The organism is Microbacterium sp. NPDC028030 (assembly GCF_040637855.1).
Taxonomy (GTDB): Bacteria; Actinomycetota; Actinomycetes; order Actinomycetales; family Microbacteriaceae; genus Microbacterium.
The window spans coordinates 1-113,231 of record NZ_JBEZXF010000002.1; the positions used below are offsets into that span (position 1 = coordinate 1).

Here is a 113,231-nt window from a genome sequence, read left to right on the forward strand (position 1 = left end):
ATGGTACTGCAGGGGGGACCCTGTGGGAGAGTAGGACACCGCCGGACTCCTTTTAAACAAAATGGCCACCCAACGCTGGGTGGCCATTTTGCGTTTGACGAATAGAACAGGGAGCATCATGCCGGAAGAGGAAGAGCGCCGTCCGCGTCGCAACGACGACAGTGGATCGCGCGGTAACCGACCTTCTGGCGGTCGCCCCGAGCGCAGTCGTGATGGCAAGGCTCCGCGTCGTGAAGGCGGCTACAACCGTGATGGTGGTGCGCCGCGCCGTGAGGGCGGGTACAACCGTGATGGTGGTGCGCCCCGTCGTGAGGGCGGGTACAACCGTGATGGTGGTGCGCCCCGTCGTGAGGGCGGGTACAACCGTGATGGTGGTGCGCCCCGTCGTGAGGGCGGCTACAACCGTGATGGTGGTGCCCCTCGTCGTGAGGGCGGTGCGCCGCGTCGTGAGGGTGGGTACAACCGTGATGGTGCGGCTCCTCGTCGTGAGGGCGGGTACAACCGCGAGGGTGGTGCGCCCCGTCGTGAGGGCGGGTACAACCGCGACGGTGGTGCCCCTCGTCGTGAGGGCGGTGCCCCTCGTCGTGAGGGCGGGGCGCCGCGTCGTGAGGGTGGGTACAACCGTGATGGAGGTGCCCCGCGCCGTGAGGGCGGCTACAACCGCGACGGTGGTGCCCCGCGCCGTGAGGGCGGCTACAACCGCGACGGTGGTGCCCCGCGCCGTGAGGGCGGCTACAACCGCGACGGTGGTGCCCCCCGTCGTGAGGGCGGGTACAACCGTGATGGTGGTGCCCCGCGTCGTGAGGGCGGGTACAACCGTGATGGTGGTGCCCCGCGTCGTGAGGGCGGGTACAACCGTGATGGTGGTGCCCCGCGTCGTGAGGGCGGCGACCGCGATCGTTCGCGCTCGTTCCCGCAGCGCGGGGGGACGGGTCGGGAGCGTCCGACCCAGGCTGCGAACGAGCGGCCCCGGTTCGACGAGCCGCAGATCCCCGATGACGTCACCGCGCGGGACCTTCATGCATCGGCTCGGAACGAGCTCAAGACTCTGAGCAAGGAGAACGCCGAGCATGTCGCTCGCCACCTGGCGATGGCGTCACGGCTGATCGACGAGGACCCTGCGCTGGCGCACGAGCATGCGTTGGCGGCGTCCCGACGCGCGGGCCGTATCGCGATCGTTCGCGAGACCCTCGGCATCACGGCGTACGCCACCGAGGACTTCGCGCTCGCCCTCCGCGAGCTGCGCACTTATCGCCGTATCTCGGGCAAGGACGACCAGATCGCCCTCATGGTCGACAGCGAGCGCGGCATCGGACGTTCCGATCGTGCGCTGGAGACGGGACGTGCCGTCGATCGTTCGACGCTCGAGACCCCGGTGCGCGTCGCGTTGGCGATCGCGATGTCGGGCGCCCGACTCGACCAGGGCGATCTCGAGCTCGCGCTCGGCGAGCTCGAGATCCCTGAGCTCGACCCGGATCGTGCTTTCGAGTGGAGCCCCGCGCTGTTCGCCGCTCGCGCTGCGGTGCTCGAAGACCTCGGACGCACCGAGGAGGCCGAGTTCTGGGCCGAGCGTGCCGAGGTCGCCGCACAGGTGCTCGGTATCGACGAGGCCGGCGACGAGGAGATCTACATCGAGGACGGCCTGATCGAGGGCGACTTCGATGATGACGAGGTCGTCTCGAACGATGGAACTGTCTCTGATGATGAGGTTGTCTCTGATGATGAGGTTGTCTCTGATGATGAGGTCGTCTCTGAAGGCGATACGGGCTCTGCCGATGACGCTTCGCGCGTCGAGCGTGCTGAGGCGGAGGGCGTCGAGTCCGACGGTGAGCCTGCAGAGCCCACCGTCGAGGATGAGGTGCGCGAGCTCCTCGGTGAAGACGAGTCCGACGACGCGGACGCGGAGGCGTAGTGGCGCTGTTCTCTCGTAAGCGCGGTCTGCGCACGCCGCTCGAGGGTGTCGACACGGTCTTGGCCGACCTGGACGGCGTCGTCTACGCCGGCCCCGGGGCGTTGCCCTTCGCCGTGGACAGCCTCAACGAGGCCGCGAAGACGGTTCGGCTCGGATACATCACCAACAATGCCGCCCGGACCGATGCCTCCGTCGCGGCGCATCTGAGCAGCCTCGGGCTCCGCGTGGGCGCCTCGGACGTCGTCACGAGCCCCCAGGCGGCGATGCGGCTGATGGCGCAGATCGTGCCTGCTCCCGCGACGATCCTCGTCGTGGGTGGCGACGGGCTCGTCGACGAGGTACGCAAGGCCGGCTACACGGTGACACGCAGCGCCGAAGACTCTCCGAGCGCAGTGGTGCAGGGCTTCGCACCCGAGGTGGCGTGGACCGACCTCGCAGAAGCCGCGTTCGCGCTCAAGTTCCCGGAGGACGAGGGCGGCATCCCGTGGATCGCCACGAACACGGACTGGACGATTCCGCGCGAGCGTGGAGTGGCGCCGGGTAACGGCACCCTCGTTTCCGCCGTCCATACCGCGGTCGGTCGATTGGCGACCGTCGCCGGCAAGCCTGAAGCACCGATCTTCGAAGAGGCCCTGGCCCGCTTCGGCGCGCAGAAGGCTCTGTTCATCGGCGACCGTCTCGACACCGACATCATGGGCGCGAGCCGTGTCGGAATCGACTCGGTGCTCGTGCTCACCGGCATCGACCGCCCTAAGCATGTGCTGGCGGCACCGGAGGGTTCCCGTCCGACCTACATCCTCGGTGACCTTCGCGAACTGCACCTTCCGTATCCCGAGGTCACGGAACGGGACGGGGTGTTCCATGTCAACGGCGCCGCTGTGCGGGTCGAGGGAGCCGATGTCGAGATCGTGGCGGAGTCGGACCAGCAGATCGACCTGCTGCGCGCGGGCGCAGCCGCCATCTGGGCCTCGGGCACGCCTGTGTTCGTGCTGCGGGTCCCGGAACGCCTCTACCTGGATCCCTTCCACCGTCCCTGAGCGATCTCGCGTGGGCTCCGTCTCCTGTCGTAGGTGCCGCGTACAGTGGAAGGGTGAGCGAAGAGACGACGAGTGCGCCGACCGATGGTCTGTGGAGTCGCCTGCGACTGATCGAGGGGCAACCGCTCGCTTCACGCGCTGATGCATACTCGGCGCTGCACGACGAGCTCTCGCGCCGTCTCGAGAGCGGCGCGAAGCTCGACCACCGGGAGACCCCGGGATCCCGATGACGCGACTCGACGCCGCCCTCGCCGCTCGAGGACTCGCCCGTTCGCGTAGCCACGCAGCCACACTCATCTCCGAGGGGCTCGTGAGCGTCGACGGGCGGCCTGTCGTGAAGGCGTCCACCGCGGTCGCCGACACCTCCGAGATCACGATCGCCAGCTCAGATCACTACGTCGGGCGCGCGGCGCACAAGCTGATCGCCGGTCTCGACGGCTTCGGCATCTCCGTCCAGGGCCGGCTCGCGCTCGACATGGGCGCGTCCACCGGCGGGTTCACACAGGTGCTGCGCGAGCGAGGCGCCAGGAGAGTGCTCGCCGTCGATGTCGGGCATGGCCAGTTGGCGGCGGCGATCAGCGCGGACCCGGGCGTCGTCTCCGTCGAGGGGTACAACGTGCGGCACATGACCCCGGAGAATCTCGCCGAGGCGACGGGGGAGACCGATGTCCCCGACCTCGTCGTCGGCGACCTCTCCTTCATCTCGCTCGAACTCGTGCTGCCGGCCGTCGCAGAGATCGCGGGACCGGAGTCCGACGTGCTTCTGCTCGTGAAGCCCCAGTTCGAGGTCGGACGCACCGCGGTGCGCGGCGGGCTCGTGACCGATCCCGCAACCCGCGCGGATGCGGTCGCCCGCACGGTCTGGAGCGCGTGGGACGTGGGACTCGGAATGCTCGGCATCCTTCCCTCCCCACTGCTCGGCACCCATGGCAATGCCGAGTATCTGGTGCACCTCGCACCGGGGCGGGGGAGCAATCCGACAGAATGGTTGGACAGCATCAACCGACTGGTAGGAGGACGATGAACGAGCGCAACATCCTGGTCGTCGCGCATGCCGGCCGTGTGGACACCGTCGAAGCGGCCCGTCGCGTGATCGATGCCCTGCGTGAAGCCGGTGCACGACCCGTGCTCGCCGCCGACGACCACGAAGCGCTCGTGGCGGTCGACGGGTTCTTCGCCGCGACCGATGTGCTCGGTGTGTCGGTCGATCCGGCCGAACTCGAGCTCGCGATCGTGCTCGGCGGCGACGGGACGATCCTGCGCGCGGCGGAACTCGTCCGCGACACCGGTGCACCCGTGCTCGGCATCAACATGGGTCATGTCGGGTTCCTCGCCGAGATCGATCGCGACGACATGGACAAGGCCGTGCGTCGCGTGATCGATCGCGACTACGACGTCGAGGAACGACTCGCGCTGTCGGTGCGGGTGAAGGATGCGGCGGGCGACGTCGTGTACGAGACCTGGGCGCTCAACGAGGCGACGGTCGAGAAGGCCAGCCGCGAGCGGATGATCGAGGTGGTGCTCGAGATCGACGGTCGGCCGTTGTCGAGCTTCGGCTGCGACGGCATGGTCATCTCCACCCCGACCGGGTCGACCGCCTACAACTTCTCGGCGGGAGGACCCGTCATCTGGCCCAGCGTGGAGGCGATCGCAGTCGTCCCCCTCTCGGCACATGCACTGTTCGCCAAGCCACTCGTCGTGAGCCCCGACGCGGCGGTCGCGATCGAGATGCTCGAGCGCACCGACGGCTCGGGCATCCTCTGGTGCGATGGGCGACGATCTCATGATCTGCCGCCGGGGGCACGCGTCGTGGTCCGCCGCTCGTCCCGACCCGTGCGACTCGCGCGTCTGCACCCCACCGCGTTCACCGACAGGCTCGTCCGCAAGTTCCAACTGCCCGTCGAAGGATGGCGCGGCCAGGCTCTGGGGACGCCGTCATGATCGAGGAGATGCGGATGCAGGGGCTCGGCGTGATCGCCGATGCCGTGCTGCCGCTGGGGCCGGGCTTCACGGCGATCACAGGCGAGACGGGTGCAGGCAAGACGATGGTGGTGACGGGTCTCGGTCTGCTCCTCGGCCAGCGCGCCGACTCCGGCGCCGTTCGCGCCGGTGCCGCTCAGGCGTCGGTCGCGGGGGTGTGGATCGTCCCCGATGAGGGGGACATCGCCGAGATCGTCGCGGATGCCGGTGGGGAACTCGAGCCTGCGGGCTCCGGAACGGCCGAGCTGTACGTCTCGCGCACACTGAGCGCTGAGGGACGCAGCAGAGCGAGCGTCGGTGGTCGCGCCGCGCCCGCCGGCGTACTCTCGGCCCTCGCCGAAGAGCTCGTCGTGGTGCACGGACAGTCGGAACAGCTGCGCTTGCGATCCGCTGCGGCGCAGCGCGATGCGCTCGACCGCTTCGGAGGCAGCCGGATCACCGACGCCCTCGCGCAGTATGCGGAGTCCTTCGCGCACTGGCGGGCTCTCGACGCCGAGATCACCGAGATCACCGAGAACCGTGACCGCCGGGCGGAGGAAGCTTCCCGTCTCAGGGAGGCGCTCGCGCTGATCGAGGCGACAGCGCCGGAGCCGGGGGAGGACCAGGAGCTCGCCGATCGGGCTGAGCGCCTCGCGAACGCCGAGGAGCTTCGACTCGCTGCCTCCCTCGCCCACGCCGCCCTGTCGAACGAAGAGGGTGAGCCGGACGCCTCGGCGCTCGTCGCGGAGGCGAGGCGGGTGCTCGAGCGTGCAGCGGACGTCAAACTCACCGAGATCGGCGAGAGCGTCGCTGACATCGGCTATCGGATCGCCGATGTCGCCGGACAACTGTCCGCCTACCTGGCCGACCTCGACGAGACGGGGCCCCACGAGCTCGCAGCCGTGGAAGAACGCCGTGCCGCGTTGGGCACGTTGATCAGGGCGCACGGCTCCCTCGACGAGGCCCTGTCCCTCTGGCAGACCGGATCCACGCGGCTCGCCGAACTCGACGACGACGGTGACCGCATCGAGCGGCTGATCGCCGAGCGTGAGTCGTCACGCGCAGAGCTCGACGCGCGCGCCGCAGCTCTCACCGCCGCACGCACGGAAGCCGCAGCGCGCCTCGGCGAGGCGGTGACAGAAGAGCTGCACGCCCTCGCGATGCCGGATGCGCGACTCGAGGTCGTCGTCTCCGAGGGGACGGAGAGCACCCACGGTCGCGACGACGTCGCCATCCTCCTCGCCCCTCACCCCGGCGCAGAGCCTCGCTCGGTCTCCAAGGGAGCGTCGGGCGGCGAACTCTCTCGCGTGATGCTGGCCATCGAGGTCGTCATCTCGGCGACGGATCCGGTGCCGACCTTCGTCTTCGATGAGGTCGACGCGGGCATCGGCGGGGCCGCCGCCATCGAAGTGGGACGGCGACTCGCCCGGCTCGCCGAGAAGTCTCAAGTCATCGCCGTGACCCATCTGGCGCAGGTCGCGGCATTCGCGAACAACCACCTCTCCGTCGTGAAAGCCCACGACGGAGCCGTCACCGCCTCGGATGTGCGGCGTCTCGAAGGGGGAGAACGTGAGGCCGAGATGGCCCGTCTCCTCTCCGGACTCGCCGATTCCGACGCCGCGCTGACCCATGCTCGCGAACTTCTCAGCCTCCGCGTCTCCGCCGCCTGATAGGATCGAAGCCCGTGATGAACTCTTCTTCCGCGGGACCCAAGAACGACACGACCAAGCACATCTTCGTGACCGGTGGTGTCGTTTCGTCTTTGGGTAAGGGCCTCACCGCAGCCAGCCTCGGCAACCTCCTCACGGCCCGCGGACTGCGCGTCGTGATGCAGAAGCTCGACCCGTACCTGAACGTCGATCCGGGCACCATGAACCCGTTCCAGCACGGCGAGGTGTTCGTCACCGACGACGGTGCGGAGACCGACCTCGACATCGGCCACTACGAGCGCTTCCTCGACATCAACCTGTCCGAGGCCGCGAACGTCACCACAGGTCAGATCTACTCGCAGGTGATCGCGCGCGAACGCCGCGGCGAGTACCTCGGCGACACGGTGCAGGTCATCCCGCACATCACCGACGAGATCAAGCGCCGCATGCGTCTGCAGGCGTCCGAGGACCCGCGTCCCGACGTGATCATCACCGAGGTCGGCGGCACGGTCGGCGACATCGAATCGCAGCCGTTCCTCGAGTCCGCACGCCAGCTTCGTCACGAGCTCGGCCGCGACAGCGTGTTCTTCGTGCACGTCTCGCTCGTGCCGTTCATGGGTGCGTCGGGGGAGCAGAAGACCAAGCCGACCCAGCACTCGGTCGCGGCTCTGCGCCAGGTCGGCATCCAGCCCGATGCACTCGTGCTGCGCAGCGACCGCCCGGTGAGTGAGAGCAACCGCAACAAGATCGCGCTCATGTGCGACGTCGACGTCGAGGGCGTCATCAACACGGTCGACCTGCCGAGCATCTACGACATCCCGTCCACGCTCAACGAGCAGGGCCTCGACTCGTACATCGTGCGCCGGCTCGGCCTCGACCAGAAGGCCGCAGACGTCGACTGGACCCGCTGGAACAAGGTGCTGCACGCCGTGCACAACCCGAAGCACGAGGTCACGATCGGCCTGGTCGGCAAGTACATCGACCTGCCGGACGCCTATCTCTCCGTGACGGAGGCCCTGAAGGCGGGCGGCTTCGCGCAGGAGACCAAGGTCAACATCCGCTGGATCCCCTCCGATCTGTGCGAGACGCCGGAAGGCGCGCAGGAGCAGCTTGCAGAGCTCGACGGCATCTGCGTTCCCGGCGGCTTCGGCATCCGTGGCATCGAGGGCAAGCTCGGCGCGCTGAAGTTCGCCCGCGAGCAGGGCATCCCCACATTGGGTCTGTGCCTCGGTCTGCAGTGCATGGTCATCGAGTATGCGCGCGACGTCGCCGGCATCGTCGGGGCGTCATCGAGCGAGTTCGACCCGGAGACGTCGGAGCCGGTGATCGCGACCATGGCGGAGCAGATCGAGATCCTCGACGGCGGCGACCTCGGCGGCACGATGCGTCTGGGGCTGTACCAGGCCGCTCTCGCCGAAGGATCCCTCGCCCGCGAGGTGTACGGCGCGCCGGAGGCTGCCGAGCGTCACCGTCACCGTTACGAGGTCAACAACGCCTACCGCGATCGTCTGACCGAGGCGGGGCTGGTGTTCTCCGGCCTGAACCCCGAGCTCGACCTGGTCGAGTACGTCGAGCTGCCGCGCGACGTGCACCCGTACTACATCGCCACGCAGGCGCACCCCGAGCTGCGCTCGCGTCCGACCGCGCCGCACCCGCTGTTCCGCGGACTCGTCGGCGCCGCGATCGAGCGACACCGTGCCAGCGAGCTGTTCGACGTGAGCGAAGACGTCGTCGCCGATGCCTGAGCAGGCCGAGAGCCTCCAGGACGAACCGTTCGAGCCCGAGGTCCTGCAGAGCGACCTCGTCTACGAGGGGAGGGTCTGGGACGTGCGCTCGGATCGTGTGCGCTACGGCGACGGCGAGATGGTCAGGCAGTACGTCGACCACACGGGCGCCGTGGCGATCCTCGCGCTCGACGACGAGGGCCGGGTCCTGCTGATCCAGCAGTACCGGCATCCGATCCGCCACCGTGACTGGGAGCTGCCCGCGGGGCTGCTCGACGTGGAGGGGGAGGAGCCGCTGGCCGCCGCACGCCGCGAACTCGCGGAGGAGGCGGATCTCACGGCCGCGCACTGGGAGCCCCTGGTCTCGTCGTGGACCACCCCGGGCGGCAACGACGAGATGATCCACATCTTCCTCGCGACCGGCATCGAGGCGGCCGAGACGGCGCACGACCGCGAAGACGAGGAAGCCGACATCCGTGTGGAGTGGGTCCCGCTCGCTGACGCGGTCGATGCGGTCCTCGCCGGCCGGATGCACAACGGCATCCTCACGATCGGCGTGCTGGCGGCGGCGCAGAGGCTGCGCGATCGGGGTTGAGGGATGCTGCTCGACCGCGCTCTCGACGCATACCTGCGTCATGTGACGATCGAGCGCGGTCTCAGCGAGCACACGATCGCGGCCTACCGACGCGACCTCGGCGGATATGTCGAATGGCTGACGGCCGAGGGCGTCGTCGACACTTCGGACGTGACCCCGGCGGTGATCGACCGGTTCGTCGCCGACCGCGCTTCGGCCGACCCGGCCCCGGCCTCGACGAGCCTGGCACGACTGCAGTCGTCCGTCCGCGGGTGGCACCGCTTCCTGGCGCGTGAGGGGATCGAGGACGACGACCCCAGCGGGAGGCTGCGCCCACCCAAGGCACCGCGTCGGCTCCCCAAGGCGCTGACCATCGACCAGGTCGAGCGCCTCCTGGCAGCCCCCTCGCCGGAGGATCCGCTCGGCGTCCGCGACCGCGCACTCCTCGAGCTCCTGTACGCCACGGGCGCGCGCGTCTCTGAGGCCATCGGACTCGATGTCGACGACGTGGCCCACGGAGACGTGCTGCGCCTGCGGGGCAAGGGCTCCAAGGAGCGGATCGTGCCGATCGGGTCGTACGCACGGGCCGCAGTCGACGCCTACCTCACCCGGGTGCGTCCGGCACTCGCGGCGAAGGGGCGGGCATCGGCCCGGCTGTTCCTCGGTGCGCGTGGCGCCCCCCTGTCGCGGCAGAGCGCCTGGCTGGTGATCCGGGCGGCGGCGGAGAAGGCACAGATCACCGCGGAGGTGTCGCCCCATACGCTGCGGCACTCGTTCGCGACGCACCTCCTGCAGGGCGGCGCAGACGTCCGGGTCGTCCAGGAGCTGCTCGGGCACTCGTCTGTCGCGACGACCCAGATCTACACGCACGTCTCCGTCGACACACTGCGCGACATCTACGCGACCTCGCACCCCCGCGCGCGCTGAATCCGGATCTCCGAGCGGCCCCCTGCCGCGCGCCGAGGCGGCCGCAGAACGGGCTGCCCGGTACAATCGACCAAGCACGAAGGAGCAGGAGAACCGGTGGCTGAGAAAGTGGCGAAGTCCAGGGCGAAGGCGCGGAAGGCCGACGAGACCCCCATGGGACCCACCGGCCGCCCCTATCACGGGTTCCCGATCCCCGAACCGCTGAAGTCCCACGGGCCTGCGCGCATCATCGCGCTGTGCAACCAGAAGGGCGGCGTTGGCAAGACCACGACGTCCATCAACCTGGCGGCCGCCCTCGCGGAATACGGTCGCAAGGTGCTCGCGGTCGACTTCGACCCGCAGGGCGCCCTGTCTGCCGGTCTCGGGATCCCCACGCACGACGTGCCGACGATCTACGACCTGCTGCTGGACACGAAGCGCGATGCGCACGACGCCATCGTGCACTCGAGCGTCGAGGGCCTCGACGTGATGCCGGCCAACATCGACCTCTCCGCCGCCGAGGTGCACCTGGTCAACGAGGTCGCCCGCGAGACCATCCTCGCCCGCGTGCTGCGGCAGGTCGCGGGGGAGTACGACGTCATCCTGATCGACTGCCAGCCCTCGCTCGGCATCCTCACCGTGAACGCCCTGACCGCGGCGCACGGCGTGATCATCCCGCTCGAGTGCGAGTTCTTCGCGCTCCGGGGCGTGGCGCTGCTCATCGAGACGATCGACAAGGTCCGCGACCGGCTGAACCCCTCCATCACGATGGACGGCCTGCTGGCGACGATGTACGACCCGCGCACGCTGCACTCCCGTGAGGTCCTCGAGCGAGTCGTCGAAGCCTTCGGGGACGATGTGCTCGAGACGGTGATCGGTCGTACCGTGAAGTTCCCCGACGCCTCGGTGTCGGGTGTGCCCATCACCGAGTTCGCCCCCGAGCACGCGGCCGCTCAGGCATACCTGCGGCTGGCGCGGGAGCTGGTCGCCCGTGGCGCCGTCGCCTAGCGAGGGTCCTGTCGACGCGACGCTCGAGGAGAGCGCGGGTGAGGCCGCGTCCGTGGAGAGCGCAGGTTTCCGGGTCTCCCTGTCGAACTTCGACGGCCCGTTCGATCTGCTGCTGAACCTCATCTCGAAGCACGAGATGGACATCACCGAGGTCTCTTTGAGCGCGGTCACGAACGAGTTCATCGCGTACCTCGGACAGCTCGAGGACGACGAGGAACTGGATCAGGCGTCCGAGTTCCTCGTGGTCGCAGCGACACTCCTCGACATGAAGGTGGCAGGGCTGCTCCCGCAGGGCGAACTGGTCGACGCGGAGGCCGTCGCACTGTTGGAGGCGCGCGACCTGCTGTTCGCCCGTCTCCTGCAGTACCGCGCGTTCAAAGAGGTGTCCGCGTGGTTCGCCCGGTGCCTGCAGAGGGAGGATCGGCGGCATGTGCGGGCCGTGCGGCTCGACGAGAAGCACCGCCGGCAGACGCCCGAGCTCGTGTGGTCGCTGACCGCGGACGACTTCGCGGCCCTCGCGCTGCTGGCCTTCGCGCCCAAGGAGATCCCGCACGTCGGGCTCGATCATCTGCATGCGCCGCTGGTCAGCATCCGGGAGCAGGCGGCGATCGTCGTCACACTGCTTCGTGGCACCGAGTCGCTGAGCTTCCGTGAGCTGGTCGCCGGCGTCGCCGAGCCTGGCATCATCGTGGCGCGCTTCATCTCGGTGCTCGAGCTGTATCGGCATGCGGCGCTGTCCTTCGAACAACTGGAACCGCTCGGCGAGCTGACGCTGCGCTGGGCAGCCGACTCCTGGTCGGACGAGACACTCGCGACCCTGGGGGCCGACTATGACCGATGAGATGACGGACACCTCCGCCGAGGAGACGCAGGACGAGGGGATCTCGGACGAGATCTCCTCCGAGATCCCTCTCGCCGAGCGCATCGAGGCCATCCTGCTGATCATCGACGAGCCGCTCGGCCTGGTGGCGCTGGCTGCTGCGGTCGGATCCCCGGTGCCCGCCGTCAGGCAGACACTCGAGATGCTCGTCGACGACTACGACGGCAGAGGTAAGGGCCCTCGTCGTGGGTTCGAGCTCCGTGAAGTCGGGGGTGGATGGCGCCTGTACGTACGGGAAGAGCTCGACGACGTCGTCGCCGCGTTCATCGGCGGACAGGCCCCGGCGCGCCTGTCGCAGGCCGCTCTCGAGACACTGGCCGTGATCGCCTACAAGCAACCGGTGACACGCAGCCAGGTCGCCTCCATCCGCGCGGTGAACGTCGACTCGGTCGTGCGCACACTCCTCGCACGCGGTCTGATCACCGAGCTGTTCGCCGACTCCGAGACCGGTGCGATCAACTACGGCACGACCGACGCGCTCCTGCAGCACCTGGGCATCAACTCACTCGACGAGCTGCCCCCGATCTCGCCTCTGCTCGACGACGGTGCAGACGGCTTCGACGAAGGGACCATCCGATGAACGCCCCGCACGGGAACGACGCCGACGCACCGGAGGGCGTGCGACTGCAGAAGGTGCTCGCCGCTGCCGGTGTGGCCTCGCGCCGCGTCGTCGAGCAGTACATCACCGAAGGGCGTATCCGAGTCAACGGCGTCGTGGTCTCCGAGCTCGGGCGGCGGATCGATCCGGAGCACGACCTCGTCGACGTCGACGGCACGGCCGTGCAGCTGGACGTCTCCAAGCGCTACGTGATGCTCAACAAGCCGACCGGCGTCGTCAGCAGCATGAAGGACGAGAACGGTCGTCCCGACCTCCGCCGCTTCACGGAGCAGTTCGAGGAACGGCTCTACAACGTCGGGCGCCTCGACGCCGAGACCAGTGGTCTGCTGATCCTCACCAACGACGGCGCGCTCGCCCACGTGCTGGCGCACCCGTCGTTCGGGGTCACCAAGGTGTACATCGCCAAGGTCGAGGGGACGGTGCTGCCTCAGACGATCTCGAAGCTCACCAAGGGCATCGATCTGGAGGACGGACCGATCGCCGCGGACAAGGCGCGCCTGCTCGACACCTCGCGTGGGTCGAGCCTGGTCGAGTTGACGCTGCACTCCGGGCGCAACCGCATCGTGCGTCGGATGCTCGCCGCGGTCGGCCACCCCGTCACCGAGCTCGTCCGCCGCCAGTTCGGCCCGCTCCACCTGGGAACCCTCCCGGCGGGAAAGACGCGGGAACTGAGTAAAATCGAACTCGGTGCGCTTCTGACCTTGTCGCGCCGTGAATCCGGTGTCGCCGAGGCGCCAGGCGAGCAGGAGAACGAATGACCGATACGACGAGTGCGCCCACGGCGCGGAGAACAGGCGCCGTCGCGCCGCGTCTCTCCGGCACCGTCCGCGTCGTCGGCGCCGGTCTGCTCGGGGCGAGTGTCGGGCACGCGCTCCGATCCAAGGGCATCGACGTCGTGCTGACGGATGCCTCGCCCGCGCAGCTGCGCCTCGCGGTGGACTACGGCGCAGGGCGCATCGCCGCGGATGACGACCGGCCTTCGCTCATCGTCGTCGCGGTGCCGCCGGATGTCACCGCCGACGTGATCCAGGCAGAGCTCGAACGCTTCCCCGAGGCCGTCGTCACCGATGTCGCCAGCGTGAAGCTCGAGCCGTTCCGCACGCTCCAGTCGCGCGGTGTCGATCTGACCCGCTACATCGGCTCGCATCCCCTCGCCGGTCGCGAACGGGGAGGGGCGATCTCCGCCCGCGCGGATCTGTTCGTCGGACGGCCCTGGGTGGTCTGCCGCGATGAGGACACGAAGGCCGCCGACCTCGCTCTGGTCGAGGCGCTCGCGCTCGACGTGGGCGCGATGCCGCTGGAGATGACGCCCGAGGAGCACGACCGTTCGGTCGCCCTCACCTCGCACGTGCCCCAGGTGGTCGCGAGCCTCCTCGCCGGTCGCCTCGCGGGTGCCGAGGAGAGCGCGCTCCGGCTCGCCGGACAAGGGGTGCGCGACACGACGCGCATCGCCGCTTCCGCCCCGGAACTCTGGGTGCAGATCCTCGGCGCCAATGCGGGACCCGTCGTCGAGATCCTCGATGCGCTCGCGTCCGACCTCGGCGATGTCGCGGCCGCGTTGCGCGAGCCGAGTGCCCCGGGTGCGCGGCGCATCGTGGCCGAGGCGATCCGGCAGGGCAACGATGGTGTCGAACGCCTTCCCGGCAAGCACGGTCAGAACCAGCGGTTCGAGACGCTCGTGGTCATGGTCGACGACACCGCCGGCCAGCTGGGTCGCCTGTTCGGCGAGCTCGGCGAACTCGGAGTCAACGTCGAAGATCTCCGCCTGGAGCACTCGCCCGGCGCACAGTTCGGTCTCGCCGAGATCAGCGTCGACCCCGCAGCGCTGCACGGCGCGATCACCGGGCTCCAGGAACGCGGCTGGCGGATCGCGGGGAACACGAATGACTGATACCTCCACCTCGTCCAGCGCACCGAGCCACGGGACCGATGCGGCGAAGTTCATCGCCATCGACGGCCCCGCCGGTTCCGGGAAGTCCAGCGTGTCCAAGGCCGTCGCCCGCGCGCTCGGCTTCGGGTACCTCGACACCGGCTCCGCATACCGTGCGCTCGCCTGGCACGTGCTCGACCGCGGTGCCGACACCGCCGACGCCGATGCGGTTCTCGCCGCGGCATCCGACTTCCCGGTGCGTCTGGGCCTGGACCCCGACGACCGCACCGTACGAGTGGGCGACACCGACGTCACCGAGGACATCCGCGACCCGCGGGTGTCCGGCGCGGTGAGCGGCGTGGCACGCGTGCCCGAGGTGCGGGCACAGGTGAACGCGCTGTTCCGCACGCTCGTCGCCGAGGCGACCTATCCGGCTGTGGTCGTCGAGGGCCGCGACATCACGACCGTCGTCGCCCCTGATGCCCCCGTACGGATCCTGCTCACCGCGGCGCCCGAGGTGCGGGCTGCCCGCCGTGCCGGCGAACTCGCCGGTGAGAACGCGGATGCCGTCGCCGCAGCGCTCCACAAGCGCGATGCCTCCGACAGCGCCGTCGTCGACTTCCTCAACGCCGCGGAAGGCGTGGAGGTCGTCGACTCGACGGAACTCGATTTCCCCCAGACCATCGACGCCGTGCTCACGGTGATCGAACGACTCCAAGGAGCACACCGTGGCTGACGACGAATACGAAGGCGGCCCCGACCAGCTCGCCGAGAAGATGGAGAACATCGACGAGCAGCTCGCCGAGCAGCGCGCGGAGACCCTGCGCGCCGGTCTCGCCGACTACGAGCTCGACGATGAGGATGCGGCCCTCCTCGCCGGGATCACCCTCGGTGAGGACGGCATCCAGTACAGTCCTGCTCTGCCCGTGGTGGCGATCGTCGGACGACCGAACGTGGGCAAGTCCGCGCTCGTGAACCGCATCCTCGGCCGCCGTGAGGCCGTCGTGGAAGACACCCCCGGCGTCACGCGCGACCGCGTGACGTACAAGGCGGAGTGGGCGGACCGGCGCTTCTCGCTCGTCGACACCGGCGGGTGGGAGCCCGATGCGCGCGGCATCGACCGTTCGGTCGCTGCCCAGGCGGAGGTCGCGATCGACCTCGCCGACATGGTGCTCTTCGTGGTGGACGCGATGGTCGGGGCGACATCGACCGACGAGCACGTCGTGAAGCTGCTGCGCAAGAGCGGCAAGCCGGTGTTCCTCGTCGCCAACAAGATCGACGACGCCCGTCAGGAGCCCGAAGCGGCCGCCCTGTGGAACCTCGGACTCGGCGAGCCGCACCCTGTGTCGGCGATCCACGGACGCGGTGTCGCCGACCTGCTCGACGAGGTGCTGAAGAAGCTCCCCGAGGTCTCGGCCGTTGCGAAGCAGGAGATCGGTGGTCCGCGCCGCGTCGCGATCCTCGGTCGTCCGAACGTGGGCAAGTCGTCGCTGCTGAACAAGGCGGCCGGCGAGGAGCGCGTGGTCGTCAACGATCTGGCCGGTACCACCCGCGACCCGGTCGACGAGGTCGTGGAGCTCGGCGGCAAGATGTGGCGTCTGGTCGATACGGCCGGCATCCGTCGTCGCGTGCACATGGCACAGGGCGCAGACTTCTATGCATCGCTGCGTACGTCTGCGGCACTGGAGAAGGCAGAGGTCGCCGTCGTCGTGCTCGACGTGTCGGAGACGATCAGCGAGCAGGACGTGCGCATCATCGACCTCGTGCTGGAGTCGGGCCGCGCTCTCGTGCTCGCGTTCAATAAGTGGGACCGTCTGAACGACGACGACCTCGAGAACGCCGACCGTCGCAGGTACCTCGAGCGTGAGATCGAGCAGGACCTCGCGCACGTGGCCTGGGCGCCGCGCGTGAACATCTCGGCGAAGACCGGCCGTCACCTCGACAAGCTCGTCCCGGCGCTGGAGACCGCGCTGGAGAACTGGGACCGTCGCATTCCCACGGGCAAATTCAACGCGTTCCTCGCCGAGCTCGTCGCCGAGCACCCGCACCCGTTGCGCGGCGGCAAGCAGCCGCGCATCCTGTTCGGCACCCAGGCGTCGACCCGCCCGCCGACGTTCGTGCTGTTCACGACCGGGTTCCTCGACCCCGGGTACCGCCGGTTCATCCAGCGCCGCCTGCGCGAGCTGTACTCCTTCGAGGGCACGCCGATCGTCATCAACATGCGGGTGCGCGAGAAGCGCCAGCGCTGACCTGTTCCCGCACATGTCGCGCTGAGGTGCCGTGACCCCGATGCTGTGAAAGGCTGAGGGGGTGACTGTCGTACCTCCTGCCCCCGGTGAGCCGCGTCGCCCCGAGGGGCCGCGGAATCCGGGCGATGCCTGGGTCGTCGCCGCGTCGGGGGAGAAGTACTGGGGACGCTTCGGCGCCGCCGGGCTTCTCGCCGTCGACCCCGCCCGCGGCATCCTGCTGCAGCACCGCGTGTCGTGGAGCCACTTCGGCGGCACGTGGGGTCTGCCCGGCGGGGCTCTGCACGAGGGTGAGAGTGCGATCGCCGGAGCCATCCGTGAGGCGCAGGAGGAGGCGGGAGTGCCGGACGGCGCGGTGCGCGCGCGGTTCACGAGCGTGCTCGACCTCGGCATCTGGTCGTACACGACCGTCATCGCGGACGTGCAGAGCGGCTTCGACCCGGTGATCAGCGACCCGGAGAGCGTCGCGCTGGAGTGGGTACCTGTCGATGAGGTCGACGCCCGGCCGCTGCACCCCGGATTCGGAGCCGCCTGGCCGACACTGCGGAACCAGCTCGAGGTGCGACCGCTGATCGTCGTCGATGCCGCGAATGTCGTCGGCTCCGTGCCGGACGGCTGGTGGAAGGACCGCGCGGGTGCCGCCTCTCGCCTGCGGGAGCGGTTGACGGGACTCGCGGTTCCCGCGAACGCGCTGGATCTCACGGGCGACGTCTGGTTCCCCGAGGTGTCGATGGTGGTCGAGGGGCAGGCGCGCCGCATCGATGCCGACTCGAGCCCCGTGTCGGTCGTCCGGGCCGACGCCGAAGGGGACGATGCCATCGTCGCCGAGGTCTCACGCCAGAGCGACGCCGGACGGACGGTCGTGGCGGTCACCAGCGATCGCGAGCTTCAGGGCCGCGTCACGGAGGCGGGCGCCGCGCAGGTGCGCTCTGCCGGGTGGCTGCGGGACCTGCTCGAGCACCACGACTGAGTCATCCACCACCACGACTCACGCCACGACTGAGGCGGCACGACTGACGCACCTTGACTGGCGCGCCACGACTGACGCACCACGACTGAGTCATCCACCACGGCTTCCGCGGCGGTCAGACGAACATCACGCGGCGCGGTGGCGGGTCGGTGTAGGCGCGGCCGAGCGGACTTTGCCACGTGATGCTGCCGTCTCGCTGCTGTTGAGCCGTCCACCGGTAGGGGTCCGGAACGTCGGGGTGCTTGAGTGTGTGGTGGGCGCGGCACAGGTGGCCGAGGTTGTCGACGCGGGTCCGTCCGCCTTTGGCATGGTCGTGGGTGTGGTCGACGTCGCAGCGGTGCACCGGCATCCGACACCCGGGGAAGCGACAGTGCTGATCACGAGCACGGAGGAACCGACGCATCCCCTCGGTCGGAGTGTAGGTGTCGGTCTCGCGCAGCATGCCGCTCGGATCGAGGAAGAGCCGCGTCCAGCCGGTGTTGCGTCCGGCAAGGTCGCGGGCGATGTCGGGGTGCAGGGGGCCGTGTCCGTCGAGCTGGGCGGGTCGATCGTCGACGCCGGCGAGCGTGGTCGCGGCGACGGTGACCTGAACGCGGGCCTGCACATGCTCGAGGTCCGTGCCGTGCACCGCGCTGGGATCTGCCGTGAGCAGCAGGTCGCTGAAGAGGTCTGCCTGCACCTGCGACCACGTGCGCTCATCGGCGGGATAACTCTCGACGTGCGGGTCGGTCGTGAACGTGTCGCCCTCCGCACTCGCGATCACCACATCGGAGTAGGGGTCGAACGACGGATCATCGAGCGCGAAGTCTTCGAGGTCGAGGCCCTCGTGATCATGCTCGACCCACCAGGGCAGGGGCACGATCTCGCGGTCGGCTCTGGCGCGGATGACTTCGCGCGTCATCCTGCTCAGCCGGTCGGAGATCGCGGTCGCGATCCATTCGGGGAGCACCGCGGTGAGCAGGGCGAGTCCGTCGTCGAGGGACTTCACCGTCACGCTGCGCTCCCCGGCGGCACGACGGTGCCGCTGCACCACGGTCTCGCCCACCAGGGCTGCGGCGACCTGCCGCGCGTGTGCCCGTGTGCGCGCAGGGTTCTCCTGTTCGGCGACCACGAGAACCGCGGTCTCGAACAACTCGAGCGTCGCCGCGTCCACGGCCTTGTTCCGGACGGCCTCGCTGACGATCGCACTCGCTCTGGCGATCTCCCGGACGTGCGCCGCGCTGATCGCGCCCCGCGCATATGCAGCCCTGACCGCGGGGAGATAGGTGTCGAGAGCGCGGGCGTCGGCGAAGGCGAAGTCCATCGATCCCGTTGAGAGGCGCCCCGCTGCGGAGAACTCGGCGATCATCGAGCGGTAGATCGCGTCGCGGTGAGAGGGACTCGCCGCGACGTCGGCATCGTGGATCGCGATCTGGCGGATCAGGAGCTCCGCGGCTTCAGCCTCGAGCACGGCGATCTGCCGCCTGGTCTCGGCCCATTCGCTCAGCACGCGCTGCCGCTTCTCGGATTCGAGGTCGAGATCGGTGCACGTGGTCATAGTTTGAGTCTAGGATGTATCTACGAGTCTATGATCTGAATGCGGTCAGTCATATAGGTATATCAGTACGAAGGATCGTCACGACCACGCAGCTTGTCGATGTCGCGCCGTTCTCGTTTGGTGGGGCGACCGGCGCCTCGGTCGCGGAGGCCGAGCGCGGCCTGCGGCTCTCTTTCGGGTGTGCGGTCTTCGTAGGCGAGAGCGGCGAGCGGGGCGCCGACACGCTTGACCAGGAGCTGACGCACGATGAGGATACGGTCGAAGCCGGCGATGCGGACGCGCAGCTCGTCGCCGATGCGGACCTGCTGGGCGGCCTTCACTCTGTCGCCGTTCACCCTCACATGCCCCGCGCGGCATGCGGTGGTTGCGGCGGATCGCGTCTTGTAGATCCGGATCGCCCAGAGCCAGCTGTCGACGCGTGCGGCATCCATCAGGCGGCCTTCCTGCGCAGGGCGATCAGGGATCCCGCGACGATGAGACCCTGACCGAGGGTGTAGGTGAGCATGACAGCGGGGCTGCTCCAGGCGGGGAGTCCGCCTGGCAGGAAGAGTCGGAACGCGAGCAGCGTGTCGCTGGCGAGGAAGAACGCCCCGCCGACGGCGATCAGTGGTGAGCACCGTGCGGAGAACGCTGCCGTTCCCCCCAGGACCACACCGTACAGAGCAACGGCGATGAGCAGGCCACCCGTGTGCGGGCCGAGGATGGCGATCATCGCGACCCACCAGACCGCGTAGATCAGGGCCCACCACGGCATCCGTCGTCGCGCGAGATGGCGGGCGAACAGCAGGATGTAGGCCACATGGGCGATGCCGAAGAACAACAGCATCAGAGGAAGCTCGGGAGCGGAGGGGAAGAAGGCACCAGCACCGTCGCCGAGCCAGGAGAAGAGCACCGCCGCGAGGAGCAGCACCAGCGCGGCGCGGGAGCCCAGACGTCGGGCCGACAGCACGATCGGAAGAGCCAGGAGAGGCATCAGCAGCAGCTTCGTCGGACCTGCGAGAGGGCTTCCCACTGCGAGGAGGACGACGTGCAACACGGACACCGCGACATACGGGAGGAAGGCCCACACGATCAGCGAGAGAGCGGGGCGACGCGGCATCCCCTGATCGTATGGCCGGTCGCCAGTGGCGGCTGTCGTCGTGTTCGGCATGCGTCGTGGGGGCGTCAGGATGTGAGCTCGGTGTCGGGGTCAGGATTCGACCGTGACCTGGCCGACGGTGTCGTCGAGGTTCAGGTGCGCCGCTGGCCAGTATCCCTCGGGGAAGTGCTCGCCGCACTCGTCGTTCAGGTGCAGGATCGCCGTTCCGTCCGGAGCGATCTCGATCGTGTCTATCGCGAGATCGGACGCGCCGTCATCCAGGTCGTGGGGTGCGGGTTCACCGGTGGTGAAGTTCGCGACCACGGCATCCGTCGCGATCCGGCGGAGGATCTCGAGTCGAGACACGACATCGCGCAGGCGGGGCAGCAGCGGCGCCACATCGTCGGCATTCGTGCCTTCGAGCATGAGCTCCAGTTCCGACCCCTCGACCGAGAAGGTGCCGACGAACCAGTCGTGCGTGAGCACCGTGCCGTCGGTGCGCTCGGTGGTGGCGCGGGTGAAGGTGCCGAGTTCGGGATCGTCGATGGTCGCAGGGGCGTCGCTCATGGTCTCACGCTAGCGGGTGGCACGCTCGACCCGCTCACGCGGAGAGGTCGAGCGCCACGAGCTTGCGCCCTGGCTTGAGCTCTGTCTTCTCGAGGAAGCCTGCGGCGAGGAATGTGCCGAGCGTGCCGTGGAAGAGGTCGTTCGTCCGCCGCTTCTCGCCAGCCGTGTCGACCGGGTATCCCTCGATGAGTCGCGCGCCCGACTCCCTGGCGTATTCGACCGCGGCCTTGAGCAGGTCGAGGTTCAATCCCGCTCCGCGATGCTCCCGACGGACGACGAAGCACGTCACCGCCCAGACCGAGTCATCATCGAAGGGCTCGGTCGATGCGGCGGCGATGATCCGTGTGCGGGGGACCCGTGCCTGTCTGGTGCGCGGTCCGATGCGGATCCAGCCGGCTGACTCGCCGTCGACATAGGCGACGACTCCGGGAGACGGGCCCTCGGCGATCTCTTCGCGGAACATCTCGGTGCGCTGCGCCGTGGTCGTCGCATTCCAGTCCTTGTTGCTCAGCACCGGCCAGATGCACTGACAGCTCGCGCCGTCGCCGCCACCCGTGAGCGCATGCTGCACGTCATCCCAACGAGCGGATGTCGCCAACGCGGTCGTGATCGTCACCATGCACGCGACGGTACGCGCGGCGTCCGACACCCGCAACGGCTCGGTTCGCGGAGGGGTGCGACATGCGGCTAAGATAGGGGAGTTGCCTGCGCGAGAGCGAAGGACAACGGGCTGTGGCGCAGCTTGGTAGCGCACTTGACTGGGGGTCAAGGGGTCGCAGGTTCAAATCCTGTCAGCCCGACCACAGAGAGGCTCGGAATCGCGCGGAAGGTGCGCGGTCCCGAGCCTCTGTCGTATCCGCCGTGGATACCGGGTGCATAGTGGTGTCATGGATGACGACCGCAGGCTCAGACGTCGACAGGTGCTCATGCTCGTCGTCGGAGCGGTGTCGCTCGCGGTCGCGGTGATCGTCGGGATCGACCTCGTGGTCGGCTCGGGAGGCGGCGGCAGATGGTGGACGCTGGTGGGATCGAGTCTCACCGCCATCGCGATGATCTCGGGCTGGTTCAACCTGCGCTCCATCCGTCGTAAGCGCGCGAACGACCCTGAGGCCGGCCACACGGGGGCCTAGTCCCTTCGAGGGACCTCCGGCGGATGTGTGCGGTACCGCTCAGGGCTCCTGCCCGAAGGTGCGGGGATCCACCGGCCACTGCGACTTCGGGACGCTGTTCTCGAGCACGAGCAGGTACGACTCGGTGACGAGCTCGCGGATCAGGTCGGCATCGAGACCGCCTCCGGGATGCAGGGTGATCCAGTGCTTCTTGTTCATGTGATAGCCGGGGGTGATGTCAGGGTGAGCGCTCCGCAGCGCTCGTGCGTCTTCCGGCGCGGACTTGAGCGTCACGATCGGTGTCCCCGTCGTGGCCGTCTGGAGCATGAAGACCTTCCCCCGCACCTTGTACACGTCCCACTCCGCGCCGAAGGGATGCGACATCTCCGCCCCGGGCAGCTCCTCGGCGCGTTCGGCCGCATGCTGCTGCAGTGTCTTCCCGCCCATGGGACCCTCTTCCGCTCGGACCTGAGGAACACGGTAGACGCAGGCGGCGACACTCGCTCGCTCCTCGCGCGCTGGTCCCTCAGCGGAGGATCACGAGTTCGCGCGTCGTCCTCGTCATCGCCACGTACCGGTCGACCGCGCCGGTCACGTCGTCGCCGAACTGCTCCGGTCTCAGGAGTACGACCAGATCGAACTCGAGCCCCTTGGCGCCTTCCGGGGTGAGCGACCGCACCCGTGCCGTGGCTGGGAAGGTGGGGTCGCCGATCACACACGCCACGCCATCGGGGTGCGCGTCGAGCCAGTCGTCGACGACCGATGAGAGGGATGCCGCCTCACCGAGGCGCACGGGGACCCCGCTCTCGCGCACCGAGGTCGGCACGTTCGCGTCGGGGATCGCGGCGAGCACGGCGGGCGCGGCGACCTCCATCACCTCCGACGGCGTGCGATAGTTCACGCCGAGGTGGGCGATCCGGATGTCGCGGATCCCGAGCCGCGCGAGTCTCGCCTCCCAGCTCTCGGTGAACCCGTGTCTGGCCTGTGCGCGGTCGCCGACGATCGTGAAGCTGCGCGAGGGGCAGCGGGCGAGGAGCATCCGCCACTGCGCGTCGGAGAGCTCCTGGGCCTCATCGACGACGATGTGCCCGAACGGCCCCGCGAGCTCGTCGGGAGTGAGCGCGGGAGGGGCGTCGACGCCGAGCAGCACGTTCCTGGCGTCCTGACCGCGGAGGATCGACATCACCTTCATCTCGCTGTCGTCGTCTTCGATCAGATGATCCACGACGTGCGACATCTGCTCCTGCGCCGCGGCGATCACGGCCTCGCGGCGATGCCGGGCGCGCACGGAATCCGGGTCGCCGATCCGGCGGTAGGCGGCGTCCAGCAGCGGCAGGTCGGCGTCGGTCCACGGGGCAGCGGCGTCGCGCTGCAGGAGGGCGATGTCGTCCGGCCCCAGTTCGGGCGCGCACCGCTGCAGAAGCTCGGGCGAGCTCCACAGCCGCGTCACCACCCACGTCGGCGAGAGCAGCGGCCACGCCCGCACGAAGGTCCCGGTCAGCTCGTCGTCCTGGCGCAGCCACCGCCGGACGACGTGGGGCGGCACCTCCTCGTCGTCCACCTGATCGACCAGCAGCTCCAGGATCTCCTCCCAGACCTCGTCGCGAGCCTCGTCATGCGACGCCGCGGGGTCGGCGCGGGAGAAGACCTCGGCCCACTCCTCGCGGCTCATCCAGAGGTCGGCCCATGGTGATTCCAGGCGCATCGCGTGCTGCGGAGGCCGCTCGAACTGCTTCGCGACCGCATCGAGCACCGCGGTGGGATCGAGAGCCTCCTTCAGACGCGCGACCCGCGGATCCGACTCCTCGGCAGCGGCGGCGCCCTCGGGGACGAGATCGCGGAGGGTGCACAGGCGCACCGTGTCCTCCCCGAGGCTCGGCAGCACGTCCTCGACGTAGGAGAGGTAGTGCGCGTTGGGCCCGACCAGCAGCATCCCGCCGGCGCTCTGCGTGAGCCGCGGCTCGGCGTACAGCAGGTGCGCCGCACGGTGCAGCGCGACGACGGTCTTCCCCGTGCCAGGACCTCCATCCACCACGAGGGCGCCGGGGGAGGGAGTGCGGATGATGGCATCCTGGTCGGCCTGGATCGTCGCGAGCACGTCCCGCATCCTCGAGGTGCGGTGCGACCCGAGGCTCGCGATGAACGCGGACTGGTCGTCGAGGGAGGCGGCCCCGTCGAATCCCGCTGCCGTGAGGGCCTCGTCCCAGTAGTCGCTGATGTGCCCGGATGTCCAGCGGTAGCGTCGTCGCGAGACGATTCCGCGTGGGTCTTCCATCGTGGCGGCGAAGTACGGTTCGGCCGCAGGCGCGCGCCAATCCACGAGGAGCCTCGTGCCGTCGGCGGCGGCCAGACCGACGCGGCCGATGTAGACGGACTCACCGTCCACCCTGGTCATCCTGCCGAGGCAGATGTCGATTCCGAAGCGCTCGAGGACCCGGAGGCGGCTGCTCAGGCGACGGATCCGGAGGTCGCGGTCCACGGCGGCGTCTCCGAACGTCGCCTCCTGGTGCCGCGCGTCGTCCAGGCTCCGGGCGACGTCGGCGCGCTGCGACGCCAGCGCATCGGCGATCCGTGCGAGATGTGCACGGTCGGCGTCGAGGAGCTCGGGTGCGGCTTTCGCGCTCAGGGTCTCGGGTAGACGGAAGGGGTCGATGGGCATTGCTCTCCTTCGCACGCGTGCACGGATGGCACGAGCGAGGGTCGATTCTGCCCCAGGGAGGGGGCCTTGCGGCAAGCCCCCACCCCGGAGATATCCTGGAAATGGAAGGACGCGGGGACCACGCTGACGGCACTCGAGCAACCGGCCCTCCCTGCGGAACGGACAATGACGCACCGCATCGGCTATCTCATCGGAAGTCTCGCGCACGATTCGATCAACCGCGTCCTGGCGAAAGCACTCGTGCGGCTGGCGCCCTCGAGCCTGGAGCTCGTCGAGATCCCGATCCGCGACCTCCCGCTCTACAACCGCGACGACGAGCTGGAGCCGGTGGCGGCCGTCACGGACTTCAAGCGTGCGATCGAGCAGTCCGAGGGTCTGCTCCTCGTGTCACCCGAGTACAACCGCTCCATCCCCGGCGCGTTGAAGAACGCCATCGACTGGGGATCCAGACCGTGGGGGCACAACTCCTTCGCCCGCAAGCCCACCGGCATCATCGGGGCGTCCACCGGCGCCATCGGCACCGCCGTGATGCAGTCGTCCATGCGCAGCGTGCTGAGCTTCCTCAACGCTCCGCAGCTGAACGCCCCTGAGGCGTACATCACGTTCGATCCGGAGGCGTTCGGCGATGACGGCGAGGTGAAGGACGCCGGTACCGAGAAGTTCCTCCGGCACTACATGAGCGAATACGCCGCATTCGTCGAGCGGGTGCTGTCGCTCACCGCGCCAGGACACGTGGGTGATCAGGGCTGAGATCCGCCCTGCTCGAAGCCGGCTGGGAGTCGCGGGAGGTACGCCCTCCCGATGGCCCGCCCCAGACGGTGCCGTCGAGAGGGCTCACCGTCCTACCCGGACGGTCGGGGAGGCGGCGAAGATCTCGCTGCTCTCACGGCTGAGCCCCAGTCCTCAGCCTCGTAGCCCCCGCTACGGAGAGCAGAATATCGCTTAATCGGCTTGTCCGCCATTTGGGGGACAAAGAAATTTGCGAATGTCGCTCCGGAGCAGGTCCTGTTGCCTTCCGGGAGCAGGTGCCTAGGGTGTAATCATGGACAGATTGCTCGTCTTCACCGCACAGGTCGCCATCGCTCACGGCCACCGGGTCGAGGTGACGGAGCAGGTCGATCCGCTCACGGAAGAGCCGGTGGTGCTCGCCCTCGTCGACCTCGACACCGGCATCAGGTACCGCCGCCAGGAGGAGCCGGCAGGCGAGGTCTCGCGCTGGATCGGACGAGTCCTGGAGTGCACGATCACGCTCGGCGGAGCGGGTGCCCGTACCGTGCTGCTCGTCGACCCGATCGGTCCAGGAGCCACCGGGGCCAAGGTCGCCCTGCGCGGGGCCGACGCGGCAGCGGATGCGGCCAAGGCCGAGGCCGATCGATGGGGAGGGGCGGATCGCCCCGCACCTGTGGAGCATGAGCGCTTCTGGTGAGGTGCTGTCCTACCGGAAGTCCCTCGAGCGATGCGTGAGACCGGTGCGGAGATCTTCGAAGCCATCCGCGACGATGTTCACCACTCCCTCCGCCGAGCGCTCCAGGATGCCGCGGATGATGAGCGCCGGTGACTCTCGGGCGACACGGCGATAGCGGTTCCACACCCCGGCCGAGCAGATGACGTTCACCAGCCCGCTCTCGTCCTCGAGGTTCACGAAGGTGATCCCCGCAGCGGTCGCCGGTCGCTGACGGTGCGTGACGAGACCGGCGACCTCGATCCGACGCCCCACCTCATGGCGTTGCAGGTCAGCGGCGGTCAGCACCCCGCGTGCACGCAGCGCCTCACGGAAGTGCGCCATCGGATGGTCGTCCGTCGACACCCCGGTCGCCCAGAGGTCGGCGGAGAGGCGCTCGTAGCTCGTCTGGTCGGCGAACAAGGGCGGCTGCACGGCGACCGTGGTCCCGGGAAGGAAGCGCGACCGGTCATCCGCCGCCGCGCCGGCCAGCCAGATCGCCTCCCGCCGCTCCAGCCCCAGACAGTCGAAGGCTCCGGCCGTGGCGAGGGCCTCGAGTTGCGCGGCGGTGGCATCCGTCCGGCGCACCAGGTCGTTCAGGTCGCGGTACGGTCCATTCGCATCGCGCTCGGCGACGATCTTCTCCGCCATCGGCACACCGATCCCGCGGATGCCGCTGAGTCCCAGTCGCACCGCAGAATGACCGTCCCTCCGATGGGCCGCCGACTCGTCCGGCGCCCCTCTGTCGAAGCGGAGTGTGGGGGGCTGAGGATCGTCGAGGCAGTCCTCCCGCCCCGTCGGTCCGTTCGTCGCGGTGTCGTCGAGCGGCTCCAGGGTCTCCATCGCCCCTGAGGCGTGCAGGTCGGGTCGTCTGACCTCCACGCCATGACGACGCGCATCGGCGGTGAGCGTCGACGCGGAGTAGAAGCCCATCGGCTGCGAGCGCAGCAGTCCGGCGAGGAAGGCCGCGGGATAGTGCAGCTTCACCCAGGAGCTGGCGTAGACGAGCAGGGCGAACGACAACGAGTGCGACTCCGCGAATCCGAAGTTCGAGAACGCCTGGATCTGCGCGTAGATGCGGTCGGCGGCCTCGCCGATGAGCCCGCGTCGCTTCATCCCGGCGTACAGCTTGCCCCTCACCTTCTCGATCTTCTCCAGGCCGCGCTTGGACCCCATGGCGCGCCGCAGCAGATCGGCCTCATCCGCCGTGCAGTCACCGACGGCCGTCGCCATCTGGATCAGCTGCTCCTGGAAGATCGGGATGCCCAGCGTGCGCTTCAGGATCGGTTCCAGATCGCTGTGCGGGTAGGGGATGGGGAACTCCACCGGTTCCTCGCCGCGCAGCGCCCGCTCCCGGTTCTCCTCGTCGATACGGTCCTTGGCCATCTTGCGCCGGACGAACGGGTGCACCGCTCCGCCCTGGATGGGGCCCGGACGGATGAGGGCGATCTGGATGGCGAGGTCGTAGAACGCCCGCGGTTGCAGTCGGGGGAGCAGGCCGATCTGCGCACGGGACTCCACTTGGAAGACTCCGATCGAGTCCGCACGACAGAGCATGTCGTACACGGCGGGCTCCTCTTTGGGGATGGTCTCGAGCCGCCACTCCTCGCCCGTGTTCTCCCGGATCAGGTCGAAGCAATGCTGCAGGGCGGCGAGCATCCCGAGGCCCAGCAGATCGAACTTCACCAGTCCCATGAAGGCGGAGTCGTCCTTGTCCCACTGGATGACGGTGCGGTCCTCCATGCGGGCGTGCTCCACGGGCACGACTTCGCCGACCGGGCGCGCGGTGAGGACCATGCCCCCGGAGTGGATGCCCAGATGGCGGGGTGCCTTCAGCAGCTCGCCCGCATAGGCGAGCACGTTCTCCGGGATGTCGTGTCCCTCGACGGGCTCCAACCCCGTTCCCCAGCCGTCGACCTGCCGCGACCAGGCGTCCTGTTGTCCGGGGGAGTGCCCGAGCGCCCTCGCCATGTCCCGCACCGCGTTCTTCGGGCGGTACTGGATGACGTTCGCCACCTGGGCCGCCCGCTCCCTGCCGTACTCCCGGTAGACCCACTGGATGATCTCCTCGCGGCGGTCGGAGTCGAAGTCCACGTCGATGTCCGGCTCCTCCGTGCGGGTCGTCGCCAGGAACCGCTCGAACGGGAGACGGTAGAGGATCGGGTCCACCGCGGTGATCCCGAGCAGGTAGCAGACCGCGCTCGCCGCGGCCGAGCCTCGGCCCTGGCAGAGGATGCCGCGTCTGCGCGCCTCGGCCACGATGCCGTGCACGATCAGGAAGTACCCCGGGAAGTCCTTCTCCTCGATCACGTCCAGCTCGCGTTCGATCCTCCGGTGGCCGTCGTCGTCCAGTCTCGGGTACTTCGACGGCGCGGCCTCCCAGACCAGGTGGCGCAACCAGCTCATCGGCGTATGCCCCTCCGGCACCTTCTGCTGGGGGAGAGCCGGTCGGGCGAGTCGCAACGGGAAGGCGGATGCCGCCGCCAGCTCGAGCCCGTGGGAGATCGCGCCGGGGTACCGCGCGAAGCGCCTCGACATCTCGGCTCCACTGCGCAGGTGCGCGCCCCCGTGCGCTGGCAGCCAGCCGTCGAGCTCATCCATGCTGCGCACCGCGCGGACTGCGGCGACCGCCTCGGCGAGCGGCGCCTGCGCCGGGGTCGCGTAGTGCACGTTGTTGGTCGCCACCACCGGCAGCCGCACCCGGCGGGCGAGTTCGGCGAGGGTGTCGTTGCGACGGGTGTCCTGCGGGTCTCCGTGGTCGAAGAGCTCGACGGCGACGTGTTCGCTGCCGAACAGGTCGACCAGGGACCGCAGCGGGGTGAGACCGTCGCCGGCCTCGAGCCCGCGCCGCACCGCGCCCTTGCGGCATCCGGTGAGTATCGTCCAGTGGCCGCCGGCGCGCGCGGCGAGGTCATCGAGGTCGTAGACGGGACGCCCCTTCTCACCCCCGCGCAGCTGTGCCGCGGTGATCGCGCCCGAGAGGCGGTGATAGCCCTCCATCCCGCCGGCGAGGACGAGCAGGTGCTCGCCGGCAGGGTCCGCGTGTCCTCGCTGCGGCGCCGGCAGCTCCAGCGACAGCTCGGCCCCGAAGACCGTCTGCAGGGGGCTCTTCATGAGATCGGCCACTTCGGCGAAGCGTGCGGCGCCGTAGAAGCCGTCGTGATCGGTGAGGGCGAGCGCGGTCAGTCCGAGGCGGTCGGCCTCGGCGAGGAGATCTTCGGGAGAGGAGGCGCCGTCGAGGAAGGAGTACGACGAATGGGCGTGCAGCTCGGCATAGGGAACCGCCTCCTCCGGCCGCGCCACGGCGGGGGGAGTGCGTGAGCGACGACGGCTCACGGGTCCCGGGTCCGTCCGCTGACCCCGCGGTTCGGCTCCCGGTGGTGCGGGAGGGGACTCCTCACCGCTGAGGGTGCGCTCCAGATCGTTCCAGGACAGGGGCGGATTGTGCCAGCCCATCAGCGGTACCTCCCCTCGGCCCACCAGCGCTCTCCGGTGTGGAAGACCAGCCAGGCGCGATCGCGATCGTCGACGATCTGCAGCCGGTGTCCGTGCTTCCCCCCGCCCGGCGCCCAGCGGCGCTCGTGCACGGGCCAAGGGCCGGCCCACGCCTGCACGGCCGCTCCCTCGATGCGGACAGGGTCGTCCGAGAGCATCCCGCGGTCGTCGACGCCGACCGTGGTCTCGTCCGCGGCGAGCAGGCCGATGGGGCGCGGAGGCAGGAACACCTCGGCAGGCAGCGGATCGGGAAGGCTCCCCGGCCAGGGGGACTCCGGATCGCGCGGGGGGACGGCACGCTCGCCCCAGGGGGTGAGCACCTGACGATCGGCGAGCCAGCGGCCGCCGGACACCGCGGCGGTGACCACGCCTTGATGCCCCAGCATGGTCTGCACGCGCGAGACCGCATGATGCAGGCGCTCGTCAGTACCGGAGCCGAAGAGGCCGGGCTGATGGTGGGCGGCATCATCGACAGCGGCGGGGATGATCCGCACCGCGACGATGCCTCCGAAAGCCCTCGCCTCGTCGATCGGGTCCTTCGCGGATTGCGCGGCCAGAGCCTCCAGCTGCCAGCGCACCCTGTCGACCAGGTCGGAGGCGTCGAAGCAGGTGGGATGCAACCAGGAGCGCGAGAACACCACACCGTTGTCGTCGGTCAGATCGATCCGCACCTCCGTGCAGACGACCGAGGCGTCACCGAGGGCGAGCATGACCGCGTCCGCCGTCTGCCGCACCGCGAAGGCGACCTGGTCTGCGCCACCCAGCGGGGAGTCGAACTCGATGGCCCGCACGAGCTCGGGATCAGGGGGGCGCGGTGTCAGCGGACGGGAGTCGGCACCGGCGGCCAGTGCGTGCAGACGCGCACCGTGCTCGCCGAAGCGGTCGCGCACGTCGATCGGGGCGAGCGCGGTGAAGTCGCCGAGCGTGCGCACACCGAGCCGGATGAGGAGGCCGGCGATCTGCTCGTCGCGCAGCACCTGCACGGGGTACGGCGCCAGGAACTCCCGCGCTCCTCCCGGGGGGACGACCGTGCAGGGGGTGGAACCGCGTGCGGCGATCTCGGCCGTGAACGGACCGTCGGCGACGCCGATGCGCACTTCGGGGAAGCCGGCTTCGGCGAGGACGGCAGCGAGAGCGTCGGCGGCCTCCGCTTCTCCGCCGTGATAACGGGAGATGCCCCTGGCGCGGAGGACGGCGAGCCCTGGGCGCAGCAGCGTGACCCCTGGCGCGTGCTTCTCGATGAGGTGGAGCACGGGCAGGAAGGCACGTTCATCGCGTTCGCCGTCGTGGGGGAGCACCCGCAACGACGAGAGGTGTCCCTGTGCGACACGGCGACGTTGACCGGTGCGCACACCGTGCTCTCTGGCGGAGGCGGTGCAGGCGACGATGGTGTTCGCCTGGACGAGCGCGGTGGGGGGATGCGGGGGCGCGCTGCCGAGAGCGGCTCGCAGGGGCCAGTCGGGGAACCACAGGACGAGGACGCGGATCGGACTGTTCATCCGGCCTCCGCCCAGCGCAGGAGCTCCGGGGGCGCGGGCTCGCCGGGAACGGCGGCCTCGGGGGAGAGCGGGGGCAGGGCGGTGAGCTCGGCCGCCGCGGTTTCGACGGCGCCGTGGCCACCCGGCAGCTGGACCCGCACGCTCGAGGGGTGGGGGCTGTGCCGTGTCTGCGCGGTCACCGTCACCGTGCACTCGGAGAGCAGGCCCCACCCGGTGCCGAGACCGTGCCAGTGCGGATCGTGCAGACGTATGGTCCCCTCGCTCTGCGGCCAGCGTCCGGTGCCGGGTGACTCGGCGATCAGCAGGGTGCATCCGCGGTCGCGCAGGCGGGCGCTCAGTCGGGAGACATCGGCGTCCCGCGCCCTGGTGGCAGGGTGCACGGCGATCAGCGGCACGACCTCGGCCAGTGCGGAGGTCGCGGCGAGCCAGCGCTCGCCGGGGTCGGGAACCAGGATCAGGCGGGTCAGATCGATGCCGAACGCGGCCGCCGCTTCGACGCCGAGCGTCGGCATGCCGATCACGGCGCACCACAGGCCCTTCTGCGATGCCGCGCCGAGCAGGGCGAGCACGAGACTCGGAGAGGGGGAGACGGTGTAGGAGGTGCCGGTCTGCAGTCCTTCTTCCGGGAGCAGTGCGGAGAAGGCGGGGTCGAGGGGGAGGAGGGCCTGATCACTGCGCCGCCGCTGCATCCGGCTGATCTCTCGGCGCAGTCGCAGCACCTCTCTCGCGCGGGAGTCGCCCGCCGGGGAGAGCGAGGTGAGTGCGTCGAGCCCGATCACCCTGCGTCCTTTCTCGAAGATATGTTCTAATATAACAACTCGTGAGAATGACGGTAGTTCGTACATCGGACATCCGCCGGGTTGTCCACAGAGGGTCGGAGGAGGCATCGCAGATCTCCTACTCTGCGGGGATGGAGATCCGGCTCGTCCTCGTCGTGCTCACCCACCTCGCGCTGATCGGCATCGGGGCATGGCTGATCGTGATCGACGCCCGCACGCATCGCCTGCCGAACCGGATCGTGCTGCCGACGCTCGCCTCGCTGCTCGTGCTCATCGGACTCGATGCCATCGCCGGAGGGCGGAGCGGGTCGTGCGTCCGTGCGCTTCTGGGCATGCTGATCCTCGGCGGCTTCTACGCACTGCTGCGAGGAATCCGCAGCTCCGGGATGGGCGGTGGAGATGTGAAGCTCGCCGCCGTCATCGGGCTCGTGCTGGGCTGGCACGGGTGGGCATCGCTCGCGATCGGTGCGTCCTCGGCCTTCGTGCTGGGTGCGCTCTACGCGCTGGTGCTCATCCTGCTGCGTCGAGCGGAGCGGACCACGCGCATCGCCTTCGGGCCGTGGATGATCGTCGGGGCGCTCCTCGGTGTCGTCCTCGGCTGAATCCGCCTGTCTCGCACGGATACCGCGACGACGGCGCTACCCTGAAGCACATGGCACTCGCACGACTTCACGGCGGCCCGCTGGACGGGCAGATCATCCCCCTCGGCGATGCGGACGACAAGCTGATCGTCCCCTACAGCGAGACGCAGGTGGTGTACAACCGCCGCGGCGAACCGCAGAACACCGGCGCGGACGACGGCCCCACCGAGGTGGACTACTGGTTCGAAGAATCTCTCGAGGACCTCACGCTCGACGATGACTGAGCCGTCCCGCACGGTCGAGGTCGAGCGCAAGTTCGACGTCGACATCGAGACGCCTCTACCGAGCTGGGACGCGATCCCCGGGGTCGATGCCGTCACCGCAGGCGAGATCCGCGCGCTCGATGCCCAGTACTTCGACACCGACGACGGAGCTCTGGCGCGCGCCGGCGTGGCTCTGCGTCGACGCACGGGCGGTCCCGACGAGGGCTGGCACGTGAAGGGGCCTCGTCAGGGCGACGGCAGGCTCGAACTCGGCTGGCCGCTCGGCGAGGGAGACGCCCTTCCGCCCGCGGTCGCCGAGACGGTGGCCGCCTGGACGACCGCGCCCCTCACTCCGCTCGCCCGTATCGAGAACGACCGCACCGCCTACCTGCTCACGGGCGGTGACGGCGTGGTGGCCGAGTTCGTCGACGATCGGGTCCGCGCCACCGATCTCCGCCGGGGAGTGCGCCGCGAGTGGCGGGAATGGGAGATGGAGCTCGGTCCCGCCGCACCCGCCGACGACGCGGGGCGCGCCGCCTTCTTCGACGCGGTCGAGCAGGCCGTGCGGGCTGCCGGCGGCCGTGAATCGGCATCCGGGTCGAAGCTCGCCCGCGCCCTCGGCTTCTAACCGCAGACCCGACCACGCGCAACCCCTTCCCCAGGGGCGGCGGGGAGTGCTTGAGTGACAGCATGAGCCGACCGCCTGTGCTTCGATCGCTGCAGACGATCGTCCCCGACACCGTCCTCGTGCAGGAGCAGGTGCGCGACGTCTTCGCGCAGCAGCCCGACCTCGGGAGGTTGGCGCAGCGCATCGTCACCACCTCGTTCAACGTCTCGGGCATCGACACGCGGCACACCGTGATCGACGAGCTGTCTCTCGACTCCGAGGTGCCCGAGCCCGTCTTCTTCGACCGTGGGTCGGGGCTGCTGCTGGCCCCAGGCACCAAGGTGCGCAACAACTTCTACACCCGAGAGGCGAGCAGGCTCTTCGTCGACGTCGCACGGCGTGCCATCGAGGCCGACCCCGCGATCGGTCCGGAGGACGTGACCCACGTCATCACGGTCTCGTGCACGGGGTTCCATGCACCGGGCCCGGAGTACGAGATCGTGCGCGCCCTCGGTCTGTCCGACGCGGTACAGCGCTTCCATCTCGGCTTCATGGGCTGCTACGCCTCCATGCCGGCCCTGCGAGCGGCGAGTCAGTTCTGCCTGGCCGACGAGAACGCCGTCGTCCTGGTGGTGAGCGTCGAGCTGTGCACCCTGCATCTGCGCTCCTCCGAGGACCCGGACACGATCGTCGCCTCCTCGCTGTTCGCCGACGGGGCCGCAGCCGGAATCGTCACCGCGCGCGACCTGCCCGCCTCGACGCCCGGTCTCCGGCTGGACCGATTCCACACGGCGATCGCGCCGGAGGGCGAGAAGGACATGGCGTGGACGATCGGCGACAGCGGGTTCGAGATGATCCTCTCGACCGCGGTTCCGCAGATCATCGGCGAGACGATCATCGGCGCGCTCCGGCCGCTGTACGCCGCCGAGGAGGGGCTCGCGGCGGCGTTCGAGGCCGGAACCGTGGGTGCCGCCGTGCAGCACTGGGCCATCCACCCCGGCGGTCGCAGCATCCTCGACAGAGTGCAGGAGCGGATGCACCTCACCGATACGCAGCTGCACCCGGCGAGGGAGGTCCTGCGCGAGAACGGGAACATGTCGAGCGCGACGGTGCTGTTCGTGTTGAAGCGGATCCTCGAGGTCGAGGGCGCTCGCGCCGGCGAGAGGGTCTCCGCGATGGCGTTCGGGCCAGGACTGACGGCGGAGAGCGCGTTGATGACGGTCGTCGCGCCCACCGGGTCATGAGCCCAGCCCTCACGGAGCGGGACGCCGGAGCCCGCGAACTCATGGACGCTCCCGACGCCGACGCCCGGATGCTCGCGAGGACATACGGACGCTTCGGGCTCGTGAACGCACTGGTGTCCCGCCCGGGGACGCTCTATCGGCGTGACATCGGTCCGCGGGCCGCACGAGCCAGGAGGCTGCGGATCCTGGACGTCGGCGCGGGTGGGGGAGACCTCTGCCGGATGCTGGCGTGGCGGTTGCGAGGCGATGGACTCGACGCCGAGATCACGGCACTCGACGCGGATGAGCGGGCGATCCGGTGGGCGTCGGCGCATGATCGCGGCGCCGGCGTGCGCTACCGCTGTGCTCTCACGACCGATCTGGTCGCGGAGGGCGACACCTACGACGTCGTGGTGTCCAATCACGTGCTCCACCACCTCGACGACGTCGAGCTCGACACGGTACTCAGCGACTCCCTGCGGCTCACGGCCCCCGACGGGCTGGTCTCGCACAACGACATCGCCCGGAGCCGGACGGCTCATGCGCTGTTCGCCGCGGCGACCTGGCCGATCTCACGCACCCTCCTCGCCGACTCGTTCATCCGGGAGGACGGCCTCATCAGCATCCGACGCTCGTACACCGTCGCCGAACTCGCATCGATCGTCCCGGCCGGGTGGACGGTGCGCGCAGGCGTGCCGGCGCGACTGGAGCTCCGATGGGAGGAGGGCCGTGCCGGAGCATGACGTGGTGATCGTGGGCGCGGGCCCGGTCGGTCTCCTGCTGGCGTGCCTGCTGCTCGAGGAGGGGTTGCGGGTGGCCGTCTGCGAACGTCGTGCCGAGGCGGACGACCGCACCAGGGCGATCGGGATCCATCGGCCGGGTCTGGACGCCCTGGATGCCGCCGGAGTCGGGGTCGCCGTACGAGCGGAGGCTCTGCGCCTCCACGGCGGTGAGGTGCGCAGTCGGCGTCGGACGCTGGCGACCCTGACCTTCGCGCCGGACCGCGAGGTCCTGATCCTTCCCCAGCCTCGGACGGATGCCCTGCTCCGCGCTCGTCTGCAGGCTCTCTCCGCTGCAGCGCTGGTCACCGGGTGCACCGTCACCGCGGTCCGCGAGTCCGCCGACGAGGTGCGGGTCGCGACGGACACCCCCGACGGGCTCAGCGAGCTGACGTGCTCCGTCGTCGTGGTCGCCGATGGGGTGCGGAGTCGTCTGCGTGGCGATCTCGGCATCGGGTGGCGGCGTCGTGCGGGGCATGCTTCGTACGTGATGCTCGACGTCGCCGAGGCGATGCCGGGTGACCGCGCCGTCCTGCATTGCGAGCCGGAGGGCCTCGTCGAGTCCTTCCCGCTTCCCGGCGGGCGTCGCCGATGGGTCGTGCGCGAGGGCGCGGAAGATCTTCGGACCGCCGCCGGTCTCCGCGCGGCGGTCGCGCAGCGCACGGGGATCGAACTCGAGGTGGACGAGGGAGCGCAGCCCGCGTCCTTCGTCGCCGCGCAGCACCGTGCGACGCGGGTGCACCGGGGGAGGGTGGTCCTCGTCGGCGATGCGGCGCACGAGGTCAGCCCGATCGGCGGACAGGGGATGAACCTCGGATGGGTGGACGCCGTGCGCCTCGCTGCAGAGCTCGCACGCGCGCTGCCGGCACGAGCGCCCGACCTGTCGGGGTTCGATCGCCAGGTGCGCAGGTCGGCGGCGAGGGCCCAGCGTCGCTCGGCCTTCTACATGTCGATGGGAGCCCCGGCTGCGGCTCCGGTCGTCCGGGGAAGGGAGCTGCTCATGCGCACGCTCGGGGCGGCGCCGCTGCGTGGATGGACGGCCGGGCTGCTCACGATGCGCGGTCTCTGACGAGCGAAGGCCCGGTCCGCGAGGTGCGGGACCGGGCCTTTCCGAGACGGCGGCTCAGAAGTTGATCATGTGGCCGGCGAGGCCGTGGAAGCCCTCCTGCAGTGCCTCCGACAACGTCGGGTGCGTGTGCACGTTGCGCGCAAGCTCGAGTGCGGTGAGGTCCCACTTCTGGGCGAGCGTCAGCTCCGGAAGCAGCTCCGACACGTCAGGGCCGATCATGTGGGCGCCGATGAGCTCGAGGTGCTCGGCGTCGGCGATCAGCTTGACGAAGCCGACGGGCTCGCCCAGGCCGTGCGCCTTGCCGTTGGCCATGAATGGGAACGTCGCGACCTTGATCTCGCGCCCCTCGTCCTTGGCCTGCTGCTCGGTGAGACCGAACGACGCGACCTGCGGCGAGCAGAAGGTCGCACGCGGCATCATCCGGTAGTCGCCGAGGGTCTGGGTCTCCGCGCCGCCGATGGTCTCGGCCGCGACGACGCCCTGCGCCTCCGCCACGTGGGCGAGCTGCAGCTTGGCGGTCACGTCACCGATCGCGTAGATGCCCTCGACGTTGGTGCGCATGTGGTCGTCGATGTCGATCGCGCCGCGCTCGGTGAGCTTCACGCCGGTGCTCTCGAGCCCGAAACCCTCGATGTTCGGGGCGAAGCCGACCGACATGAGCACCTTGTCGGCCTCGATCGACGACTGCTGCCCGTCCTTGCCGGTGTAGGTGACGGTGACGGACGAGCCGTTGTCGACGACGGTCTCGACCTTGGTCGAAGTGAGGATGTCGACGCCGTAGTTCTTGTACTGCTTGGTGATCTCCTTCGACACGTCGGCGTCCTCGTTGGGGAGCGCGCGGTCGAGGAACTCGATGATGGTGACCTTCACGCCGTAGTTGGTCATCACATAGGCGAACTCCATGCCGATGGCGCCCGCGCCGACGATGACGATCGACTTCGGGAGCTCGCGGGAGAGGATCTGCTCCTCGTAGGTCACCACGTTGTCGCTGAGCTGCACGCCGGGGAGCAGGCGGACCTTGGAACCGGTCGCGATGATGGCGTTGTCGAACGTGACCTCTTCGGTCGAGCCGTCGGCCTTCGCGACCGAGATCGCCTTCGGGCCGGTGAAGGTGCCGCGACCGTCGTACTCGGTCACCTTGTTCTTCTTCATCAGGAAGTGGATGCCCTTGACGCGGCCGTCGGCCACCACGCGGCTGCGGTCGAACGCCTTGCCGTAGTCGATCGTGAACTCGCCGGAGATCCCGAAGAAGTCCGCCTTGTGGTTCAGGGTGTGCGCGAGTTCCGCGTTCTTCAGGAGCGCCTTGGAAGGGATGCAGCCGACGTTGAGGCACACACCGCCCCAGTACTTCTCCTCGATGATCGCGGTGGACAGGCCGAGCTGCGCGCTGCGAACCGCAGCGACGTATCCGCCAGGACCTGCACCAAGGATGACGACGTCGTAGTGTGGCATGCCTTAAGCCTATCGCTCCGATGAGGCGTCGGAATCGGTCGACGACCTGCCGCGGCGGCGGCTCATGATGATCAGGACGACGACTCCGGCGACGACCAGGACGCCGAGGATCGAGAGCACCCAGATCCATGCGGATCCGCCGTCTGCGGCCTCCGTGTCGGTGTCGGCCGAGACCGTCGGTGCTGGCGCTTCGCTCTGCGCGGCGGTCGGCGTCGGTGAGGACGTCGGGGCGGTGCTGGGCTCGCTCGTCGCGGCTCCGTCATCGCCGACCGTGACGGTGAAGGAGTACTCGCCGGAAGTGGGGTGCCCGTCGCTGGAGACCACCTTCCAGATCACGTGGTACTCGCCGGCTGGACCCTCCGCGGTGAGCGGCTGCGTGACGATCGCGCCATCGACGGTCGCGGCGCCGTCGGTGACCGCTGCGCCGTCGGGGTCGGTCACCACGACCTCGGTCGCTCCTTCGCCGTCGATGAGCTTCGCGCTGAAGGTGAGCGTCAGCTCGGCCGGCACGGTCTCGATCGCCTCGTCGGCGGCGGGCGACGACGACACCAGGGCGTCGTGTGCGGACGCCGGCAGCGGCGACACGAGCACGAAGAACGCGGCGAGGAGTGTGGCGGCGAGAGCGATCGGGGCGGCCGGGCGGCGCAGAGCTTTGGTGTTCACGGCTCCAGCCTATGAATACCCGGTATGTGACGGCTGAGTGTGAAAGCGGCCTCCCGCGACCGGCTCGCCATCCGTTAGTCTGGACAACCAGGAGGGCACAGTGACAGACAGCGACAGCCGACCGGCCGGAGAAGCCGCGATCCACCGTTCCGGTGAGCAGAAACACGACGTGACGCAGACGTTCGGACACGATTCCGACCTGTCTTTCGTGCCGTTCGGAGTGGAGCTCACCGATGTCGAGCAGTCGGCGATCAGCGCCCTGCCGGCGGGATCGGCTCTGCTGCTCGTCCGGTCAGGGGCCCTCGCCGGTGCGCGTTACCTCCTCGACACCGACGTCACCACGGTCGGACGCCACCCCGAGGCCGACATCTTCTTCGACGACGTGACGGTCTCGCGTCGGCACGCCGAGATCACCCGCACCGGGTCGACGTTCGAGATCATCGATCAGCGCTCGCTCAACGGAACCTACGTCAACGGCGAACGTGTCGACCGCAGCGTGCTGGTCGACGGCTCGGAACTGCGCGTCGGAAAGTTCCGTCTGAACTTCTTCGCCTCTCCTCGCGATCGCGCGGCGGCGAACGACTGATGGCGGCCACTCCCGCCCGCGAACGTTCCGCGTCCGCGGGCTTGCTGAGTATCGGCCAGGTCCTTGCTCGGCTCACCCCGGAGTTCCCCGATCTGACCTCCAGCAAGCTGCGATTCCTCGAGGTGCAGGGCATCGTCAGCCCCTCGCGCACGGAGTCCGGCTATCGCAAGTTCTCCGCCGCCGACATCGAGCGGCTGCGTCTGGGCCTCACGCTGCAGCGGGACCACTATCTGCCGTTGAGCGTCATCCGCGAACAGCTCGACGAGGCCGCCGCGGGCGGGGAGGCTGCCGCTCTCGCGCCGCCGCCGTCGATCGCCCCTGCCGTGCGTCGCTACCGCCGCGACGAACTGCTCGCCGCGGCGGGCGCAGGACCTCAGCTGCTCAACGACGCCATCAGCACCGGGGTCATCACCGCGCAGGAGACATATCCGGAAGCGACAGTGAAGCTGCTGCGTGGCCTGGTCGCGCTCGACAGGCACGGCATCGAGCCGCGGCACCTGCGTTCTCTGCGTCAGGGAGCGGAGCGGGAGGTCGCGTTGATCGAGTCCGCGATGTCCGCGTTGCTGCGTCGGACGGATGCCGCGTCGCGGGCGAAGGCGAGCGAGCTCGGCCCCGAGCTGGCGTCGCGCATCGACGAGGTGCGGGCTCTCTTCGTCAAGGACGCGCTCTCCCGAGTGCTTTCGTAACGAACTGATTGCGACACACCTTCGCGGTCGGCCGGATGTCATTGCCGGTGCCTTGGCACTGCTCTACCGTGGAAGATAACCGTTCCAGGGAGGATTTCAGATGAATGCGGATGAGCTCGCAGGCGACCCGCGGTTCGTGCCCGAACTCCTCTTCACGGATGGTCTCCCGGCCATGGACGACGAGGTCGGCTACCGTGGCGCGGTCGCGGCGCGAGCCGCCGGCATCACCTACCGCCAGCTGGACTACTGGGCACGCACCGAGCTGGTCGAGCCCACCGTCCGCGGCGCCAACGGCTCCGGATCGCAGCGCCTCTACGGCTTCCGCGACATCCTCGTGCTGAAGCTCGTGAAGAGCCTCCTCGACACCGGTATCTCCCTGCAGCAGATCCGCACGGCTGTGGAAGAGCTGCGTCGCGCGGGTATCCGCGACCTCGCTGGCACGACTCTGATGAGCGACGGGGCTTCCGTGTACCTCTGCACGTCGAACGACGAGGTGATCGACCTGGTGAGCCGCGGTCAGGGCGTCTTCGGCATCGCCGTCGGCAAGGTCCTCCGCGAAGTGGAGTCGACGCTCGTCGCCTTCGACGCGACCGCTCCCGATCCCGTCGACGAGCTCTCGGCTCGTCGCGCGAAGCGCTCCGCCTGACCGGGACCACAAATGCAGAACGGCCATCCTCATCGAGGATGGCCGTTCCTTTTCGTGCGACGTCGCAGGTCAGCTCTGCGGTCCGGACTCCGGAACCGGGATGCGTCCGGTGCGGATGATGCGGTCGAGCAGTTGGTCGAAATCGGCGGCGAGTTCTTGAGCCGAGTCGCCTGGCCAGATGTGCAGGGGCTTGGCAGCGCCCTGTGCCTGCTGCAACGAGGTGCGCTCGGGGAGCTGAGGCGAGAGGACGAGCGGGCCGAACATGTCGCGGAGCTCCTTGATGCGGAACTGGTGCTCGATGGATTGCGGCCGCACGCGGTTCACGACGATGCCGAGCGGCTGCAGCCGGGGCGAGAGACCGCGGCGGATCTCCTCGATGGCGCGGAGGGCACGGTCGGCGGCGGCGACCGAGAAGAGTCCGGGCTCGGTGACGACCATGACGCGGTCGCTCGCCGCCCACGCGGTACGGGTGAGCGCGTTCAGCGACGGCGCGCAGTCGACCAGCACGAGGTCGTAGTCGGCCTCGACCGAGGCGAGCGCTTCCTCGAGCTTCCACACATCGCGGACGCTGGGGTGCGGGCCGTCGAAGTTGATGGCAGACGGGCTGCCGATGAGCACGTCGATCGTTCCGGGGTGCACCTTGGCCCAGCCGCTGGAGGTGATGGCCTGACGGACCACCTTCTCCTTCGGGTTCGCCAGGACGTCGGCGATGTTGAGTCGTCCGGCCACCTGGATGTCCATCCCGGTGGAGACGTCGGACTGCGGGTCGAGGTCGACGACGAGAGTCCGGACGCCTCGGGCGAAAGCCGCTGAGGCCAGCCCGAGTGTCACGGTCGTCTTGCCGACGCCCCCCTTGAGAGAGCTGACGCTGAGTACGTGCACGGACACCACGTTACCTTCCCCTAGGCTGGGGGAACACTCAGCCCCGCCCCATGCGCATCGAAAACGCTGCGCATCGAGCTCTCAGAGGTGTGCATGTTCCAGAAGATCCTTGTGGCGAACCGCGGCGAGATCGCGATCCGCGCATTCCGTGCAGCAGTCGAAGTGGGGGCGCGGACCGTCGCCGTGTTCCCGCACGAAGACCGCGGATCGGTGCATAGGCTCAAGGCCGACGAGGCCTACGAGATCGGCGAGCGCGGTCATCCCGTCCGCGCCTACCTGAACGTCGACGAGATCATCCGCGTCGCGCTCGAGGCGGGCGCCGACGCGATCTACCCCGGGTACGGATTCCTCTCGGAGAATCCCGAGCTGGCGGAGAAGGCGGCGGCCAACGGGATCGTCTTCATCGGCCCGCCCTCGAACGTCCTCGAGATGGCGGGGAACAAGGTCGAGGCGAAGCGGCACGCCGTCGAGGCGGGGGTCCCCGTGCTCCGCTCCACCGAGGCGTCGAGCGATGTCGATGCGCTGGTCGCACAGGCGAAGGAGATCGGCTTCCCGCTGTTCGCCAAGGCCGTGGCCGGTGGTGGCGGTCGCGGTATGCGGCGCGTCGAGACCTTCGGCGAGCTCGCCCCCGCGTTGGCCGAGGCCATGAGGGAGGCGGAGAGCGCCTTCGGTGATCCGCGCATGTTCCTCGAGCAGGCGGTCGTGCGTCCGCGGCACATCGAGGTGCAGATCCTCGCCGACAAGACGGGCGAGACCGTGCACCTGTTCGAGCGCGACTGCTCGGTGCAGCGGCGTCACCAGAAGGTGGTCGAGATCGCCCCGGCGCCGAATCTCGATGACAGCGTCCGCACCGCGCTGCACGGCTACGCGGTGGCCTTCGCCCGATCGATCGGGTACGAGAACGCCGGCACGGTCGAGTTCCTGCTCGAGACGGCGGGGGAGCGCACCGGTGAAGTCGTCTTCATCGAGATGAACCCGCGCATCCAGGTCGAGCACACGGTCACCGAAGAGGTCACCGACGTCGATCTGGTGCAGAGCCAGATGCGCATCGCGGCGGGCCAGACGCTCGCCGATCTGGGTCTGCAGCAGGAGGACCTGCACCTGCGCGGGGCCGCACTGCAGTGCCGCATCACGACGGAGGACCCGACGCAGGGCTTCCGTCCGGACACCGGCAAGATCACGACCTACCGTTCACCCGGAGGTGCGGGTATCCGCCTCGACGGCGGGACGGTGCATCAGGGCGCGCAGATCAGTCCGCATTTCGACTCCATGCTCGCGAAGCTGACCTGCCGTGGTCGCGATTTCCCCGCTGCCGTCGCACGCGCACGCAGGGCGCTGGCAGAGTTCCGCATCCGTGGGGTCTCGACCAACATCCCGTTCCTGCAGGCTCTCCTCGAGGATGACGCGTTCATCGCCGGGGACGTGAGCACCTCCTTCATCGATGAGCGTCCCGAGCTTCTGCGCGGCCGGGTGTCGAAGGACCGAGGGACGAAGTTCCTGAACTGGCTCGTCGACGTCACCGTCAACAAGCCGCACGGGGCACACCCCGGCGTGGTGGATCCCGCCTCGAAGCTCCCGTCGGTCGATCTCGGCGTCGAGCCGCTGCCCGGCTCACGGCAGCGACTCCTCGAACTGGGACCCGAGGGCTTCGCTCGCAGCCTGCGTGAGCAGACGGCCCTCGCCATCACGGAAACGACGTTCCGTGACGCCCACCAGTCGCTCCTGGCGACCCGGGTGCGCACGAAGGATCTCGTCGCCGCTGCCCCGTACCTCGCGCGGCTGACGCCCGGGCTCCTCTCGGTCGAGGCCTGGGGTGGAGCGACCTACGACGTCGCGCTGCGCTTCCTCGGGGAGGACCCGTGGGAGCGCCTCGACAAGCTGCGGGCCGCACTGCCGAACGTGGCGATCCAGATGCTGCTGCGCGGGCGCAACACGGTCGGCTACACCCCGTACCCGACCGCGGTCACCGAGGCTTTCGTCGCCGAGGCGGCCGCCAGCGGCGTCGACATCTTCCGGATCTTCGACGCGCTGAACGACGTGGAGCAGATGCGCCCGGCGATCCAGGCCGTCCGCGACACCGGGACAGCGGTCGCGGAGGTCGCGCTCTGCTACACCGGGGATCTGCTCGATCCTGCGGAAGACCTCTACACGCTGGACTACTACCTGAACCTCGCGGATCAGATCGTCGAGGCCGGCGCGCACATCATCGCGATCAAGGACATGGCGGGTCTGCTCCGCCCCGCCGCCGCCGCGACGCTGGTCGCCGCCCTGCGTGAGCGGTTCGACCTCCCGGTGCACCTGCACACGCACGACACCCCGGGAGGACAGCTGGCGACGCTACTCGCGGCGAGTGCGGTCGGCGTCGACGCGGTGGATGCCGCTTCCGCACCGCTCTCGGGCACCACGAGTCAGCCGTCTCTGTCGTCCCTCGTCGCGGCACTCGCGCACACGGATCGGGACAGTGGCATCGCGCTCGACGCCGTCTCCGATCTCGAGCCCTACTGGGAGGCGGTGCGACGGCAGTACGCCCCCTTCGAGTCCGGGCTCCCGGGGCCCACAGGGCGCGTGTACCACCACGAGATCCCCGGCGGTCAGCTGTCGAACCTGCGGCAGCAGGCGAAGGCCCTCGGACTCGCGGACGACTTCGAGCTCATCGAAGACATGTACGCGGCAGCCGACCGGATCCTCGGCCGTGTGCCGAAGGTCACGCCGTCGTCGAAGGTCGTCGGCGACCTCGCCCTCCACCTCGCGGCGGTGCGGGCAGACCCGGCGGACTTCGAGGCGAACCCGGAGAAGTACGACGTTCCGGACTCGGTCGTCGGGTTCATGGCGGGCGAGTTGGGCGATCTTCCCGGAGGATGGCCGGAGCCGTTCCGCAGCAAGGTGCTCGCAGGGCGCTCGGTCCGGGTGGGTCTCACCGAGATCACCGCCGAGGACGAAGCGGCACTCGCCGGCACCAGCGCCGAACGGCGGACACGGCTCAACACGCTCCTGTTCCCCGGCCCGAGCGCCGAGTTCGCGGAGCGGCGCGAGCTGTTCGGCGACCTCTCCGTGCTCGACACCAACGACTACCTCTACGGTCTGGTCGCCGGCCAGGAGCACCTGATCGAGATCGATCGCGGCGTTCAGCTGTACGTCGGGCTCGAGGCGATCGGCGATGCCGACGACAAGGGCATGCGCACCGTGATGACGACGCTCAACGGGCAGCTGCGCCCCGTCTTCGTGCGGGACAGGTCGATCGTCGTCGACGCCCACGAGGTCGAGAAGGCGGACACATCGGTCCCCGGCCAGGTGGCGGCGCCGTTCTCCGGTGTGGTCACGCTCAAGGCCGAGGTGGGAGCGGCTGTCCGTGCCGGCGAACCCGTGGCGTCCATCGAGGCGATGAAGATGGAGGCCGCCATCACGGCTCCTGTCGACGGTGTCGTCGAGCGTCACGCGATCGCCGAGACCCAGCAGGTGGATGCCGGAGATCTTTTGGTCGTGATCCGTCCCGCGCACTAACCTTGTGCGGGCGAGGCCTGCGCACGATGTGCGCACCCGAGGCTCGCACAGGCTTGGAGCGACATCGTGACACCGAAGAACACCATCGACCCCGACGACAACCCGCTGGGGGTGCTCGACGAAGCCGCGTCCCTCGACACGGCAGGAATCGGCATCCTCGGCGGGACCGCCCAGGTCAGCGTGACGCTGCCGATGGACGACGACGATGATCTCGCCGACGACGGCGTCGTCGAGGGCGAGGTCGTCGGTGATCTCGTCATCGACCCCCCGCGCGTGGTCGAATCCACGAAGACGTCCGCGCCGTCGGCGACGATCCTCTCATCGGCCGCGCCGATCCGGCAGAAGTCGGTCACGGGAGAGGCCCCCGCGGCCGAGGAGCCGGAGACGACATCGTCCTCGGCACGGACGAAGCCCGAGGCGCCGGTCGTCGACGATGCCGAGCACGAGGAATCCGTCGCAGACGAATCCGCGAGTGTCCGATCCGTGAGCGACGAATCCGCGACGGCTGAACCCGTGACGGACGAGACGATCGTCCACGCGACAGTGATCGAGGAGCCTGCATCCGTCGAGACGCCGCCCGCGCGACAGTCGTCGGAGAAGGTCGTCGATGCCGAGGTGGTGGAGGACCCGGATCCGGGCGCTGTCGTCGACGACACCGAGAACTCTGAAGAAGCGGAGGCTGCTGCACGCTTCCTCGCCAGGGCGAACGCCGACATCGAGTCGGAGCCCGCCGCGCCCGCGCACACGCGCGCACCCCTCGAGAAGGAGAGCAGGCACATGTCCACTCCCGACAAGACGAAGTCCGCCGTGTCCCCCTCTGCGCGCGCTGCGGCGCGCACGGAGGTGACGCTCACATCCAAGCGCCTGGATGATCTCGGGGAGTCCTCGAGGGAATCGGCCGATCTGCTGACGGCCGATCGCCTGCTCGACCCGAATCGGCTCGCCAAGCCCGAGCCGGAGGGTGCGTGGAGCCACTTCCTGTACGCGGTGTCCGGTCGACGGATCAACATCGGAGACGGTCGGCGCGCGCGCGAGCGCAAGGCGCTCTCGGCGAGGATCGCGGCCCCGCTCGCCGGTGGGGCGCGTTTCGTGCCGGTGCTGTCCCGTAAGGGCGGCGTCGGCAAGACGACCATCACCGCTCTGCTCGGCATGGCGCTCGCTGACGCGCGTGAGGATCGAGTGATCGCCGTCGACGCCAATCCCGATCGGGGCACGCTCGCGGAGCGCATCGTCCGTCCGCACCACAACAAGTCGGTGCGCGACCTCGTGCGCATCCACGACGATGTCAAGGGATATCACGACATCTCAGCGATCGTCGCGCGGGATGCGACCCGCCTCGACGTGCTCGCCTCCGATGCGGATCCCCGCATCGCCGAAGCCTTCAGCGACAGCGACTACCGTGACGTCGCCGACGTCGCCGCGCACTACTACTCGCTCGTCCTGACCGACACCGGCACCGGGATCGTGCACTCCGTGATGTCGGCCACCCTCGACCTCGCAGACCAGATCGTGATCGTCTCCGGCCTCAGCGTCGACGAGGCGCGGCTGGCATCCGAGACGCTCACGTGGCTCGAGACCAACGGGTACGCGGAGCAGGCACGTGAGGCCATCGTCGTGCTGAATCAGTCGACTCCGGGGGCGCCGCTCGTGCGTCTGAACGAGTTGCAGGCGCATTTCGCCACCCGTGCGCGCAGCGTCGTCCGTGTTCCCTACGACCCGCAGATCGCGGGCGGTGGGACGATCGTGTTCGCGAACCTGCTGCCCGAGACCCGGATCGCGGCGCGTGAGCTCGCAGCGCTGCTGGTCGAGGGCCTGCGGGCCAAGGCCGCCTGATGGCGGTACGTGAGATCCGCATCTTCGGCGACCCGGTCCTGCGCACGGTGTGCGCGCCGATCGACGAGATCGACGAGGGAGTGCGCGCGCTGGTGGCAGACCTCCTCGACACCGTCGAGCTGCCGGGTCGAGCCGGGGTGGCAGCGCCGCAGATCGGTGTCGCGCTGCGTGCGTTCAGCTACAACATCGACGGCGACATCGGCTACGTGCTCAACCCCGTGCTGACCGAGGTGCGCGGGGAGCCGGAGCCGACGGGTGAGGGATGCCTGTCCGTCCCCGGTCTCTGGCATGATGCGCAACGTCACCCCTGGGCTCGCGTCGAGGGCATCGACCTCGACGGCAACGACGTGGTGCTCGAAGGCGAAGGCCTGCTCGCTCAGGCTCTGCAGCACGAGACCGACCACCTCGACGGCAAGCTGTTCCTGACCAGGCTCGATCCGGAGACCCGCAAGGTCGCCATGCGCGAGGTGCGGGAGAGCTCCTGGTTCTGAATGCTGGAAGCACGAAGGAAACATGAGGAAGGGCCCCGCTTGCGCGGGGCCCTTCCTCATGCTCGGAGCGGTCAGCCGCCGATGGCGACGTTGGTCGTGGCGACGGGCTCGTCGTAGATCGCGGCGATCTCGTCGGCGAAGTCGTTCATGATGATGTTGCGCTTGATCGACAGCTTCGGGGTCAGGTGCCCCGACGCCTCGGTCCACTCGGAGTCGAGGATCGTGAACTTGCGGATCGACTCCGCGCGGGACACGTGCGCATTCGCGGTGTCCACCGCTCGCTGCACCTCGGCGCGGACCGCGGCATTCTTCGAGGCGTCGACGAGGGACATCTCGGCGTCGAGGCCGTTGTTCGCGAGCCAGGTCGGCAGCATCTCCGGGTCGAGCGTGACGAGGGCCGAGATGAACGGTCGCTGGTCTCCCACCACGACGACCTGCCCGATGATCGGGTTGGCGCGGATCGGGTCTTCGAGCGCGGCCGGGGCGACGTTCTTGCCGCCGGCGGTGACGATGATCTCCTTCTTGCGTCCGGTGATCGTGAGGAAACCCTCGGAGTCGAAGCTGCCGATGTCGCCGGTGTGGAACCATCCACCCTCGCTGAAGGCCTCGGCGGTGGCTTCGGGGTTGTTCCAGTACTCCTTGAAGACGTTGATCCCGCGGACCTCGATCTCCCCGTCATCGGCGAGACGGACGCCGACGCCCGGGAGCGCGGGGCCGACCGTGCCGATCTTCGACTTGTCCGCCAGGTTCACGGTCGCGGGCGCGGTCGTCTCGGTGAGGCCGTAGCCCTCCAGGATGACCACGCCGAGGCTGTGGAAGAAGTGACCGAGGCGTGAGCCCAGGGGAGCGGAGCCCGAGACCGCGTACACCACGTTGCCGCCCATCGCCGCCCGGAGCTTGCTGTAGACGAGCTTGTTGAAGAGCGCGAACTTCAGCTTCATCCCGACCGGGATCTTCTTGCCCTGCTCGAGGAGCTTGGAGTGCTCGATGGCGACGTCGGCGGCGGCGCGGAAGATCTTGCCCTTGCCGCCGGCTTCGGCCTTCTGCTCCGCCGAGTTGTAGACCTTCTCGAACACGCGGGGGACCGCGAGCAGGAAGGTCGGCTTGAACGATCCGAGGGCCGGCAGGAGCTGACGGGTGTCCGGCTGGTGCCCGGTCCGCACGCCGGCGTGGATGTCGAGGATGGAGATGAAACGGGCGAACACGTGCGCCGTCGTGATGAAGAGGAGCGTGGAGGCTCCGGGCGTCTGGACGACCTCGTCGAGAGCCTTCGCGGAGTTACGGGAGAGTTCGACGAAGTTGCTGTGCGTCAGCACGCAGCCCTTCGGGCGGCCGGTCGAGCCCGACGTGTAGATGAGGGTCGCGATGTCGGATCCGACGGCGAGGGAACGACGGCGCTGGATCTCGTCGTCGGACACGGATGCACCCTGAGCGGTGAGGGTGTCGATCGCGCCGAGGTGCAGTTGCCACACCTCGCGGATGAGGGGGAGGTCTCCGCGGACCTCGTCGACCCTGGCGAAGTGCTCGGGAGATTCCACGATCAGGGCGATCGCCCCGGAATCCTCGAGGATCCACTGGATCTGCGACGGGGAGCTGGTCTCGTAGATCGGCACCATCACCGCGCCGGCGTAGAAGAGGGCGAAGTCGACGAGCGTCCACTCGTAGGTCGTGCGGGCGAGGAAGCCCACCTTCTCACCCGGCTGGATGCCTGCGGCGGCGAAGCCCTTCGCGAGCGCGACCACGGCCGTCTGGAAGTCGGCGGCGGAGATGTCGCGCCAGCCGTCTCCTTCGGGCACAGAGAACAGCGCGCGATCCGGTGTGGCTTCCACACGCTTGACGAGAAGGTCGGCGACGTTCGCGTCGGGATCGGCGGGGACGATCGCGGGGACTTCAAACTGGACCACGGCAGCTCCTTCGGTACCGGTCGGGCGGGGGTGCGATTTCGAGTCTAGGGCATGGAACCGGGTCGCGCCCGGGGTGAGACTGGGTCGCTGGCGTGCGAGCGGTGACGGATGAGCCGGGGCACGCGACGGCGGCGGCGCTAGACTTCACCTCGATGTTCTACTGGCTGATGAAGTACGTGGTGATCGGGCCCGTGGTCAAGGCGGTCTTCCGCCCGTGGATCGTGGGGCGCAAGAACGTGCCCGCGAGCGGCGCAGCGATCCTCGCGAGCAATCACCTGTCGTTCGCCGACTCCATCTTCCTCCCGCTGGTGATCGACCGCTCCATGTCGTTCCTGGCGAAGAGCGACTACTTCACCGGCCGAGGCGTGAAGGGCTGGGCGACGAAGTTCTTCATGAAGGCCACGGGGCAGATCCCGATCGATCGCTCCGGTGGCAAGGCGTCCGAGGCCTCTCTCAACACGGGGCTTCAGGTGCTCGGCGGCGGCGACCTGCTCGGCATCTACCCCGAGGGCACCCGGAGCCCCGACGGCAAGCTCTATCGGGGCCGCACCGGCATCGCCCGGATGGCCCTCGAGGCGAAGGTCCCGGTCATCCCCGTGATCATGGTCGACACCGACACGGCGATGCCGATCGGTCAGCGGCTGCCCCGCATCGTCCGCGTCGGCATCGTGATCGGGGAGCCCCTCGACTTCTCCCGGTACGCGGGGATGGAGAACGACCGCTACATCCTGCGTTCGGTCACCGACGAGATCATGGTCGCCCTGCAGCGCCTCGGCGAGCAGACCTACGAAGACGTCTACGCCTCCACCGTGAAAGACCGCCTCCCCACCCGCGTCACATAGCCTCGCGCGCGCGTCTGTGCGGTTCTCCCGACCACTAGGCTGGAACGCATGCTCCCGCACCACATCGAAGCCCTTGATGCATGGCGCTCGCTTCCCATCAAGCAGCAGCCGCAGTGGCCAGACGCGGACCGCGTCGCCGACGTCTCCCGCCAGATCGCGGCCCTGCCGCCGCTCGTGTTCGCCGGTGAGGTCGACAACCTCCGCGACCGCCTCGCCCGCGCGGCCTCAGGGCAGGCCTTCCTCCTCCAGGGCGGCGACTGCGCCGAGACGTTCGCCGGTGCGACCGCCGAGCAGATCCGCAACCGCATCAAGACGGTGCTGCAGATGGCCGTGGTGCTGACGTACGGCGCCTCGATGCCGATCGTCAAGATGGGACGCATGGCGGGCCAGTTCGCCAAGCCGCGTTCGAGCGACACCGAGACCCGCGGAGAGGTGACGCTGCCGGCCTACCGGGGCGACATCGTCAACGGCTACGACTTCACCGAAGGGTCCCGCACGGCGGACCCCGGGCGGCTGCTCCAGGGATACCACACCGCCGCGTCCACGCTGAACCTCATCCGCGCGTTCACGCAGGGCGGGTTCGCCGACCTCCGCGAGGTGCACTCCTGGAACAAGGGCTTCGCACAGAACCCGGCCAACCAGCGCTACGAGCGCATGGCGGCTGAGATCGACCGTGCCATCAAGTTCATGGAAGCCGCGGGAGCCGACTTCGACGAGCTCAAGCGCGTCGAGTTCTTCACGGGCCACGAGGGCCTGCTCATGGACTACGAGCGTCCGATGACGCGCATCGACTCGCGCACGGACACGCCGTACAACACCTCGGCGCACTTCCTCTGGATCGGGGAGCGCACGCGTGAGCTCGACGGCGCACACGTCGACTACTTCTCCAAGATCCGCAACCCCATCGGTGTCAAGCTGGGGCCGACCACGACTCCGGAGACGGCGCTCGAGCTCATCGACAAGCTCGACCCCGACCGCGAACCCGGACGGCTCACGTTCATCACCCGCATGGGCGCAGGCAAGATCCGCGACGCCCTGCCGCCGCTGCTCGAGGCCGTCCGCGACTCGGGTGCGCAGCCGCTGTGGGTCACCGACCCGATGCACGGCAACGGCATCACCACGCCGACCGGGTACAAGACACGGCGCTTCGACGACGTCGTCGACGAGGTGCGCGGGTTCTTCGAGGCGCACCGCGCTGTGGGCACGTTCCCCGGCGGCATCCACGTCGAACTCACCGGTGACGACGTGACCGAGTGCCTCGGCGGGTCCGAGCAGATCGACGAGGCCGCGCTCGCGACCCGGTACGAGAGCCTGTGCGACCCGCGTCTGAACCACATGCAGTCGCTCGAGCTCGCCTTCCTCGTCGCCGAGGAGCTCGAGAAGCGCTGAGACACACGAAGAGGGGCCGGAGCATCCGTTCCGGCCCCTCTTCGCGTGTCTGCCGTCAGCCCGAGAAGCTCATCGTCAGGGTGATGGTGGTTCCCTTGCGCTGGGCATCGGTGGGGCTGTAGGACTCGACCTTCGTGTTCTCGTTGGCGAAGAGGTCCCACACCGAGTCGGGGAGTCCGGTGCTGCTGGTGTACGCCCATTTGAACCCGGCATCGTTCAGAGCGCCGGTCGCTTCGTCGCGGGTCATACCCGACACATCGGGAACGTCGAACAGCGGCGGTCCCTGAGACACGATGAGCTGGACGGTCTCCCCCGGCCGCCAGGCTCCGGCTTCGGATCGGTCGGCGATCCCGATGACGCGATCCTTCCCGATGCTGTCGCTGGTCTGGTACAGGTTCTCCGGATTGACCTCGAGTCCCTTGCCGATGAGGGCGTCGGTCGCCTGGGCGACGCTGAGGTCGCTGACGTCGGGCACCGGCCCGAGCGACACCTGGATCGTCGCGGTGTCGCGCTCGTGCACCGTGCACCCCTCGGCGCAGGCGAACGCGTCCCCGCCGTCGCGCGGAGTGATCCGCACGTTGATGACCTTGCCGGCGTCGAGGTCGCCGAAGTACTCCTCGTCGTCGGTGATCTCGAGGTTGGCGGCGTCGAGTGCCGTGCGCACGTCTTCGACCGCGACACCGGCGACCGCACTGATGTCATGTGCGGCGGGGCCGGACGACACGATGACCGTCACGGTCGTCCCCTTGTCGAGTCTGGTGCCTTCTCCCGGGTCGGTCTCGATCACGGAACCCGCTTCGACGTCGACCGAGGATTCTTCCTTCTGCGCCGGGACGAAGCCGGCGTCCGTGAGCACGGCTGCGGCCTCGTCGTAGGTGGAGCCGGACACGCCGGGCACCGCGACGAGGGAGCCGGGGCCGGAGCCGAACCACCAGCCGACGCCGCCGGCGAGCATGGCCAGCAGCAGGACGAGAGTGAGGAGGAACGTCCCGCGTGCGCGGCGCTTCGCCGCGCGTCGGCGGAGAAGCGTGGCGTTGTCGATCGCAGCAGGCGCTGGCGCAGCGGGGTCGGCGATCACCATGGTGCCCGGCATGACCTTGGTGAGGTCGCCGGAGTCCGACTGGCTGTGCTGCGGCGCGGTGGCCCTGGCAGTGACCGGGGCAATGCCCAGGTCGCGTTCGATCTCGCGCAGGCGATCGAGCATCTGCTGGGCGTCGTCGGGACGTTCGTCCGGTGACTTCTCGGTGGCCCACAGCACGAGCTCGTCGAGTTGTTCGGGGACGGCGGGATTGCGCACGCTCGGGCGCGGCACCGACTCCGTGGCGTGTTGGAAGGCGATCTGCATCGGCTGCTCGCCCTTGTACGGCTGCTCGCCGACGAGCATCTCGTAGAGCATGATGCCGAGCGCGTATATGTCGCTGCGGGCATCGGCCGTGCCCCGGGTAACGAGTTCGGGGGCCAGGTAGGCGATGGTGCCCAGCAGTTGCTGCCCGGTCGCGGTGTTCGCAGTGGTGGCGCGTGCGAGTCCGAAGTCGCCGATCTTGATGCGTCCGTCTTCGGCGAGGAGCACGTTCTCGGGCTTGACGTCACGGTGCACGATCCCGGCCCTGTGGGCGGCCGACAGCCCCGCGAGGATGGCGTCCATGATCGTGATGGTCTGCGGGATGGTCAGACGCTTCTGCTCGCGCAGCAGCTCCCGCAGGGTGATGCCAGGCAGGTACTCCATGACGAGGTAGGCGAGTTCGCCGTCCTGCCCCTGGTCGAACACGTTCACGACATGCGGATCGGCGAGGCGGGCTGCCGCGCGGGCCTCCTGGATGAAGCGGCTCTGGAACGCGGAGTCGTCGCTGAGATGCGCGTGCATCACCTTGAGGGCGATGCGTCGTTCGAGGCGGAGATCGGTGGCGACGTAGACGGTGGCCATGCCGCCGCGGGCGATGCGTGCGCGCACGCGGTAGCGGCCGTCGACAAGCCGCCCGATGAGGGGGTCGGCCTGCTGATTGGTCGTCACGTCAGAATTCTATGGAGAACTGCCTGAAAGACAGGGGAGCGGCTCACCCCTCGCTCCGACGGGTTTTCAGAATGTCGTCAGCTGTAGACGGCGAGCCAGGCATATGCTTGCGTCTCCCACTGCCCGTATCGGTCGGGATACGCCGAGATCTGCACGGCCTGGGCCGCGGCGGTGAAGGGCATGCTCTCCCAGCCGGGGATGTCCAGGAGTCCTCGAGTGAGGTGTCCGTTCGGGTCTCCCTGGCCTCCGTAGAACACGCGCGCGCTGCGCTCTGCATCCATGATCTGCGCGGGCGTTCCCCATCCGGTGCTGGGGCGCTGCTGGAAGATCCCCAGCGAATCGCGGTCACCCCAGTCGAGGTTGCGCAGCCCTGATTCCACCATGCCGGTCGCGAGGGCGATGGCGATGGCGCGATCGGAGACGCCGAGCTCGCGTCCGACCCGAATGATGAGAGCCGCATTCGATGCCTGCTCGGCAGAGAGAGTGGCCGAACGCTGCCCGGTGGATGACGAGGCCGCCGCCGGTGCCGGCGCCGCCTTGACGATGAGCTTCTGGCCCGGGTAGATGATCGACGAAGGGCCGAGACCGTTCAGTGCGAAGAGCGTCTTCGTCGAGGTGCCGTACTTCTGTGCGATGGCGAAGAGCGTGTCGCCGGCGACGACGGCGTGTGCGGCGGCGGCGGCGGGAGGTGCAGCAGGTGAGGGGGCCGGTGCGGCGGCAGGGGCCGCGGCCGGGGTCGCCGCCTGTGCGCTCGATGAGCCCGAGACCGCGAGGTTCTGGCCGGGGTAGATCACCGACGCGCGCGTGAGCCCGTTCGCCGCGAGCACGGCGTCGACCGTCGTGCCGTACTTCTGTGCGATCGCGAACACGGTGTCGCCCGCGACGACCTTGTGCGTCTTCGCCGGGGGCTTCTGCACGGGAGCGGGCGCGGGAGCCGACGTCGCCTTCAGCGTCAGGGACTGGCCGGGGTAGATGACCGAGCGCCACGAGAGGCCGTTCAGGGTGAGTACGTCCGCAGTGCGCAACCCGAACCGCGCTGCGATCGACGAGATGGTGTCGCCGGGCTGAACGACATAGCTCGATGGTGCGGCCTGCATGGGCACGACGCGCAGCGGCGCGAGGTCCCGCTCGATCGGACGGAGGTCGGTGGCCGTGGTGGACGCGGTGGCCGGCGCGGCGGTGAGAGACGCCGCGAGGGCGCCGAGCACGGCAGCTGGCAGGCCGATCTGCACACTTCGCGTGCGACGTGCGGCGGTCTTGGTAGTCAAGGCGAGCCCCCTTTTCGAGCACTTCACGCTGACACGGATGTAAACAGAAGTCAACAGAAGTGACGCGGGTGAAGGATGTGACAGGAGCGTCGATATGCGACGACAGGAAGGAGGTGACATAGTGGCAACGTGTCTGAGAACGTTGCAGGAACCCCCTCCGCCGCTGATGTCGAGTGGCTGACGATGCCCGACCTCGTCGAGGTGCTCGATGAGCCCCTCGGCCGTGTCCGCCGCCTGATCGATGAGCATTACCTGGTCGGATCCCGTCGTAGCGGCGTCTTCGCGGTGCCTGCGGTGTTCATCGTCGACGGGCACCCGCTCAGCTCGCTGCGGGGAACCATCATCGTGCTTCAGGACGCGGGCTTCTCCGACGACGAGCTGATCGATTGGCTCCTCACGGAAGAGGAGAGCCTCGGTCGCTCGCCGATCGACTCGCTGCTCGCCGGACACAAGAGCGCTGTCCGCCGACTCGCGCGCACCCTCGCCTGACGCGAACGGTCGTCAGGCGGAACGGACCGTGGCCGCCCTGGCGAGTTCGCGCAGTTCGCCCACCGCTGCGTTGTCGAGTCGGGCGCCGCTGAGCGCGCGATCAGCCTCTCGTGCATAGTCCGCGATCATCGCCTCGACGCGGTCGAGAGCTCCGGAGTCGGCGATCGTCGCCTGCAGGAACGACACCTGCGCGGACGTCAGCTCTGCATCTCCGAGCATCTCGTCCATGAGATTCCTCGCAGACGGATCCAGCTCCTGCCGGGTGAGGGCGATGAGCACGGTGCGCTTGCCTTCGCGAAGATCATCGCCGGTGGGCTTCCCCGTGAGTGCGGCGTCGCCGAACACCCCGAGGACGTCGTCGCGCAGTTGGAACGCCATCCCGACCGGATGACCGAAGCGGCGCAGAGCATCGAGCTGATCAGCGTCGGCGCCGGCGAGTGCACCCCCGAGCACGAGCGGCTGCTCGATGCTGTACCTGGCGGACTTCAGCGAGGCCACTCGCAGCGCCCGCTCGGCGTGGCTGCGCGGATCGTTGACGCTCCATGCGGATTCCTCGGCGATGTCCAGGAACTGCCCGGTCGTCACGTCCCGCCGCATCTTCGCGTACTCGGACCGCACCGCTCGCGCGTGGGGGTCCCCGTCCAGTGCCGACTCCAGCAGGTCATCGCTCCAGGCGACGAGGAGGTCGCCGAGCAGAACGGCCGAAGCGCGGCCGAAGGCTTCGGCATCGCCTGACCACCTGGACGAGCGGTGCGATTCCTCGAGGGCGCGGTGCGCGGCCGGTCGGCCACGGCGGGTGTCGGAGTTGTCGATCAGGTCGTCGTGCACGAGGGCGGCCGACTGGAAGATCTCGAGGGACGTGCAGATGTCCCAGAGGACATCGCTCTCGGTCGCGCGGCGGTCGCCGAAACGCGACACGGCTCGCCAGCCGGCGTGGCAGAAGCGTGCGCGCAGGCGCTTTCCTCCCTCGAGCGTCGCGGCGGCGGCGTCGAGGAATGCGACGGCGTCGGGGCCGTGATCCGAGGATTCCTCTCGCATGCGTGCGAGGAAGAGGTCGAGACGAGCGGCGACGGCGCCGGGGACGGGGGAGGGAGACGGCACGACTCCCAGCATACGTAAAGGATGAGAGGGGCCTACGGCTAGCCCCGGACGCCCCGGCGCGCGTACACTGGAAGGCACGATACCCGAGGGGGACGAAATGCCACTCTCCGAACAGGAGCAGCGTCTGCTCGATGAGATGGAACGCCATCTCCTTCACAATGATGCCGACGTCGTCAGCGCGCCGTCAGGTGATCGCGCATTGAGCTACCGAAATCTCGTCTACGGTGCTCTGCTCCTGCTCGCCGGGGTCGGCGGCCTCGTGGCCGGTGTGATCCTCGGGGGCGTCTGGGGCATCGTGGTCGGCGTCATCGGTTTCGCGGCGATGCTCGGTGGTGTCATGGTCGCCGTCACGCCGGTGCGACGATCGAGCCCCACGGAGCCCCGTGAGCGTTCCACGGCCAAGCGTCAGGAATCCGCCTCGTTCATGGATCGCATGAACGACCGATGGGACCGACGCCAAGACGGACACTGATCCCCACAGAACTTCACGACAGAAGCCCGGATGCTGAGCATCCGGGCTTCTGTCGTTAACCCTCGTCGCACTGACCGCCAGATTCCCTCCACTGGGCCTCCACCACGCTCCACCGCGGATTTCCGCGGTTTCTGGAAGCGCCCATCGGCGTACCCCCGCATTCTCGCGGGATTGGTCGTAGGTAAGTGGAGGAAAGTGGAGTAAAGTGGGGCGCAACCTCGAGTTGGCCGGACGCAGAGGGGGTGATGGCCGATGTTGCTGGGTACGCATTCTCCGAAGCTGGACGACAAGGGACGGGTCATCCTCCCCGCGAAGTTCCGTGAAGACCTCGGCGGCGGCATCGTCGTCACCCGAGGCCAGGAGCGGTGCCTCTACGTCTTCAGCACGGCCGAGTTCGAGGCGATGCACGAGCGGATCCGTCAGGCGCCGCTCGCGAACAAGCAGGCGCGTGACTTCATGCGTCTGTTCCTCTCCGGTGCGAGTGCGGAGATGCCCGACAGTCAGAACCGCATCACCATTCCCGCGCACCTTCGCCAGTACGCGGGCCTGCAGAAGGAGCTCATCGTCACCGGAGTCGGCGCGCACGCCGAGATCTGGGATGCCGAGAGCTGGAACGCCTACCTCGCCGCCGGTGAGGAGACCTACTCCGACCTCGAGCAGGAGGTGATTCCGGGACTCTTCTGACCGTGGCTGTGATGCCCCGCCGCTCCCGCCCCGACACACTTCCCCGGTGCCGGGTCGAGAAGCGGAGGGGGATCAGAGCCCACGGTCACCCCCGAGAAAGATCATGAACCTCCGCGACATCCACACCCCCGTCCTGCTCGACCGCTGTGTCGAGCTGCTCGCCCCCGCCCTCCACGCGGACGAAGCGGTGCTCGTGGATGCCACTCTCGGCATGGGCGGACATTCGGAGGCACTGCTGGAGCGCTTCCCGAACATCCGCTTGATCGGACTCGATCGCGACACCGACGCGCTGCGCATCGCGGGGGAGCGGCTCGCCCGCTTCCGCGACCGCATCACCCTGGTCCACGCCGTGTACGACGAGATCGGGCTGCATGCGCAGGGCGCGGCAGGGGTCCTCTTCGACCTCGGCGTCTCCTCCCTTCAGCTCGATGAGGCCGAGCGGGGATTCGCCTACTCGAAGGATGCTCCGCTCGACATGCGGATGGACCAGACGAAGGGCGTCACCGCCGCCGACGTGATCGCGACATACAGCGAGGGCAATCTGCGACGCATCTTCGAGCGCTACGGCGAAGAGAAGCTCGCGGGTCGGTACGCGCGCTTCATCGTCGACGCGCGCCAGAGCCAGCCGATCACCCGCTCGGGAGAACTGGTCGAGATCCTCATCGCCGCGACGCCCGCCGCCGCACAGCGCGCCGGCCACCCGGCGAAGCGCGTGTTCCAGGCACTCCGCATCGAGGTGAATGCCGAACTCAATGTTCTCGCCGACGCGATCCCCTCCGCGATGGACGCTCTCGCGGTGGGCGGGCGCATCGTGGTGATGTCGTACCAGTCGCTCGAGGATCGTCTGGTCAAGCAGGCGTTCGCGGCGGCCGCCGCCTCGACCGCGCCCGCCGGGCTCCCCGTCGAGCTCCCCGAGCACGCTCCCCGGTTCCGCATCCTGACCAAGGGCGCGGAACTCGCCGGTGACGACGAGCGCGCGCGCAACCCGCGCGCCATCCCGGTGCGTCTGCGCGCCGCCGAGAAACTGCGGGAGAGCGCATGAGTCTGAATGCCGTCGTACGGAAGCCGGCACAGCCGGTCGCCCCGACACGCGAGCCGCAGCGGCGTCTGCAGCCCGTCACCCGCCCGGCCGTCCGTCGCAAGCCCAAGCTCGCCTACGCGCTCGTCGCGCTGGCCGGTGCGCTGGCGATCGGCGCTGCGCAGGTCGGGCTGTCGCTCGCGATCACGCAGGACTCCTTCACCCTTGCCGGGCTCTCCTCCCAGCAGCGCGAACTGGACCTGCGCACGCATGCGCTCCAAGAGGAGCTCACCGGACTCAGTTCGCCGCAGGTGCTCGCGAGCAGCGCCGCAGGTCTCGGGATGGTGGTGGCCGGGTCGCCGTCGTACCTGCGCCTCAGCGACGGCGCCGTGTTCGGCACCGGCGCGGGTGCGGACGGGACGTCGACCGTGAACCCCGTCGGCGCCGGCGCCGTGAGCAACTCCTTGATCGTCGAGCCTCCGCCCGCGGAGACCACGACCGACGAGGGGACGACCGGACAGTCGAACCAAGAGCTCCCGCCTGCCATCACCGACGGGCTTCCGAGTCCTTCCACCCACTGAGCCGAACACGATCGACGGAGAGATCCCATGACGACACGAGCCACCCGCGGTCCGCGGCGACGCACCGTCGTCGCCCTCGCGGTCATCCTTTCCGTGCTGGCGGCCTTCGTGGTGCGACTGGTCGACATCCAGGTCGTGAGCGCCGACGAGCACGTCTCGCAGTCGCTGACCAAGATCGGCGTCGGTGAGACGATCTCGGGACAGCGGGGCTCGATCGTCGACTCGGGCGGCACCGTTCTGGCATCGAGCGTGATGGTCTACGACGCGCAGCTCAGTCCGAAGGTGATCATGCAGCTCGAGGAGAACGATCCTCGACTGCCCTGGGCTGAAGCCGCCGACAAGATCGCTGCCATCACCGGGCAGACGGGCGACGAGGTCCGCGCGCTCGTCAGCGATGCACTCGCGAAGGATTCGCAGAGTCAGTACGCCCCGCTCAAGAAGTCCCTCACCACCGAGCAGTACATCGAGCTGCGCGACCTGAAGCGCGAGAACAACCTCGCCTACCTGCACATGGAGGGCCGGGAGACCCGCGTCTACCCGAACGGTGCGGTCGCCGGGAACATCCTCGGATTCCTCGACAGCTCGGGTGCAGCGCAGGCCGGGATCGAGCAGTTGGGCGAAGGATGCCTCGCGCCGACCGACGGCGAGGAGTCCTATCGCACCGGAGCCAACGGCGTCGTGATCCCCGGCAGCGAACGCACCGTGCCGGCCGTCAACGGCGGTTCGGTGCAGCTGACCCTCAACAGCGACCTGCAGTGGTACCTGCAGCAGATGATCGGCGAAGAGGCGCAGAAGCAGGGGGCCAAGGGCGGCACTGTGACGGTCGTCGACGTGAAGACGGGCAAGATCAGGGCGGCAGCGGAATGGCCGTCCCTCGACCCCAACGACCTCGATTCGTCGACACCCGAGACGCGATACAGCCAGATCTTCCACAAGGACTTCGAGCCCGGATCGACCTTCAAGGCGATCACCGCCGCGGCCGCGATCGAAGGCGCAGGACTGACCCCGCTCAGCACGGTCAGCGCCGCATCGCGCGAGACCTTCCCCAACGGCGCCGTCATCAACGACGCGTTCACCCACCCCGCATACAACTACACCCTCGCCGGCGGACTGATCGACTCGTCGAATGTCGCGCTGTCGAAGTTCGGCACCATGGTGAGCCCCGAGGTGCGATACGACTATCTGCAGCGCTTCGGCGTGGGACAGAAGACGATCGACTTCCCCTCGGAGGTCGGCGGTCTGCTGCACCCCGTCAGCGAGTGGGACAGCCAGTCGCTGTACACCACGACCTTCGGCCAGTACTACTCGGTCACCGCGGCGCAGCTCGCCGGCGCATATCAGGCGATCGCGAACCGCGGCGAGAAGATCGACCTGTCGCTGGTGGAATCCTGCACGGCCGAGGACGGCACGGTCGCGACGCCCGAGAAGCCGAAGCACGAGCAGATCATCAAGGAGCAGACGGCGGCCGAGCTCACTCGGATGCTCGAGAACGTGGCGGTCCAGGGCGGCAACGCCGATCGCATCCAGGTTCCCGGCTACCGCGTGACCAGCAAGACCGGTACGGCGCAGGTGTCGGACGGGAACGGCGGCTACAAGGCCGGGGTGTATTACACGAGCATGGTGGGGTTCGCTCCGGTTGACGACCCGCAGTACGTCGTCGTGGTCACCCTCGACGAGCCGACTAAGGTTGTATCGTCCGCGGCCACCGCATCCGCCTTCCAGAAGGCGATGACGCAGGTGATGAAGACCTATCGCGTGATGCCGTCCTCTGTCCCGATGGACGAGCTCCTTCCCAAGTTCGGATAGTCGGCGTGAGCCGCGCATGGAGATGAAATGATCGCCCTGACGCTCGCTGAGATCACCGCCGCAGTCGGCGGTGATCTGCGTGTTGCCGGAGAGGATTCGGCCGAGACCGTCGTGGACGGCCTCGTCGACACCGACTCTCGCTCGATGGTCTCCGGATCGATCTTCGTGGCGAAGCCCGGCGCGGAGACCGACGGGCATCGCTTCGTCGGCCCCGCGGTCGAGGCGGGGGCGGTGCTGGCCATCGTCGAGCACGTCGTCGACGTGCCCGTGAGCCAGATCGTCGTCCCGGACGCTGTCGCGGCACTCGCCGATCTCGCCCGCGAAGTGGTCGGCCGCGTCCGGGCCCGTGGCGACCTGCGCATCATCGGCATCACCGGATCGAACGGCAAGACCACCACCAAGAACTTCCTGGCGCGCATCCTGCAGGACGAGGGCGAGACCGTCGCCCCGGTGAAGTCCTACAACAACGAGGTCGGCGCTCCCGTCACCATGCTCCGGGTCACCGAGAGCACCCGCTACCTCGTGAGCGAGTTCGGGGCGGCGGGTCCGGGGAGCATCGCACACCTTGCAGGCCTCGTCGAGCCGGACGTCGCCGTCGTGCTGATGGTCGGCATGGCGCACGCGGGAGGCTTCGGCGGAATCGAGGCGACCGCGAAGGCGAAGTCCGAGCTCGTCTCGGCGGCACGCGTGCCCGGCACAGCCGTGCTCAACGTCGACGACCCCCGCGTGTCTGCGATGCAGGAGATCGCGACCGCCCGCGGACTGAACGTCGTCGGTTTCGGACAGAGCTCCGCCGCCGCGGTGCGGGCCTCCGACATCACTGTCTCGGCTGCCGGTACGTCGTGCACCATCGAGGTCGCGGATCAGCGGTTGCCGCTGCGACTGCAGGTGCTGGGCGCGCATCATGTCACCAACGCCTTGGCGGCGATCGCCGCCGCGCTCGTGCTCGGGGTCGCGCCCGCAGAGGCGGTCGCGCGCCTGGAGACGGTGGAGATCGCGGAGCGGTGGCGGATGCAGCCCCTCGGCAACGACCGCGTCCGGATCATCAACGACGCCTACAACGCGAGCCCCGATTCGATGGCGGCGGCCCTGCGAACGCTCGCGCAGATCTCCGGTCCCGACGAGCGCACGGTCGCGGTCCTTGGTGCGATGAGCGAGCTGGGGGAGAGCGCGGGGGAGGAGCATGACCGGATCGGTCTGCTCGCCGTGCGGCTCAACATCCGGCGCATCGTCGTCGTGGGTCCTGAGGCGCGTCGGCTGTATCTGGCGGCTGTGGGCGAAGGGTCGTGGGACAGCGAGGCCGTGCATCTGCCCGATCAGGATGCGGCGTTCGAGTACCTCCGAGGCGAACTCCGCGACGGCGACCGCGTGCTCGTGAAGTCATCCAATTCCGTGGGCCTCAGGCATCTCGGCGATCGTCTGGGAGAATTGTTCTCGTGAGGTCACTCATCATGGCGGCGGCGATCTCGCTCGCCTTCACCCTGTTCCTGACTCCCGTCTTCCTCCGACTCTTCCGGAAGTGGGGCTGGGGGCAGGTCATCCGCACTCCCGAGTCCGTCCACAACCCGAGCCACGAGGCGAAGCGCGGCACTCCGACGATGGGCGGCGTGATCTTCATCGTCGGCTCGATCGTGGGCTACTTCACGGGCGTCTACGTCAGCGGCGAGGTGCCGGCACTCTCGGCGATCCTGGTGATCTGGCTGATGGTCGGCTTCGGCGCCGTGGGATTCATCGACGACTACATGAAGGTCCGCAGCCAGCGCAGCCTCGGCTTGTCCGGCTGGCGCAAGGTGATCGGCCAGTTGGTGGTCGTCATCCCCTTCGGCATCGTCGCCCTGAACTTCCCCAACCAGTGGGGACAGCTGCCGGCGAGCCCCGCGATCTCGCTGTTCCGCGACATCACCTGGCTCAACCTGTTCGCCTTCGGCATCGTGCTCGGGTGGATCCTCTACCTCGTCTGGATCTCCATCATCGGCGTCGCCACGTCGAACAGCGTGAACCTGACGGACGGGCTCGACGGCCTCGCTGCGGGCGCCGGAGTCATCGTCGTCGGTGCGTACAGCGTGATCGCCTTCTGGCAGTTCAAGCAGCCGTGCATCGGAGGTGACCCCGACGCGCTCGGTGGATGCTACGAGGTCCGCGACCCGTTCAACCTCGCCATCATCGCGGCGTCGTTCGCGGCGAGCCTCATCGGCTTCCTCTGGTGGAACGCCCCCAAGGCGAAGGTGTTCATGGGCGACGTCGGCTCGATGGCCATCGGCGGCGTCATCACCGCCATGGCGATCCTCACCCGCACCGAACTGCTCCTGCTCGTGATCGCCGGTGTCTTCGTGCTCTCGTCCGGCTCCGTCATCCTGCAGCGGGCCTACTTCAAGCTCACCCGTGGCAAGCGGCTCTTCCTCATGAGTCCGTTCCACCATCACCTCGAGATGCGCGGCTGGTCCGAGGTCACGATCGTCGTGCGCATGTGGATCATCGCGGGCCTGCTTGCGGTCTCGGCCGTCGGTCTCTTCTACGTCGAATGGCTCACCCGTGTCGACTGAGCGCATCGCCGGGCTGACCAGCTGGCACGCCGACTGGCGCGGGCTCAAAGTCGCGGTGCTCGGACTGTCGATGACCGGCTTCTCCGCGGCCGACACGCTCGCCGAGCTCGGCGCCGAAGTGTTCGTGTTCAGCGAGTCCGCCGAGGAGGAGTACGGGCGTCTCGTCCCCGTGATCGGTGCCCGGCTCGAACTCGGTCCCCTCGCCACCGTCCCGACCGCGCTGGTGGCCTTCGACCCCGAGGTGGTGATCGCATCGCCCGGCTTCTCGCCGTCGCATCCGATCATCCGTTGGGCCCAGGATTCCGAGGTTCCGATCTGGGGTGATGTGGAGCTCGCGTGGCGGGTGCGAGACAAGGTCCTCCGTGCCGACGGCACGCCTGCCGACTGGGTGCTCATCACCGGGACGAACGGCAAGACGACCACGACTCAACTCACCGCGACACTGCTCGTCGAGGGGGGACTCCGGGCCGCGCCCTGCGGGAACATCGGGGTCCCGGTGCTCGACGCCGTACGCGACCCCGCAGGCTTCGACGTCCTGGTGGTCGAGCTCTCGAGCCATCAGCTCTGGTACCTCGGTCAGTCTCGGCCCGAGGGAGAGCTGTTCCCGTACGCGGCCGTGTGTCTCAACCTCGCCGATGATCATCTGGTCTGGCATGGCAGCGCACAGGCCTATCGCGATGCCAAGGCGGTCGTGTACCGCAACACCCGGATCGCCTGCGTGTACAACAAGGCCGACGAAGCCACCCGGCTCATGGTCGAGGAGGCGGAGGTCGTCGAGGGGGCCAGGGCGATCGGCTTCGATCTCGGCATCCCCGGCCCCAGCGACCTGGGCATCGTCGAGGGGCTCGTGGTCGATCGTGCGTTCCTCGACGACCGTGCGCGCAGTGCCCTCGAACTCACCACCGTCGCGGCTCTCGACGAGGCAGGTCTCGCGGCTCCGCACATCGTGCAGAACATCCTCGCCGCGAGTGCTCTGGCACGATCGCTCGGTGTCGAGCCGGAGGCGATCCACGACGCGCTGCAGTCGTTCCACCTCGACGCGCACCGTATCCAGGTCATCGCCCGGCACGGCGGCATCACCTGGGTCGATGACTCGAAGGCGACGAACCCGCACGCCGCCGCCTCGTCGTTGCGCGCCTACCCCGGTGCGGTGTGGGTCGTTGGCGGAGATCTCAAGGGCGTCGACATCGCCGATCTGGTCGCCGATGTGGGCACGACGGCACGAGCAGCGGTCGTGATCGGCGTCGATCGCACCGAAGTGGTCGCGGCATTCCAGCGACACGCGCCGAAGGTACCCGTGTTCGAGGTCGATGCTGGCGAGACTGATCAGGTCATGGTCCGGGTCGTGGAGATCGCGTCGAGGATCGTCGAAGGCGAGGGAACAGTCCTGCTGGCCCCGGCTGCGGCGTCGTTCGACCAGTTCACCGGTTACGCGGATCGAGGGCATCGCTTCGCGGAGGCGGTGCGGAATTGGATAGACCGGGGGAGCGCCGATGACGCAGGTGTCCCGCCCTCCGCGTTCTGAGTCCGGCGGACTCGCCGCCCGAGTGTCGCTCGGCCGCCGGTTCACGCCGGTGTCGACCGAGTTCCTCCTGATCGCGTCCACCGCCCTGCTGCTGACGCTCTTCGGTCTGGTGATGGTGCTGTCCGCCACCAGCGCGACCGCCGTGGCGAGCGGCAGCGACCCGATGGGCGGTGTCCTCCGCCAGGGGGTGTTCGCCCTGCTCGGGGTCCCGCTCATGTTCCTGATCAGCCGCATGCCTCTCGCGTTCCTCAAGAAGATGGCATGGCCGGCGCTGTTCGGGGCCGTCGCCCTGCAGCTGCTCGTGTTCACGCCCTTGGGCATCGCGGACGGCGGAAACCGGAACTGGATCCAGATCGCGGGCTTCACCCTCCAGCCCTCCGAGTTCCTCAAGCTCGCCCTCGCCCTGTGGATCGCGGCCGTGCTGCTGCGCAAGCAGGCGATGCTGGGCACCTGGCACCACGTCTTCATCCCCGTGATCCCCGTCGGCGCTCTGGCGATCGGAACCGTGCTCGCGGGCAAGGACCTCGGCACCGCGATGGTGCTGGTGCTCATCCTGCTCGGGTGTCTCTTCTTCTCCGGGGTCAAGCTTCGACTGTTCATCATCCCGGTGGTGCTCGGCATCGTCGCGGTGCTCGCCTACGCGCTGTCCAGCCAGGATCGGATGCGTCGCATCACGGCGACCTGCGACAACATGGCCCTGTACGACACCGACTGCTACCAGTCGATCCACGGCATCTGGGGTATGGCGTCCGGGGGCATCTTCGGACTGGGCCTGGGCAACTCGCAGGAGAAGTACGGGTGGCTGCCTGCTGCGGGAAACGACTTCATCTTCGCGATCGTCGGCGAGGAACTCGGACTCATCGGGTGCATCGTCGTGCTCGCACTGTTCACGTTCTTCACGGTGGGCGCCTTCCACATCATCCGGAAGACGCCGGACGCCTTCATCCGCGTCGCCGCCGGTGGCATCACGGTGTGGATCGTCGGTCAGGCCGTCCTGAACATCGGCGTCGTCATCGGTGTCTTCCCGGTGATGGGCGTGCCTCTTCCCTTCATGTCCCAGGGAGGTACGGCCCTGCTCGCCGTGCTCATCGCCTGCGGTGTCCTGCTCGCCTTCGCACGCACGATCCCCGTGGCCGAGAAGCAGTCAGGCGGCCGGGGTAGGGTCACCAGGTGACTTCGTATCTCCTCGCCGGCGGTGGCACCGCCGGCCATGTGAACCCCCTGCTCGCCGTCGCCGATGCCCTGCGCGAACGTGACGCCGATGCGGCTGTGCTCGTACTCGGCACGGCAGAGGGACTGGAGTCTCGACTCGTCCCCGCGCGTGGATACGAACTGCTCATCGTCGACAAGGTCCCCTTCCCCCGCCGCCCGAACCGGCAGGCTGCTGCTTTCCCGCTGAAGTTCCGCCGCGCCATATCGCAGGTGCGTGCGCACATCCGCGCCCACGATGTCGATGTGGTCGTGGGCTTCGGCGGGTACGCCTCGGCGCCCGCTTATGTTGCCGCCCGTCGTGAGGGCGTGCCGTTCGTGGTGCACGAGGCCAACGCCAAGCCCGGGCTCGCCAACGTCCTCGGCGCCCGCCGTGCCGCCGGCGTCGGCGTCGCGTTCGAGGGCACGCCGTTGCGTGGCAGCGAGGTCGTCGGCATGCCGTTGCGCCAGGAGGTGATCACGCTCGATCGCGCAGCGACGCGGGCCGAGGCCGCGGCCTACTTCGGCCTCGACGCGGATCGCCCCGTCCTGCTCGTGTTCGGCGGCTCGCTCGGCGCGCAACGGCTCAACGACGCTTTCGCGGATTCCTGGCGCGATGTCCTGGGAGCCGGATGGCAACTGCTGCACGTGACCGGCGAGCGCAGCGACCTTCCCGATCCTGGCGTCGAGGGATATGCCCTGCGGCGCTACGTCGACCGCATGGACCTCGCCTTCGCGCTCGCTGACCTCATCGTCTCGCGGTCGGGGTCGGCGACGGTGAGCGAGGTCAGTGCTCTGGGTATCCCCGCTCTCTATGTGCCGTACTCGGTCGGCAACGGCGAACAGCGTCTGAACGCGGCCTCTGCGGTGGCCGCGGGAGCCGCTCGGCTCCTCGATGATGCTTCCTTCGACGGCGATGCCGTTCGGCGGATCGTGATCCCTCTGCTGGGAGACCGGGAACGGATCGATCGGATGGCCGCGGCAGCTGAGACCGCGGGGACCCGCAACGGCACCGCGAATGTGATCTCGTTGATCGACCGTGCGCTGGGTCCCGCCGGTGCGATCGCCTCGACGGAACGAAAAGTAGACTGAAGCGGACATGATCAGACCCGACCTCTCCCTCCCCATACCCGAGACGATCACCTCCGCACACTTCATCGGCATCGGCGGCTCCGGCATGAGCGGTCTCGCCAAGATGTTCCTCGATGCGGGCATCCGCGTCTCCGGCAGCGACCGCGCCGACAGCGACAACCTGCGCGCGCTGGCCGCGGCCGGCGCGACAGTGCATGTCGGTCATGACGCGGCGTACCTCGGCGACGCCGACACGGTCGTGCACACCGGTGCCATCTGGCCCGAGAACCCCGAGTTCGTGACGGCGAAGGCCAAGGGCCTGCACGTGATCCACCGCTCCCAGGCGCTGCATTGGCTGATCGGCACCCGTCGACTCGTGTCGGTCGCCGGAGCACACGGCAAGACCACCTCGACCGGCATGATCGTCACGGCGCTGCGCGAGCTCGGCGCCGACCCGCATTTCGTCAACGGTGGGGTCATCGAGCAGCTCGGGACCTCGAGCGCCACGGGTTCCGGCGACCTGTTCGTCGTCGAGGCCGACGAGTCCGACGGCACGTTCCTGCTGTACGACACCGCGGTCGCGCTGATCACCAACGTCGATCCCGACCACCTCGATCACTACGGCTCGGATGAGGCCTTCCACGACGCGTTCGTTCGGTTCGCCGATGCCGCTTCCGAGGCCGTCGTCATCTCGAGCGACGACGCCGGAGCCCTCAGGGTCGGCGCCGGGCTCTCCCACCCCCGTGTGCTGACATTCGGCGAGGCGGAGGACGCGGATGTGCGCGTGACCGACATCGTCGCGGCCGGTCCTGTCGCGGCGACCATCAGTCACGGGGCGGAGCAGGTGCGCATGCAACTCGCCGTGCCAGGGGTCCACAACGCGATCAATGCCGCGGGAGCGGTCGCGGTGCTCCGTGCACTGGGCTACCCGCTCGCCGACGCCGTCCGAGCGGTCGAAGGATTCGCCGGGACGGTGCGCCGCCTCGAGCAGCACGGCATCGAACGCGGCGTGACGGTGTACGACGACTACTCCCACCACCCGACCGAGGTGCGGGCCGCGCTCGAAGCCATGCGCAGCATCGCGGGTTCGGGGCGGATCATCGCGATCCAGCAGCCGCACACCTACTCGCGCACGCAGCACATGTACCAGGAGTTCGCCGACGTCCTCGAGCAGTTCGCGGATCACACCGTGATGCTCGATGTCTACGGCGCACGCGAAGACCCGGTCCCCGGTGTCACGGGCGAACTCGTGAGCGGTGCTTTCCGCGACCCGTCGCACGTGCACTACGTCGCCGACTGGCAGGACGCGGCCGACTACACGGCCACCGTCGCACGCGACGGGGACTACGTCGTCACGCTCGGGTGCGGGAACGTCTACCAGATCATTCCGCAGGTTCTGGAGTCGCTGCGCCGGACCGACGAGGCGTAGTCGATGCGTCGGCCTGCACCGCTTCCGAACAACCCGGAGAAGGAGGCCGCGCCGGAGGTGACGCGTCCGGCCCGACGCGGCGCCGGGGCGGCGGACGACGTCCCCACGCTCCAGAGCGCCACGCGGGACGACGCGGTCGCCGACGGCTCGCCCACGGATGCGGCCTCGCCCGACGGCACGCCACCGACGTCGACCAGGGATGTCTGGCGCGCGGCTCGGGCCAGACGCAAGGCCCTGCGCTCGGAGATCCGCCGCTTCACCCAGAGATCCCGCCGACGCAGGATCGTCTGGCTCAGCGGCATCGGGGCCGTCGTGCTCCTGATCGGCGGAAGCGTCGCCGCGGCCTACAGCCCGTTGTTCGCCGTGCAGAAGATCACGGTGGTGGGAGCGGCGAGCCTCGATCCCGCCGCGGTCGAGGCGGCTTTGAGCGATCAACTCGGCACGCCGCTGGCCCTCGTCGACACCAGCGAGGTGAAAGCCTCATTGCTCGCGTTCCCGCTCATCGAGACATACGCGCTCGAAGCGCGTCCGCCCCACGACCTGACGGTGCGGATCGTCGAGCGCACCCCCGTCGGAGTGATCCGTTCGAGCGCGGGGTACACGCTTGTCGATGCGGCAGGGGTGGCCCTCTCCACGACGGCGGAGCAGCCCGCGGGGCAGCCGTTGATCGACATCGACGGCGGTGTCGACTCGAAGGCGTTCCGGAGTGCCGGACTCGTGGTGCGCTCGCTGCCCGATGACATCCGCGCGACGCTCAGCGGGGTGAGGGCGACGACGCCGGACGACGTCACGTTGACCCTCGGCACCGGGATGACGGTGGTCTGGGGGAGTGCGGAGGAATCGGCGCTCAAGGCGCTCACACTCTCGGCTGCGATGGTCAAGAACCCGGATGCGGCATCGATCGACGTGACCTCCCCCGACGTCGCGGTCGTCGGCTGACGCCTTTCGGTGACGGTCGCCGCCGGGTTTCTCGGGGAATGGCGCGACACGCCCATGTGATTGCGCGCGCGCAGGCAGGCGGCGCTTACCTTCGATCAAAGAGAACGCAATACCGGGAAATACTTTACACCTCTAGTTGAGGTTTAAGGTTCACCCGTTCCAGGCTCGAATAATCGGAGGCCGGCCATGAGCCAGAACCAGAACTACCTCGCCGTGATCAAGGTCGTCGGCGTCGGCGGTGGCGGCGTCAACGCCGTGAACCGCATGATCGATCTCGGTCTCCGCGGAGTCGAGTTCATCGCGGTCAACACCGACGCGCAGGCGCTGCTCATGAGCGACGCCGACGTGAAGCTCGACGTGGGCCGGGAGCTCACGCGCGGCCTCGGAGCCGGGGCCGATCCCGAGGTGGGTCGCCGCGCTGCGGAGGATCACGCCGAGGAGATCGAGCAGGCCCTCACCGGAGCAGACATGGTCTTCGTGACCGCCGGTGAAGGTGGTGGCACCGGAACGGGTGGCGCTCCCGTCGTGGCTCGCATCGCGAAGTCCATCGGGGCCCTCACCATCGGTGTCGTGACCAAGCCGTTCTCGTTCGAAGGTCGTCGTCGCCAGAGCCAGGCGGAAGCCGGCGTCGCCAAGCTGAAGGAAGAGGTCGACACGCTCATCGTGGTGCCGAACGACCGCCTCCTCGAGATCAGCGACCGCGGCATCTCCATGATCGAGGCCTTCGCCACCGCCGACCAGGTCCTCCTCGCCGGTGTCCAGGGCATCACGGACCTCATCACGACGCCCGGTCTGATCAACCTCGACTTCGCCGACGTGAAGTCGGTCATGCAGGGAGCGGGTTCCGCACTCATGGGCATCGGATCGGCGCGTGGCGCGGATCGCGCGATCAAGGCCGCCGAGCTCGCCGTGGAGTCGCCGCTCCTCGAAGCGTCCATCGAAGGCGCGCACGGGGTTCTCCTCTCCATCCAGGGTGGATCCAACCTCGGCATCTTCGAGATCCACGATGCCGCCGACCTCGTCAAGGAAGCGGCTCACCCGGAGGCGAACATCATCTTCGGTACGGTCATCGACGACACCCTCGGCGACGAGGTGCGTGTCACCGTGATCGCGGCAGGCTTCGACGGCGGGGAGCCCTCTCTGCGTCTGGACCCGATGGTCGTGTCGCGGCCCTCCGCGGCGACCCTTCCCGAGGTGGCGCTGCCTGAGGAGGACGAGGCGAAGAACGAGACCGCCCCGGCCGAGCCCGCGCAGCAGCGCGTGCCGACCACCAGCATCGAGCCGGCCTTCGCGGATGACGACATCGACATCCCCGAATTCCTGAAGTGACCTCTCCGGTCGGCGGGGCGGGGTCGACCGATCTCGCCGCGCGGCTGACGGCGATCGACGAGCGCATCGCCGTCGCCGCGCGAGCCGCGGGCAGGGCGCCGGAAGACATCACCCGCATCGTGGTGACGAAGTTCCACCCGGCGTCGCTCGTGCGTGATCTGCGCGCCCTCGGCGTCAGAGAGGTGGGGGAGAACCGCCAGCAGGAGCTCTCGGCGAAGCAGGCGGAACTGGCCGCCCTCGACATGACCTGGCACTTCATCGGCCAGGGGCAGACGAACAAGGCGGGGGCGATCCGGCGCAGCGCCGATGTCGTGCACTCCGTCGACCGCGCACGGTTCGCCGACGCGCTGCACCGAGCGGCGACAGGCGACGATGTGCTCGACGTGCTCGTCCAGGTCAACCTCACGCAGGATCCCGGCCGCGGAGGAGCCGAACCCTCCGCGGTGCTCGGCCTCGCCGAACACGTCCTGTCACTGCCTTCGTTGCGTCTGCGCGGTGTGATGGCCGTCGCGCCTCTGGATGAGGAACCTGCCGCCGCCTTCGCGCGTCTGCGGGAACTGGCCGACGAGGTCAGGACGATCGACCCGTCCGCGCAGTGGATCTCTGCCGGTATGACCGGAGACTTCGTCGAGGCCATCGCCGTCGGCGCGACACACCTGCGGATCGGCTCCGCAATCACAGGCCCTCGGCCCGACCGGGGTTAACCTGTGAAAAGACCAGCCCGAAACGTTCGAACCGGAGGACACGATGGGTAACCCGCTGAAGAAGACCATGGTGTATCTCGGCCTCGCCGATGAGGAAGAGGTCTACGAAGAAGAGACGCAGGCTCCGGCCCGCGCCCACCGTGAGCGCGACCGTGAACGTGAGGAGCCTGCACCGGCGCCCGTCACGCCGTTGCGTCGCCCTGTCGCCGTCCGCCAGCCCTCTGCAGGAGCCGTGAACGAGATCCTCACAGTCCACCCGAAGCAGTACCGCGACGCGCAGCTGATCGCGGAGAGCTTCCGCGAGGGCGTCCCCGTCATCATCAACCTCTCCCAGATGAGCGACGCCGACGCGCGCCGACTCATCGACTTCGCGAGTGGTCTCTCCCTCGGGCTGTACGGCCGCATCGAGCGCGTGACCTCGAAGGTCTTCCTGCTCTCGCCCGAGAACATCGCTGTGTCCGGCCATGGGGGCATCGCACACGCAGACGCTGAGTCTGCGGGCTTCGACCAGTCGTAAGCCGTGCAGCTGGTCTCGGTCATCGCGAGCATCATCCACCTGGTGCTGCTGCTGTACATCTTCGTGCTCTTCGCGCGCCTGATCCTCGACTACATCCCGATGTTCAATCGGGAATGGCGGCCGAAGGGTTTCGGGCTGGTCGCCGCTGAGGCCGTCTACACCGTCACCGATCCGCCTATCCGGTTCTTCCGGCGGATCATCCCGCCACTGCGGATCGGCTCGTTGTCGCTCGACTTCGGCTTCACGCTCACCCTGCTGGTCGTCCTGATCCTCATGAACGTCGCGCGACTGTTCATCCGCTGAAGTCCCGGCGAAACGCCCGGAATCCGCCGGTCGAGTTCGTGCAGTCTGGGTGTCGTGACATCGCGACGCCGAGGCGCGGGGGCTATGCTGGCACCCAGGTGCGCGCCCCGGGTTCGCGCCACATCACGACCACGCCATACATCGATACTGGCATTCGTACTCATCGAAAGAGGAGCCACTCATGGCACTTACCCCGGATGACGTCGTCACCAAGCAGTTCCAGCACGTCCGGTTCAAGGATGGCTTCGACCCGGACGAGGTCGACGACTTCCTCGACGAGATCGTCATCGAGTGGCGCAAGGCTCTCGAAGAGAACGTCGAGCTGAAGGCCAAGCTGGCCGCGTACGAGTCCGGCGAGACGCCCGAGGCTGCAGCACCTGCGGCCGCGCCCGCCGCGACCGAGGCTCCGGCCCCCGTCGCCGAGGCGCCCGCCGAGCCCGCTCCGACCGGCTCCGCGACCGCGACCGCCGGCATCATCGAGCTCGCGCAGCGTCTGCACGACGAGCACGTCGCCGAGGGCGAGGCGAAGCGCAACCAGCTCATCACCGAGGCCGAGGCCGAGGTCGCCCGCATCCGTACCGAGGCCGAGGCCAAGCAGCGCGAGGAGACCGCTCGTCTCGAACGCGAGCGCAACACGCTCGAGGCTCGCATCACCGAGCTGCGCAACTTCGAGCGCGACTACCGTTCGCAGCTGCGTGGCTACATCGAGGGCCAGCTCCGCGACCTCGACGAGAAGTCGGCGTCGACGGACTCCACGCCCGTCTCCGCGATCGGTCTGTAAGGCGCCCTCTTGTCAGGACGCCGTCCCCTTCGTCGGTCGGCGGCCGGTGCGATCGTTGCGATTCTCGCAGCGCTCGTGCTGGCCGCCGATCAGTTTGTGAAGTACCTCACGATCGAGAACCTCCCGCTTCAGGTTCCGGTTCCCGTGCTCGGTGAGTTCCTTCAGCTGTACTACGTGCGAAACCCCGGTGCGGCGTTCTCGCTCGGCTCCGAGGTGACCTGGATCTTCACGATCGCTCTGGCCGTCGTCGCCTCCGTGATCATCTGGAAGGCCTTCGGTCTGAAGTCCCGGCTGTGGGCCGTCGTGCTCGGCTGCCTGCTCGGTGGGGTGCTCGGCAACCTCACCGATCGCCTCCTCCGCGAGCCCGGGTTCCCGGTGGGCCACGTCGTCGACATGATCTCGATGCCGTGGATGATGCCGGCGATCTTCAACGTGGCCGACATCTTCATCGTCACCGGCATGATCTCGGTGGCGTTGCTCGTGGTCTTCGGACTGCGATTCGACGGCACGCGCGAACGCGATCACGTCGTGGTCGAGACGGATGAGGAGGCGGAGGCCGCCGCTGAAGCCGCCGTGGTCGCGACCGAGGCCGACGCGGAGTTCGTGGACGCTCAGGCCGACGCGACCGACCGCATCGGGGGAGACGACTCGCCTCCGGAGGGTGCGGGATCCGCAGCAGGAGGCCGTTGAACGTGGAGTCCCGATCGTTGCCGGTTCCCGACGGCTTGGACGGCACGCGGGTGGATGCCGCGCTGGCGAAGCTCATGGGGTTCTCCCGGACCTTCGCGGCAGACGTGGCGGCAGCCGGGGGAGTGCGGCTCGACGGAGTGACCCTCGACAAGTCGGATCGTCTTCGCGGCGGAGGCTGGCTCGACGTCGAATGGCAGCCCAAGGAGGCGCCCAAGATCGTCCCGATCGCGGTGCCGGAGCTGGGCGTCGTGTACGACGACGACGACATCATCGTGGTGGACAAACCCACCGGGGTGGCGGCGCACCCCTCGGTCGGGTGGGAGGGTCCGACGGTGGTCGGCGCCCTCGCCGCGGCCGGCTTCCGCGTGTCGACCAGCGGCGCCGCGGAGCGTCAGGGTGTGGTGCACCGACTCGACGTGGGCACGAGCGGCCTCATGGTCGTGGCGAAGTCCGAGCACGCGTACACGGTCCTCAAGCAGGCCTTCAAGGACCGCACGGTCGAGAAGATCTACCACGCCGTCGTGCAGGGGCATCCCGATCCGCTGGCCGGGACGATCGACGCGCCGATCGGGCGGCACCCGAACCACTCGTGGAAGTTCGCCGTCGTCCCCGACGGGAAGCCCTCGGTCACGCACTACGAGACCCTCGAGGCCTTTCCCGGTGCGTCGCTGCTGGAGATCCACCTCGAGACCGGACGTACGCACCAGATCCGGGTGCACATGGCCGCACACCGGCACCCGTGCGTGGGAGACCCCCTGTACGGCGCCGACCCCACGATGTCCGCGCGCCTCGGGCTCACCCGCCAGTGGTTGCACGCGCATCAGCTGGCCTTCGCCCACCCGACGACGGGCGACTGGGTGCAGTTCGAGTCCCCGTATCCCGACGACTTCCAACACGCGCTCGACGTGCTGCGCGGCGACTGAGCCGACACGCCCACATGCGGTGTCGGCGATATGCGCAACACTGATCGCATGGACATCGAGGTTCGCCCCGCAACCGAATTCGACGACGTCGCGGCGCTCGTCGGGCCGAAGAAGCCGACGTCGAACGTGTGCTTCTGCCTGAGCTATCGCATCGGCAACAAAGAGAACGTGGCGCTGAGAGGGCCCGCTCGTGCCGATCGCGTGCGCGAGCTGTGTCACCAGGACCCGCCACCCGGCGTGATCGCGTATCTGGACGACGGGCCCGTCGGATGGGCGGCGGTGCACCCGCGTCGCGACACGAGCTTCGCGCGGAACCGGCTCATCCCGCACGTCGACGATCTCGATGTCTGGTCGCTGTGGTGCTTCCGTGTGCGGCCGGGGCACCGGAAGCAGGGGATCTCGCACGCGCTGATCGAGGGGGCCGTGTCATATGCGAAGAAGCGCGGGGCGCCTGCCATCGAGGGGTATCCGGTCGACAACGAGGGGGAGAAGGTCAATCTGACGATGGCGTACGTCGGCACGAGGGCGCTGTTCGAGGGGGCCGGATTCCAGAAGGTCGCCGACACCGGATCGGTCCTCGACGGATTCCCTCGTGTGTTGATGCGACTCGACCTCGGAGCATCCGAGAAGTCTTCGAGAAAAGCGTGAACCGTTTCCGCGACTCCGCCCAATACTCAGTGTGAGCACCGACAGCGAGATCATTGAGCGGTCGATCGACGATCCCGGAGCGTTCTCCGAGATCTTCGAGCGGCACGTCCGACCCGTCGGCGGGTACATCCGGCGACGGATCGGATCGGACGCCGTGGACGACGTCCTCAGCGAGACTTTCCTCGTCGCGTTCCGGCGGCGCGCAGCCTTCGATCGAAGCTGGGCCTCTGCTCGACCGTGGCTTCTCGGCATCGCGACTCGTGTCGTCAAGAGCCATCGAGCCGCTGAGGCCCGCCAATGGCGCGCTTTCGAGGCCTCGTCCTCCGCCGAAGTCGTCGCCGAAACACCGCAGGCAGCGTCGGAGGCTCGACTGGATGCCGACGCCGCGTTGCGGGCGCTCGCGCCGCGGATTGCCGCACTTGCCGCCAGAGACAGAGACACGCTGCTGCTGCACGCCTGGGGTGACCTCACCTATGAGCAGATCGCGGACGCCCTGGGGGTTCCGGTGGGAACGGTGCGGTCTCGGCTGAATCGTGTGCGTCGACAACTCGCGCCACCCGGTTCCCGGGGTGCCACCCGCCTGACCTGGATGAAGAAGGAGGAGAGCGATGCCGCTTATGGAACAGGTTCGTGAGCTCGGGGTGCACGAGTCTCGCGTGGACGACGACGATGTCAGCGCAGCCAGGCACGCGCTGACGCGGGAGATGGCGCAGGGTACGCGGTCGCAGCGATCAGCACGATCGCGACGCCGTGCCTGGGCCGGGGTGGGTCTCGGCGGAATGGTCGCGGGAGCCGCGGTGACCGCGATCGTGGTGGGATCCGTGCTGGCTCCTCCGCAGGTTCCCGACGCCGCGGCGGCCGAGGTCCTGGAACGGGCATCCGCCGTCACGTTCGGCGCGCAGGACACGACTCTCGTCAGCGGACAGTACCTGCGCATCGAGACCGTCGGCGAGCACGTGCAGTACTGGAGGGCGGACTGGGCCGAGGACGACGACGAGAACACGTTCGCATTCAACGCGTCACGTGACGACAGCGATGCCGCAGTGCGGGTGCGCGATACCCGCGTGCTCTATGTCCCGGCGGATCGGGCGGCGGACTGGTTCTACGACTGGGGACATGCGGAGGTCGTCGACTCGTTCGGCGCCCGGGGCGAAGAGGCGGCGGAGGAATGGTCCTCGTGGCCGGGCGCGACGGGCGTGGATCGCGGCAGGATCGAGGTCCTTCCCGGCGGGGAGTATCTCGCGATCGGCGGGGATGAGCCTCCGATGCCGTATCTGGCCGACCGCTACCGTCCGTACTACGCCGAGATGCCGAGGCAGCCTCAGGAGCTGCTCGACTGGCTGCGCGCGCAGTCGGGGATGACCGGCCGGGAAGCGGACCGATGGCTCGTGGCCGGCCTCTCCGACCCGTCGGCGATCAATCTGATGCCGGCGGATCTGCGATCGGCGTTCTTCCTCGCCATCGCTCTGATCCCGGGTTTCGAGGTGCTGGCAGACGACGGTGCCACGGCGACGCTCCGCTACGTGGTCGACGGTCACCGGACGACGACGATCGCCGTGGACACCGCACAGGGGCTCGTCTCCTCGATCGCGGAGGACTACGGCGACGGGGGGCCAGCGGGAGACACGGTGGATTCCGTGACGACCGTGCTGACCTCGGTCGTCGACTCCGCACCGCAGAGCGGGTGAGCCCTGCGAGGGCCCCGGCGCCGAGCTCCGGTGTCGGGGCCCCGCCTTAGACTCGAAGGCATGGCATCCGACTCCTTCGTCCACCTTCATGTGCACAGCGAATACTCGATGCTCGACGGCGCGGCGAAGATCAACGCGATGACTCAAGCGGCTGCCGAATACGGCATGCCGGCCATCGCCGTGACCGATCACGGCAACACATTCGCCGCGTTCGAGTTCTACAACGCGGCGCGCAATGCCGGGGTCAAGCCCATCATCGGTCTCGAGGCCTACATGACCCCGGGCACGCATCGCAGCGACAAGACGCGTGTGCAGTGGGGATCGCCCGATCAGAAGAGCGACGACGTCTCGGGTTCGGGCGCCTACACCCACATGACCATGTGGAGCGAGAGCACCGCAGGCATGCACAACTTGTTCCGCATCAGCTCCCGGTCGAGCATGGAGGGGTACTACTTCAAGCCCCGCATGGACCGCGAACTGCTCCAGACCTACGGCAAGGGGCTCATCGCGACGACGGGTTGCCCCTCGGGCGAAGTGCAGACGCGACTCCGGCTCGGCCAGTACGACGCGGCCCGTGCAGCGGCCGCCGAGTTCCAGGACATCTTCGGCAAGGAGAACTACTTCGCGGAGATCATGGACCACGGTCTCTCCATCGAGCGCCGGGTGATGACCGATCTGCTCCGCCTCGCGAAAGACCTGAACATCCCGCTGGTCGCGACCAACGACTCGCACTACACGCACCAGCACGAGGCCGATGCGCACGAGGCTCTGCTGTGTGTGCAGTCGGGCTCCACCATGGACGACCCGAACCGCTTCAAGTTCGACGGCGACGGGTACTACATCAAGACCGCAGCCGAGATGCGGCAGTTGTTCCGCGACCACCCGGAGGCCTGCGACAACACCCTGCTCATCGCCGAGCGCTGCGAGGTCGAGTTCGACACCTCCGCGAACTACATGCCGAGGTTCCCGGTGCCGGACGGCGAGACCGAAGACAGCTGGCTCATCAAAGAGGTCGAGGCGGGGCTGCACTACCGCTACCCGGGTGGCATCCCCGACAAGGTGCGCAAGCAGGCCGAGTACGAGACCGGCATCATCCTGCAGATGGGCTTCCCCGGGTACTTCCTGGTGGTCGCCGACTTCATCAACTGGGCCAAGGACAACGGCATCCGCGTCGGTCCCGGCCGAGGCTCGGGTGCCGGCTCCATGGTCGCGTATGCGATGAAGATCACCGACCTCGACCCCCTCGAGCACGGCCTGATCTTCGAGCGCTTCCTCAACCCCGACCGCGTCTCGATGCCCGACTTCGACGTCGACTTCGACGACCGGCGCCGCGGCGAGGTCATCGACTACGTCACGGAGAAGTACGGCTCCGAGCGCGTAGCCCAGATCGTCACCTACGGCACGATCAAGTCGAAGCAGGCGCTCAAAGACGCCGGTCGTGTCCTCGGCTTCCCGTTCAGCATGGGGGAGCGGCTCACCAAGGCCATGCCACCGCCCGTCATGGGGAAGGACATGCCCCTCGACGGCATGTTCGACTCGGCGCACCCCCGGTACAAAGAGGCGAGCGAGTTCCGTGCGCTGATCGAGACCGACCCTGAGGCCAAGACGGTCTTCGACCGCGCGCTCGGTCTCGAAGGCCTGAAGCGTCAGTGGGGCGTGCACGCCGCCGGCGTGATCATGTCGTCCGACCCGCTGCTCGACATCATCCCCATCATGAAGCGGGAGCAGGACGGCCAGATCGTCACGCAGTTCGACTATCCGTCGTGCGAGTCGCTCGGCCTGATCAAGATGGACTTCCTGGGGCTCCGCAACCTCACGATCATCTCCGACGCGCTCGACAACATCCGGACGAACCGTGGCGAAGAGCTCGATCTCGAGCACCTCGGACTCGACGATCCCGGCGTGTATGAACTGCTCGCGCGCGGCGACACCCTCGGCGTCTTCCAGCTCGACAGCCCGCCGCTGCGCTCGCTCATGCGGCTGATGAAGCCCGACAACTTCGGTGACATCTCGGCTCTGATCGCGCTGTACCGCCCGGGTCCGATGGGAGCGAACTCGCACACGAACTATGCGCTCCGTAAGAACGGACTTCAGGAGATCACCCCGATCCATCCCGAGCTCGAAGAACCGCTCGCGGAGATCCTGCAGGAGTCGTACGGCCTCATCATCTACCAGGAGCAGGTCATGGCGATCGCCCAGGCGGTCGCAGGGTTCAGCCTGGGTCAAGCAGACATCCTCCGTCGAGCGATGGGAAAGAAGAAGAAGTCCGAGCTCGACAAGCAGTACGAGGGCTTCGCCGGCGGTATGAAGGAACGTGGCTTCGGCGAGGCGGCGATCAAGGCGCTGTGGGATATCCTGCTGCCCTTCTCCGACTACGCGTTTAACAAAGCCCACTCGGCGGCGTACGGCCTCGTGTCCTATTGGACGGCGTACCTCAAGGCGCACTACCCGGCCGAGTACATGGCGGCACTGTTGACCAGTGTGGGCGACTCCAAAGACAAGATGGCGCTGTACCTCAACGAGTGCCGCCGCATGGGTATCAAGGTGCTTCCGCCCGACGTCTCGGACTCGATCAACTTCTTCGCCGCCGTCGGCGACGACATCCGATTCGGCCTCGGCGCCGTGCGCAACGTCGGCAGCAACGTGGTCGAGGGCATCGTGCAGGCGCGGAAGGATGAGCGTTTCACGTCGTTCCATCACTTCCTCGACACGGTGCCGCTGCACGTCTCGAACAAGCGCACTGTGGAGTCGCTGATCAAGGCCGGCGCCTTCGACTCGATGGGAGACACCCGACGTGCACTCATGGAGGTGCACGAAGACGCGGTCGAGGCGGCCGTGGATCGCAAGCGCAACGAGGCCCAGGGGGCCATCGGGTTCGACTTCGACAGTCTCTACGACGGTATGGAGGAGGCGGCGCCGGCGAAGGTGCCTGCTCGTCCGGAGTGGATCAAGAAGGACAAGCTGGCTTTCGAGCGCGAGATGCTCGGCCTCTACGTGTCCGACCACCCGCTCGCCGGTCTCGAGGTTCCGCTCGCGAAGCACGCGTCGATCTCGATCCATGACCTCAACAACTCCGAGGACCTGCAGGACGGCGACCAGGTCACCGTCGCGGGACTGGTGACGAGCGTGCAGCACCGCGTCGCGAAGGCCAGCGGCAATCCCTACGGCATGATCACCGTCGAGGACTTCAACGGCGAGGTCACCGTGATGTTCATGGGCAAGACCTACACGGAGTTCCAGCACACCCTGCAGCAGGATGCCATCCTCGCGGTGCGCGGCCGTGTGTCTCGCCGCGACGACGGACTCAATCTGCATGCGCAGTCCGCGTTCGCGCCCGACATCGGCTCCTTCGACGCAGCCGGTCCGCTGTCTCTGGTCCTTCCCGAGCAGCGTGCCACCGAACGCGTCATGACGGAACTCGCTGAGGTGCTGCGCCGTCACAACGGTGACACTGAGGTGCTGCTCCGGGTGCACCGCGGCGGCACCGCGAAGGTCTTCGAGGTGCCGATGCCGGTCAAGGTCTCCGCCGACCTCTTCGGTGACCTCAAGTCACTGCTCGGCCCCAGCTGTCTCGGGTGAGCGGGTAGGATCGTGAGCCGTCGGCAGCACGACGATCTCCCCCCGTCGAGCACGGTGACGAAAGGACCTCCCATGAGCACGGACATCCCCGAGCCGGACCTTCCCGAGACGGATTCTCCCGAGACGGACCCGGAGGATTCGATCTTCAGCGACGAAGACGGGGTCCTCTACGACGAAGAGGTGACTCCGGAGTTCGGGATACTCGGATTCACTCTGCGTGAACTCCTCATCGTCGGCGTGTGGCTGGTCTCGTTCATCCTCTCGTTCTTCCCCCTGACCGCCGGTGTCTCGCTCTGGGGCCTCGGCATCCAGTGGATACTCCCGATCGCCGTGCCTACGGTGGCGGTGTTCCTGCTCGTGCTGCGTCGGTTCTCGCCCGACGGCATCCGTCGTGTCGGCTCGCTCGGCATCGATCAGTTCGCGTCGGTCGCGTTCTCCGTCGCGGCCGTGGTGTGGGCAGGCAGTGTCTGGCTCGCGATCTCCGGCGTGATCGCCACGGGATTCTGGACGCTGCCCTGGAACGGTGTGGTGATGTTCATCCTGTCGGTTGCGCTCGTCGTCCTGACGGTGTTCGCGCCCATCATCCCCGGGTTGAAAGAGGACTTCCACGGGCGCCTCGTGACACTCGCGCACCGCAACGCCAATCCGGTCCGCCCCGTCATCCCGCGCCCGCGCATCGAGCCCGTTCCCGCGTCCTCGTCCGAGGCAGCGCAGACGTCAGAGGGCGAACAGACCGACGTCATCGTCGAGGGCGCATACGCCGCCCCCGCCGCCGACCTCGATGTCGAGCCCTCCGGTCGCCATGCCACCGACGAGGTCGCCCGGCTCGACCTCGCAGAGCAGGTACCCCTCACGGCGCACGCGTCCGGCGGCGGGGTCGGCACGGAGCCGTCGACGGCCGACGAGGAGTATGTGCCCGCCTATTCCCGGCGTTCCCGGGGGCAGGAACCCGAGATCGTGTCCGACACGGGCAGCATCGAGTCGTTGCTGGAGACCGCGGCGACCTACGAGGGCTCCGGCACCTCAGAGGACTCCGAGCCGCTTGTGGTGGCGGATCTCGCCGACCCCGATCCCGATCCCGATGCCGATCTCGACGCCACGAATCCGCGGGAGGCTGTCGTCGCAGCTCAGCCGTTCTGGATCCTCGCTCCGTCCGAACGCGATGTTCACGACGAGCGCGGTGAACCGCTGTTCCGTATCGGGCCGAGCGCGTGGGCTCTCGTGATCGAGGATCGTGGAGGGGCGTACGTCGTTCGACATGATGACGGACGCATCGGCTACCTCCACGACATCTCCGACATCACGAAAGGCTGACATGCGCACGATCGATCTGCGGGGGCGCGAGCTCTCGCCCGCCGACATGCTCGCCGCCGTTCCGCGTGCTACACAGGCGCGCGCCGCAGCGCTCGACACCGCGACCCGCATCGTGGAGGACGTGCGCGTCCGCGGGGAGGTCGCACTCCGTGAGCAGGCCGAGCAGTTCGATCGCGTCGCAGATCACGACGTGCGGGTGCCCGCCGCGCACATCGCCGAGGCCCTCGCATCCGTCGACCCCGCCGTGCGTGCTGCGCTCGAGGAGGCGATCCAGCGCGTTCGGCGCGGATCCGAGGCGCAGGTGCCGGCTGCTCGGACCACCGAGATCGGACCAGGCGCACGGATCCTGCAGCGTTGGCAGCCGGTCTCCCGTGCGGGCGTCTATATCCCTGGTGGGAAGGCGCCGCTCGCATCGAGCGTCGTGATGAACGTCGTCCCCGCGCAGGTCGCCGGAGTGCAGGACATCGCGCTGGCGTCTCCGCCGCAGGCGGACTGCGACGGCCGGATCCACCCGACGATCCTCGCGGCCGCCGGTCTGCTCGGCGTGACCGAGGTGTACGCGATGGGTGGAGCCGGGGCGATCGGCGCTCTCGCCTGGGGGGTGGCGTCGATCGGCCTCGATCCGGTCGACGTGGTCTCAGGGCCGGGCAACAACTTCGTCGCGTCCGCCAAGCGCGCCGTCGCGGGCGTCGTGGGCACGGACTCGGAGGCGGGAGCGACCGAGATCCTGATCGTCGCCGACGCGGACGCGGACCCGCGGCTGATCGCAGCCGACCTGATCAGCCAGGCGGAACACGACGAGCAGGCCTCCGCCGTGCTGGTCACCGACTCTCCGGAGCTCGCGTCTCGGGTCGCGGTCGAAGTCGAGCGGCAGGCGGCAGCGACCCGTCACAGCACACGGGTCGGCGAGGCGCTGGGCGGACCGCAGTCGGCGATCGTGCTCGTGGATGGCAGGGAGATGGCCACGGCGTTCAGCAACGCCTATGCGCCGGAGCACCTCGAGCTGCACCTGCCGGACGCCGAGGAGGCGGCCTCCGCCTTCACGAGCGCGGGCGCGGTGTTCGTAGGCGATCAGACGCCCGTCAGCCTCGGCGACTACATGGCTGGCAGCAACCACGTGCTGCCGACCGGGGGACAGGCTCGCTACGCGTCGGGCCTCGGCGCATACACGTTCCTGCGACCGCAGCAGGTCATCTCCTACGACCGCGCTGCGCTCTCCGAGGTTCGCGATGGAGTGGTCGCCCTCGCGAACGCCGAGGTGCTCCCCGCGCACGGCGAAGCGATCGAGGCGCGCTTCACCGCGTAGGATCTGTCAGATGCACTGCCCCTTCTGTCGTCATCCCGACTCCCGCGTCATCGATTCACGCACCAGCGACGACGGTCTCTCGATCCGGCGACGCCGTCAGTGCCCCGAATGCGGAGGGCGTTTCACGACCACCGAGACCGCGAGCCTCAACGTCATCAAGCGCTCCGGTGTGATGGAGCCGTTCAGCCGCGAGAAGGTCATCTCCGGTGTGCGCAAGGCGTGTCAGGGGCGACCGGTGACCGAGGCCGACCTGGCGATCCTCGCGCAGCGGGTCGAAGAGGCGGTGCGTCAGACCGGCGTCTCTCAACTCGATGCGAACGAGATCGGGCTCGCCATCCTCGGTCCGTTGCGTGAGCTGGACGAGGTCGCCTTCCTGCGCTTCGCCAGCGTGTATCAGGCGTTCGACTCGCTCGAGGACTTCGAGGCGGCGATCACCGACCTGCGTGCAGACCATACGGAGCAGGAGCCCGTCGACCGGTAATCTGGCAGTGATGTATCCGCTGCTCTTCCGCGCTGTCCTCTCGCGCTTCGATCCAGAGTTCGCCCACCACGCCGGTATGGCGGTGATCCGCGTGCTCGGTGTCCCGCCCTTCTCCTGGGCGACGCGCGCGTTGACAGCCCCGGACCCGTCGCTGCGCGTCGAGACGCTCGGGCTCACCTTTCCGTCACCGTTCGGCGTCGCTGCGGGCTTCGACAAGAACGCTGTCGGTGTGCGCGGTCTGGCGGCGCTCGGGTTCGGGCATGTGGAAGTCGGCACGGTGACGGCGATCCCCCAGGAGGGGAATCCGAAGCCGCGTCTGTTCCGGCTGATCGCCGACCGGGCGGTCATCAACCGGATGGGCTTCAACAATGCCGGCGCCGACGCTGCGGCGCGTCGCCTCGCGCGTCTCCGTCGTGGCGCTCCCGACACGGTGATCGGCGTCAACATCGGCAAGAGTCGTGTGGTGGAGGTCGAGGACGCGACGGAGGACTATGTCGCTTCGGCCACCCGCCTCGCGCCGCTGGCCGACTACCTCGCGGTGAACGTGTCCTCCCCGAACACCCCCGGCCTGCGTGGCCTGCAGGCGGTCGAGACCCTCGCCCCGCTGCTGCGGGCCGTCAAAGAGGCGTCCGGTCGTACGCCGCTGCTCGTGAAGATCGCGCCCGACCTTCCCGACGAGGAGATCACCGCGATCGCACAGATGGCCGTCGCGGAGGGTCTCTCGGGAATCATCGCTCACAACACCACGATCAGCCGAGACGGCCTGCTGACGGATGCCTCGACGGTCGAAGCCGCCGGTGCCGGCGGCCTGTCGGGTGCACCGCTGAAGAAGCGCTCGATCGAGGTCCTACGCGTCGTGCGCGAGGCCGTCCCCGCGGAGTTCTGCGTGATCGCCGTCGGCGGCGTCGAGACCCCGGCCGACGTCCAGGAGCGTCTGGATGCCGGCGCGACCCTCGTTCAGGGCTACACGGCGTTCCTCTACCGCGGCCCGCTCTGGGGCCGCGAGATCAACAGGGGACTGGTCAGTCGGGGTACTGCCCGCGCTTGACCTGGGGCTTGGGCAGGCGCATGAAGCGCATCTGCAGTGCGCGCATCGCGGCGTACCAGCCGAGACCCCGCTCGAGACGTTCCTTGCCGAACTTCGCGGCGGCCTTGCGCTTGACCCGCATCGCGAGCAGGACCATGCCGCCGATGGCGATGACGAGATACCCCATCATCACGAGGTACGCGTAGAACGAGATCATCATGTTCGACGGCAGGAGCGAGGCGAGGATGACCAGCACCATGACGGCCATCACGAACTCTGCGGGGTGCCAACCGGCGTCGACATAGTCACGCACCCAGCGGCGCTGAGGACCCTTGTCGCGCACCGGGAGGTACTTCTCCTCGCCTGCTGCCATCCCGGCCTGCGCGCGGGCGCGCCGCTCGTTGAGGTCGGCTTTGGCGGCTGCCTTGGCCTCCTTCGTGTTGGCGACCAGGGGGCGGCGGCGAGCTGCCTCCTGCTCCGCTCGGGTCGGCGTCGCGCGGCCCTTCCCGACGGCTGGCGTCTCTGGGGCGTCGTCGTTCGTCGAAGGGGAGGCAGGGGTAGTGGACACGGAGTTCCTCGGTTCGCTGACGGGGGATCACCTTAAGATTACTCGCATGACCTCTCCTGTTCCTCCCCGTGAGTCCGATGCCGCTGTTCTCGAGGCCGTGGCGACCGGGATCCCGTCCGCGCTCTCCGATCTCGGCCACCTCGTGCGCATCCCCGGGATGGCGTGGCCCGCGTTCGACCAGACCCAGCTCGAGCGCAGCGCGGAACGGGTCGCCGCGCTCGCGACGGAGACGGGCGTCTTCGACGATGTCCGCGTGCTCCGCGCCGCGATCCCGGGGACGGACGAGCACGGTCAGCCGGCCGTGCTCGCCACGCGCGCCGCGCGCAACGGCAAGCCGACGATCCTGCTGTACGCGCACCACGACGTGCAGCCTCCGGGAGACGACGCGCTCTGGGAGACCCCGCCGTTCGAACCCACGGTGCGCGACGGGCGTCTGTACGGCCGTGGCGCAGCCGACGACAAGGCCGGGATCATGGCGCACATCGCCTCCATCCGTGCGGTGAGCGAAGTGCTCGGTGATGATCTCGACCTCGGCATCGCCATGTTCATCGAGGGGGAGGAGGAGTACGGCTCACGATCCTTCGCCCAGTTCCTCTCCGACAACAAGGAGGCTCTGCGCGCCGATGCGATCGTGGTCGCCGACTCCGGCAACTGGGACTCCGTGACGCCGGGGCTCACGGTCTCCCTGCGCGGCAACGCCCGCTTCACGATGCGGGTACGCACGTTGGACCACGCCTCGCACTCCGGGATGTTCGGCGGGGCCGTGCCCGACGCGATGATGGCCACCGTCACCTTGCTTTCCACGCTCTGGAACGCCGACGGTTCGGTCGCGGTCGAGGGCATGACCGAACGAGACGCGTCCACCCCGGAGTACTCGGAGGCGACGTTGCGCGACGAGGCGGGTCTCCTGCCTGGCACGACACCCATCGGGAGCGGCACGATCCTCAGCCGGATCTGGAACAAGCCGTCGGTCACGGTCATCGGGATCGACGCCACGAGCGTGGGCGCAGCGTCCAACACCCTTCTCCCCGAAGTCTCGGTCGTGATCAGCGCGCGTGTCGCGCCCGGTCAGACCGGGCAGGAGGCGTACCAGGCTCTCGAAGCACACCTGCGGGCACACGCACCGTTCGGCGCGGACCTCACGTTCTCCGACGTCGACCTCGGCGACGGCTTCCTGGTCGACACCAGCGGATGGGCTGTGACGTTGACGCGCGACGCCATGCGCGACGGATACGGAGTACCGTCGATCGACCTCGGCGTCGGCGGCTCGATCCCCTTCATCGCCGACCTGGTGCGCGAGTTCCCGACGGCCCAGATCCTCGTCACGGGAGTGGAGGACCCGCATTCCCGGGCGCACAGTCCGAACGAGTCCCTCCACCTGGACACCTTCCGCCATGCCGTCGCCAGCGAGGCGCTGCTCCTCGCCAGGATGAACACGGTCCGACTCTGAGCCGTTCCGCCCCACCGGCGGTAGAATTACGCGAGAAGCCGTGCCCTGCGGCCCGTCACAAGGAGCGACATGAGCGACACCACCCTGACCTCAGACACCACCAAGGCCCACGGGATCAGCCTGACCGGCGCCGCCGCGACCAAGGTGAAGAACCTGCTCGAGCAGGAAGGCCGCGACGATCTGCGTCTGCGCGTCGCCGTGCAGCCCGGCGGATGCTCCGGCCTCATCTATCAGCTCTACTTCGACGAGCGCTATCTCGAGGGCGACGAGACGGTCGACTTCGACGGTGTCGAGGTCATCGTCGACAACATGAGCATCCCGTACCTCGACGGCGCGTCGATCGACTTCAAGGACACGATCTCCGAGCAGGGGTTCACGATCGACAACCCCAACGCCGCAGGCAGCTGCGCGTGCGGAGACAGCTTCCACTGAGTCAGCGCGGCACCTGGCGAAGGTTCTCAACCTGCGTGGTTGGCATGAATCAGGTGTGAGGTTGCCCTAGACTTGGGTGTGCTCTGTTCGCGATCTGAAAGGTGCATCGTGCCCTCGAAACGCAGCCTTCGTTGGGCCGCCCTCCCTGTGGGAGTTGCGGCAGCCTTGGCCCTGGCGGGATGTACTCCCACCGAGCTGAACGGCTTTCTTCCGGGCTTCGTGGAGGGCGGCCCCGCTGCCACCAACCAGACCGAGCGCGTGTCGTCGCTCTGGGTGAACTCCTGGATCGTGCTTCTCGCCGTCGGCGTCATCACCTGGGGCCTTATGGCCTGGGCAGCGATCGCATACCGTCGCCGCAAGGGGCAGACCGGACTGCCGGTCCAGATGCGCTACAACATGCCGATCGAGATCTTCTACACGATCGTGCCTCTCATCCTCGTGCTGGGCATGTTCTTCTTCACGGCGCGTGACCAGAGCGAGATCGAGGCGAAGTGGGACGACCCTGACGTCGAGATCACCGCGATCGCGAAGCAGTGGGCGTGGGACTTCCAGTACGACGGCGAGGAGGAAGACAACTCCGACGCCGTGTGGACGATGGGAATCCAGGCCCAGCCCGACGCCGAAGGCAACATCGACCAGTCGCAGCTGCCGACCCTCGTGCTCCCTGTCGACAAGAAGGTCACGATCGACCTGCAGTCGCGCGACGTCATCCACTCCTTCTGGATCATCGACTTCCTCTACAAGAAGGACATGTTCATCGGGAAGGACAACTCCTGGTCCTTCATCCCGACCCGCGAGGGCGAGTACGCCGGCAAGTGCGCCGAGCTCTGCGGCGAGTACCACTCGATGATGCTCTTCAACGTCAAGGTCGTCTCCCAGGACGAGTACGACGCGTACCTCGAGTCCCTTGAGGAGAAGGGCAACACGGGCGACATCACCGACGCTTACGACCGACTCTCCAACCTGCCGGGCACGTCCGGGCAGACCGAAACCGAGGAAGGAGAGGAGTAAGCAATGTCGACCACCGAAGCTCCTCGCACGGACGAAGCGCCCCGCTCCCGTCCCACCACTCTGCCGGCGCGCCAGGCTGCTCTCATGAGCTCCTCGCGCGTGGAGCAGAAGGGCAACATCGTCGTCAAGTGGATCACCTCCACCGACCACAAGACCATCGGGTACATGTACCTGATCGCCTCCGTCCTGTTCTTCCTCCTCGGCGGCGTGATGGCCCTCGTCATCCGTGCCGAGCTGTTTGCGCCGGGCATGCAGATCGTCCCGACGAAGGAGCAGTACAACCAGCTGTTCACGATGCACGGCACGATCATGCTGCTGATGTTCGCGACGCCGCTGTTCGCCGGCTTCGCGAATGCGATCCTCCCGCTGCAGATCGGCGCTCCGGATGTGGCCTTCCCGCGTCTGAACGCGTTCGCCTTCTGGCTCTTCCTCTTCGGCTCGACCATCGCGGTCGCCGGCTTCCTCACGCCCCAGGGCGCGGCGTCGTTCGGCTGGTTCGCCTATCAGCCGCTGGCCGGAGCATCCTTCTCCCCGGGTGCCGGTGGAAACCTGTGGATGGTGGGTCTGGGTATCTCGGGATTCGGAACCATCCTCGGTGCCGTCAACTTCATCACCACGATCATCACCATGCGCGCTCCGGGCATGACGATGTGGCGCATGCCGATCTTCTCGTGGAACACGCTCATCACGAGCCTCCTGATCCTCATGGCGTTCCCTGTGCTCGCGGCGGCCATCTTCGCCGCCGCCGCGGACCGCATCCTGGGCGCTCACATCTACGACCCCGCGAACGGCGGAGTCCTGCTGTGGCAGCACCTGTTCTGGTTCTTCGGCCACCCCGAGGTGTACATCATCGCGCTGCCGTTCTTCGGCATCGTGTCGGAGATCTTCCCGGTCTTCAGCCGTAAGCCGATCTTCGGCTACAAGACGCTCGTCTACGCCACGATCGCGATCGCCGCGCTGTCCGTGGCCGTGTGGGCGCACCACATGTACGTCACCGGTTCCGTCCTGCTTCCGTTCTTCGCCCTGATGACGATGCTCATCGCGGTGCCGACGGGTGTGAAGATCTTCAACTGGATCGGCACGCTCTGGCGAGGGTCGGTCACCTTCGAGACCCCGATGGTCTTCGCCCTCGGGTTCCTCGTGTCGTTCGTCTTCGGTGGTCTCACCGGTGTGATCCTCGCCGCTCCGCCGCTGGACTTCGCCCTCTCGGACTCGTACTTCGTCGTCGCGCACTTCCACTACGTGGTGTTCGGAACCGTCGTGTTCGCCATGTTCGCCGGCTTCTACTTCTGGTGGCCGAAGTGGACGGGGCGCATGCTGAACGAGCGCCTCGGCTACGTGCACTTCTGGATGCTGTTCATCGGCTTCCACATGACCTTCCTCATCCAGCACTGGCTGGGCGTCGACGGCATGGTGCGTCGCTACGCCGACTACTCTGCGGCCGACGGTTGGACCTGGCAGAACCAGGTCTCGACGATCGGCGCGATCATCCTCGGTGCCTCGATGCTGCCGTTCTTCCTGAACGTCTGGATCACGGCGCGCAAGGCACCGAAGGTCACCGTGAACGACCCGTGGGGTTACGGCGCTTCGCTCGAGTGGGCGACGTCCTGCCCGCCGCCGCGACACAACTTCACGTCGATCCCGCGCATTCGCAGCGAGCGTCCTGCGTTCGACCTGAATCACCCGGAGGCAGCCGAGTTCGCGACCACGGCGCCCGGCGAGCGAGAGGCCCACTAAGTCATGCGCGACAACGTCATTCTCTGGTGGATCCTGACGGCGTTCTTCGCCCTCGTCGGCGTCGTCTACACCGGCTGGCACATCCTTGCCACGCCTTCCGACAACTTCGCGGAGCGGATCGAATGGGTCGGCACCGTGGCGCTGTTCTTCGCAGCGTTCATGGCAGCCATGATCGCGTTCTACCTCGACCGCACGCACAAGGCGCAGAGGGGCGAGCTGCCCGAAGACATCCTGACGTCCGACATCGATGACGGAGACCCTGAGCTCGGCGAGTTCAGCCCGTGGTCGTGGTGGCCGATCGTGCTCGCCGCTTCGGCCGGAGTCTTCGTCGTCGGACTCGCTGTCGGTCATTTCCTGCTCCCGATCGGTCTCGCGATCTTCGTCGTCGCGATCGTCGGATGGGTGTACGAGTACTACCGTGGGAACTTCGCCCGCTGACCCACTCATGAAGAAGGCCCCCGGATTCGTCCGGGGGCCTTCTTCATTGCAGGCGTGATTCAAGCGTGGGTGCGGATGCGTGCGATGCCCGTGAGGGGGTCGATCGGGCGACGGTGCACCCCATCGGCATCTTCGACGGGGTAGCCCTCGCGCACCCAGTACTCGAAGCCGCCGATCATCTCCCTCACGCGGTATCCGAGCTTCGCGAACTCGAGGGCCCCCTTCGCTCCTGCATTGCACCCGGGACTCCAGCAGTACACGATGACGTCTGCATCTGCTGGGATCTCGACGGGGGCACGAGTCGCGATCTCGCTGTAGTGCATGTGCACGGCTCCCGCGACGCGGCCCTGCGCCCATGCCTCGGTGGAGCGCACGTCGATGACGACGACGTTCTCGCCCGCCTTCTGCGCGGCGTGTACGTCGCTCGGGTCCGTCTCATACGAGAGCTTTGCGGAGTAGTAGTCGGCACGATCGATCATGCCTTCAGCCTAAGGTGGGGCGGGCAGCAGCCTCGAGCGCTTTACTGCCGTCCGCGGTGCGATTCCAGTCAGCCCCGGGGACTCACAGCACAGCGGTCATCTGCACACGGCCACCGTATGCGAAGAGGCCGAGATCCGTCTCGATCCCGATCAGGCTGCGGAGCAGTGGCGTGTCCGGCTCGCTCACGACGAAGCCGCACGAGGCGTAGAACGGCGCATTCCACGGCACGTCCGCATAGGTCCGTAGCGTGACCCGTAGGTGGCCGCGGCGGCGAGCCTCAGACAGCGCGGCCTCGACCAGTCGACGGCCAATGCCACGCCGCCCATAGGAAGGCAGGACGGAGAGCTGTTCGAGGTGGGCGTGTCCGTCGACCTCGAGCACATGCACGAAGCCCACCACCGTCGCATCGGCCATATCGATCGTCTCTTCGGACTCGGCGATGAGGACGAAGCCGGGAGCTGCGGTGCGCTCCTGCGGCGGAGTCGGGGGAGGCCAGTCCACCGCACCGAATCGATCGACGAGCAAGGCGTCTGCGGCCACCTCGATCCGTTCCGTTGCTTCCTCATCGGAGGGGAGGGCGGGACGCACGCTGAACCCCATGGTCACTGCGCCACGGCGGCGATCGCTTCGATCTCGACGAGCTGATCGTCGTAGCCGAGCACGGTGACGCCGAGCAGCGTGCTGGGGACGTCGTGGGAGCCGAACGCCTCGTGGACCACCTCCCAGGCCGCGACAAGGTCGGACTGCCGGGAAGATGCCACGAGGACGCGCGTGCTGATCACATCGGTGAGGGTGGCTCCCGCCGCCTTCAGCGCGGCCGTGAGCGTCTCGATGCATCGGGCGGCCTGCGCGGCGTAGTCTCCCGGCGCTGTCGTCGTCCCGTCATCCTCCAGGGGGCAGGCGCCGGCGAGGAAGATCAGGCGAGATCCCGCCGGTGCTGTGGCAGCGTATGCATAGGGGGCTTCGGCGAGGGTGTTCGCGCGGAGCAGCTGGACGACGGAAGTCATGGTCCGATCCTTTCATCCTCGGAGACCAAGAAGGCCCCGTCCATGCGGACGGGGCCTTCTTCAGGGGGAGGAGCGGCTACTCGCCTTCCTCTTCCGTGTTCTTGCGACGAGGCTTCTTCACCGGCTCGGTGGCGATCACCGTGCTGGGGGTGTTCGGCGTCTCGTCCACGTGCGTCTCATCGACCGTGAGGGGAGCGTCGGGGAAGCCAGCGCGCTCGTGAGCGCCCTGGATCTCCGCGGCCTCGGTCTCTTCGTTGTGAGCGGTGACGTGGTGCTGGTGCGCGTCAGCGGCTTCGACCTCGGCCTGCGTGAGGGGAGCCAGACGGTCCTCGAAGAACCAGCGGGAGATCGAGGAGCGGAGGTTCTCCGTCCACGGGATGCGTCCCTTGGCGTTCGGACGGACCACGAGGGGCTCGTATCCGTCGACGTCGATGAGCTTCCAGCGGTCGTACTTGTCGACCGGCTGGTGCACCTCGATGAACTCGCCGCCGGGGAGGCGGACGATGCGGCCTGATTCGTATCCGTGCAGCACGATCTCGCGGTCCTTCTTCTGCAGCGCGATGCAGATGCGCTTCGTGACGAAGTAGCCGAGGATCGGGCCGAGGAACAGCAGGGCCTGGAGGGTGTGGATCACTCCCTCCATCGTGAGCATGAAGTGCGTCGCGATGAGGTCGGACGAGGCAGCGGCCCAGAGCACGGCGTAGAAGATGACGCCGGCGACGCCGATCGCGGTGCGCGTCGCCGCGTTGCGAGGACGCTGGGCCAGGTGGTGCTCACGCTTGTCGCCGGTGACCCACGCTTCGATGAAGGGGTAGATCGCGACGACGACGATGAACAGGCCGAGGACCAGGACCGGCGCGATGATGCCGAACGACCAGGTACGGTCGAGGAACACAATGTCCCAGTTCGACGGAGCCAGGCGCAACGCACCATCGGCGAAACCGATGTACCAGTCAGGCTGTGTACCGGCGGAGACGGGGGACGGGTCGTACGGTCCGTAGTTCCAGATCGGGTTGATCTGGAAGAACGTCGCGATCAGCACGATCACACCGAAGACGATGAACAGGTAGCCGCCCATCTTCGACATGTACACCGGCATCATCGGGTAGCCGACGACGTTGTCGTTCGAGCGGCCGGGGCCGGCGAACTGGGTGTGCTTGTTGATGACCATGAGCATCAGGTGCACGACGATCAGTGCGATGACGAGCATCGGCAGCAGCAGGATGTGCAGGGTGTAGAGACGCCCCACGATGTCGGTGCCCGGGAACTCCCCGCCGAAGAGGAGGAACGAGGTCCAGGTTCCGATCAGGGGGAGACCCTTGATCATGCCGTCGATGATGCGGAGGCCGTTACCCGAGAGCAGGTCGTCCGGGAGCGAGTAGCCGGTGAAGCCCTCTGCCATCGCCAGGATGAACAGGATGAAGCCGATGACCCAGTTGAGCTCACGCGGCTTGCGGAACGCGCCGGTGAAGAACACGCGGAGCATGTGCACGCCGATACCCGCGATGAACACGAGCGCGGCCCAGTGGTGGATCTGACGGACGAGCAGCCCGCCGCGCAGGTCGAACGAGATGTGCAGCGACGACTCGAGTGCCGCCGACATCTCGATGCCGCGCATGGGCGCGTAGGCGCCGGTGTAGTGGGTCTCGACCATCGACGCCTGGAAGAAGAACGTCAGGAAGGTTCCGGAGAGGAACACGACGACGAAGCTCCACAGCGCGATCTCTCCCAGCATGAAGGACCAGTGGTCCGGGAAGATCTTGCGTCCGAGCTCCTTGACGAAGCCCGAGAGGCTGGTGCGCTCATCGATGTAGTTCGACGCGGCACCGACGAAGCGACCGCCGAGGGGCGCCTTGGTGTCCTTGTCCTCTTTGGACAGCGTTGCGGTGCTCAATGGCGCTCCCAGAAGCTCGGGCCGACGGGTTCCGTGAAGTCGCTGCGTGCGACCAGGTAGCCCTCGTCATCGACGGTGATGGGCAGCTGCGGCAGCGGACGAGCCGCGGGGCCGAAGATGACCTTTGCGTGGTCCGTGACGTCGAACTGCGACTGGTGGCACGGGCACAGGAGGTGGTGTGTCTGCTGCTCGTACAGAGCCACGGGGCATCCGACGTGCGTGCAGACCTTGGAGTACGCGACGATGCCGTCGTAGGACCAGTCCTTACGGTCCTCGGCCTCGATGAGCTGCTCGGGGCGCAGGCGCATCATCAGGACGATGGCCTTCGCCTTCTCTTCGAGGTAGCCGTCGTGGTGGCTGAGGGTCGCGAGCTCTTCCGGGATCACGTGGAACGCGGACCCGAGGGTCACGTCCGCAGCGCGGATGGGCGTGCCGTCGGGGTCGCGGACCAGTCGCGCGCCCTTCTCCCACATCGTGTGCTTGAGCAGCACGACCGGGTCTCCCGCCGTGGGGTCATCGGGCGTCGAGTGCGGCGCCAGACCACGGAACAGCGTGACACCGGGGATGATCGAGGCGACGACCGCCGCGAACAGCGAATTGCGGATCACGGTGCGGCGCCCGAAGCCGGACTCCTCGTTCGCGTCGGCGAACGCCTTGATGGCAGCCTCGCGCGTCGAGTCCTTGCCTCGTGTCGGGTGGCGGTACTCGATGTGCTCCTTGTCGGACATGAGCGCCTTCGACCAGTGGATCGCGCCGATGCCGAGTGCGAGCAGCGCGAGAGCGATGCCGAGCCCGATGAAGAGGTTGTTCTGCCTGATGTCGATGAGCGCGCCGCTCTCGATCGGGAACAGCATGTAGGCGGCGACCGCCCAGATGCTGCCGGCGAGCGAGAGGTAGAACAGCGTGTAGACGGTGCGGACAGCGGCCTTCTCAGCGCGCGGGTCCTTGTCGGTCATTCGCTCGCGGTGCGGCGGAAGACCGGGGTTCTGCACGGGATCGCTGACTGCGACACCCAGCCCTGGAGAGGGCTGGTAGGCCCTGTCAAGAGCCTGCGAGTCGTCGTCGTGTGCCATGGTGCTCCTCGTACGTTCCTCTTCGATGAATAAGCGTCAGTTGGACTTCGCCGTGATCCACACGGTGATGGCGACGAGCGCGCCGATTCCGAAGATCCAGACGAACAGGCCCTCGGAGACCGGGCCGAGCGAACCGAGCGAGAATCCGCCGATCTGCACGGACTGCTGCTGGAAGAGCAGCGCCGAGATGATGTCGCGCTTGTCCTCGTCGGACAGGTTCATGTCGCCGAAGACCGGCATGTTCTGCGGGCCGGTGACCATGGCGGCGTACATGTGCAGCGCGCTGGTCTCGCTGAGTCCCGGTGCGTACTTGCCCTCTGTGAGCGCTCCACCGGCGGCAGCCACGTTGTGGCACATCGCGCAGTTGACGCGGAACAGCTCCGCACCCTTCGCGACATCACCCTTGCCGTCGAGGAGGTGGTCGGACGGGAACGTCGGACCGGGGGCCTCCGACTGCACGAACGACGAGATCGCGAGGATCTGGTCTTCCGTGAACTGCGGCGCCTTCTGCGGTGCCTGAGGGCCCTGCATCTGCAGCGGCATGCGGCCGGTCGACAGCTGGAACTCGGTGGCCAGCTCACCCACGCCGTAGAGGCTGGGGCCGTTGGCCGTTCCCTGCAGGTCGAGACCGTGACAGGTCGCACAGTTCGCCTGGAACAGCTTCTCGCCGTCTTCGACCGTCAGCTGGGTCGAAGCGGTCTGCGTGTCGGATGCAGCGAACGCGGCGGTCGTGCCGGCATACACCGCGCCCGTGATCATGAGGCCTGCGCCGATGAGTGCGGCCGCCGCCAAAGGGCTGCGACGACCGCGGGAACGGCGCTTCTTCTCTCGTGCCATCTCGGGGATCAGCTCCGCTCTTATTTCAGGAAGTAGATAACGAGGAACAGCACGATCCAGACGACGTCGACGAAGTGCCAGTAGTAGGACACCACGATCGAGGAGGTCGCCTCCTTGTGCCGGAAGTTCTTGACGGCGTATGCGCGGCCGATGACGAGCAGGAACGCGACCAGGCCGCCCGTGACGTGCAGGGCGTGGAAGCCGGTCGTCAGGTAGAACGCGGATGCGTAGGAGTCGGCGTTGATCGGCATGCCTTCGGCGACCAGCTGGGCGTACTCCCAGACCTGGCCGGAGACGAAGATCGCGCCGAGGGCGAAGGTGAGGAAGAACCACTCGACCATTCCCCAGCCGAACAGACGCCGGCGGCCGGCGCCGTTCTTCTGGCCCTTGCCGATCTTGTACGGCTGCAGGTCTTCTGCCGCGAACACGCCCATCTGGCACGTGAACGAGGAGAGGACGAGGATCGCCGTGTTCACTGCGGCGAACGGGACGTTCAGCAGCTCGGTCCGGTCGGCCCACAGCTCCGGTGAGGTGCTGCGGAGGGTGAAGTAGATCGCGAAGAGTCCCGCGAAGAACATCACCTCACTGCCGAGCCACACAATGGTGCCGACAGCTACCGGGTTGGGCCGCTTGATCGTTCTCGCCGCCGGGGCATACGTCGCTGAGGTCGTCACCCCTCCATTATGGCCGATCCTCGAGCGTGATTCTTGCACCGGAGGCCGTTGTTTTGGCCGTGGATGACTTAGGGGACCCTAAGAAAACACTGCGAATACCCGGTGAATCCGCGGGAAACAAGGGGTGCGGCTGTCGCGGGCATGCGTGCGGATGCATCTGCATGTTTTCTCCGCGCCGATAGGATCGCACTCATGGCTGATTCGCTGACCTGGTCCGAAGTGCTCACCTCTCTGCTGGAGCGTCGCGATCTCAGCGTCTGGGAATCCACGTGGGCGATGCGTCAGATCATGCAGGGCAGCGTGAGTGAAGCGCAACTCGCCGGCTTCCTGGTCGCGCTCCGCGCGAAGGGGGAGACGATCGACGAGATCGTCGGATTCCGCGATGCCATCCTCGAAGCGGCCGTGCCCCTCCCGGTTTCCCCCGACGTGCTCGACATCGTCGGAACCGGCGGCGACCGCGTCGGCACGGTGAACGTCTCCACCACGGCCGCCATCATCATCGGCGCGACCGGGGTGCCTGTCGTGAAGCACGGCAACCGCGCCGCGAGCTCTGCTTCGGGCTCCTCCGATGTCCTCGGAGCCCTCGGCCTCGAGCTCTCGCTCGATCCGGGGGCGGTGGCATCCATCCTCGAGCGCACCGGGATCACGTTCGCCTGGGCCGGTGCGTTCCACCCCGGGTTCAAGCACGCTGGTCCCGTGCGCGCCCAGCTCGGCGTCCCCACGGTCTTCAACATGCTCGGGCCGCTGTGCAATCCGGCTCGTGCCGAGGCGAATGCAGTCGGCGTCGCGCAGATCGAGCGCGTCCCGCTGATCACGGGCGTGTTCCGCACACGCGGCGCGACGGCGCTCGTCTTCCGCGGTGACGACGGCCTGGACGAACTCACGACGACCGGCCACAGCCGCATCTGGGAGGTCACTCGAGGTGACATCCACGAGCACGACCTTGATCCACGCGACCTGGGTATCCCGATCGCCGAGCTCGCCGACCTCATCGGAGGGTCGCCGCAGCACAATGCGGAGATCCTCCGGCGCACCCTCGCGGGCGAGACCGGACCTGTGCGCGACATCGTGCTGTTGAATGCGGCGGCGGGCATCGTCGCTTTCGAACTGTCCCAAGATGCCGGACAGGTGCAGCGACCCATCCTCGAGCGTCTGCGCGATGGGTACGACAAGGCGGCGGCGGCGGTCGATGACGGCAGCGCGCTCGCGAAGCTCGATCAGTGGATCGGTGTGAGCCGCGAACTGGCGACACCGCGGGGGTGAGTCATGGATCCCGTCGACGCGTTGCTCGAGATCGCCTCCCTGCTGGAGCGCGAGCGCGCGTCACGGTACCGCGCCAAGGCGTTCCGACAGGCAGCGGCCACCTTCCAGGATCTGCCCGACGACGTCCAGGCAGACCCCACGAGGTTGCGTGCGGCGAAGGGGATCGGTGAATCCACGTTCGCCGTGATCCGACAGGCGCAGGCGGGGCAGGTCCCCGACTACCTGGTCGAGTTGCGCGGCGATGTCGAGCCTGAGCGGGTCTCGGCGCTTCGCGCCAAGCTGCGCGGCGATCTGCATGCGCACACCGACTGGTCGGATGGTACGACGCCGATCTCGGTGATGGCCGCCGCAGCGCGAGCCCAGGGGCACGAGTACCAGGCGATCACGGACCATTCGCCGCGGCTGCGGGTCGCACGGGGACTCTCCGCGGAGCGCCTCCGTGAGCAGATCCCGCTGGTGCGGGCGGAGTCCGGCGACGGGTTCACACTTCTCGCGGGGATCGAGGTCGACATCCTAGAAGACGGGGCCCTCGATCAGGAGGACGCCCTGCTCGCAGAGCTCGACATCGTCGTGGCCTCAGTCCATTCCAAGTTGCGCATGGACGCCCGGCCGATGACGGCTCGGATGATCGCGGCCGTCTCTCACCCCCGGGTGAATGTCCTCGGGCACTGCACGGGTCGTCTGGTGCAGGGCGATCGTGGCACGCGTCCTCCCTCCGCGTTCGACGCGGCGGCGGTGTTCGCTGCGTGCGCCGAGAACGGTGTCGCGGTCGAGATCAATTCGCGCCCAGAGCGGCAGGACCCGCCGGACGAGCTGATCGCCATCGCCCTCGAAGCCGGCTGCCTGTTCTCGATCGACTCGGATGCGCATGCCCCTGGGCAGCTCTCGCTTCTCGACCACGGCGCCGAACGCGCTGAGCGAGCCGGTGTCCCCGTGTCACGGATCGTGACGACGTGGGGCCTGGAGCGTCTGCTCGCCTGGGCGGGGTGACGCCGCCACCCCGTGAGTCAGGCGGTCGGGAGGGCGGCCTTCGCTATCGCGGTGACTGCGCGCGTCATCGAGCTGCCGAGATTCCACTTCTCCGCGAGGGCGGAAGCAGCGTCGGCCTCGGCGGGGTCGAGTACTCGCAGCGGGACGTCGGGCGCCGTGATCGGAAGGGAAGTGGCCACAGCGACCACGGTCGGTGCGACGTCGAGGTACGCGGATGCCGCGAGGACCTTCGCCCGGACTCCCGCACTCATTCCCTCGCCCGCTTCGGCAGCGGCGCGGATGCCTTCCAGATCGCCGTGCGTCTGCAGGAGGGTGGCCGCTGTCTTCTCACCCACACCCGCCACACCAGGTAGACCGTCGGACGCGTCACCACGCAGCGTCGCGAAGTCGGCGTACTGCGACGGGAGGACACCATACTTCGCGACGACTGTGGCGTCGGTGACGATCTCGAGGTTGCTCATTCCGCGCGCCGTGTAGATGACGCGGACGTCGCGCGCATCGTCCACGAGCTGGAACAGGTCGCGGTCGCCGGTGACGATGTCCACGGGCATCGTGGCGTTCGTCGCGAGCGTGCCGATCACATCGTCCGCCTCGTGCTCCGCAACCCCGACGATCGGGATGCCGATGGCGGCGAGTGTCTGACGGATGAGAGGGATCTGTGCCTCGAGCGGATCGGGGACCTCTTCGATGTCGGGTCCGCTGACCACGACCTCGACGACACGGTGCGTCTTGTAGCTGGGAATGAGGTCGACACGCCACTGCGGACGCCAGTCGTCGTCCCAGCAGGCCACGACATGCGTCGGCTCATAGAGGCTGACGAGCTTCGCGATGATGTCGAGCAGACCACGGGCCGCGTTGATCGGCGAGCCGTCGGGCGCCGTCACCTTGTCCGGCACTCCGTAGAACGCACGGAAGTAGAGGCTGGCGGTGTCGAGCAGCATGAGGCGATCGGTCACGAACGACAGTCTGGCACGGCTGCCTCACGAGTCTCGATGGCGGTGACGTGGGGCACGGATCCGCGCGCCCCCCGTGCTCAGCATCCGGGTGCCGCGAGTTGTTCGGTGCACGTCCGCGCGACGAGCGCTGTGTCGGCCTCGTACACGCGGACTTGTTGAACGGAGCCGTCGATCGCCAGCTCGCCCGGGACGGGGAACCACCCGCCGCCGATGTCGACCTCCGCCGTGTAGCGCACAGTCGCGTGTGCGGGATAAGTTCCGCGAGTTCGGTACGTGTGGCTCGTGGGAGTCGGTGTGAACGATGCCTGGCCGAGTGTGGCCCAGGATTCACCACCATCGGTCGATGTCCTCGACTCGCCGTCGCCGTAGACGAAATCGACGCGCGCGGGGGTGAATCGCACCGTGATCGGTCTGCCGAGGAGCGTGCCGCTGCGGGTCTGCGCTGTCGTGGCGGCCACGAAGTTCATCGGCAACCCTGCGACGCCGACGCCTCCCGGTTCGGCGGCGGTGGTGACAGGAGCCGGTGCGAATTGCGCGACATCGGTGATCGTCAGCGGGGCGCCGGCGTCATTCGTCACCCGTACTGCGGAGAACTCGCACGAGGCCACACGCACGGGATCCGACGTGCACGGGGTGGGGGGAGTAGGGGGATCATCGGAAGCGTCGTGACGACTCCCCAGGGATGGTGTGTTGTCGCGTTCGGTTTGCGTACCGCTGATGACTACTGTGCCGTTGTCGGTTCCCGCCAGCCAGTCGGTACCGCCATCATTTAGCCCTGAGGTCGGTAGGCTCAGGAGTGTTAGCGCGAGAAGCGTCGACGTCACAGGCCAGAGCATGTCGTGCCCTCGATTCGGCCGGCTTTGTCGATGAGAAACCCGTGGGGCGAATTCTCGAACACAACCCGGGCCTCGTATACGTCCGGACGATTCGGGTTCACGACGGATGCTCCAGCCGAGTCAATGACCTCGACGCCACTTACATCGATGCACACGATCGCGACGATTCGATCAAGCAAGGGACTTGCCGTTTCCCCAACGAAGCGCGCTACGAGGGCATCGCCGAGGATCTGCTGTCCCTGTGCGTGCATTCTGGAGAAGTTCTTTCGGTCGGCTTGCTGGAAGTCGCCGCTCGAGAATGCGTAAGTCGCTTCAAACGTCGACGGGTCGGCTGGGTCCACGTTATTGAGCGCATCCGTATACGCCCGGTAGGTGGCTTCGGCGGCGGCGAAGGCCTCTTCCTCCGACGCGAAAGCGGGAGTCGGGGTCGGAGCAGGTTCGGGGTCGGGCGCGCATCCGGCGAGGACCAAGGCGACGGCGACGAGACCCGCGATGCGCAGCGGGCGAGACCGGGGGAGAGAGGTGAGCGACGGCACCTGGTCACCGTAAAGGGAATGGGGGAGCGCCGTCCGGAGTTATCAACAGAGGAAGGTCCGGATCACGCTCCCTGCGGCATCCCAACTTCTGATAGCCTTAACCGTCACTCGTGGCGTGTATACGCGTGCCCTCGTGACGAGAAACCAAAATCCAACCGCTGAGAACCATGCAGTCGGCCGTGCGCGGCCGTTGGGTCTCAGCCCGAGTCTCCATTCAACAAGGACAACCCACTACATGACTACCGCAACGACCGCCCCGGCCACCAAGCAGGTCGCCATCAACGACATCGGATCTGCTGAGGACTTCCTGGCCGCGGTCGAGAAGACCCTGAAGTTCTTCAACGACGGCGACATCATCGAAGGCACGATCGTCAAGATCGACCGCGATGAGGTCCTCCTCGATGTCGGCTACAAGACCGAGGGTGTCATCCCCTCGCGCGAGCTCTCGATCAAGCATGACGTCGACCCCAACGAGGTCGTCGCCGTCGGTGACCTGGTCGAGGCCCTCGTTCTCCAGAAGGAGGACAAGGAAGGCCGCCTGATCCTCTCCAAGAAGCGCGCACAGTACGAGCGCGCCTGGGGAGACGTCGAGAAGATCAAGGAGAACGACGGCGTCGTCACCGGTACGGTCATCGAGGTCGTCAAGGGTGGACTCATCGTCGACATCGGCCTCCGTGGCTTCCTTCCGGCTTCGCTCATCGAGCTGCGTCGCGTCCGCGACCTCACGCCGTACCTGGGCCAGGAGATCGAGGCGAAGATCCTCGAGCTCGACAAGAACCGCAACAACGTCGTCCTCAGCCGCCGCGCGCTGCTCGAGCAGACGCAGTCGGAGTCGCGCACCACGTTCCTTAACAACCTGCACAAGGGTCAGGTTCGCAAGGGTGTCGTGTCGTCGATCGTCAACTTCGGTGCGTTCGTCGACCTGGGCGGCGTGGACGGCCTCGTGCACGTCTCCGAGCTGTCCTGGAAGCACATCGAGCACGCTTCCGAGGTCGTCGAGGTCGGCCAGGAGGTCACCGTCGAGATCCTCGAGGTCGACCTCGACCGCGAGCGCGTCTCCCTGTCGCTGAAGGCGACGCAGGAGGACCCGTGGCAGGTCTTCGCCCGCACCCACGCGATCGGACAGGTCACGCCGGGTAAGGTCACCAAGCTCGTTCCGTTCGGTGCGTTCGTGCGCGTCGCAGACGGCATCGAGGGCCTCGTCCACATCTCCGAGCTCTCCAGCAAGCACGTCGAGCTGGCCGAGCAGGTCGTGTCGGTCGGCGAAGAGGTCTTCGTCAAGGTCATCGACATCGACCTCGAGCGTCGTCGCATCTCGCTGTCGCTGAAGCAGGCCAACGAGTCTGTCGACCCCAACGGCACCGAGTTCGACCCCGCCCTGTACGGCATGCTCGCCGAGTACGACGAGAACGGCGAGTACAAGTACCCGGAGGGCTTCGACGCCGAGACCGGTGCGTGGAAGGAAGGCTTCGACGCTCAGCGCGAGGCATGGGAGCAGGAGTACGCTGCGGCCCAGGCTCGCTGGGAGGCGCACAAGGCTCAGGTCGTCAAGGCGGCCGAGGCCGAGGCGGCAGCCGGCGAAGACTTCGGCGGCCAGTCCTTCTCCAGCGAGGCAGCCGGCGCCGGCACGCTCGCGGACGACGAGGCACTTGCGGCTCTGCGCGAGAAGCTCTCGGGCGGCAACGCTTAAGTAACACACGGAAACGGGCCGTCACCCCGCCTTCGGGCGGGTGTGGCGGCCCGTTTCGCGTATCCGTCACCCCGATTCCGGTTGCGTGACGCAACATTACGATCGCATTCGTAACAATCGTTCCCCTCGGCCAGCATGAAGGTATGACCGCCCTGCTGCCCGCATCGCGCACTGCCGACGTCTCGACGACGGCAGGCGCAGCGCAGTCCGTGCGCCTGGACGACGTGGAGCGGTCGTTCCCCCTGCCACAGGGGCGGCGTGATGTGCTCCGCGGCGTCGAGCTCGACATCGCTGCGGGTGAGATCGTCGCCGTGGTCGGTCCCTCCGGCTGCGGTAAGTCGACCCTGCTGCGGCTCATCGGCGGACTGGATGCCCCGACACGCGGCAGCATCCGGCTGGACGGCATCGGCGTGGCCGACGTGGACGAGCGCACCGCCGTCGCATTCCAGGAACCTCGCCTGCTGCCGTGGCGCACGATCGCTCAGAACGTGGAGCTCGGTCTGCCTCGCGGCACCGCTCGTCGGGCCGGTCGTGAGCGTGTCGCCGAGCTTCTGCATCTGGTCGGCCTCGAGCATGCGGCGAATCAGCGCCCCCGCGAAGTGTCCGGAGGCATGGCACAGCGTGCTTCTCTCGCCAGAGCGCTCGCGCGCAATCCCGGGGTGCTGCTGCTCGACGAGCCGTTCGGAGCTCTCGACGCCCTGACCCGGCTCCGCATGCACGACCTGCTGCTGAAGATCCACGCCGCCGAGCCGACCACCATCCTTCTCGTCACCCATGACGTCGAAGAGGCCCTCTACCTCGCCGACCGTGTCCTGCTGCTGCGGACGCTGGGCGGATCCGACGACGACGAATCATCCATAGCCCGCACGGTCTCCGTGCCGGGCATCCGCCCCCGCGACCGCGCCGATCGCGGACTCGCCGACCTGCGCGCCGACCTTCTCGAAGGCCTCGGCGTCGACACCCACCACCGCATCACCGAGGAGTCCCGATGAGCACCATCACCCGCCGAATCGTCCCTGCGATCGCGATCGCCGGGACGATGATGCTCGTCGCCACCGGCTGCGTCGCAGGAGAGAACGCCACGGCGTCGGACACCGAGAGCACGCCCGGCACGACCGAGTGGTCATCCGACACCCTGTCGATCGACTTCGCGACCTACAACCCGCTGAGCCTCGTGATCAAGGACCAGGGCATCCTGGAAGACATCCTCGGAGACGACGTCGCCGTGGAATGGGTGCAGTCCGCCGGCTCGAACAAGGCCAACGAACTGCTGCGCTCCGGATCCGTCGACGTCGGTTCGACGGCCGGCTCCGCCGCTCTCCTCGCGCGTGCCAATGGCTCGCCCATCCAGGTCATCGACATCTACTCGCAGCCCGAGTGGTCGGCCATCGTGGTCGGACCGGACAGCGACATCTCCTCGGTCGAAGACCTCAAGGGGGCGTCGATCGCGGCCACCAAGGGCACCGATCCCTACTTCTTCCTGCTGCAGGCACTCGAAGAGGGCGGGCTGTCGCTCTCCGACGTCGAGGTGCAGAACCTGCAGCACGCCGACGGCCGCGCTGCGCTCGACGGCGGCTCGGTGGATGCCTGGGCGGGCCTCGACCCGATCATGGCCGCCGCCGAGGTCGAATCGGGCGACAAGCTCATCTACCGCAACGTCGACTTCAACACGTACGGGTTCCTCAACGCCACCGAGGACTTCATCACGAACCACCCTGACCTCGCGCAGGCCGTGGTCGACGCGTACGAGCAGGCTCGGGAATGGGCGCTGGAGAACCCCGAAGACACGGCTGCTTTGCTCGCCGAGGTCGCCGGCATCGACCCCGAGGTCGCCGCCACGGTGATCCAGGAGCGCTCCAACCTCGACGTCAGCGGCGTTCCCGGTGACGACCAGATCGCCGTGCTCGAGAAGATCGCCCCCGTGCTCGTCGAGTCCGGTGATGTGCAGGGCGGTCAGGATTCCGTGGACAAGGCGCTGTCCTCGATCGTGAACGACACCTTCGCGAAGAAGGCGGTCGACGGCGAGTGACCATTCCCGACCGACTGATCGTCCCCGAGGAATCGCGCGACGCGCTCGATTTCGCGAAGGGCATCGCGCAGCCTCGGCGCGGGACTGCGCGGCGGGTGTGGGATCGACCGGCCGTGCGGATCCTCGCCGGGCTCCTGCTGCCCGCCGTGATCCTGATCACCTGGCAGGTGGCCACAACGAGCGGGATGGTGCCGCCGTACCGCCTGCCCCCGCCGGCTTCGGTGTTCCAGGCCGGCGTCGAGCTGGCCGAGACCGGTCAGCTCTGGACGCACATCGCCATATCGGTGCAGCGCGTGCTGCTCGGATTCGCCATCGGATCGGTCATCGGCCTCGCCGTCGCCGGGGTGGTCGGACTCTCGCGCATAGGAGACGTGCTCCTCAGCCCGACTCTCGCCGCTGTCCGTGCCGTGCCCTCGCTCGCCTGGGTGCCGCTCCTCATCCTGTGGATGCAGATCGGGGAGGAGTCGAAGGTCACACTGATCGCGATCGGCGCCTTCTTCCCCGTCTACACGACCGTCGCCTCGGCGCTCCGGCACGTCGATCCGCACCTCGTCGAGGCCGGCCGCTCGTTCAGCCTGCGCGGCTGGTCGCTGTTCCGGATCGTGCAGCTGCCGGCCGTCGTGCCCTCGGTCGTCTCCGGGCTGCGGTTGGCGCTCGCGCAGGCGTGGCTGTTCCTCGTGGCGGCCGAGTTGATCGCGTCTTCCATGGGTCTCGGTTTCCTGTTGAACGACTCGCAGAACAGCGGCCGTGTGGACCGCATCCTGCTCTCCATCGTGCTGCTGGCACTCCTGGGCACGATCACCAACGGCGTTCTCGCGCTGGTGGAGAAGTACCTGCTCCGTCGGTGGGTGTAAGCGTGACCGAGGCTCGACTGCAGGAGTCGCGTGTGTACGCCGCGCCCGCGGGATTCGCGGACGCGAACGTCACAGCGGAGGCGTACGCACGCGCGGAGTCCGACCCCGTCGGGTTCTGGGAGGAGGCCGCTCGCCGCCTCGACTGGTCCGAACCGTGGCACACCGCGCACGAATGGGACCCTCCGGCGGGCGATGCCGTTCCTGCTGCGCGGTGGTTCGTCGGCGGCCGGCTCAACGTCGCCGTCAACTGCGTGGATCGACACGTCGAAGCGGGACTGGGCGACAAGGTGGCTCTGCACTTCGAGGGGGAACCGGGCGACCGGGTCCCCGTGACCTACGCGGACCTGCAGCGGCGCGTGTCGCGCGCCGCCAACGCTCTCACGGCCCTCGGCATCGGGCCCGGCGACCGTGTGGTGATCTACCTTCCCGTGCTCGTCGAGACGATCGTGATCACCCTCGCGTGCGCACGGATCGGCGCGGTGCACTCCCTCGTCTTCGGTGGTTTCTCCGCCGAGGCCGTGCGCTTCCGCCTTGTGGACACCGGTGCGAAGCTGCTCGTCACGAGCGATGGGCAGTACCGTCGCGGCGCGGCCACCGACGTGAAGTCGACGGCGGACATCGCCGCGGCTGGTCTGCCCGATCTGGAGCACGTGCTCGTGCTGCGTCGCACCGGACAGGACGTGCCGTGGACCGACGGTCGCGACGTGTGGTGGCATGACGTGGTCGATTCCGCCTCGCCTGTGCACCGGGCGGAGTCCTTCGACGCAGAGCATCCGCTGTTCATCATCTACACCTCAGGGACGACCGGGAAACCCAAGGGGCTGGTGCACACCTCGGGGGGCTACCTCACGCAGGCGAGCTGGGCGCATTGGGCCCACTTCGACGCCAAGACCGAAGACGTGCACTGGTGCACCGCGGACCTCGCCTGGGTGACCGCGCACACCTACGAGATCTACGGGCCGCTCTCCAACGGGCTCACGCAAGTGATCTACGAGGGGACACCCGACACCCCGCACCGAGAGCGCCACCTCGAGATCATCGAACGCTACGGGGTGACCGTCTACTACACGGCGCCCACGCTGATCCGCACGTTCATGACCTGGTTCGGGGCGGAACTGCCCGCGGGGCACGATCTGTCGACCCTTCGACTCCTCGGCACGGTCGGCGAAGCCATCAACCCCGAGGCCTGGGTGTGGTTCCGGCGCAACTTCGGCCGCGACGAGCTGCCGGTGATCGACACCTGGTGGCAGTCGGAGACGGGGGCGGCGATGATCGCCCCGCTGCCGGGCGTCACGACGCTCAAGCCGGGATCGGCCTCGGTGCCGCTTCCCGGCATCGATGTCGCCGTCGTCGACGAGCACGGAGAGGAAGTCGCCCCCGGTCGATCAGGCACTCTGGTGGTCCGGCGTCCGTGGCCGGGGATGGCGCGCACCGTGTGGGGCGATCCGATCCGCTACCGCGATTCGTACTGGTCCACGTACTCCGGTCGGGGCGAGCACGGCGGCTTCTACGTGGCCGGTGACGGTGCGACCCGGGACGCAGACGGCTACATCTGGATCCTGGGACGGCTCGACGACGTCGTGAACGTGTCAGGACACCGCCTCTCGACGATCGAGATCGAATCGGCGCTCGTCGCTCACGAGACCGTGGGGGAGGCAGGCTCGGCAGGCGTCTCCGATCCCGTCACCGGACAGGCCGTCGTGGCCTTCGTCACGCCGTCCGGACGCGCCGACGTGACGCCCTCCGCCCTTCGCAGCCAGGTCGCAGCGGCGATCGGCCCCGTCGCCAAGCCCAAGCACATCGTGGTGGTCCCCGACCTGCCGAAGACCCGCTCGGGCAAGATCATGCGCCGACTCCTGGCAGAGTTGTGGGAAGCCGAGCAGGACCGGAGAGCCGGCCGTGATCCCCGACCGCTCGGAGACACCACATCGCTGCAGAACCCCTGGGCCGTCGACGACATCGCCGACGTGCTCGCCGCCGCCGAACTGAGGACAGCATGACGGAAGAACACCGCTTCGGATTCCGCACCCGAGCTCTGCACGCCGGAGGCACCCCCGACGCGTCGACCGGCGCGAGGGCGGTTCCGATCTACCAGACGACCTCCTTCGTGTTCGACGACGCCGCCGTTGCGGGCAACCTGTTCGCCTTGCAGAAGTACGGCAACATCTACTCCCGCATCGGCAACCCGACCGTCGCGGCGCTCGAGGAGCGCCTTGCGTCGCTCGAGGGCGGCATCGGCGCGGTGGCGACAGCCTCGGGCATGAGCGCCGAGTTCATCACGTTCGCCGCACTGGTCGGCGCGGGGGACCACGTCGTCGCCGCCGCGCAGCTCTACGGAGGCACCGTCACCCAGCTCGATGTGACTCTGCGCCGCTTCGGTGTCGAGACCACGTTCGTCTCCTCCACCGACCCGGCGGACTACGCCGCCGCCATCCGCCCGGAGACCAAGGTCGTCTACGTCGAGATGATCGGCAACCCGTCGGGGGAGATCGCCGACATCGAGGGTCTCGCCGCAGTGGCGCACGACGCCGGAGTGCCGCTGGTCGTGGACGCGACGCTCGCCACGCCCTACCTTGCGCGACCTCTCGAGCACGGCGCCGACATCGTCATCCACTCGGTCACGAAGTTCCTCGGCGGGCACGGGACCACGCTCGGCGGCGTCGTCATCGAGAAGGGCACGTTCGACTGGGGCAACGGCAAGTTCCCCCAGATGACCGAGCCCGTCGACTCGTACGGCGGCATCAAGTGGTGGGACAACTTCGGCGAGTACGGGTTCCTGACCAAGCTCCGGTCGGAGCAGCTGAGGGACATCGGCCCCGCCCTGAGCCCGCAGTCGGCGTTCAACCTCCTCCAGGGGATCGAAACCCTCCCGCAGCGCATCGACGCGCACCTCGCGAACGCCCGCATCGTGGCCGATTGGCTCGAGTCGGACCCGCGGGTCGCCTACGTCACGTGGGCTGGACTCGACGGGCACCCGCATCGCGAGCGCGCGGCGAAGTACCTGCCGCTCGGACCCGGTTCCGTGTTCGCGTTCGGCGTCGCGGCCGAAGACGGTCGTGCCGCGGGGAGACTCTCATCGAGAGCCTCCAGCTCGCCTCGCATCTCGCGAACATCGGCGATGCCCGCACGCTCGTCATCCACCCCGCCTCCACGACGCACCGCCAACTCACGGAAGAGCAGCTCGTCGCCGCGGGAGTGCGCCCCGACCTGATCCGCATCTCCGTCGGCCTGGAAGACGCCGAGGACATCATCTGGGACCTCGACCAGGCCCTCACCACCGCGACGGGAGCGAACCGATGAGCGCGACGCCGACCACCGAGGGAGACACCTGCAGCGTGCCGGCGTCGACGGACGCTGCGGCGTGCGCTCTGCCGGGGGCTCCGGCAGCACACCCGGAGCGGACCTGGGAGGGGCCGAATCAGCAGGCGCGATTCGCGCTGCTGCGTCGCGCGAAGTCGATCGCGATCGTGGGGGCCTCGAACAATCCGGCGCGTGCGTCGTACTTCGTGGCGACGTACCTCCTCTCCAGCACCGGCTACGACGTGTACCTCGTCAACCCGCGCGAGACCGAGATCCTCGGTCAGCCGGTGTATGCATCGCTGAGCGATCTGCCCGTCGTCCCCGACATCGTCGACGTGTTCCGCCGCCACGACGACCTTCCCGGGGTGGCGCAGGAAGCGATCGACGCGGGAGCGCAGACCCTGTGGCTGCAGCTCGGCTCCTGGAACGAGGATGCCGCCGCGATCGCCGAGGCCGCCGGCCTCTCGGTCGTGATGGACCGGTGCATCAAGATCGAGCACGCGCGGTTCCACGGCGGGCTGCACCTGGCCGGGTTCGACACGGGCGTGATCAGCTCGCGACGTCAGCTCCTCTCGCGCTGAGCCGCCTGGGTCGAACCCTAGACTGGCGGCATGCCTCTCATCGCGCTCACCGGCGGTATCGCGTCGGGGAAGTCGACCATCGCAAGACGGCTCGCTGAACACGGAGCGGTCATCGTGGACGCGGATCAGATCGTGCGCGACGTGCAGGCTCCGGGGTCGCCGGTCCTCGACCGGATCGCCGAGTTCTTTGGATCGGCGGTGATCGCGGCGGACGGCACCCTTGACCGGGCGGCTCTCGGCGCGAAGGTCTTCGGAGACGCCGACCTTCTCGCGCAGCTGAACGCGATCGTGCACCCCGCCGTGCGGGCGGAGTCGCAACGGCGATTCGACGAGGCGTTCGCCGCCGACCCCGACGCCGTGGTGGTGTACGACGTGCCGCTGCTCGTCGAGGCGAGGGTCGACGATCCGTGGGGCCAGATCGTCGTCGCGCACGCCCCGTCCGAAGAGCGTCTGCGGCGGCTGGTCGCGCTGCGGGGGATGGACGAGCGCGCGGCGAGGGAGCGGATCGATGCGCAGGTCTCGGATGAACGCCGCCTCGCCATCGCCGACGTCGTGATCGATACCGCGGGCTCTCTGGCGCGCACGCACGAGCAGGCGGACGCACTCTGGGAGCGCATCAGGCGACCGTGACGACTGGACGGCAGTCCTCGGCCCCACTGGTATTCTGGTTGTGGGCGTGGGGACGCACCAGGGGATGGTCTGCTGGGGGATAGCTTTTCCGCGCGCTCTGGGGAGTGGAAAAGTGACACAGGACAACCGTGGCATCTCGCGCCGAACAGTGATCCGAGGAGCCGCCTGGTCGGTGCCGGTGATCGCCGCAGCCGTCGCGATGCCGATGGCCGCCGCGAGCGGGAACGTCATCACCAACGACGCGGCGAACTACTACTGGGATGCCGAGGCGCAAGGCGGATTCACCACCCTGGTGCCGGCGACCGGCGGGCTCAAGGCCACTTTCAGCACGCAGATCAGCTATCGCGCCGACCCGTGGGTGAACCCGCCGGCCGGGGCCTCCCTGGAGGTCGTCGTGGTCTTCAGCTCGCCCGTGACGCTGGATCCCGCCTCCCCGCTCGGCTCGTGGGTGTCCGTGCCGCCGGGAGGATCGGCGGCCACGGTGTTCACCTTCACGAAGACACCGCCGAACTTCGGAGACGGACTGACCTTCAACGTGGTCGGCACTGCGCCGGGAACGCTGACCTCGACGGCGACGATGCGGCTCATTAACGGCGGAACGACGACCTGGGCGTCCGAGCCCTCGGCACAGACCGCGACCATCGTCGCCTGACGGCCTCGATGTCGGAGGGGCGGCCTACGCTGGAAGTATGCAACCCACGCGCAGTGTCCGCCCCTTCGAGGTCATCAGCGAATACGCGCCCGCCGGCGACCAGCCGCAGGCGATCGCCGAGCTCGCCGCGCGCATCAATGCGGGTGAGACCGACGTCGTGCTGCTCGGTGCGACCGGTACCGGAAAGTCGGCGACCACGGCGTGGCTCGTCGAGCAGGTGCAGCGCCCCACGCTGGTGCTCGCCCACAACAAGACGCTCGCTGCGCAGCTGGCGAACGAGTTCCGTGAACTCATGCCGAACAACGCGGTCGAGTACTTCGTCTCGTACTACGACTACTACCAGCCAGAGGCGTACGTCCCGCAGACGGACACCTTCATCGAGAAGGATTCCTCGATCAACTCGGAGGTCGAGCGACTGCGCCACTCGACCACGAACTCGCTCCTCAGCCGGCGCGATGTCGTCGTCGTGTCGACGGTGTCCTGCATCTACGGACTCGGCGCACCCGAGGAGTACCTTCGCGCGATGGTGGCGCTGCAGGTCGGGGAGCGATACGACCGCGACGCCCTGATCCGGCAGTTCATCGCGATGCAGTACAACCGCAACGATGTCGACTTCTCACGCGGGAACTTCCGGGTGCGCGGCGACACGATCGAGATCATCCCGGTCTACGAAGAGCACGCCATCCGTATCGAGCTGTTCGGCGACGAGATCGAGGCGCTGTACTCGCTCCACCCCCTCACGGGCGAGGTCATCGAGAAGCTCGATGCCGTCCCGATCTTCCCGGCGTCGCACTACGTCGCCGGCACCGACGTCATCCAGCGCTCCATCGGCACGATCGAGGCCGAACTCGAAGAGCGCCTCGCCGAGTTCGAGCGCCAGGGCAAGCTCCTCGAGGCCCAGCGACTCCGCATGCGCACGACCTTCGACCTCGAGATGCTGCAGCAGCTCGGCTTCTGCTCCGGTATCGAGAACTACTCCCGTCACATGGACGGCCGCGCGCCGGGGGAGCCGCCGCACACGCTGCTCGACTTCTTCCCCGACGACTTCCTGCTCGTGATCGACGAGTCGCATGTCACGGTCCCGCAGATCGGAGCGATGTACGAGGGCGACGCGTCGCGCAAGCGCACTCTCGTCGACCACGGGTTCCGCTTGCCGAGCGCGATGGACAACAGGCCGCTCCGGTGGGACGAGTTCAAGAACCGCATCGGCCAGACCGTCTATCTGTCGGCGACGCCGGGCAAGTACGAGATGGGGATCGCCGACGGCGTCGTGGAGCAGATCATCCGCCCCACGGGCCTGGTCGATCCCCACATCGTCGTCAAGCCGTCGAAGGGACAGATCGACGACCTGCTCGAGGAGATCCGACTCCGTGTCGAGCGTGACGAGCGCATCCTCGTCACGACATTGACGAAGAAGATGGCCGAGGAGCTCACCGACTTCCTCGGCGAGCACGGCGTCCGCGTGCGGTATCTGCACTCCGACGTCGACACCCTGCGCCGTGTGGAACTGCTCAGCGAACTGCGGGCGGGGGTGTACGACGTCCTCGTCGGCATCAATCTGCTCCGCGAGGGACTCGACCTTCCTGAGGTGTCACTCGTCGCGATCCTTGACGCCGACAAGGAAGGGTTCCTGAGGTCCGGCACCTCCCTCATCCAGACCATCGGCCGTGCGGCGCGAAACGTCTCGGGTGAGGTGCACATGTATGCGGACAAGATGACCGACTCGATGGCGAAGGCTATCGAGGAGACCGATCGTCGCCGCGAGAAGCAGGTGGCGTACAACAAGGAGAACGGCATCGACCCGCAGCCTCTGCGCAAGCGGATCGCCGACATCACCGAGGTGTTGGCGCGCGAAGGTGCGGACACGGCGGAGATGATGTCGGGTCGAGGGCGCGCATCCGGCAAGGGCAAGTCGCCGACGCCGAATCTGCGCCGCACCGGGATCGCCGCCGAGGGTGCGCAACAGCTCGAGGCCACGATCCAGGACCTGTCCGACCAGATGCTCGCGGCGGCTTCCGAGTTGAAGTTCGAGTTGGCCGGTCGGCTGCGCGACGAAGTGCAAGACCTCAAGAAGGAGCTCCGCGCGATGGAGCGTGCTGGTCACGCATAGACAGGGGTCGACAGATGGATGCTGCGGGGCACGAGTTGGCCGATCGGATCAGGGCGCTGTTGAGCGCCGAAGCGGAGGTCGAGGAGCGGCGCATGTTCGGAACACGCGCGTTCCTCCATGACGGGCATATCCTCCTGGGGGCCAGGCCCGGCGGCGTTCTCCTGGTCCGCGTCGATGATGAGAGCGGCGCGGCGCTGCTCACCAGGCCCGGGGCGACGCGCGCGGTGATGGGAGCGCGGACCATGAGCTCGGGATGGCTCGACATCGCCCCCGCTGTCCTCACGACAGACGACGAGCTGATGTTCTGGCTCGACGCGGCACGGGAGTCGTCAGGATCCGCTGTCGAGACGTCGGAGCGAGACTGACGCTACGGGCAGTGCACCAGGGTCTTCGGCCCCGAGCGGTCGATCTCATGCTGAGACATCGGTGCGCCGCACAGGGGGCAGGCGCGCGCAGCACGCTCCGCGGCACTGGGCGGCGGTGTCTTCTCGTACGGGCCGACGGACGCAGGACCGGCGAAACGGATCAGGTTCGAGTTCACCCAGGAATAGAGGCCTCCGGCCTCGCGGATCCGGGTGCGGAGGGGAGGGCGTTCGGAATCCTGATCCATGTTCATTAGTGTACTAATCATTAGTGCGGTTGTATAGTCGCCTTGTGACCGCAACCGATGACCTGCTCAAGCTGGAGAACCAGTTGTGCTTCGCCCTGGTGACCGCCGCGCGCAACGTCGTCGCCCTGTATCGACCGATCCTCGAGCCGCTCGGACTGACGCATCCGCAGTACCTGGTCATGCTCGCGCTCTGGGAGAGGGCGCCGCGCACCCTCAACGACCTCGCGGTCGACCTCGCATTGGAACCCGCGACAGCTTCGCCA

110 protein-coding genes, 1 tRNA gene and 1 pseudogene (1 of these 112 running past the window's edge) are annotated in these 113,231 nt (G+C 68.1%); 82 read left to right on the forward strand and 30 right to left on the reverse strand.

All coding sequences use genetic code 11. The features are described 5' to 3' along the window. Positions 1-52: 52 nt before the first annotated feature. Positions 53-1,021 (reverse strand): hypothetical protein, encoded by a 969-nt coding sequence (locus AB0E56_RS08810; protein WP_359798283.1) that lies wholly within the window; start codon positions 1,019-1,021, stop codon positions 53-55. A gap of 69 nt (positions 1,022-1,090) precedes the next feature. Here AB0E56_RS08810 and AB0E56_RS08815 point away from each other — a divergent pair, with 69 nt between their 5' ends. The 17 genes from AB0E56_RS08815 to AB0E56_RS08895 all read left to right on the forward strand — a co-directional run bounded on the left by AB0E56_RS08815 (position 1,091) and on the right by AB0E56_RS08895 (position 17,354). Next, a complete protein-coding gene (locus AB0E56_RS08815; RefSeq protein ID WP_359798284.1) occupies positions 1,091-1,912 on the forward strand; it encodes a hypothetical protein in 822 nt (273 codons plus the stop codon). Then, the gene (locus tag AB0E56_RS08820; protein ID WP_359798285.1) at positions 1,912-2,949 is read left to right on the forward strand and encodes an HAD-IIA family hydrolase; all 1,038 of its coding nucleotides are present in this window, start codon (positions 1,912-1,914) and stop codon (positions 2,947-2,949) included. The genes AB0E56_RS08815 and AB0E56_RS08820 overlap by 1 nt, the downstream gene beginning before the upstream one ends. 53 nt (positions 2,950-3,002) lie before the next feature. Further along, complete coding sequence (locus tag AB0E56_RS08825; RefSeq protein ID WP_359798287.1) at positions 3,003-3,179, forward strand: hypothetical protein; 177 nt, start codon at positions 3,003-3,005, stop codon at positions 3,177-3,179. Beyond that, entirely contained in the window at positions 3,176-3,973 is a 798-nt protein-coding gene (locus AB0E56_RS08830; RefSeq protein WP_359798288.1) for a TlyA family RNA methyltransferase, read from the forward strand. The genes AB0E56_RS08825 and AB0E56_RS08830 overlap by 4 nt, the downstream gene beginning before the upstream one ends. Then, positions 3,970-4,890, forward strand: coding sequence for an NAD kinase (locus AB0E56_RS08835; protein ID WP_359798290.1), 921 nt, complete (start codon positions 3,970-3,972; stop codon positions 4,888-4,890). Before AB0E56_RS08830 ends, AB0E56_RS08835 begins: the two co-directional genes overlap by 4 nt. Then, a complete protein-coding gene (gene recN / locus AB0E56_RS08840) occupies positions 4,887-6,578 on the forward strand; it encodes a DNA repair protein RecN (RefSeq protein ID WP_359798291.1) in 1,692 nt (563 codons plus the stop codon). The genes AB0E56_RS08835 and recN overlap by 4 nt, the downstream gene beginning before the upstream one ends. 17 nt (positions 6,579-6,595) lie before the next feature. Then, the gene (locus AB0E56_RS08845; RefSeq protein WP_359798293.1) at positions 6,596-8,302 is read left to right on the forward strand and encodes a CTP synthase; all 1,707 of its coding nucleotides are present in this window, start codon (positions 6,596-6,598) and stop codon (positions 8,300-8,302) included. Next, positions 8,295-8,876 (forward strand): NUDIX hydrolase, encoded by a 582-nt coding sequence (locus AB0E56_RS08850; RefSeq protein ID WP_359798294.1) that lies wholly within the window; start codon positions 8,295-8,297, stop codon positions 8,874-8,876. The genes AB0E56_RS08845 and AB0E56_RS08850 overlap by 8 nt, the downstream gene beginning before the upstream one ends. Before the next feature lie 3 nt (positions 8,877-8,879). Then, on the forward strand, positions 8,880-9,782 hold the full coding sequence (gene xerD, locus AB0E56_RS08855) for a site-specific tyrosine recombinase XerD (protein ID WP_359798296.1): 903 nt from the start codon (positions 8,880-8,882) through the stop codon (positions 9,780-9,782). Positions 9,783-9,935: 153 nt separating this feature from the next. Beyond that, the gene (locus AB0E56_RS08860; RefSeq protein WP_181156631.1) at positions 9,936-10,769 is read left to right on the forward strand and encodes a ParA family protein; all 834 of its coding nucleotides are present in this window, start codon (positions 9,936-9,938) and stop codon (positions 10,767-10,769) included. Positions 10,770-10,821: 52 nt separating this feature from the next. Further along, positions 10,822-11,610 (forward strand): ScpA family protein, encoded by a 789-nt coding sequence (locus AB0E56_RS08865; protein ID WP_359800023.1) that lies wholly within the window; start codon positions 10,822-10,824, stop codon positions 11,608-11,610. Next, complete coding sequence (gene scpB / locus AB0E56_RS08870; RefSeq protein ID WP_359798297.1) at positions 11,600-12,229, forward strand: SMC-Scp complex subunit ScpB; 630 nt, start codon at positions 11,600-11,602, stop codon at positions 12,227-12,229. The genes AB0E56_RS08865 and scpB overlap by 11 nt, the downstream gene beginning before the upstream one ends. Then, positions 12,226-13,026: a pseudouridine synthase gene (locus AB0E56_RS08875; RefSeq protein WP_359798298.1), complete on the forward strand. Its 801-nt coding sequence runs from the start codon at positions 12,226-12,228 to the stop codon at positions 13,024-13,026. Before scpB ends, AB0E56_RS08875 begins: the two co-directional genes overlap by 4 nt. After that, complete coding sequence (locus tag AB0E56_RS08880) at positions 13,023-14,159, forward strand: prephenate dehydrogenase (protein WP_359798300.1); 1,137 nt, start codon at positions 13,023-13,025, stop codon at positions 14,157-14,159. Before AB0E56_RS08875 ends, AB0E56_RS08880 begins: the two co-directional genes overlap by 4 nt. Beyond that, positions 14,152-14,874, forward strand: a complete 723-nt coding sequence (gene cmk / locus AB0E56_RS08885; protein WP_359798301.1) for a (d)CMP kinase — start codon at positions 14,152-14,154, stop codon at positions 14,872-14,874. The genes AB0E56_RS08880 and cmk overlap by 8 nt, the downstream gene beginning before the upstream one ends. Positions 14,875-14,914: 40 nt before the next feature. Continuing rightward, complete coding sequence (gene der / locus AB0E56_RS08890; protein WP_258567220.1) at positions 14,915-16,387, forward strand: ribosome biogenesis GTPase Der; 1,473 nt, start codon at positions 14,915-14,917, stop codon at positions 16,385-16,387. Between the two features lie 61 nt (positions 16,388-16,448). Continuing rightward, positions 16,449-17,354 carry an NUDIX hydrolase gene (locus AB0E56_RS08895; RefSeq protein WP_359798303.1) on the forward strand — a complete coding sequence of 302 codons (906 nt, stop codon included), beginning with the start codon at positions 16,449-16,451 and terminating at the stop codon, positions 17,352-17,354. A 115-nt stretch (positions 17,355-17,469) separates the two neighbouring features. Here AB0E56_RS08895 and AB0E56_RS08900 read toward each other — a convergent pair whose 3' ends face one another. The 5 genes from AB0E56_RS08900 to AB0E56_RS08920 all read right to left on the reverse strand — a co-directional run bounded on the left by AB0E56_RS08900 (position 17,470) and on the right by AB0E56_RS08920 (position 21,155). Then, the gene (locus tag AB0E56_RS08900) at positions 17,470-18,891 is read right to left on the reverse strand and encodes a DUF222 domain-containing protein (RefSeq protein WP_359798304.1); all 1,422 of its coding nucleotides are present in this window, start codon (positions 18,889-18,891) and stop codon (positions 17,470-17,472) included. A 62-nt stretch (positions 18,892-18,953) separates the two neighbouring features. After that, positions 18,954-19,322, reverse strand: coding sequence for an RNA-binding S4 domain-containing protein (locus tag AB0E56_RS08905; protein WP_359798306.1), 369 nt, complete (start codon positions 19,320-19,322; stop codon positions 18,954-18,956). Next, positions 19,322-19,990, reverse strand: coding sequence for a lysoplasmalogenase family protein (locus AB0E56_RS08910; protein ID WP_359798307.1), 669 nt, complete (start codon positions 19,988-19,990; stop codon positions 19,322-19,324). Before AB0E56_RS08910 ends, AB0E56_RS08905 begins: the two co-directional genes overlap by 1 nt. A gap of 90 nt (positions 19,991-20,080) precedes the next feature. Further along, positions 20,081-20,536: a hypothetical protein gene (locus tag AB0E56_RS08915; RefSeq protein ID WP_359798308.1), complete on the reverse strand. Its 456-nt coding sequence runs from the start codon at positions 20,534-20,536 to the stop codon at positions 20,081-20,083. A 34-nt stretch (positions 20,537-20,570) separates the two neighbouring features. After that, positions 20,571-21,155 (reverse strand): GNAT family N-acetyltransferase, encoded by a 585-nt coding sequence (locus AB0E56_RS08920; RefSeq protein WP_359798310.1) that lies wholly within the window; start codon positions 21,153-21,155, stop codon positions 20,571-20,573. A 107-nt stretch (positions 21,156-21,262) separates the two neighbouring features. Between AB0E56_RS08920 and AB0E56_RS08925 the strand changes: the two genes are divergently transcribed. Further along, positions 21,263-21,339: transfer RNA gene (locus AB0E56_RS08925), tRNA-Pro, on the forward strand. Between the two features lie 84 nt (positions 21,340-21,423). Further along, complete coding sequence (locus AB0E56_RS08930) at positions 21,424-21,666, forward strand: hypothetical protein (RefSeq protein ID WP_359798311.1); 243 nt, start codon at positions 21,424-21,426, stop codon at positions 21,664-21,666. 39 nt (positions 21,667-21,705) lie between these two features. Here the strand turns inward: AB0E56_RS08930 and AB0E56_RS08935 are convergent, their stop codons facing one another. Both AB0E56_RS08935 and helR read right to left on the reverse strand, forming a co-directional pair. Then, positions 21,706-22,092 carry an MmcQ/YjbR family DNA-binding protein gene (locus tag AB0E56_RS08935; RefSeq protein WP_359798312.1) on the reverse strand — a complete coding sequence of 129 codons (387 nt, stop codon included), beginning with the start codon at positions 22,090-22,092 and terminating at the stop codon, positions 21,706-21,708. Positions 22,093-22,171: 79 nt separating this feature from the next. Continuing rightward, complete coding sequence (gene helR, locus AB0E56_RS08940) at positions 22,172-24,304, reverse strand: RNA polymerase recycling motor ATPase HelR (RefSeq protein ID WP_359798314.1); 2,133 nt, start codon at positions 24,302-24,304, stop codon at positions 22,172-22,174. 165 nt (positions 24,305-24,469) lie between these two features. Here helR and AB0E56_RS08945 point away from each other — a divergent pair, with 165 nt between their 5' ends. Both AB0E56_RS08945 and AB0E56_RS08950 read left to right on the forward strand, forming a co-directional pair. After that, entirely contained in the window at positions 24,470-25,054 is a 585-nt protein-coding gene (locus tag AB0E56_RS08945) for an NADPH-dependent FMN reductase (RefSeq protein ID WP_359798316.1), read from the forward strand. A 292-nt stretch (positions 25,055-25,346) separates the two neighbouring features. Continuing rightward, the gene (locus tag AB0E56_RS08950) at positions 25,347-25,730 is read left to right on the forward strand and encodes a hypothetical protein (RefSeq protein ID WP_359798317.1); all 384 of its coding nucleotides are present in this window, start codon (positions 25,347-25,349) and stop codon (positions 25,728-25,730) included. Between the two features lie 9 nt (positions 25,731-25,739). Here the strand turns inward: AB0E56_RS08950 and AB0E56_RS08955 are convergent, their stop codons facing one another. Genes AB0E56_RS08955 through AB0E56_RS08965 form a run of 3 tightly spaced genes read right to left on the reverse strand, consistent with a single transcriptional unit; the run spans position 25,740 to position 31,518 of the window. After that, on the reverse strand, positions 25,740-29,201 hold the full coding sequence (locus tag AB0E56_RS08955) for an error-prone DNA polymerase (protein ID WP_359798319.1): 3,462 nt from the start codon (positions 29,199-29,201) through the stop codon (positions 25,740-25,742). Next, positions 29,201-30,739, reverse strand: a complete 1,539-nt coding sequence (locus AB0E56_RS08960; protein ID WP_359798320.1) for a DNA polymerase Y family protein — start codon at positions 30,737-30,739, stop codon at positions 29,201-29,203. Before AB0E56_RS08960 ends, AB0E56_RS08955 begins: the two co-directional genes overlap by 1 nt. Next, complete coding sequence (locus AB0E56_RS08965; RefSeq protein WP_359798322.1) at positions 30,736-31,518, reverse strand: hypothetical protein; 783 nt, start codon at positions 31,516-31,518, stop codon at positions 30,736-30,738. The genes AB0E56_RS08960 and AB0E56_RS08965 overlap by 4 nt, the downstream gene beginning before the upstream one ends. Positions 31,519-31,649: 131 nt before the next feature. Here AB0E56_RS08965 and AB0E56_RS08970 point away from each other — a divergent pair, with 131 nt between their 5' ends. The 6 genes from AB0E56_RS08970 to AB0E56_RS08995 all read left to right on the forward strand — a co-directional run bounded on the left by AB0E56_RS08970 (position 31,650) and on the right by AB0E56_RS08995 (position 36,040). Further along, positions 31,650-32,120: an A24 family peptidase gene (locus AB0E56_RS08970; protein ID WP_359798323.1), complete on the forward strand. Its 471-nt coding sequence runs from the start codon at positions 31,650-31,652 to the stop codon at positions 32,118-32,120. 50 nt (positions 32,121-32,170) lie between these two features. Further along, positions 32,171-32,383, forward strand: coding sequence for a response regulator (locus tag AB0E56_RS08975; RefSeq protein WP_183150317.1), 213 nt, complete (start codon positions 32,171-32,173; stop codon positions 32,381-32,383). Next, the gene (locus AB0E56_RS08980) at positions 32,376-32,990 is read left to right on the forward strand and encodes a CYTH domain-containing protein (protein ID WP_359798324.1); all 615 of its coding nucleotides are present in this window, start codon (positions 32,376-32,378) and stop codon (positions 32,988-32,990) included. The genes AB0E56_RS08975 and AB0E56_RS08980 overlap by 8 nt, the downstream gene beginning before the upstream one ends. Positions 32,991-33,052: 62 nt before the next feature. Further along, positions 33,053-34,213 carry a type III polyketide synthase gene (locus AB0E56_RS08985; RefSeq protein WP_359798326.1) on the forward strand — a complete coding sequence of 387 codons (1,161 nt, stop codon included), beginning with the start codon at positions 33,053-33,055 and terminating at the stop codon, positions 34,211-34,213. Next, complete coding sequence (locus AB0E56_RS08990) at positions 34,210-34,935, forward strand: methyltransferase domain-containing protein (RefSeq protein ID WP_359798327.1); 726 nt, start codon at positions 34,210-34,212, stop codon at positions 34,933-34,935. Before AB0E56_RS08985 ends, AB0E56_RS08990 begins: the two co-directional genes overlap by 4 nt. Then, positions 34,922-36,040: an NAD(P)/FAD-dependent oxidoreductase gene (locus AB0E56_RS08995; RefSeq protein WP_359798329.1), complete on the forward strand. Its 1,119-nt coding sequence runs from the start codon at positions 34,922-34,924 to the stop codon at positions 36,038-36,040. The genes AB0E56_RS08990 and AB0E56_RS08995 overlap by 14 nt, the downstream gene beginning before the upstream one ends. Before the next feature lie 54 nt (positions 36,041-36,094). On the opposite strand, the gene lpdA is transcribed toward AB0E56_RS08995, so the two are convergent. After that, positions 36,095-37,492, reverse strand: a complete 1,398-nt coding sequence (lpdA, locus tag AB0E56_RS09000) for a dihydrolipoyl dehydrogenase (RefSeq protein WP_359798331.1) — start codon at positions 37,490-37,492, stop codon at positions 36,095-36,097. A gap of 9 nt (positions 37,493-37,501) precedes the next feature. Beyond that, positions 37,502-38,155, reverse strand: a complete 654-nt coding sequence (locus AB0E56_RS09005) for a copper resistance CopC family protein (RefSeq protein WP_359798332.1) — start codon at positions 38,153-38,155, stop codon at positions 37,502-37,504. A gap of 100 nt (positions 38,156-38,255) precedes the next feature. Between AB0E56_RS09005 and AB0E56_RS09010 the strand changes: the two genes are divergently transcribed. From AB0E56_RS09010 to AB0E56_RS09020, 3 genes are all read left to right on the forward strand, one after another. Continuing rightward, complete coding sequence (locus AB0E56_RS09010) at positions 38,256-38,741, forward strand: FHA domain-containing protein (protein WP_359798333.1); 486 nt, start codon at positions 38,256-38,258, stop codon at positions 38,739-38,741. Further along, on the forward strand, positions 38,741-39,427 hold the full coding sequence (locus tag AB0E56_RS09015) for a MerR family transcriptional regulator (protein ID WP_220173438.1): 687 nt from the start codon (positions 38,741-38,743) through the stop codon (positions 39,425-39,427). Before AB0E56_RS09010 ends, AB0E56_RS09015 begins: the two co-directional genes overlap by 1 nt. Positions 39,428-39,527: 100 nt before the next feature. Beyond that, positions 39,528-40,073: a MerR family transcriptional regulator gene (locus AB0E56_RS09020; protein ID WP_183150310.1), complete on the forward strand. Its 546-nt coding sequence runs from the start codon at positions 39,528-39,530 to the stop codon at positions 40,071-40,073. Positions 40,074-40,142: 69 nt separating this feature from the next. Here the strand turns inward: AB0E56_RS09020 and AB0E56_RS09025 are convergent, their stop codons facing one another. After that, positions 40,143-40,955 carry a ParA family protein gene (locus AB0E56_RS09025; RefSeq protein ID WP_359798335.1) on the reverse strand — a complete coding sequence of 271 codons (813 nt, stop codon included), beginning with the start codon at positions 40,953-40,955 and terminating at the stop codon, positions 40,143-40,145. A gap of 93 nt (positions 40,956-41,048) precedes the next feature. On the opposite strand from AB0E56_RS09025, the gene AB0E56_RS09030 reads away from it, so the two are divergent. From AB0E56_RS09030 to def, 3 genes are all read left to right on the forward strand, one after another. Continuing rightward, on the forward strand, positions 41,049-44,456 hold the full coding sequence (locus AB0E56_RS09030) for a pyruvate carboxylase (protein ID WP_359798337.1): 3,408 nt from the start codon (positions 41,049-41,051) through the stop codon (positions 44,454-44,456). A gap of 66 nt (positions 44,457-44,522) precedes the next feature. Further along, entirely contained in the window at positions 44,523-46,289 is a 1,767-nt protein-coding gene (locus AB0E56_RS09035; protein ID WP_359798338.1) for an AAA family ATPase, read from the forward strand. Beyond that, positions 46,289-46,780 carry a peptide deformylase gene (gene def, locus AB0E56_RS09040; protein ID WP_359798340.1) on the forward strand — a complete coding sequence of 164 codons (492 nt, stop codon included), beginning with the start codon at positions 46,289-46,291 and terminating at the stop codon, positions 46,778-46,780. The genes AB0E56_RS09035 and def overlap by 1 nt, the downstream gene beginning before the upstream one ends. A 71-nt stretch (positions 46,781-46,851) precedes the next feature. On the opposite strand, the gene AB0E56_RS09045 is transcribed toward def, so the two are convergent. Then, positions 46,852-48,684, reverse strand: coding sequence for a long-chain fatty acid--CoA ligase (locus AB0E56_RS09045; protein ID WP_359798341.1), 1,833 nt, complete (start codon positions 48,682-48,684; stop codon positions 46,852-46,854). A gap of 152 nt (positions 48,685-48,836) precedes the next feature. Between AB0E56_RS09045 and AB0E56_RS09050 the strand changes: the two genes are divergently transcribed. After that, positions 48,837-49,526 (forward strand): lysophospholipid acyltransferase family protein, encoded by a 690-nt coding sequence (locus tag AB0E56_RS09050; protein WP_359798342.1) that lies wholly within the window; start codon positions 48,837-48,839, stop codon positions 49,524-49,526. Between the two features lie 48 nt (positions 49,527-49,574). Continuing rightward, positions 49,575-50,915 carry a class II 3-deoxy-7-phosphoheptulonate synthase gene (locus AB0E56_RS09055; RefSeq protein WP_359798344.1) on the forward strand — a complete coding sequence of 447 codons (1,341 nt, stop codon included), beginning with the start codon at positions 49,575-49,577 and terminating at the stop codon, positions 50,913-50,915. A 55-nt stretch (positions 50,916-50,970) separates the two neighbouring features. Here AB0E56_RS09055 and pknB read toward each other — a convergent pair whose 3' ends face one another. Then, positions 50,971-52,926, reverse strand: coding sequence for a Stk1 family PASTA domain-containing Ser/Thr kinase (gene pknB / locus AB0E56_RS09060; protein WP_359798346.1), 1,956 nt, complete (start codon positions 52,924-52,926; stop codon positions 50,971-50,973). 77 nt (positions 52,927-53,003) lie between these two features. After that, positions 53,004-54,194, reverse strand: a complete 1,191-nt coding sequence (locus tag AB0E56_RS09065; protein ID WP_359798347.1) for a LysM peptidoglycan-binding domain-containing protein — start codon at positions 54,192-54,194, stop codon at positions 53,004-53,006. Positions 54,195-54,323: 129 nt separating this feature from the next. On the opposite strand from AB0E56_RS09065, the gene AB0E56_RS09070 reads away from it, so the two are divergent. After that, positions 54,324-54,683, forward strand: a complete 360-nt coding sequence (locus tag AB0E56_RS09070) for an Rv2175c family DNA-binding protein (protein ID WP_359798348.1) — start codon at positions 54,324-54,326, stop codon at positions 54,681-54,683. Between the two features lie 12 nt (positions 54,684-54,695). Here AB0E56_RS09070 and AB0E56_RS09075 read toward each other — a convergent pair whose 3' ends face one another. Continuing rightward, complete coding sequence (locus AB0E56_RS09075; RefSeq protein WP_359798349.1) at positions 54,696-55,796, reverse strand: polyprenyl synthetase family protein; 1,101 nt, start codon at positions 55,794-55,796, stop codon at positions 54,696-54,698. An 85-nt stretch (positions 55,797-55,881) separates the two neighbouring features. On the opposite strand from AB0E56_RS09075, the gene AB0E56_RS09080 reads away from it, so the two are divergent. From AB0E56_RS09080 to AB0E56_RS09210, 27 genes are all read left to right on the forward strand, one after another. Beyond that, positions 55,882-56,256: a DUF3040 domain-containing protein gene (locus AB0E56_RS09080; RefSeq protein ID WP_359798351.1), complete on the forward strand. Its 375-nt coding sequence runs from the start codon at positions 55,882-55,884 to the stop codon at positions 56,254-56,256. Positions 56,257-56,508: 252 nt separating this feature from the next. Further along, a complete protein-coding gene (gene mraZ / locus AB0E56_RS09085) occupies positions 56,509-56,940 on the forward strand; it encodes a division/cell wall cluster transcriptional repressor MraZ (RefSeq protein ID WP_017830220.1) in 432 nt (143 codons plus the stop codon). A 103-nt stretch (positions 56,941-57,043) separates the two neighbouring features. Further along, the gene (gene rsmH / locus AB0E56_RS09090; RefSeq protein ID WP_359798353.1) at positions 57,044-57,982 is read left to right on the forward strand and encodes a 16S rRNA (cytosine(1402)-N(4))-methyltransferase RsmH; all 939 of its coding nucleotides are present in this window, start codon (positions 57,044-57,046) and stop codon (positions 57,980-57,982) included. Then, positions 57,979-58,539 (forward strand): hypothetical protein, encoded by a 561-nt coding sequence (locus AB0E56_RS09095; RefSeq protein ID WP_359798355.1) that lies wholly within the window; start codon positions 57,979-57,981, stop codon positions 58,537-58,539. The genes rsmH and AB0E56_RS09095 overlap by 4 nt, the downstream gene beginning before the upstream one ends. 27 nt (positions 58,540-58,566) lie before the next feature. Further along, on the forward strand, positions 58,567-60,345 hold the full coding sequence (locus tag AB0E56_RS09100) for a penicillin-binding protein 2 (protein ID WP_359798356.1): 1,779 nt from the start codon (positions 58,567-58,569) through the stop codon (positions 60,343-60,345). Between the two features lie 27 nt (positions 60,346-60,372). Beyond that, positions 60,373-61,785 (forward strand): UDP-N-acetylmuramoyl-tripeptide--D-alanyl-D-alanine ligase, encoded by a 1,413-nt coding sequence (gene murF / locus AB0E56_RS09105; RefSeq protein WP_359798357.1) that lies wholly within the window; start codon positions 60,373-60,375, stop codon positions 61,783-61,785. Next, the gene (gene mraY / locus AB0E56_RS09110; RefSeq protein WP_359798358.1) at positions 61,782-62,888 is read left to right on the forward strand and encodes a phospho-N-acetylmuramoyl-pentapeptide-transferase; all 1,107 of its coding nucleotides are present in this window, start codon (positions 61,782-61,784) and stop codon (positions 62,886-62,888) included. The genes murF and mraY overlap by 4 nt, the downstream gene beginning before the upstream one ends. Next, positions 62,878-64,413: a UDP-N-acetylmuramoyl-L-alanine--D-glutamate ligase gene (murD, locus tag AB0E56_RS09115; RefSeq protein WP_359798359.1), complete on the forward strand. Its 1,536-nt coding sequence runs from the start codon at positions 62,878-62,880 to the stop codon at positions 64,411-64,413. The genes mraY and murD overlap by 11 nt, the downstream gene beginning before the upstream one ends. Then, entirely contained in the window at positions 64,382-65,587 is a 1,206-nt protein-coding gene (ftsW, locus tag AB0E56_RS09120) for a putative lipid II flippase FtsW (protein ID WP_359798361.1), read from the forward strand. Before murD ends, ftsW begins: the two co-directional genes overlap by 32 nt. Then, a complete protein-coding gene (locus AB0E56_RS09125; RefSeq protein ID WP_359798362.1) occupies positions 65,584-66,693 on the forward strand; it encodes a UDP-N-acetylglucosamine--N-acetylmuramyl-(pentapeptide) pyrophosphoryl-undecaprenol N-acetylglucosamine transferase in 1,110 nt (369 codons plus the stop codon). The genes ftsW and AB0E56_RS09125 overlap by 4 nt, the downstream gene beginning before the upstream one ends. Positions 66,694-66,700: 7 nt before the next feature. Next, complete coding sequence (gene murC / locus AB0E56_RS09130; RefSeq protein ID WP_359798364.1) at positions 66,701-68,101, forward strand: UDP-N-acetylmuramate--L-alanine ligase; 1,401 nt, start codon at positions 66,701-66,703, stop codon at positions 68,099-68,101. A gap of 3 nt (positions 68,102-68,104) precedes the next feature. Beyond that, entirely contained in the window at positions 68,105-69,040 is a 936-nt protein-coding gene (locus AB0E56_RS09135) for an FtsQ-type POTRA domain-containing protein (RefSeq protein WP_359798365.1), read from the forward strand. A 186-nt stretch (positions 69,041-69,226) separates the two neighbouring features. Beyond that, entirely contained in the window at positions 69,227-70,369 is a 1,143-nt protein-coding gene (ftsZ, locus tag AB0E56_RS09140) for a cell division protein FtsZ (RefSeq protein ID WP_359798366.1), read from the forward strand. Then, a complete protein-coding gene (locus AB0E56_RS09145; RefSeq protein WP_359798368.1) occupies positions 70,366-71,073 on the forward strand; it encodes a YggS family pyridoxal phosphate-dependent enzyme in 708 nt (235 codons plus the stop codon). The genes ftsZ and AB0E56_RS09145 overlap by 4 nt, the downstream gene beginning before the upstream one ends. A 43-nt stretch (positions 71,074-71,116) precedes the next feature. Further along, positions 71,117-71,590, forward strand: coding sequence for a cell division protein SepF (gene sepF / locus AB0E56_RS09150; protein WP_131491280.1), 474 nt, complete (start codon positions 71,117-71,119; stop codon positions 71,588-71,590). A 3-nt stretch (positions 71,591-71,593) separates the two neighbouring features. Continuing rightward, on the forward strand, positions 71,594-71,893 hold the full coding sequence (locus AB0E56_RS09155; RefSeq protein ID WP_183150292.1) for a YggT family protein: 300 nt from the start codon (positions 71,594-71,596) through the stop codon (positions 71,891-71,893). A gap of 181 nt (positions 71,894-72,074) precedes the next feature. Next, positions 72,075-72,674 (forward strand): DivIVA domain-containing protein, encoded by a 600-nt coding sequence (locus AB0E56_RS09160; protein WP_359798369.1) that lies wholly within the window; start codon positions 72,075-72,077, stop codon positions 72,672-72,674. A gap of 9 nt (positions 72,675-72,683) precedes the next feature. Continuing rightward, on the forward strand, positions 72,684-73,364 hold the full coding sequence (lspA, locus tag AB0E56_RS09165; RefSeq protein WP_359798370.1) for a signal peptidase II: 681 nt from the start codon (positions 72,684-72,686) through the stop codon (positions 73,362-73,364). Positions 73,365-73,366: 2 nt separating this feature from the next. Next, positions 73,367-74,287 (forward strand): RluA family pseudouridine synthase, encoded by a 921-nt coding sequence (locus AB0E56_RS09170; RefSeq protein WP_359800025.1) that lies wholly within the window; start codon positions 73,367-73,369, stop codon positions 74,285-74,287. 48 nt (positions 74,288-74,335) lie between these two features. Beyond that, positions 74,336-74,935 (forward strand): GNAT family N-acetyltransferase, encoded by a 600-nt coding sequence (locus AB0E56_RS09175; RefSeq protein ID WP_359798371.1) that lies wholly within the window; start codon positions 74,336-74,338, stop codon positions 74,933-74,935. Between the two features lie 31 nt (positions 74,936-74,966). Continuing rightward, entirely contained in the window at positions 74,967-75,569 is a 603-nt protein-coding gene (locus AB0E56_RS09180) for an RNA polymerase sigma factor (protein ID WP_359798372.1), read from the forward strand. Continuing rightward, positions 75,544-76,623, forward strand: a complete 1,080-nt coding sequence (locus tag AB0E56_RS09185) for a hypothetical protein (RefSeq protein WP_359798373.1) — start codon at positions 75,544-75,546, stop codon at positions 76,621-76,623. Before AB0E56_RS09180 ends, AB0E56_RS09185 begins: the two co-directional genes overlap by 26 nt. Before the next feature lie 60 nt (positions 76,624-76,683). Further along, entirely contained in the window at positions 76,684-80,202 is a 3,519-nt protein-coding gene (gene dnaE / locus AB0E56_RS09190) for a DNA polymerase III subunit alpha (protein ID WP_359798374.1), read from the forward strand. A 72-nt stretch (positions 80,203-80,274) separates the two neighbouring features. Beyond that, complete coding sequence (locus AB0E56_RS09195) at positions 80,275-81,516, forward strand: hypothetical protein (protein WP_359798375.1); 1,242 nt, start codon at positions 80,275-80,277, stop codon at positions 81,514-81,516. A 1-nt stretch (position 81,517) separates the two neighbouring features. After that, on the forward strand, positions 81,518-82,822 hold the full coding sequence (hisD, locus tag AB0E56_RS09200; RefSeq protein WP_359798377.1) for a histidinol dehydrogenase: 1,305 nt from the start codon (positions 81,518-81,520) through the stop codon (positions 82,820-82,822). A gap of 10 nt (positions 82,823-82,832) precedes the next feature. Beyond that, a complete protein-coding gene (gene nrdR / locus AB0E56_RS09205) occupies positions 82,833-83,303 on the forward strand; it encodes a transcriptional regulator NrdR (protein WP_183150287.1) in 471 nt (156 codons plus the stop codon). Positions 83,304-83,313: 10 nt separating this feature from the next. After that, positions 83,314-84,351 carry a quinone-dependent dihydroorotate dehydrogenase gene (locus tag AB0E56_RS09210; protein WP_359798379.1) on the forward strand — a complete coding sequence of 346 codons (1,038 nt, stop codon included), beginning with the start codon at positions 83,314-83,316 and terminating at the stop codon, positions 84,349-84,351. Here the strand turns inward: AB0E56_RS09210 and AB0E56_RS09215 are convergent. Beyond that, positions 84,326-84,898, reverse strand: a complete 573-nt coding sequence (locus AB0E56_RS09215; protein WP_359798381.1) for a DUF3043 domain-containing protein — start codon at positions 84,896-84,898, stop codon at positions 84,326-84,328. The genes AB0E56_RS09210 and AB0E56_RS09215 overlap by 26 nt on opposite strands. Positions 84,899-84,944: 46 nt before the next feature. Here AB0E56_RS09215 and AB0E56_RS09220 point away from each other — a divergent pair, with 46 nt between their 5' ends. From AB0E56_RS09220 to AB0E56_RS09240, 5 genes are all read left to right on the forward strand, one after another. Continuing rightward, positions 84,945-86,348 (forward strand): dipeptidase, encoded by a 1,404-nt coding sequence (locus tag AB0E56_RS09220; RefSeq protein WP_359798382.1) that lies wholly within the window; start codon positions 84,945-84,947, stop codon positions 86,346-86,348. Positions 86,349-86,417: 69 nt separating this feature from the next. Beyond that, the gene (erpA, locus tag AB0E56_RS09225; RefSeq protein ID WP_359798383.1) at positions 86,418-86,780 is read left to right on the forward strand and encodes an iron-sulfur cluster insertion protein ErpA; all 363 of its coding nucleotides are present in this window, start codon (positions 86,418-86,420) and stop codon (positions 86,778-86,780) included. A gap of 108 nt (positions 86,781-86,888) precedes the next feature. Then, positions 86,889-87,791 (forward strand): cytochrome c oxidase subunit II, encoded by a 903-nt coding sequence (coxB, locus tag AB0E56_RS09230; RefSeq protein WP_359798384.1) that lies wholly within the window; start codon positions 86,889-86,891, stop codon positions 87,789-87,791. 3 nt (positions 87,792-87,794) lie between these two features. Then, on the forward strand, positions 87,795-89,528 hold the full coding sequence (gene ctaD / locus AB0E56_RS09235; RefSeq protein ID WP_183150284.1) for a cytochrome c oxidase subunit I: 1,734 nt from the start codon (positions 87,795-87,797) through the stop codon (positions 89,526-89,528). A 3-nt stretch (positions 89,529-89,531) separates the two neighbouring features. Beyond that, a complete protein-coding gene (locus AB0E56_RS09240) occupies positions 89,532-89,966 on the forward strand; it encodes a cytochrome c oxidase subunit 4 (protein ID WP_183150283.1) in 435 nt (144 codons plus the stop codon). Positions 89,967-90,025: 59 nt separating this feature from the next. On the opposite strand, the gene AB0E56_RS09245 is transcribed toward AB0E56_RS09240, so the two are convergent. The 7 genes from AB0E56_RS09245 to AB0E56_RS09275 form a co-directional block, all read right to left on the reverse strand. Next, positions 90,026-90,445 (reverse strand): rhodanese-like domain-containing protein, encoded by a 420-nt coding sequence (locus AB0E56_RS09245; RefSeq protein WP_359798385.1) that lies wholly within the window; start codon positions 90,443-90,445, stop codon positions 90,026-90,028. Positions 90,446-90,527: 82 nt separating this feature from the next. After that, entirely contained in the window at positions 90,528-91,046 is a 519-nt protein-coding gene (locus AB0E56_RS09250; RefSeq protein WP_359798386.1) for a GNAT family N-acetyltransferase, read from the reverse strand. A gap of 2 nt (positions 91,047-91,048) precedes the next feature. Further along, entirely contained in the window at positions 91,049-91,453 is a 405-nt protein-coding gene (locus tag AB0E56_RS09255; protein WP_359798387.1) for a Rid family hydrolase, read from the reverse strand. A gap of 76 nt (positions 91,454-91,529) precedes the next feature. Beyond that, positions 91,530-93,347 carry a ubiquinol-cytochrome c reductase cytochrome b subunit gene (locus AB0E56_RS09260; RefSeq protein WP_359798389.1) on the reverse strand — a complete coding sequence of 606 codons (1,818 nt, stop codon included), beginning with the start codon at positions 93,345-93,347 and terminating at the stop codon, positions 91,530-91,532. After that, positions 93,344-94,420, reverse strand: coding sequence for a Rieske (2Fe-2S) protein (locus tag AB0E56_RS09265; RefSeq protein WP_359798391.1), 1,077 nt, complete (start codon positions 94,418-94,420; stop codon positions 93,344-93,346). Before AB0E56_RS09265 ends, AB0E56_RS09260 begins: the two co-directional genes overlap by 4 nt. A 36-nt stretch (positions 94,421-94,456) precedes the next feature. Further along, the gene (locus tag AB0E56_RS09270) at positions 94,457-95,257 is read right to left on the reverse strand and encodes a cytochrome c (protein ID WP_359798393.1); all 801 of its coding nucleotides are present in this window, start codon (positions 95,255-95,257) and stop codon (positions 94,457-94,459) included. 20 nt (positions 95,258-95,277) lie between these two features. Continuing rightward, on the reverse strand, positions 95,278-95,835 hold the full coding sequence (locus AB0E56_RS09275) for a heme-copper oxidase subunit III (RefSeq protein WP_205828862.1): 558 nt from the start codon (positions 95,833-95,835) through the stop codon (positions 95,278-95,280). Positions 95,836-96,123: 288 nt separating this feature from the next. Between AB0E56_RS09275 and trpD the strand changes: the two genes are divergently transcribed. Both trpD and AB0E56_RS09285 read left to right on the forward strand, forming a co-directional pair. Continuing rightward, entirely contained in the window at positions 96,124-97,194 is a 1,071-nt protein-coding gene (gene trpD / locus AB0E56_RS09280; protein ID WP_359798395.1) for an anthranilate phosphoribosyltransferase, read from the forward strand. Between the two features lie 3 nt (positions 97,195-97,197). Continuing rightward, positions 97,198-98,184: a PHP domain-containing protein gene (locus AB0E56_RS09285; RefSeq protein WP_359798397.1), complete on the forward strand. Its 987-nt coding sequence runs from the start codon at positions 97,198-97,200 to the stop codon at positions 98,182-98,184. A 17-nt stretch (positions 98,185-98,201) separates the two neighbouring features. On the opposite strand, the gene AB0E56_RS09290 is transcribed toward AB0E56_RS09285, so the two are convergent. The 3 genes from AB0E56_RS09290 to AB0E56_RS09300 all read right to left on the reverse strand — a co-directional run bounded on the left by AB0E56_RS09290 (position 98,202) and on the right by AB0E56_RS09300 (position 100,512). Further along, positions 98,202-99,140, reverse strand: a complete 939-nt coding sequence (locus AB0E56_RS09290) for a 5'-3' exonuclease (protein WP_359798398.1) — start codon at positions 99,138-99,140, stop codon at positions 98,202-98,204. Positions 99,141-99,217: 77 nt separating this feature from the next. Beyond that, positions 99,218-99,718, reverse strand: a complete 501-nt coding sequence (locus tag AB0E56_RS09295) for a hypothetical protein (protein WP_359798400.1) — start codon at positions 99,716-99,718, stop codon at positions 99,218-99,220. A gap of 242 nt (positions 99,719-99,960) precedes the next feature. Then, positions 99,961-100,512: a hypothetical protein gene (locus AB0E56_RS09300; RefSeq protein WP_359798402.1), complete on the reverse strand. Its 552-nt coding sequence runs from the start codon at positions 100,510-100,512 to the stop codon at positions 99,961-99,963. Positions 100,513-100,747: 235 nt separating this feature from the next. On the opposite strand from AB0E56_RS09300, the gene rpsA reads away from it, so the two are divergent. The 11 genes and pseudogenes from rpsA (at position 100,748) to AB0E56_RS09355 (ending at position 112,723) form a co-directional block, all read left to right on the forward strand. Beyond that, positions 100,748-102,202, forward strand: coding sequence for a 30S ribosomal protein S1 (gene rpsA, locus AB0E56_RS09305; RefSeq protein WP_183150271.1), 1,455 nt, complete (start codon positions 100,748-100,750; stop codon positions 102,200-102,202). A gap of 143 nt (positions 102,203-102,345) precedes the next feature. Continuing rightward, positions 102,346-103,194 carry an ABC transporter ATP-binding protein gene (locus AB0E56_RS09310; RefSeq protein ID WP_359798404.1) on the forward strand — a complete coding sequence of 283 codons (849 nt, stop codon included), beginning with the start codon at positions 102,346-102,348 and terminating at the stop codon, positions 103,192-103,194. After that, a complete protein-coding gene (locus tag AB0E56_RS09315; protein ID WP_359798406.1) occupies positions 103,191-104,231 on the forward strand; it encodes an aliphatic sulfonate ABC transporter substrate-binding protein in 1,041 nt (346 codons plus the stop codon). The genes AB0E56_RS09310 and AB0E56_RS09315 overlap by 4 nt, the downstream gene beginning before the upstream one ends. A 62-nt stretch (positions 104,232-104,293) precedes the next feature. Next, a complete protein-coding gene (locus AB0E56_RS09320; protein ID WP_359800028.1) occupies positions 104,294-105,085 on the forward strand; it encodes an ABC transporter permease in 792 nt (263 codons plus the stop codon). A 2-nt stretch (positions 105,086-105,087) separates the two neighbouring features. Beyond that, positions 105,088-107,085 carry an acetate--CoA ligase gene (gene acs / locus AB0E56_RS09325; RefSeq protein ID WP_359798408.1) on the forward strand — a complete coding sequence of 666 codons (1,998 nt, stop codon included), beginning with the start codon at positions 105,088-105,090 and terminating at the stop codon, positions 107,083-107,085. Further along, positions 107,082-108,385, forward strand: a pseudogene (locus AB0E56_RS09330) (O-acetylhomoserine aminocarboxypropyltransferase/cysteine synthase family protein). The gene acs and the pseudogene AB0E56_RS09330 overlap by 4 nt, the downstream one beginning before the upstream one ends. Then, positions 108,382-108,966 carry a CoA-binding protein gene (locus tag AB0E56_RS09335; RefSeq protein ID WP_359798409.1) on the forward strand — a complete coding sequence of 195 codons (585 nt, stop codon included), beginning with the start codon at positions 108,382-108,384 and terminating at the stop codon, positions 108,964-108,966. Before AB0E56_RS09330 ends, AB0E56_RS09335 begins: the two are co-directional and overlap by 4 nt. 30 nt (positions 108,967-108,996) lie before the next feature. Beyond that, complete coding sequence (coaE, locus tag AB0E56_RS09340; protein ID WP_359798410.1) at positions 108,997-109,596, forward strand: dephospho-CoA kinase; 600 nt, start codon at positions 108,997-108,999, stop codon at positions 109,594-109,596. A gap of 112 nt (positions 109,597-109,708) precedes the next feature. Next, positions 109,709-110,248, forward strand: coding sequence for a hypothetical protein (locus AB0E56_RS09345; protein WP_359798412.1), 540 nt, complete (start codon positions 109,709-109,711; stop codon positions 110,246-110,248). Between the two features lie 37 nt (positions 110,249-110,285). Beyond that, a complete protein-coding gene (uvrB, locus tag AB0E56_RS09350) occupies positions 110,286-112,358 on the forward strand; it encodes an excinuclease ABC subunit UvrB (RefSeq protein ID WP_359798414.1) in 2,073 nt (690 codons plus the stop codon). Positions 112,359-112,372: 14 nt separating this feature from the next. After that, positions 112,373-112,723, forward strand: coding sequence for a TfoX/Sxy family protein (locus tag AB0E56_RS09355; protein WP_359798416.1), 351 nt, complete (start codon positions 112,373-112,375; stop codon positions 112,721-112,723). 2 nt (positions 112,724-112,725) lie between these two features. Here AB0E56_RS09355 and AB0E56_RS09360 read toward each other — a convergent pair whose 3' ends face one another. After that, positions 112,726-112,968: a hypothetical protein gene (locus AB0E56_RS09360; RefSeq protein ID WP_359798417.1), complete on the reverse strand. Its 243-nt coding sequence runs from the start codon at positions 112,966-112,968 to the stop codon at positions 112,726-112,728. 44 nt (positions 112,969-113,012) lie between these two features. Here AB0E56_RS09360 and AB0E56_RS09365 point away from each other — a divergent pair, with 44 nt between their 5' ends. Continuing rightward, positions 113,013-113,231: the start of a MarR family transcriptional regulator gene (locus AB0E56_RS09365; protein ID WP_359798419.1), read on the forward strand. 225 nt of this gene lie beyond the right edge of the window; the window shows 219 of its 444 coding nt (coding positions 1-219); its start codon is at positions 113,013-113,015; its stop codon lies beyond the right edge, outside the window.

Coding starts and splice junctions, on each gene's coding strand:
- AB0E56_RS09015 (WP_220173438.1), top strand. CDS start 38,741: ATGGCGGCCACTCCCGCCCGCGAACGTTCCGCGTCCGCGGGCTTGCTG.
- AB0E56_RS09050 (WP_359798342.1), top strand. CDS start 48,837: ATGTTCTACTGGCTGATGAAGTACGTGGTGATCGGGCCCGTGGTCAAG.
- AB0E56_RS09075 (WP_359798349.1), bottom strand. CDS start 55,796: ATGCTGGGAGTCGTGCCGTCTCCCTCCCCCGTCCCCGGCGCCGTCGCC.
- murC (WP_359798364.1), top strand. CDS start 66,701: ATGATCAGACCCGACCTCTCCCTCCCCATACCCGAGACGATCACCTCC.
- ctaD (WP_183150284.1), top strand. CDS start 87,795: ATGTCGACCACCGAAGCTCCTCGCACGGACGAAGCGCCCCGCTCCCGT.
- nrdR (WP_183150287.1), top strand. CDS start 82,833: ATGCACTGCCCCTTCTGTCGTCATCCCGACTCCCGCGTCATCGATTCA.
- AB0E56_RS09310 (WP_359798404.1), top strand. CDS start 102,346: ATGACCGCCCTGCTGCCCGCATCGCGCACTGCCGACGTCTCGACGACG.
- AB0E56_RS08950 (WP_359798317.1), top strand. CDS start 25,347: ATGGACAGATTGCTCGTCTTCACCGCACAGGTCGCCATCGCTCACGGC.
- erpA (WP_359798383.1), top strand. CDS start 86,418: ATGAGCGACACCACCCTGACCTCAGACACCACCAAGGCCCACGGGATC.
- AB0E56_RS08845 (WP_359798293.1), top strand. CDS start 6,596: ATGAACTCTTCTTCCGCGGGACCCAAGAACGACACGACCAAGCACATC.
- AB0E56_RS08815 (WP_359798284.1), top strand. CDS start 1,091: ATGGCGTCACGGCTGATCGACGAGGACCCTGCGCTGGCGCACGAGCAT.
- rsmH (WP_359798353.1), top strand. CDS start 57,044: ATGAACCTCCGCGACATCCACACCCCCGTCCTGCTCGACCGCTGTGTC.
- AB0E56_RS08935 (WP_359798312.1), bottom strand. CDS start 22,092: ATGGGCGGGAAGACACTGCAGCAGCATGCGGCCGAACGCGCCGAGGAG.
- murF (WP_359798357.1), top strand. CDS start 60,373: ATGATCGCCCTGACGCTCGCTGAGATCACCGCCGCAGTCGGCGGTGAT.
- def (WP_359798340.1), top strand. CDS start 46,289: ATGGCGGTACGTGAGATCCGCATCTTCGGCGACCCGGTCCTGCGCACG.
- AB0E56_RS09250 (WP_359798386.1), bottom strand. CDS start 91,046: ATGGGGTTCAGCGTGCGTCCCGCCCTCCCCTCCGATGAGGAAGCAACG.
- AB0E56_RS08985 (WP_359798326.1), top strand. CDS start 33,053: ATGAGCCGACCGCCTGTGCTTCGATCGCTGCAGACGATCGTCCCCGAC.
- sepF (WP_131491280.1), top strand. CDS start 71,117: ATGGGTAACCCGCTGAAGAAGACCATGGTGTATCTCGGCCTCGCCGAT.
- hisD (WP_359798377.1), top strand. CDS start 81,518: ATGCGCACGATCGATCTGCGGGGGCGCGAGCTCTCGCCCGCCGACATG.
- AB0E56_RS09335 (WP_359798409.1), top strand. CDS start 108,382: ATGAGCGCGACGCCGACCACCGAGGGAGACACCTGCAGCGTGCCGGCG.
- AB0E56_RS08875 (WP_359798298.1), top strand. CDS start 12,226: ATGAACGCCCCGCACGGGAACGACGCCGACGCACCGGAGGGCGTGCGA.
- ftsZ (WP_359798366.1), top strand. CDS start 69,227: ATGAGCCAGAACCAGAACTACCTCGCCGTGATCAAGGTCGTCGGCGTC.
- der (WP_258567220.1), top strand. CDS start 14,915: ATGGAGAACATCGACGAGCAGCTCGCCGAGCAGCGCGCGGAGACCCTG.
- AB0E56_RS09055 (WP_359798344.1), top strand. CDS start 49,575: ATGCTCCCGCACCACATCGAAGCCCTTGATGCATGGCGCTCGCTTCCC.
- helR (WP_359798314.1), bottom strand. CDS start 24,304: ATGCCCATCGACCCCTTCCGTCTACCCGAGACCCTGAGCGCGAAAGCC.
- coaE (WP_359798410.1), top strand. CDS start 108,997: ATGCCTCTCATCGCGCTCACCGGCGGTATCGCGTCGGGGAAGTCGACC.
- AB0E56_RS08835 (WP_359798290.1), top strand. CDS start 3,970: ATGAACGAGCGCAACATCCTGGTCGTCGCGCATGCCGGCCGTGTGGAC.
- AB0E56_RS09195 (WP_359798375.1), top strand. CDS start 80,275: ATGAGCACGGACATCCCCGAGCCGGACCTTCCCGAGACGGATTCTCCC.
- AB0E56_RS09210 (WP_359798379.1), top strand. CDS start 83,314: ATGTATCCGCTGCTCTTCCGCGCTGTCCTCTCGCGCTTCGATCCAGAG.
- AB0E56_RS08830 (WP_359798288.1), top strand. CDS start 3,176: ATGACGCGACTCGACGCCGCCCTCGCCGCTCGAGGACTCGCCCGTTCG.
- AB0E56_RS09160 (WP_359798369.1), top strand. CDS start 72,075: ATGGCACTTACCCCGGATGACGTCGTCACCAAGCAGTTCCAGCACGTC.
- AB0E56_RS09255 (WP_359798387.1), bottom strand. CDS start 91,453: ATGACTTCCGTCGTCCAGCTGCTCCGCGCGAACACCCTCGCCGAAGCC.
- AB0E56_RS08860 (WP_181156631.1), top strand. CDS start 9,936: ATGGGACCCACCGGCCGCCCCTATCACGGGTTCCCGATCCCCGAACCG.
- AB0E56_RS08960 (WP_359798320.1), bottom strand. CDS start 30,739: ATGAACAGTCCGATCCGCGTCCTCGTCCTGTGGTTCCCCGACTGGCCC.
- AB0E56_RS08920 (WP_359798310.1), bottom strand. CDS start 21,155: ATGGTGACGATCACGACCGCGTTGGCGACATCCGCTCGTTGGGATGAC.
- AB0E56_RS08970 (WP_359798323.1), top strand. CDS start 31,650: ATGGAGATCCGGCTCGTCCTCGTCGTGCTCACCCACCTCGCGCTGATC.
- AB0E56_RS09275 (WP_205828862.1), bottom strand. CDS start 95,835: ATGTTCTTCGCGGGACTCTTCGCGATCTACTTCACCCTCCGCAGCACC.
- scpB (WP_359798297.1), top strand. CDS start 11,600: ATGACCGATGAGATGACGGACACCTCCGCCGAGGAGACGCAGGACGAG.
- uvrB (WP_359798414.1), top strand. CDS start 110,286: ATGCAACCCACGCGCAGTGTCCGCCCCTTCGAGGTCATCAGCGAATAC.
- AB0E56_RS09020 (WP_183150310.1), top strand. CDS start 39,528: ATGAATGCGGATGAGCTCGCAGGCGACCCGCGGTTCGTGCCCGAACTC.
- AB0E56_RS09080 (WP_359798351.1), top strand. CDS start 55,882: ATGCCACTCTCCGAACAGGAGCAGCGTCTGCTCGATGAGATGGAACGC.
- AB0E56_RS09240 (WP_183150283.1), top strand. CDS start 89,532: ATGCGCGACAACGTCATTCTCTGGTGGATCCTGACGGCGTTCTTCGCC.
- mraZ (WP_017830220.1), top strand. CDS start 56,509: ATGTTGCTGGGTACGCATTCTCCGAAGCTGGACGACAAGGGACGGGTC.
- AB0E56_RS08930 (WP_359798311.1), top strand. CDS start 21,424: ATGGATGACGACCGCAGGCTCAGACGTCGACAGGTGCTCATGCTCGTC.
- AB0E56_RS09220 (WP_359798382.1), top strand. CDS start 84,945: ATGACCTCTCCTGTTCCTCCCCGTGAGTCCGATGCCGCTGTTCTCGAG.
- AB0E56_RS09175 (WP_359798371.1), top strand. CDS start 74,336: ATGGACATCGAGGTTCGCCCCGCAACCGAATTCGACGACGTCGCGGCG.
- AB0E56_RS09245 (WP_359798385.1), bottom strand. CDS start 90,445: ATGATCGATCGTGCCGACTACTACTCCGCAAAGCTCTCGTATGAGACG.
- AB0E56_RS09355 (WP_359798416.1), top strand. CDS start 112,373: ATGGATGCTGCGGGGCACGAGTTGGCCGATCGGATCAGGGCGCTGTTG.
- trpD (WP_359798395.1), top strand. CDS start 96,124: ATGGCTGATTCGCTGACCTGGTCCGAAGTGCTCACCTCTCTGCTGGAG.
- AB0E56_RS08945 (WP_359798316.1), top strand. CDS start 24,470: ATGACGCACCGCATCGGCTATCTCATCGGAAGTCTCGCGCACGATTCG.
- AB0E56_RS09265 (WP_359798391.1), bottom strand. CDS start 94,420: ATGGCACACGACGACGACTCGCAGGCTCTTGACAGGGCCTACCAGCCC.
- AB0E56_RS08850 (WP_359798294.1), top strand. CDS start 8,295: ATGCCTGAGCAGGCCGAGAGCCTCCAGGACGAACCGTTCGAGCCCGAG.
- rpsA (WP_183150271.1), top strand. CDS start 100,748: ATGACTACCGCAACGACCGCCCCGGCCACCAAGCAGGTCGCCATCAAC.
- cmk (WP_359798301.1), top strand. CDS start 14,152: ATGACTGATACCTCCACCTCGTCCAGCGCACCGAGCCACGGGACCGAT.
- AB0E56_RS08980 (WP_359798324.1), top strand. CDS start 32,376: ATGACTGAGCCGTCCCGCACGGTCGAGGTCGAGCGCAAGTTCGACGTC.
- AB0E56_RS09185 (WP_359798373.1), top strand. CDS start 75,544: ATGCCGCTTATGGAACAGGTTCGTGAGCTCGGGGTGCACGAGTCTCGC.
- dnaE (WP_359798374.1), top strand. CDS start 76,684: ATGGCATCCGACTCCTTCGTCCACCTTCATGTGCACAGCGAATACTCG.
- AB0E56_RS09285 (WP_359798397.1), top strand. CDS start 97,198: ATGGATCCCGTCGACGCGTTGCTCGAGATCGCCTCCCTGCTGGAGCGC.
- AB0E56_RS08975 (WP_183150317.1), top strand. CDS start 32,171: ATGGCACTCGCACGACTTCACGGCGGCCCGCTGGACGGGCAGATCATC.
- AB0E56_RS08905 (WP_359798306.1), bottom strand. CDS start 19,322: ATGGATGCCGCACGCGTCGACAGCTGGCTCTGGGCGATCCGGATCTAC.
- ftsW (WP_359798361.1), top strand. CDS start 64,382: ATGACGCAGGTGTCCCGCCCTCCGCGTTCTGAGTCCGGCGGACTCGCC.
- AB0E56_RS08990 (WP_359798327.1), top strand. CDS start 34,210: ATGAGCCCAGCCCTCACGGAGCGGGACGCCGGAGCCCGCGAACTCATG.
- AB0E56_RS09030 (WP_359798337.1), top strand. CDS start 41,049: ATGTTCCAGAAGATCCTTGTGGCGAACCGCGGCGAGATCGCGATCCGC.
- AB0E56_RS08910 (WP_359798307.1), bottom strand. CDS start 19,990: ATGCCGCGTCGCCCCGCTCTCTCGCTGATCGTGTGGGCCTTCCTCCCG.
- AB0E56_RS09360 (WP_359798417.1), bottom strand. CDS start 112,968: ATGGATCAGGATTCCGAACGCCCTCCCCTCCGCACCCGGATCCGCGAG.
- AB0E56_RS09270 (WP_359798393.1), bottom strand. CDS start 95,257: ATGGCACGAGAGAAGAAGCGCCGTTCCCGCGGTCGTCGCAGCCCTTTG.
- AB0E56_RS09100 (WP_359798356.1), top strand. CDS start 58,567: ATGACGACACGAGCCACCCGCGGTCCGCGGCGACGCACCGTCGTCGCC.
- AB0E56_RS08880 (WP_359798300.1), top strand. CDS start 13,023: ATGACCGATACGACGAGTGCGCCCACGGCGCGGAGAACAGGCGCCGTC.
- AB0E56_RS08915 (WP_359798308.1), bottom strand. CDS start 20,536: ATGAGCGACGCCCCTGCGACCATCGACGATCCCGAACTCGGCACCTTC.
- AB0E56_RS09095 (WP_359798355.1), top strand. CDS start 57,979: ATGAGTCTGAATGCCGTCGTACGGAAGCCGGCACAGCCGGTCGCCCCG.
- AB0E56_RS08900 (WP_359798304.1), bottom strand. CDS start 18,891: ATGACCACGTGCACCGATCTCGACCTCGAATCCGAGAAGCGGCAGCGC.
- AB0E56_RS09135 (WP_359798365.1), top strand. CDS start 68,105: ATGCGTCGGCCTGCACCGCTTCCGAACAACCCGGAGAAGGAGGCCGCG.
- xerD (WP_359798296.1), top strand. CDS start 8,880: ATGCTGCTCGACCGCGCTCTCGACGCATACCTGCGTCATGTGACGATC.
- AB0E56_RS08810 (WP_359798283.1), bottom strand. CDS start 1,021: ATGAAGGTCCCGCGCGGTGACGTCATCGGGGATCTGCGGCTCGTCGAA.
- AB0E56_RS09315 (WP_359798406.1), top strand. CDS start 103,191: ATGAGCACCATCACCCGCCGAATCGTCCCTGCGATCGCGATCGCCGGG.
- AB0E56_RS08955 (WP_359798319.1), bottom strand. CDS start 29,201: ATGGGCTGGCACAATCCGCCCCTGTCCTGGAACGATCTGGAGCGCACC.
- recN (WP_359798291.1), top strand. CDS start 4,887: ATGATCGAGGAGATGCGGATGCAGGGGCTCGGCGTGATCGCCGATGCC.
- lpdA (WP_359798331.1), bottom strand. CDS start 37,492: ATGCCACACTACGACGTCGTCATCCTTGGTGCAGGTCCTGGCGGATAC.